Source organism: Flavobacterium mesophilum (genome assembly GCF_039581405.1).
Lineage (GTDB): Bacteria > Bacteroidota > Bacteroidia > Flavobacteriales > Flavobacteriaceae > Flavobacterium.
Window position 1 is genome coordinate 749729 of sequence record NZ_JBCPXZ010000002.1, and the last position, 115343, is coordinate 865071.

The following is a 115343-nucleotide window of genomic DNA, read 5'->3' on the forward strand; positions in this document are numbered from 1 at the left end:
ATCTTGCTCTGCCCAATCTGGATGAATCGAAAGAATTTCCATTTCGTTTTGAGGCTCATTCAGCACAATGATTTTTTTGCCTGTTTCTGCTTCTACCAAGGCTGCCTTGACAGAAGAACTTCCAATATCATAACCGATATAATACATAACTTATAATGATTCTCTTATTATTAATTTAGTCGGCACATAACACTTCGTTTCTTCGTCATGCGTAATAAATGCCGCTGCTTTGGTTCCTAATTCGTTAAAATCAGTCGAAACAACTGAAATTCCTTTGTATATAAATTTCTTCATTGGCGTTTCGTTGTACGAAAGCAAACCAACATCTTTTCCGGGTTCAAAATCCTTTTCTTTACATTGCTCTAAAAAGTATCCCAAAATCCTGTCGCTTACACTGATATAAGCAATTCCTTTCTCGATATTGAACTTTTTAGGATCTGTAATAATGTCGTATTGAAAACCAAAATCAGCACAGAATTTCTTGAAAAATTCTACCGTTTCCCACGGATGATTCGTGAAATCCGGATATATAAAATCTATTTTTTTATACTTTTTAAATAAGTCAACCGCTTCTGTTAAAGCATCGTAAAATGCTTTTCCGAAATCCTGAAAAACATAATTACTGTTCTTTTTCGCGTGAATATTCCAGTCGATTAAAAGCAACTTATCATTTGAAATCGCAGACAAAGCCGGAGCAATAGCCGCGTGGTCAAAATTCATCACCACATATTTGTAATACTTCCCGATTCCGTTATTAATGATCGTTTTAAAGACATCAATATTATAATGATGAAACTGCACATCAATAATCACATTATCAGGCAAATTATTTACAACCGAATGATACAAAACCTCTTTATAAGCCTTAAACGTATCTAAAACCAAAAGCACTTTTCTCGTTTCGCCCGCCACATAATAGCCTTTGTTCGGCACCGAATCGATTACTTTTTGATCCTTTAAAATCGAATACGCCTTAAAAACGGTGTCTCTCGAAAGCTGATACGTTTTGCAAATTATATTCACAGACGGAAGCAAATCTCCCTTTTGCAAAATATTCTCCGCAATCGCATTTGTAATTCCGTCAACCAACTGTTGGTACTTCGGAATATCACTTTCGTGATTAATTATAAACTCAAATTTTTCTTCTTCTTTTAGCATACCGTTCTGTTCCGTTCTGTTATGCTAAAGTAGACAAAAATATTTTACAAAAAATTATTTTTTAGATTAAAATTGTTATTTTTTTAAACGTCTTAATCTTGATAATTTGGGCGTGTCCCTCCGGGTCGGGCTATCCGTTTCAAGTCCTCGCCTGCTCGTTCCTCGCGTCTGTGGGCTTTCCACTTCTATCCCTCACGCTTAAAGTTTCATAAGAAATGACAGGACATTCTTTTTCAGAAGCTTCAGCAACATGATTTAACCGCAAAGTTCGCAAAGGTTTATGCACCAATTTTACTCCGCCTATTTTGTCATTTCGAGGAACGAGAAATCGCACTAGAAACTCCGCATAAAATGTCTCCACTCTTTGTCGAATCCCGAGTGCGATTTCTCGTTCCTCGAAATGACAAACTGGACGGTAAATTACTATCTCAAAACATTACTTAAAATGCTTACTCGAAGCATACATCCCCAAATAAGTCCCCACAAAACCACCTGCTTCTTTCGTACTCAAAATAGAACCATCAACATCTTTAATCAATAAATTCCATTCTGTTTTTTCAGTAGTTTTGTAGTAAAAACTATATAATCTTCCGTTTCCTTCAATCTTTACCAATAATGGTTTATCAGCATCTGAAAGTTCTTTTTTCGAAATAATTTCATACTTTCCTTCATTAATTTTAGAAGCTGTTCTTTCCACAAAAACTTCTAATTTATTATCTGCATTCAGACGTTTTCCAATCAAGAAATAATGCTTTTCATTTTGAAAAGCCGTTAAACCAGCAACCTCCAAATTATCTTTCGGACTGAATTCCAACTTTACCGAAGCTTCAAATTTTAAATGCTGCTGTCTTCTTCCGATAAAAGAAAAATTGCTTTCGGTATGAATCGATTCTGATCTTGGTTTAATTAGTAATTTACCATTAACCAATTCGTACCATTTCTCTTTCGGCGTTCTGATAAAACTCCATTTAAAATCCAATTCATTCGAATTAAAGTCATCTTTCGAAACAAAATTTCCATTCAATGGTTCTACTTTTTCTTTCGAAAGTGGCAAATTCGGACGTTTATGTATCATCGGAATCGGTTCGTTTCCTCCAACAATTTCTGGCCAATCGTTTTTCCATTCCACCGGCATCATAAACGTTTCTCTTCCTAAATTGTACAAATCTGGTCCGTAAGGTCTGCATCCTAAAAATACCGACCACCAATCGCCATTTGGCAATTCTACAAAATCGGCATGACCGGTTGTAGAAACTTGATTTTTACGATTCGGATCTAAATGTTTCTGCATCAAAATCGGATTCTGAGCATAACTTTCATACGGACCGTAAATATTCTTGCTTCTAAAAACAACCTCTGAATGATTGAATCCTGTTCCGCCTTGAGCGCAGATTAAATAATAAAATCCGTTTCTTTTAACAACATGCGGCCCTTCGATCCAAACGGGTTTTACAGACATATCGGTTCCGCCGTTAATAACCAATTTGGGAGCGGTTGTGGTTTTTTGTTTTTCCAAATCGTATTCCAGCATATAAATCGCGCGATGGCCGTCATGAACTGAAATATTATTTGGCGGAGGGCCGTTATGCGTAATATAAACTTTTCCATCTTCATCAAAAAAGATATCAGGATCAATTCCGTTAACCTCAGGAAGCACAATCGGATTTGACCAAGGTCCAGCAGGATTTTTAGCCGTAACTATAAAATTACCGACACCGCTTACATTGGTACAAATCACATAAAACGTTCCTTTATTATAACGAATCGTCGGTGCGTACATACCACCTGATAAACGCGAATTTCCAAAATCTGCCTGTTCAGAACGATTGATAATATTTCCGATTTGTTTCCAATGCACTAAATCGGTGCTTTCAGAAATGGGCAACCCTGGAAAATAGCAAAAAGAAGAATTGACCAAATAAAACTTATCTCCAACCCTGCAAATTGTCGGATCTGGATAAAAACCAGCCAAAATCGGATTTAAATAATCTGCTTCTGATTTTGATAAATTTTGGTAAGCATCGTCATTTCCTCGGTACTCAAACCAATCAAAAACTGCAGCGTCTGAAAAAGCAACCGGTTGTGGCTTCTGGAAAATTTTTTTACATGCCATTACGCTAACCATAGAAAAGGTCAGTACTGTTAATTTCAAACCTGCTGTTTTTAAATCAATCATTATCCAAAATTCGTTTTGAAAATTATTTATTTTTCTTTCTCGTAAGGATCAATCGTAACAATCGAACCATCTTCGTTGTATTCAATTTTAGTCACTTTTATAGATCGCAAATGCGTTACTCCTTTTGACAAACTCGAGTCGTGATAAAACAAATACCACTCCTTTTCAATTTCGCAAATTGAATGATGCGAAGTCCAACCTACCACAGGATTCAAAATACGTCCTTTATAAACGAAAGGTCCATATGGATTATCGCCTATTGCGTAACATATAAAATGCGTGTCGCCTGTTGAATAAGAAAAGTAATATTTTCCATTGTATTTGTGAATCCACGAAGCTTCAAAAAAACGGCGATCATTGTCTCCTGCCAATAAAGATTTTCCGTTTTCATCCAAAATTTTAATCTCTTTTGGAGCTTCGGCAAATTCTTTCATATCATCAGAAAGCAAAGCTACAATTGGCCCTAAAGCTTCTTCATTAGCCAAAGGTTCTTCATTCGATTTATCGTAAACATTGTTTCGGTATTTTTGAAGTTGACCACCCCAAATGCCCCCAAAATAAATATAATACTTGCCATCATTATCCTCAAAAACGGCCGGATCAATACTATAACTTCCTTTTATTGCGGTTTCTTCAGGGTGAAAAGGTCCAGTTGGCGAATCGCTTGTCGCTACTCCAATCTGAAAAATTCCATCTTCACGTTTGGCTGGAAAATACAAATAATACTTTCCGTTTTTGCAAGCCGCATCTGGTGCCCACATTTGTCTCACTGCCCAAGGCACCTCATCAACATGCAACGCAACTCCGTGATCTACAGCTTCTGCATTAACATTTTCCATTGAAATTACATGATAATCTTCCATTCCAAAATGGTCGCCATTATCATTAAACGGAATTCCCGCATCAACGTCATGAGAAGGATAAATATATATTTTGCCGTTAAAAACGTGTGCCGATGGATCGGCGGTATAAATATGATTTACTAAAGGATTTGAAATTGCGCGTTTATTCAACTCCACAAAGTCTATGTTTTCAATACTATCTTCAGGCATGTTCTCTTTTTTTATAATTTTTAAAATACATTAAACTCTTCTCTTTTTTAAGTCAGATTCAATCTGCACTTCCATTTTCTTATCGATTTTGTAGAAAAATAATAATCCAACGCCAATTAGGAACGGTATTGCAGGAAAAACGCTGACCAATAATTTTATTCCGTTTATAGCAATAGCTGTTTGAACTTCAGCTTTTGGCACATAATTATAATGCGCTAATAATGAAGTTGTCAAAGCGCCACCAATACTCAAACCTGCTTTCAACCCAACCATCATAGCCGAAAAAATAATTGCAGTTGCACGACGGTTATTCAGCCATTCTGAATAATCTGCCACGTCTGCAATCATTGCCCAGAGAATCGGGATTGTGATTCCGTAGAAAAATCCGTGCAAGATTTGAGACATAAAAATCAAACTAACTGATTTTGATGAAAAGAAATAAAAGGCTAAAATGAATAAGGTCGATAGAAATAAAAAGGAACCAAATATGTTTCGTTTCCCATATTTATCGGCTAATTTTTTCGACAACGTGATTCCAACGATCATGAAAATGATACCTCCAGCATTAAACAACCCGAATCCCGCAGCTACAGGATCATTGCCAAATTGGTTCAAACCAATAGCTGACAAAGCATCCAAAATAGGCTGAACCGTAATTGCCAGCTGATCCTTATCTACATAATTTTCAAAATAATAAACATAAGCGCCACCTTTCATTGCCAAAGTAACGAACACTAAAGTGGTCAAGGCTAGCATAATCAACCAAGGTTTATTTTTTATCAAATCAGACAAATCTTCTTTGACACTTGATTTTTGTTCTGGTTTTGGAACAATACGCTCTTTTGTCGTAAAAAAAGTGATCAGCAACATTATAGTTCCGATAATCGCTAAAACAGTCATTACCTTTTCGATACCAACTGCTTTATTACCATTTCCAGCACTTTTAATGATGGCCAACATGAAAACTTGAACAAAAAACTGGGCAAACATTACCGCCACAAATCGATATGATGACAAACTATTGCGTTCGCCCATATCACCTGTAATTACGCCACTTAAAGCAGAATACGGCAAATTATTGCTTGCATAAAAAAGAAGCAATAAAGTATAAGTTGCTACGGCATAAATTACTTTTCCTTGATAAGAGAAATTAGGTGTGGTAAAAGCCAATAATGCGATTACGCCCAATGGAACGGCCGTCCATAAAATCCAAGGCCTGAATTTTCCCCATTTGGTACTGGTACGATCGGCCAATACGCCAATAATTGGGTTAAAAACAAATGCGGCAATCAAACCGACAACCAACATTATGATAGAAGAATGCGCAGGCGACAATCCATAAATATCTGTATAAAAATAGGCCAGATACGTCATCAAAGTCTGAAAAACTAAATTAGCTGCCAAATCGCCTAAGCTGTATCCAATTTTTTCTTTTATGGATAGTTTTTGGGAATTAAAATTCATTATTGGTCGTGGTTATTTTGGTTAGTTTTATAATCAATTCTCTCTTAAAAATTGATTATTTCAGTTAGCTCTTATACTGATTTCAAAAGCTTTTCACTTAAGCAATCGGTTGTGTAAAATTAGCAAAAAAAATATACCATGCAAATTTAGCTTGCTTTATTACATTATTTTCACAAAAACAGTCTGTTGGGATTTCCAATAAATAGAATTCGCAGTGTTTTTATTCTTTTTTCGTTTTAAGTTGCAAAATAGCATCGTACGCTTTTTTGTGCTTTAAATCAGCATCAAATGGTAATGGATAATTTGTCCTTCCCTTTATTGGCCAATCGTTTAACCAAGATTGCCCGTCGTGAACACCCCAAAAAGTTATTCTGCTGATTTTGTCTTTATGCTTCAAAAATAATTTAAAAATAGAAGCATAACGTTCTGCGAGTTTGTTTTGAATAGAATCTGGCAACGCTTTTGGGTACGGATTCATTTTTTCGTTTCCTTCAAATTTTTGATTGACGTCTGCTCCTTTTAAATCCCACGGATTTGGCAAAACCGTAATATCCAATTCGGTAAACGCTACTTTAATTCCTAAAGCAGAATATTCCAAAATGCTTTTTTCGATTTCTTCTAATGATGGACTGTTTAATCTCCAATGTCCCTGAATTCCAACTCCGTCAACTTTTCCACCTGCAGCTTTAATTTTTTTGATTAAAGCGATTGCTCCTGCTCTTTTTGCAGGTTCCTCGATATTATAATCGTTGTAATACAATTGAGCTTTTGGATCTGCTTTTGCCGCTAATTTGAAAGCATCAATTAGATATTTTTCGCCAAGTGTTTTCAAAAAAACCGATTGTCTCAAAGTTCCGTCATCATTTAAGGCTTCGTTTACCACATCCCAAGATCCAATTCTTCCTTTGTATTTTGAAACGATTGTATTGATATGATCTGCCATAAAAGCTTTCATTTCTGTACTATCAGCAATTTTCTCCATCCAAGGCGCTAATTGACTGTGCCAAATCAAAGTATGTCCGTGAACAAACATTTTATTTTTTTGACCGTACGCCACAAATTTATCAGCTAAAGCAAAATCGTATTTGTCTTTTTGTGGATGTATGTACATCGATTTCATGATATTCTCTGCTGTAATCGCATTGAATTCTTTTCGAATCAACGAATCTTCTTTAGCATTTTTAATTTCAATTTGATCAGCGCTTAAAGCGGTTCCGATGTAGAAATCGCCCTTATAAGCATCTTTTAATGAAGTCGGTTTTTTTTGTCCTGTACAACTTACAGCCAACAGCGTCGTGACGGCTAATACATAAGGTTTAATAAAATTCATATTTTGTGGTTTTAATAGTTAATCGTTTTCTCTTGGCGGAGACCTGACAGGTTTTAAAAACCTGTCAGGTCTGAATCCGTAATAGTTATTCCTTCCTAAAACTCTCTGGCGGTCCTAAATATGACTCCAAAACTTTACCTTCTTCTGTTTCGATTACAATTTTCTGGAGCACCAAAGCTGGATCAATCGCATAAATTTTCAAAACATGATTTCCTGGATTTTCGATTTGATGCGTTGACGTAATAATCTTAATATTATTCGCAACTGATTCTGCCCAATTTTTCTCAGACGAATCAGCATTGAGGTTCATGATTTGCGGTTTCTCCGAATCAAAAGCAATTCCGTATTTCAATCCGTTACCCATTTTAAAATTGATTGTCGGTGAAAAATAAGCTTTTACCTTTACTTTTCCTTTACTGAAAAAATGAACATCGTATTCTAATCTTGCTGATTGTTCTGAAATATCAATTGGCTGGATATTCGAAGGTTTTATCGTTATTCCAGAATCTGTTTTACCCAGATTCGGAATTACAGTCCATTTTACAGAACCTGAATTTATGGCTTTCGAATAATTCTTACTTTCTATTGAAATATAACCGTCACTTTCAATAAAACCTCTAACATCATCTGAATATTTATTAATCGATGTTTCAACTTTTGGAGAATCCTTAGTTGGAACTACCGTTTGAGTTTTATTTGAAACTTCAACAGTTTTCGTTTTCGGAATCACATTTTTATCAGGCTGTTGCCAATTGTCGTAACCAATATGCGTTTGCGACATCATATGATTCCATTTACCATTTGCTAATTTCGTATGATAATAATTTGTCAACTCACTGTCTTTTTCAAACAATTCTTTTACTTTTTCGGCATAAGTATTTGCAATGGCATTTCCTTGTTCTGCATAAAACTGATTTTTAGCCGTTGCGACATACAATTCATTTAAATTCGAACTTGCCAAAACAGGAAACAAAACAAGTTGATAAAAAGCATCTTTATATTCCGGTTGTAATTTTTCGTTGATAAAATTGGCTTTTTCAACCAATTTTTGATACTCAGCAACAACTCGATCAGCTTCATTATAATTGGTAATGCTATACGTTTTAGCATCTAACAATTCTGGTTTTCTTCGCGCATTGTATTTCGTGTATAATTTTAAAATTTCGGCAATTTCTTTAGAAAACTGATTTCCGAAATTCTCTTTTGCCCAATTCACATAATAATCCTGGAGATTTCCTGCATTAAACTTTTCAGGATTCCAAGCCATATCCAAGAAAAACTCAATCGGGAATTCCATTGGTTTGATATCGCCCACATTTACAATCCAGATTTTATCGACTCCATATTGATACGCCAAATCCATTTGCTCCCAAGTTCGCTCAATTTGGTTTGTATTGATCCATTTATAATTTCGAGGACCACCAACATAATCGTAATGATAATAAATTCCGTACCCGCCTTTTCTTGGTTTTGCATTTAGTTCAGGCAATTTGCGGATATTTCCCCAATTGTCATCACACAATAAAAGTGTTACATCGTCTGGAACTCGCATTCCTTTGTCGTAATAATCCTGAACTTCCTTATAAAGTGCCCACATTTGTGGCGTTTCTTCAATCGGTTTTTTAGTTACTTCTTGAATTATATTGCGCTGGGTTTTGACAATATTTTCTAATAAATCAATTGCAGTTCCTTCAGTCATCGGTTCGTCGCCATCACCACGCATTCCAATCGTGACAAGGGTTTCTTTATTTCCCATTCTTTTAATTCCGTCTTTCCAGAAATTAATCAAGGCTTCCGAATTGGTTTTGAAATCCCATTTCCCGTTTGATTTTCCCCATTCGGCATGAGCTCTTGTCAACGGTTCGTGATGTGAAGTTCCCATTACAATTCCGTATTCATCAGCCAAAACAGCATTCTGAGAATCATCAACATAAAACATTCTGCCCCACATTGCCGGCCATAAATAATTGCCTTTCATTCTCAGAATCAATTCAAAAACAGTATCGTAGAATTTTGAATTGAATCCGCCATATTTCTCAAAAGCCCAACCTGTCAAAGCTGGAGCTTCGTCATTTATGAAAATACCTCGATATTTTACTTTTGGCTCGCCTTGTGTGTGAACTCCAGGTAAAACATGCAATTCTGATTGCTTTTTCACGGGAACATCTGCCCAGAAATACCAAGGCGAAATCCCGATTTGACTCGATAAATCATAGATTCCGTAAATTGTTCCTCTTTTATCTGAACCTGCAATGACCAAGGCTTTTTTTATTCCTTTAAACGGATTTTCGACAATCTGCGTCGTAAATTTTTCCCATTTTCCTTGAAGCTCATTTTTATCAATTTTTCCTTTTTTGGCTAATTGATCAATAAGTTCGCTTTTTCCTAAAGTTCCGATTATGACAACAAAATCTTCTGCTTCCGAAATCTTTTCAATTCTTTTTGGATGTAAATCTGAAACTTTAAAAATGTCATTTTCTAAATGTCCCACCACTTTTAAAACTCCTGCATAATCTTTATCACTCACCAAAATCGAAGCCGTTTTTCCTTTTGAAACTAAAGGAAAATTTTCGTTTGTAGCTTGATTAACTACATATTTCTCTAGATTTATGGCGTGCAATTTTGTACTTAATCCGAATAGGAAAAGCAGTAAAATGACGTAGGATGTTTTAATTTTTAAACACATAGAATCATAGATTTTCTTTGTCTGTAAAAGGCGTTTCACTTGTTTAAATGCACATAGTTTTTTCCACAAGTTTTGTCATTCCGACGAAGGAGGAATCTCCGCACGTAGCTCCGTAATGAAATTCCAATCTTTGTAGAGTTTCTCGTGGAGATTCCTCCTTCGTCGGAATGACAAATAGAACGTTTTACTTCTCTCATTGTAGACCTGACAGGTTTTAAAAACCTGTAAGATCTAATAGGAAAGAATATTATAAATTCAATTTATACGCAATTCCCATTTCCAAACCTCTCAATTCAGCAAGACCTTTTAATCTTCCTGTCAAAGAATAGCCAGGATACGTTTCTGTTTTTTCATCGACCGCATGTAAATATCCATGGTCGGGACGCATTGGGAGGCTTAATTTAGTTTTATTCATTATCAGCAACAATTTTTCTACAATTGCGCCCATGTTTGCGTTACCGTTTAAATGTTCTGACTCTCTGAAAATGGTTTCGCTTTCGCGGATGGTGTTTCTTAGGTGCAAAAAATGAATTCTGTTTTCGTGATCATCGATTATTTTTTCCAAATTATTTTTTGGATCAGCGCTTAATGAGCCTGTGCAATAACACAATCCGTTTGCAATTGAAGGAACGGAAGTGAAAATCGCTTTCAAATCAGCTTCTGTTGAAACAATTCTTGGAAGGCCCAAAACTGAAAACGGCGGATCATCTGGATGAATCGCTAATTTTTGTCCGTTTTGTTCGGCAATTGGCGCTACTTCTGATAAAAAACAAATCAGATTTTCTCTTAATTTTTCATTATTAATATCCGCATAATTTTCTAAAAGAGCCAAAATCTGTTCTGCCGTAAAATTGATTTTGCTTCCTGGCAATCCCAATAAAACATTTTTAAACAGCAATGCTTTTTCGTCTTCAGACAATTGATTTCCAAACTGCAATGCTTTTTCTTTTTCAGCATCAGAATAATCATTTTCTGAATTTGGTCTTTTCAAAAGAAATACATCAAAATAAGTAAATGCATCTTGATTGTATAGCAAAGCTTTGCTTCCGTCTTCGTTTACAAAATTGTGATTTGTTCTCACCCAATCCAAAATCGGCATAAAATTGTAGGTTATGATTTTGATTCCACAATCTGCCAAATTCTTTAAACTGATTTTATAATTTTCAATGTATTGCAAATAATTTCCAGAAGCGCGTTTGATTTCTTCATGAACAGGAAGACTTTCCACAACTGCCCATTCTAAACCCGCATTTTTTATGATTTGCTGTCTTTCTTTAATCTCGTCGATTGTCCAAATTTCTCCAACGGGAATATGATGCAAAGCCGTTACAATTCCAGTCGCTCCGGCTTGTTTTATATCGATTAATTTTACGTTGTCTTGAGGTCCAAACCAACGCATGGTTTGTTGCATTTTTATCATACTTATTTTTTTTAATCTCGCAAAGACGCAGAGTCATTTCATTTAGACTTAAAATCCGATACTATTTCCTCCATCAACTGGCAAAATGGTTCCGGTTGTATATTTTGATTCGCTTAAAGCGAAATAATAAACAGCATCTGCAATGTCTGAAGGTTCTCCCAAAAAGCCCATTGGCGTTCTTCCTAATACCTTGTTTTTTCTTTCCGGATCGCTGTCCAAAGCTTTTGCCGACATTTTTGTTTTGATAAAACCGGGAGCCACACAATTCACGCGAATTCCGAAGGGCGCTAATTCTACCGCCATTGCACGCGTCATGGATTCAATTGCACCTTTGCTTGCAGAGTACGCAATTACTTTTGGGATTCCGTATTGTGAAGCCATCGAACTGATGTTTACGATACTTCCTGCGCCGTTATCTTTCATGTTTTTCACAACTGCTTTACTCACGGCAAAAACACTCAACAGATTAGTGTGAATTATCGAAAAGAAATCTTCATCAGTTACATCTAAAAATTCTTTTTTAAGATTAATTCCGGCGTTGTTTACCAAAATATCAATCGGATTTTCTTTTGTGATATTTTCTATCATTGCTGGAATTCTCGCCAAATCATTTAAGTCGAAAATTACCGGAATCGCATTTTCTCCGATTTCCTTGCAGGCATCTTCTGTTTTATCTTTTGATCTTCCAATGATGTACGTTTTGATTCCGTTATCACAAAGTTTTTTTGCTGTTGCAAAACCTAATCCCGAATTTCCTCCGGTTACAATTGCCGTTTTATTGCTCATAATTTCTAAAAATATATTTATCCATTTCCTGGTGCAAATGGGAATTTTAATGATTTAAAATAATCTAAAGTTTGCGTTGGTTTTTCAACTCCTGCTGGAAGTTCCTTTCCTGAAAATTCCTGAAAATACAGCAAACACGCATCTCGCCACCATTTTGCTTCTTTGTACTGAATTTCCAATAACATTTCGACTTCGTTAAAACGTTCGCTGTCGACATATTTTTCGGTTTTCTTCCAAACGTTCTGCATTTCTTTGACTTGATTTACGCCTTCTTGATATTTCAATGCCATGCCATTCCAAAGGGTCTGACCGTTTTTCAGTTTATAATCCCATGAAACGTGATGAAACCATAAAAGATCTTTTTCTTGACAAGTTTCTACATTATCAAAAAGTTTCTCCACCTCAGGCGCATATTGTGCCGTGGCATTTGTTCCTGTTTTTGATCGGTCAAAACCAATTCCGTTTTTATCTGCTTTATGATAATATGTAGGATTCCATTCTGGTCGAGATAAATTAGAGACCCAAGGTCCTGGTCCGTAATGATGACCTGTGTCCATAATATGATGCAATCCAAGCGGTGTCATATAATTCACAACTGCTTCTCTAGATTCGATCATCATCTTTTTTACAGGGTTAATGAAATTTTCATCGTTCGAAAAAGTGCTTCTCACCCATTCATCAGCAATTGTTTCCGAATCTAAATACGGGTTCCAAGCCAGTCTTCCGAAACCATACCAATTCGCCTGCGCAAAAGGATGTCCTGTCCAATTCAAATCATTTCCAATGTTGGCAACTCCAGCAATTCCCGTTAGTTTATTTTGATATAAAGTTCCGTCTACAACTTTTGCAACGGTTGAGCCTTTTCCTTTTTGATACGTATCAGATTCTAAAACTTCCTGAAATAATTTTGGTAGAAAAACCAAATGCGTGCTAAAACCTAAATATTCCTGAGTGATTTGAAATTCCATCATTAATGGCGTTTTCGGCATTACGCCAAATAACGGATGAAAAGGTTCTCTCGGCTGAAAATCGATCGCTCCATTTTTGACCTGAACAATTACATTTTCTTTGAATTTTCCGTCGTAAGGCTGAAATTCGGCATAAGCTTGTTTTGCGCGGTCGTTGGCATCATGTTCTGAATATACAAACGCTCTCCACATAATTATACCGCCGAACGGCGCAACAGCATCGGCAAGCATGTTTGCTCCGTCAACATGATCTCTTCCATAATTCTGCGGCCCTGGCTGACCTTCTGAATTGGCTTTTACCAAAAACCCTCCAAAATCCGGAATTCGTTTGTAGATTTCTGCTGCTTTATTTTTCCACCAATTAATAACCTGAGCATCTTTAGGATCAGCAGTTTTTAGGTTTCCGATTTCAATTGGTGCCGAAAATCGTGCGGTTAAATAAACTTTTATTCCGTAAGGCCTGAAAACATTGGCTAAGGCTTCTACTTTTTCTAAATATTGCGGCGTCAGAATGAAAGCATTGGCATTTACATTCGTCAAAACCGTTCCGTTGATTCCGATTGAGGCATTGGCTCTAGCGTAATCAATATAACGTTGATCTATAAAATCAGGAAGTTTCTGCCAATTCCAAAGTGAAAATCCGGCGTAACCTCTTTCCACCGTTCGGTCCAAATTATCCCAATGATTCAGAATTCTGATATTTGTTTTTGGAGAATCAGCAATATTTAAATTTTTAACCGATTTATTCGTTTGTAAAATTCTCAGAAAATTAAAAACTCCATATAAAACAGCAACGTCATTTTTTCCTGAAATAATGATTTGTTTTTTGTTTTTAAAAGAAACCGATTTAATGACAAAACCTTCATTGTTTATTTTATCAAAATCAGATTGTAATTCTTTTTTGATCTCTGAATTTAAATTGGACTGAGAACTAATAATTAAATTATTCTCTCCGTTTATCTCCGATTTGATTTCGGGAACGTTTCCCAACATATCTAAAAAACCAGTTTTAAGTTCTTTTTCGGCAATTTTAATCGTTTCTGAATTTCCTAAAACTACAATTCCTTTAAGATTGTTTTTGTACTCTGAAGCCAATGCCGAATTGCTGACCGCATTATATTGAAGCCACAATTTATAATCCTTTTGTGCTAAAGCCGAAAAGGAAATTGCAAAAAACAAGAAAACAAATCTTAATGAAGTCATTTGGTTTTAATTTATTCTTTTAAAAAACTCAATTTTGAAAGAATCAATGTTTTTCGTTAGTATAAATATATTTGACAAAATTTTAATCTAAAAAATACATTATCCTAAATAAAACAACAATTGCAATCGGTTGCGTAAAAATATAGGATTGTTAGTGAAGAAAAAAATTTTAACTCCACTTTTTTCAAAAAAATAATTTCTTTAACAAATAAAAGCAGTATAATTTGAAAAACTATCCTGCACTTTCTTTGTTCAAAATATTCAGTGATGACGTTTTTAAATCATTGAGATTTTGGCTTTAAAACAAATAATTTTTTAAACAATTTATTAAAGTAGAAAGTCAAAAAATATTAAGATATTTTTTATAAATTTGATTACAAATAGCGATTTCCCCAAATCATTTTTTTTGCAAGACTTACATTTTGTTTCCAGTGTTTATTTAACGGATTGATAACGTAAATTAAAAAAAATGAAAAACTTTACTTTTGTCATAATTCTTTTATTTGGGTACTTCTCTTCCTCATTTGCTTCTTCAAAAAATGAGTTTGATTTTGCAGCAAAAAATCATTTTATTGCTCCTGCTCCAACAATTACAACAGCTTCAATAACCGCTTTTTTTAAAAAATACAGCGACTTAAAAGATTATCAAAACGATGTTGCTACGTTGTACAAAGACAAATCATATAAACCAATTTGGTATGAGAACAACGATATAAACGAATTTGGCTATTTATTGTATCATAAGTTAAATTCGACATACGAAGAAGGTGTTCAAATTAAAATTCCCTATAAAACTAAACTTGATGAAGTTTTTGATGAAGAATCAACATCAAAATCCAAAATTTCAGAGTCTGATACTGAACTTTTATTGAGTTCCATGTACATTTTATATGCTAAACATGTATATCAAGGAATTGATGCTGCTGCACAAAATAAAATCGAATGGTATTTGCCAAAGAAAAAGGTTTCGTATGAAACTTTATTGGATTCAATTGTGAGCAATCCAAATTTATTGGAGCAAAACAATCATTTGCTTTTTAGCCAATATTACAAACTTCAAGAGGTTTTAAAAAAATATCGAGAAATAGAAAAAAAAGGTCAGTGGACGCCAATTTACATGGATAATCCGTATAAAGATTTGCGTCCCGATGCTACCTCGCAAACTATTGCTGATGTAAGACATCGTTTGTTTGTAATTGGCGACTTGGCAACAGATTCTAAAAGCAATTTTTACGATCAAGAGTTGATGGATGGTGTAATGAAATATAAACTCCGCCATGCGTTGACACCAAATTACATCCTTTCAAAAGAACATATTGACCAAATGAACGAACCGATCAGCGATCGTATTAAAACAATCATGCTGAATATGGAACGTTGCAGATGGATTCCGCCTACATTAGAAGACCAGGACGAATATGTGATGGTCAATATTCCTTCATTTATGCTGTATTTTGTGCGAAATAAAAATTTTGATATCGTTTCAAAAGTATTCATTGGTACACCGTTAACCAAAACTGTGATTTTTAGTGGTCAAATTGATCGTATTGTTTTTAGTCCGTATTGGAATGTTCCTTCGAGCATTATTCAAAACGAGTTAAAATTAAAAATGGCCGAAGACAAAAACTATCTAGCCGACCATAATATGGAATGGAATGGCGGGAAAGTTAGACAGAAACCTGGTCCCGACAATGCTTTAGGACTTGTAAAATTTATGTTCCCAAATCCGAATGACATATATATGCATGATTCTCCATCAAAAAGTTTATTTGGGTTTGAAAAACGTATTTTCAGCCATGGTTGCATCAATGTTGAAAAAGCAAAAGATCTGGCAATTTCAATGCTAAAAGATTATCCTGACTGGACACTTGATAAAATAAATACGGCGATGAACGGTCAAAAGGAAACTCCTTTTATGTTGCCAAAAAAAGTTCCGATATACATTGGCTATTTTACAGCTTGGGTAACTCGAGATGGAAATATGAATTTTTATCCCGATGTTTATGATAGAGATACTCATTTAAACGGAATGTTATTCCCAAATGATACGGCTTATAAGTCTGATCAGGAATAAAACAAAATAAGCAAACCTCCCAAAGAAAGGTCTAAATTTTGGGAGGTTTTTTTATTTTTCTACACTAGTTCTATGTGCATACTTTTTTAAAATATAGGATGTCACAGGCTTAAGCGCCTCGTTATTTTCAGGGTGTCTACCGTGACCATTAAAGAAATCAATACCATCGGCCGTTTTTCCGTACCAAATGGTCGCTGTTCCATTCTTATCAAAACATACTGTGTTATCAGAAATGTCGATTTTTTTCAGATTAACCAAACTCTCGTCTAATAACTCTACAGGGTTTGAATTATATCCATTTGTATTCAAGGTACAGGTTACAATTTCGTAGTGATCTCCAGACCATTGCATACATTGTTTGTTAGGAAGTGCCAAATAAATGATCACTCCAATTAAAGAAACAACTGCCGTAATTGCAACATTTCTCAATAAGGCAAATTTTCTCTCAGCTGATTTTTTCTCAACTAACCAGTTAATCGCGCTTTTATAAGTTGGCATTCCGGTCGTTTTAGAAACTTCCAAAATCTGCTCATTTTCGTTTTCAGAAAGATCCTCTTTGCATCCGTAAACTTCAAGGTCTTCATAAACTGCTTTGGCCTTAAATTTTCTGAAAGGCCTTGGCTCGAAATCAATCAAAATTGCCGCCATATCGACAGTATCAATCTTTTGAGGCTCTTTCTCTCCCCTTAAAAAGGCACCTACTTTTTTGTATTTATCCGTATAACATGTCGATGTATCTTCTTCATTTTTATTGAATGGAACTCCTTTGAAGTCCCAATACACTTTTAAGTCATCCGGACTTGGATTTGTACTCAAAATTTTCCAGCATAAGTCTCTCAAATTTGCTTGAGAAGGGATTTCTAGAAAGTTCGAATTCTCCCCCGTTTCTTTTTCATTTTTATATTTTGTTCGTATAGCTTCTTTATAAGCTTTTTCATAATTGTATCGTGTAATGTTCTGCATGACATTCAGGATTTTTAGGATTTTTAGGATTAACACTCGGATTTTTCAGGAAAAACAGGAACATACGGAATTCCCGGATTTCCAGATAAATTCTGATGCAGCTAAGGTTTTACTTTGCTTCAGAATTAGTTCTTGTTCTGACTCGCGATTAGAACATATGTACAAAGCTGGTTCCCAAACAAAGTGCGAAAAACGGTAAGACTCATTTTTTAGGAGGGAAGTCAAAACTTGATCTTACTGTTTCTGCGCGCTTCTTCCCAACAAAATTGTCATTGTTAAAAAACGATTCAGACTATATCTGAACAGCAATGCGCATGCCAAATTTTAAAATCTTAAAAAAAATGAAAAAAATATTTTTATTGGGAGCTTTCCTGCTTTTGAGTGTTACTTTGTTTTCTTGCACTGCAGACGAATATGATGATGTTAAAAAAGAAATAAAACCTGCGAAGTCAAATTATGCAGCAGATGGAGACGATGGTCCTGGCGATCTTCCGCCTGGTACTCCTCCTCCTCCTCCTCCAACTAAAGACTAAAGATTAAACAAAAAATCATTTTAGTCTAATTTTATTACTACTTTCGGGGAAAGTAAATTTTATGCTACGATCCCCGTTTTTCTATTTTGTCTCTTTTCTATTTTTATTTTCATGTAAAGACAAAACAACTTTAAATGTAAATGAAAAAAAAATCGAAATTGAAGCAATCGCCATTAGAGACAAAGGAATTGAGATTTATAAAAAAGGGAAATATGATAGAGCATTTTATTATTACAACAAGTCAATACCTTTGTTTGAAAAAGCCCGAGACAGTGCTAATATAGTATATGTCCTTAGTCAAATTGCTTACATCCAGCAAATAAATGGTGACTATTATGGAAGCAAGGAAACACTTACTGACGCGTTGCCATATGTTACAAAAAGAGATATTTACACCGCCTCAATTAATAACCTATTTGGAATAGCTGAAAAGGAATTATCAAATTATGATGATGCAATCTACTATTACAATCAAGGCGTAGAAGATTGCCCAGATTTCTCATGTAAAGAAAGTACTTTAAACAATATTGCAGTAGTTTATATCAATCAAAAAAAATACGATCAAGCTGTAAAAATTTATGATTCGATTTCAAAAATAAGAAAAACAACAGGTCAATCTAAAAGTTCCGATGCGGTAAATGTAGATAATTGGGGTTACGCTTTGTACAAAAATGGGCAAGCTGAAAAAGGGCTTCAACTTATGAAAAAAAGCCAGGGGTTAAAATCGAATATCCCGCAAGAATATGCAAGAATTGAAAACAATTTGCATCTTGCTGAATTTTATCTTGATAATAAAGAACCTTTAAAATCAAAAGATCACGCCTTACAAGCTTATCAAACTGCAACCAAACTTCGTAGCATTGACGAACGTTTAGAAGCTCTTTCCTTTTTAATGACTAATAATTCGATTGGAAATAGTATTGAATTTGCAAAAAAATTCTCCCTTCTGAATGACAGCATCATCAAAGTCAGAAACAACTTTAAAAACAAGTTTGCCAAAATCAGATACGATTCTCAAAAAGAAAAAGACGAAAACGAAAAACTTCGTTTAGTAAAAGCCGAAAACGAAGTGGCGCTACAACGTGCTAATTATCGTCAATTTATTTTCATTACCATTTTCCTTTTTCTTGCAGTCTTGATTTTTTATCTGAGAAAATACTATAGAGATAAAAATCAGATCGAAAAACTCAAAACAGCCTACGAAACCGAAATCAGAATTTCGAAGGATATTCATGACGAACTCGCAAATGATGTTTTTCATACCATTACTTTTTCACAGACACAACCACTTGAAACGGATAGTTCCAAAGAAACATTAATTGAAAAATTAGACAATATTTACGCTAGAGTCCGTAGCATTTCAAAAGAAAACAATACAATTGATACGGGAATAAATTATGTCCATAACCTAAAAGAGATGCTTTCGACCTATAATAATGACAACAGAAACATTATTATAAACAATATTGAAAAAATAAATTGGGATACAATTGAAGATTTAAAGAAAATCACAATTCAGCGATCACTACAAGAGTTAATGGTCAATATGGCCAAGCATAGCGGGGCTTCACTGGTTGTTGTCAAGTTTGACAGCGACCCAAATAAAATTTTTATTGACTATACGGACAACGGAAAAGGAGCAAAAAAGAATAAAATTATCAAAAATGGACTCCAAAATATGGAAAACCGTATTTTGTCTACAAAAGGAACTATTACTTTTGACACTGAACCTGATAAAGGTTTCAAAGTAAAGATATCCATGCCTAAATAATTTTAATATGTTTAAAAAAGTAATAATAGCCGAAGATCTAGATAGTATCAATTTTGGAATCGAACAAGTCCTAAAAGATTTAGGGATTGAAAATTTCGATTATTCCAAATATTGTGATGATGCCTTTTTAAAAATACGCAAAGCTATTCAGGACAATGATCCTTATGATTTGTTGATTAGCGACCTTTCTTTTAAAACCGATCATCGTGAAGTAAAGCTTGCAAGCGGCGACGAATTGGTACAAAAAACACGAGAAATACAACCCGATATTAAAATATTAACGTATTCTGTCGAAGATAAAAGTTATCGCATCAAATCACTTTTTGAAAATGCGTCAATCAACGCTTTTGTCTTGAAAGGAAGAAACAGTATTGAAGAACTTAAAAAAGCAATCGGTATTATTTCGGCTTCTGATGATAAATTCATTTCGCCAGAAATTGCATCTGTACTTCAGGAAAAAAACAATTTTGAAATTGATGACATCGATATTAAAATTCTGAAATATCTAGCTGAAGGACAATCACAAGATGATATTATCGAAATTTTCAAAAATGCCAATATAAAACCCAACAGCAAAAGCGCCATTGAAAAAAGACTATCTAAACTGAAAGATTTTTTCAAAGCCAACAATGCCGTTCAGCTCGTTTATATTGCAAAAGATATGGGGATTATTTAATACTGTTACCGTAAGTTTCCTATTGGCTTTTAATCGATTTTTCAACGACTTTTATCGTATTTAATTATTTGATAATAATGACTTTACAATTTATTCACATTAGTTTTCTTAATTTGAATAAAACAAAAAGTTATGAAATTCTTTAATCTAAATTTTCTAGTATCATTCAAAGAATGGCTTTTTTTAAGAGCGATGCAATCTTCTTTCCTTCATTAATATATTAAATCAAGGAAGAACATTTGAATGAATAAAACTGACAAATCATTTTTGAACAAAAATCAATTTGGTGAAGATTTCTTGTGGGGTGTTTCAACTGCCGCTTTCCAAATTGAAGGAGCTCATGATACCGACGGAAAAGGTTCTTCTATCTGGGATGTTTTTACCGCTCAGAAAGGAAAAATCAAAAACGGGCATCATGCTATAATAGCTTGTGATTTCTACAATTCGTATCAAACAGACATTAGTCTAATTCGCGAATTAAATATCCCTAATTTTAGATTTTCAATCAGCTGGCCTCGCATTATGCCCACAGGTGTTCACCCTGTAAATCAAGCCGGAATTGATTATTACAATAAAATTATCGATTCGCTTTTGGCGCAAGGAATTGAACCTTGGGTGACGCTTTATCATTGGGATCTACCTCACGCTCTTGAAGAAAAAGGCGGATGGACCAATCGTGAATCCGTTTCTTGGTTTTCAGATTACGTAGATATTTGTGCAAAACATTTTGGCGATCGCGTAAAAAACTGGATGGTGATCAATGAACCTTCCGTATTTACTGGAGCTGGTTATTTTTTGGGCATACACGCACCCGGAAAAAAAGGCATTACAAATTATATCAAAGCCATGCATCATGTAACTTTAGCAACAGTTGCCGGTGCAAAAAAACTACGTGAGCACGTTTCTGATGCAAATATCGGAACCACTTTTTCCTGCACGCACATAGAACCATTTTCAGAAAGCCAAAAAGACATTGAAGCTGCAAAACGTGTTGATACTTTATTAAATCGCACTTTTATCGAACCGCTTTTAGGTCTTGGTTATCCGCAGGAAGATCTGCCAGTTTTGAAAAAATTAAACAATTATATTCTAGAAGACGATCGAAACAATCTTGCGTTCGACTTCGACTTTATCGGACTTCAATGCTATACTAGAGAAGTCGTAAAAGCATCCTTATTGACGCCATATATTGGCGCCGAATTAATAAGCGCCGAAAAACGAAATGTAATTTCCACCGAAATGGGCTGGGAAGTCTATCCGCCTGCACTTTACCATATTTTAAAAAGATTCAACAGTTACGAAGGCATCAGAAAAATTATAATTACTGAAAACGGAGCCGCATTTCCTGACACCGTTACAAACGGAAAAGTGTATGATATAAAACGTACACATTTTATCCAGGATCATTTGGAACAAATTCTTAAAGCCAAAGAAGACGGCCTAAATGTTGACGGTTATTTTGTCTGGAGCCTTACCGATAATTTTGAATGGGCAGAAGGCTACAACGCCAGATTTGGACTTATTCATGTTGACTTTGAAACACAAAAGAGAACAATTAAGCAATCCGGTTTATGGTTTGGAGAATTCTTGTCGTCAACTAAATAAGAAGGCATAAAATCCAGCATTCCGGAATTTTATACATTTAATTATAAATTTTATGGAAAGCAACTGGTTTATTGTCACGGCGCTATCAGCCATTTTTTTATTTGTTTGTTTCCTCATCCGATTAACAAAAAGAGATCGAATAAAAATCGAAAAAGAGTTAAATTATCTTCGAGAAATTGAGGAAGCAGAAACAAAAAAAGACAGCTTATAAGTTTTATCAGGAGCTATTTCCAGCTATCCGCTATATCTTTCCTTGCCTAAAGAAGGCAAGCAAAGGATGCCGCTTCTATCTGGGCTAGGGCTAACATTTTCAAAAGAAATTTTTAGTTATAAAAAACAAAAACCTTCCAGAATAATTACTTCTGGAAGGCCTCTACTAATAACTAATTAAAATGGGTATTCTACTTCCAACCCCCGCCTAAGTCTCTGTAAACATGAACTGCAGCATTGAGTTGTTCTTTTTTAGTATCAATCAATTCTAAATTTGCCTCTAATGCGTCACGTTGCGTCATTAAAACCTCAAAATAATCTACTCTAGCCGATTTAAATAAATCATTCGATACATCAATTGATTTGTTTAATGCATCAACCTGTTGTGATTTCAAATCATAGCTCTTTTGCAGATTATCAATTTTAGAAAGCTGATTAGATACTTCTAAATAAGCGTTTAAAATCGTTTTGTCATAATTATATAATGCCTGAAGTTGTCTAGCATTTGCACTTGCAAACTCGGCTTTGATAGCATTTCTGTTAATCAATGGCGCAGCAAGATCTCCTGCCAATGAATACAAAAGCGATTCAGGAAGCGTAAACAAATACGATGGTTTGAATGCTTGAACTCCAAAAGCAGCCGTAATATCAAGTGAAGGATAAAATTCTGCGCGAGCCACTTTTACATCTAATTTGGCAGCAACCAATTCTAATTCTGCTTGTTTAACATCAGGACGGTTCATCAATAATTGAGACGGAATTCCAGCAGTTACTGAAGCTGGCAAAAGCTTCAAGAAATTGCTGTTTGTTCTTTTAATTTCCTGTGGATAACGCCCCAACAAGAAATTAATTTTGTTTTCAGTCTCTTTGATTTGCTGTAAAATATCAAACTCCATACTTTTTGAAGTCAATACTTCGGCTTCAAACTTCTTCACTCCAAGTTCTGTAGCTCTAGCTGCTTGCTTTTGAATTTTTACAATTTCCAAAGCGTTAGATTGCAAAGTAATCGTCTGCTTCACAATATCCAACTGATTGTCTAGCGCTAATAATTCATAATACGAATCAGCGATTTCGGCAATAAGATTGGTAACCACGAAGTTTTTCCCTTCAACAGTTGCCAAATATCTGTTTAAAGCTGCTTTTTTAGAATTGCGCAGTTTTTTCCAGATATCCACTTCCCAGTTTGCATAAGCTGCAATAGTAAAATCTCCTAGTGGATCTGGTGTTTCTACACCAGGTTTGATTTCTGTAGTGGCATCACCAGCACCTTGGCTGGTATACCTTCCTACTTTTTCTACTCCAGCTCCGGCACGAACACCAACTTGTGGTAATAAAAGTCCTTTACGAACTCTAACATCGTTCTTAGCGATTTCGATTTCCTGCAGCGTCATGTTTAACTCCTGATTGTTTTTCAGGGCCACATCAATCAAATCGACAAGGTTTTGATCCTTAAAGAACTCATTCCATTTTACAGTTGATGTATTTGTTGTGTCCTGAGTGGCAGCAGCACCAAATGATTCTGGAACCGGCGCACTAGCAGTTGCTGTCTCTGGAGTAGGAGCTTTACAACCTACTACAGCCAAACACAACCCTAATGCGACGCTATATTTATATACTTTAAATTTATTATACATGATTGTTGTCAATTTCTTCAGTTAATGGGTTTTCTTCTTCATGTTTTACCAGTTTGTGTTTTTCTGCAATTCTTCCGAAGATATAATATAATCCAGGAATCAAGAATACTCCACAAATAGTTCCTATAAGCATTCCTCCCGCAGCTGCAGTACCAATAGTTCTGTTACCAATTTTACCCGGTCCAGTTGCAAAAGCAAGCGGAAGCAAACCAGCAATAAATGCAAACGAAGTCATCAAGATCGGACGGAACCTCGCTTTTGAACCTTCCATAGCAGCTTCAAGAACCGATTTTCCAGCAGCATGCCTTTGAATCGCAAACTCTACGATCAATACCGCATTTTTACCTAATAAACCGATAAGCATTACCATAGCAACTTGAGCGTAAATATTGTTCTCTAATCCTGTGAATTTCAACAAAAGGAAAGCTCCAAAAATACCTGCTGGTAAAGAAAGAATTACTGATAATGGCAAAATAAAACTCTCGTATTGAGCCGCTAGAACCAAGTAAACAAATCCTAAACAGATCAAGAATACCCAAATTGCTTGATTACCTTGAGCAACCTCATCGGCAGAAATACCTGCCCAGTCAATATCATATCCTCTAGGCAATTTTTCCTCTGCTATTTTCTGAATTACTTTAATCGCCGTACCAGAGCTATACCCTGCCGCTGGAGAACCACTAATTTGCGTTGAAGTATACATGTTATGACGTGTAATCTCAGAAAGTCCGTATACTTTTTCCAATCTCATGAAAGCAGAATATGGCACCATTTCGTCACGATCATTTTTCACATACAATTTCAAGATATCATCTGGCTGTGCACGATATTCTGGCGAAGCTTGAACAATAACTTTATAGTTGATTCCGAATTTGATAAAACTGATTTCATAGTTACTACCTACAAGCGTTGACAATGTATTCATTGCGTTTTCGATAGAAACTCCTTTTTGCTGTGCCAAATCATTATCGACTTTCATCATATATTGAGGGAAACTCGAGCTATAAAAACTGAATACATTCGACAATTCTGGCTGTTTGTTCAACTCGGCAACAAACTCGTTGTTTACCTTCTCCATTCTTTTGTAATCTCCAGAACCTGTTTTGTCTAACAAACGAAGCTCGAATCCTCCCGCAGCACCATATCCTGGTACAGCCGGTGGTTGGAAAAATTCGATATTTGCTCCTGCAATATCTTTGCATTTTTCCTCCATCTCATGCATAATCTCAACAACAGATTCTTTTCTGTCGCTCCAGTCTTTAAGGTTCACCAAACAAGTTCCCGAGTTGGCACCTGTACCTTCAGAAAGAATTTCATAACCCGCTAATGAAGAAACAGATTTTACTCCGTCAATTTCTTCAGCAATCTTTTGAACTCTTTCAGCAATATTATTTGTTCTTTCTAACGAAGAACCTGGAGGAGTCTGAATTACTGCATAAAACATTCCCTGATCCTCATTCGGAATAAATCCAGAAGGAACTGAACTACTGATCACCCAAGTTCCAATACAGAAACCAATTAAAGCAACAAATGTTACTACTCGTCTGTTAACGATTTTTGCTAATACATTTTGGTATCTACCTTGAGCAAGGTTGAACTTTTCGTTAAAAGCATCAATAAATCGATTTGCTGGTGTTTTCTTTTTAGGTTTACCATGGTCATTTTTCAACATCATTGCACAAAGTGCTGGTGTTAATGTCAAAGCCACAATACCAGAAAGAATAATAGCCGTTGCCATAGTTACAGAGAACTGTCTGTAAAATACTCCAACCGGACCAGACATAAATGCTACTGGAATAAATACCGCAGCCATAAGGAAGGTAATCGCTACGATCGCTCCAGCAATTTCATGCATGGCTTGTTTTGTTGCCTTAAATGGCGACAAATGACCTTCTTCCATCTTGGCATGAACGGCTTCAATAACCACAATCGCATCATCGACCACGACCCCAATTGCCAATACTAAAGCAAATAATGTAATCAAGTTCAACGAAATGTCGAAAAATGTCATGAACACGAATGTTCCTACCAATGATACCGGTACCGCAATTGCCGGAATAACCGTTGAACGCCAGTCTCCCAAGAAAAGGAAAACTACCAAACCAACCAAAATAAACGCTTCAACAAGCGTATGGATTACTTTTTCAATAGAAGCATCAAGGAATTTAGAAACGTCATATGAAATCTCATAATTCATTCCTTTTGGAAATCTCTGTTTGATTTTTTCCAATTTCGCTTTTACCTCTTCAATAACCTGATTCGCGTTACTTCCAAAAGATTGTTTTAATACGATCGCCGCAGATGGCTTTCCATTCAAATTAGAATAGATATCATACATCGAGCTACCAAATTCAACTTTTGCAATGTCTTTCAAACGTAAAAGCTCTCCATTTGGATTTGATTTTACAACGATATTCTCGTATTGTTCTTTTGTTGTAAAACGTCCAGAATATTTCAATACATATTCGAATGCTTGAGAACGTTTACCAGAACTTTCTCCTGTTTTACCCGGAGAAGCTTCCAAACTCTGACTTGATAATGCTTCCATTACCTCATCAGCAGAAATTTTATAAGCTAGCATACGATCTGGTTTCAACCAAATACGCATTGCATATTCACGTGTTCCTAAGATATCTCCAGAACCAATACCATTTACCCTTTTCAATTCAGAAAGTACGTTGATATCGGCATAGTTGTATAAGAACTTCATGTCGGTATTTGGGTCTGTACTGTAAAGGTTCACATACATCAACATACTCGGTACTTCACGTGTAATTTTGATACCCTCACGAATTACCAAAGGAGGAAGTTTATTGGTAACCGAAGCCACACGGTTTTGAACGTTAATTGCAGCTTGATTTGGATCTGTACCTAAATTAAATACAACTTTTATAGTAGCCTCACCATCGTTACCTGCATCAGAAGCCATGTATTTCATTCCAGGAACACCATTCAAGGCTCTTTCCAACGGGATAACTACGGCCTTGATCATCAACTCACCATTCGATCCTGGATAATCTGCAGTAACGTTCACCATTGGTGGCGAAATGGTAGGGAACTGTGTAATTGGCAAACTCAATACCGACAACACCCCTAAAAAGACAATAACCAACGATATTACTATCGATAGAACAGGTCTTTGAATAAATTTATTAAACATTTGTATATTTTTTAATGATTATTACCAATAGAACCTATTCCGCTTTTACGCGTAAATGTTTTATTACCTCTTGAGGCGCTTGGAATTCATATTTAATTTTGTCGTTTTCTTTTACTTTCTGAACACCTTCAAGTAAAATTCTGTCATTCTCTGTAATACCACTTTTGATTACGTATAAATCAGGCACTTCGCCAGTAATTGTAATTTCTCTAGAGCTAACTTTGTTGTCTTTCCCAACTACAAAAACATATTTTTTATCCTGAATTTCGTAAGTAGCTTTTTGAGGAATGATGATAGCATTTTTAAGAGGTACAATCATTTGAACTTGTCCTGTCTCTCCATTTCTCAACAATCTTCCAGAGTTTGGGAATCTTGCTCTAAAAGCAATATTTCCAGTTTCATTATTGAATTCACTTTCAATAACTTCCACATTTCCTTTTTCTTTAAAAGTCTCGCCATTGGCTAAAACCAAGCTTACTTTATTGTCAGCACGATCTTTTACATCAGTTTGATATCTTAAATATTCTGGCTCCGAAACGTTGAAATAAGCAAACATTTGGCTATTGTCTGAAAGGCTTGTCAATAATTCTCCTTCATCAATTAGACTTCCTAGTTTTAATGGAATACGGTCAATCGTTCCGTCAAATGGGGCTCTGATTTCAGTGAATGATAAGTGTAATTTTGCCAATGCAACTTCAGCTTTTGCAGATTGCAATTTTGCTTGAGCAACACTTAATTCGTTTTTAGAAACGATATTTTTATCTGCCAACAATTTGGCGTTTTGTAGTTCAATTTCAGTTGATTTTTGCTCAGCTTGTGCTTTAAGTAATTCTGCCTGATACATGTTTGGCATAATTTTAAACAATAACTGACCCGCTTTTACAAACTGTCCTTCATCCACATAGATGTTTTGTAAAAACCCTTTTTCTTGGGCGCGTAGTTCAATATTTCGCACAGATTTAATCTGTGAAACATATTCTTTTGTAAATGAAGTATCAATTCTTATCGGATTTGTTACCGTGAATTTTTCAACTTCTTCTTTCTCTTCTTTTTTAGTTGTACAACTAGTTAGGCACACAAAGGCCATTAAGCCTGTGAACAAAATAATTCTTTTCATGATTTAGTTTGGAAATTAAGCGATTCAATGCTTGGAATACAGTGATTCCTTTGGATGGAAAAATGCATCAGACACCAATAGATATAACCAAACTTTCATACAAGAAGAGGTAGAAAAAAAATATACATCAACAAGATAGCAGGATTACAGCCTAGGTAACCGATGTATATTGGTAAATCAAATTCTTAATACTCTCTGAGTAATATAGATAGGATTTGAATGCGCTAAGAAAGGCGCGTAGATTTTAAATCGATTTGATTCGCTTGTTGCAGATTGATCTGAAAAAGATAAATACCAGCTATCAAGTATACTGTAGTTAACTCCAATAAGTTTTCCAGCAAGTCCATCATTTAGATCGTCATTTCCTGACAAATCTTCACCAAGATCAACATCTGCATCTTCAATAACTGAAGTGCCTCTTTCTTGATTAGTGAATCTTACACGGTGCTTTTTTTCGAAGGTATGATGTTGAGAACCATCAAAAGTATTGGCATTGAGATATTGGCCTCCGCCTGACAGAAGCAAATTCATGAATACTAAAAATACTATTATCTTTCTCATTCGGGTGCGAAAGTAATAAAAGATTGCAACAAAAAAAATAAAATAAGAAAGTCTTAACATGTCCGTAATAAACGAAAACGTTTTCATCTATTACGATTATTCATTTCGCAGCTAAATTGGCAAATTTATATCAAAACCATAATGGATCATCATTTTGGATTGTCGTTACTTTTAAAACAACAATTTTTTACCGTATTGAAAACATCAAAATCGTAAATATTTGATATCAAATATCTTATTCACAAATACCAATGCTTTTTTTAGAGCAAAATTTCCATTATTGTAAATTCTTGACCTTCTTTAGTGAAAATTTTATGTGTATCGCTCATTCCGAATTTCTCATAAAAAGACTTTTTGTTTGTGCGTGCATTACACCAAATTTTCGTTGCGTTTTTCTCCTTAGCAAGACTAAAAATATGTTTCAGTAATTGGGAAGCGATTCCTTTTCCTTGAAATTCTTCCAGCGTTGCCAATTTTCTAAACTGCATTTCATCATCTTTAAAAAAACAAGAGACAATCGAAACCAGTTTTTCATCTAAAAATGCTCCAAAATGAAAACCTAAATTATCTTCTTCTAATTGAACAAATTCAAAAGGCAAATTAGGCCACATTACCTCATGTCGGATTTTCCAAGTTTGAGAAGGTTCAATTGCGGTAATTTTTAGTGAAGTCATCATGTAAATCTTTTTTTCAAATTTAGAGCATTTTATAATCTCATTTCCAGTCTCAACCAAAAACCATACAATGCTCATTTTCAAAAATATAACTTAAAATAAATAAGATAAATCATTCGAAATTGATTTTTAATAATTAATTTTATAGAGTCAAAAACAAAAAATCCACTTATGAAAAAACTCATTCTCGCAGTATTATTATGTATTAGTGCAAATGGTTTTGCGCAGTTAATACAAATCGGGCCTCAATTTTCTACTAATATAACTTCCGCAGTTACTGATGATTTTAGTTCTAAAAGCTCAGGAACTGATTACGGATTTGCAGCATTTGTACGCGTAAATCTGGCTCTTTTTTATGCTCAGGGTGAATTTGGATATGCGCAATCAAAATTTAGCGTTTCGCAAACGGGAATTGGAGAAACAGAATATGAACTGGGCGGAACTGATGCGACCTTGCTTGCAGGCTTAAAAGTGTTGCCATTAGGGAAATTAGGCAACGTCAGAATTTTTCTTGGATACAACTGGAAGAATTATTCAGATATTAATGCCAGCAATAATCTGAATTATATTGCTTTTGAAAAAAACAACAGCAGTTTCTTAGGGGGCGTTGGAGTTGATTTATGGCGATTTACAGTTGATTACAGATATCTTGCCGGTGTAACCGATCTTGATCCTTCGGGAAGAAGTTTGAAAACAGGAATTTCGAATTTTTCGGTTGGATTTAAATTTTTATAAAACATTATTTTTCAAAACATAAAAAAAGGGAATCAGATGATTCCCTTTTTTATTATTTCACTTTAATAAAATACGCTTCTTCGTTATTCTCAGTTATTTTCTCAATGCCTGTTTCATTTTTTCTGGCAACATTAATAACATGCAAGACATTCGTTTCTTCATTTAAAAGACAACTCCAAATAGTGCCGTCAGAAAGAATAATATCTGAAAATATCCCATCAGATGCATCTTTATTATAATATTTCAAATCTTCAGTTTTGATGAGTTTTTTTGTTTGAGTCTTTTTATCCGTCTCATAAAACAAAATCTTGTCTAGGCTTATTTCAATTGTTTCTTCAATTTCATTCTGGTTTACATCATTTGTCTGAGCCCAAACTGGTTTATCTCCAGTCATTTTCCAAGTTCCCACAAGATGTCCCAAAACATCATTTCTCAGAATCGTTTTCAATGCATCCACTTTTTTAGCAGATTCTTTTCCTAATTCATTTTCAGGTTTAAGTCTTGAAGCAATTGAAAATAAGTCTAATGCTTTTCTAAAATCAGCTTTTTGGTAGTAGGAAACCGCCAATTCGTATCGGCTTTTCTGAAATGCGATTTTAGGATCATTTTGAGCAAAACATTTAAAAGAAAGCAATAAAACTAAAAGAACAGGGTATTTTTTCATTAATAATGCAGTTATTTATTTTCTGCAAACGTAACTTTTTAAACTGATACCTTAGTACGGTTTTCCACATTTGGATTATTTTGTGTAAAAAACAAAAAAAGCCGTCATTTTCATTTGAAAAGACGACTTTTTGTTTCACTTTTAGTACCAATTATTTAGCTGACCAAGTATTATTCTTAGGCGTCGCATCCATAAAAATACCACCATCTAGTGTTATTTGCTTAATTTCCTTCTTATTTTTTAAAGTAATTGTTGCTAATTTTTGGTTTGCTTCCCAAATTGCAGGTGTTTGATGAACTATTTCATTTGAATTATCTGCATAAACAACTTTTACATCAAAAGGAACTGCAAATCCTCCTGTATTTTCAACTGAAATTTTATTCTTTTCTACATTCTTAATCGTAAGATCAATGTAATTATTAGTGAAAAACCAATTATTAAAAAACCAATTCAAATTCTTTCCTGTTGCGGTATTAAATGAATTGAAATAATCCCACGGAATTGGGTGTTTTCCATTCCAATTTTCCATATAAGCATGCAAAGCTTTTTTGAATAATTCGTCGCCTAACATATCTTTTAAAGCCAAATACGAAAGTGATGGTTTTCCGTAAGAGTTATTTCCATAACCCGGTCCTGAAAGCTGAGATGACATCGAGATAATAGGCTGATCCTCTTCAGTAGATAAATCAGTTATGTATTGCTGCACTCTAAAGCTTTTATAAAATTTATCTGCTGCTTCTTTGCCGTGTTCTGCAATTCCAATCAAATATTCAAAAGTCGTTGCCCAACCTTCGTCCATAAAAGCATAACGCGTTTCATTGATTCCCATATAAAAAGGGAAATACGTATGTGCCACTTCATGATCTTGAACCAACTGTGCAAAAACAGGATCTCCCATTTGCGAATCGTTGCACATCATTGGGTATTCCATGTCGGCAAATCCTTGAAAAGCTGTCATTTTTGAAAACGGATATGGAACTCCAGGCCAACTATTAGAAAAGAAATCTAACGCATATTGATTGTTTTTAATCGAATTCACGAAATCGGTGCCTTTTACATCGTACGCCGCTTGAACACTTGCGCGTCTATTTGTCTTTTTGTCTACAACAACACTGCTTGCATCCCACAAATAATGGTCACTTAATCCAAAACAAACATCTGAAATGTGTTTTGCTTCAAACTTCCAAACGTTCCAATCGTTTTGTTTAGTTACCAAACCGTTTTTCATTTCTTGCTCATTTGCAATATGCATCACCTCATCTGTTACGTAAGATTTTTTTAAACGTGCCGAAAATTCAGGTTGTAAAACCTCATCTGGATTCAGTAAATCTCCAGTTGCATAAACCACGTAATTTTTAGGCGCTTTTACAGAAAATGCATAATCATTAAAATCATTATAAAATTCCTGACGATCGGTATGAGGAAGCATATCCCATTTGTTGTAATCATCAAAAACAGAAACTCTTGGATAACTGTATGCTACAAAAAAAGTAGTTTCGTCAATTTGGCCTTCTCTCCCGCTTTCTTTAGATAATGGATAATTCCAATCAATATTAATGGTAATTTTAGAATGTGGCGGAAGTGCTTTTTTCATTTTAACATTCCCAACAGTTCCCCAACTTCTTGCATCTTCTTTATACGCTTCTCCTTCAATTTTTAGAGACGTAATCGTAAGTCCGTTACTCAAAAAATCATCACTTACGCTCCCTCCTCGTGGAGAATTAGGTTTATGAAGATTATTTACAAATCTAATTTTAAGATTTCTAAGCGTATCACTACTGTTATTTTCATAAATAATAGTTTCTGTACCGCTTACTATTTTCGTTTTGGCATCAACAGCAATTTCCATGTTGTAGTTTCCATGATTCTGCCAATAATTTTTTCCAGGTTTTCCGTCCATTGAGCGGGTTCCTTTTGCGTAAGCTTCTTTTATGTTTCGAGGCATATAAAGTTCTTGCGCAAAGCTATTTTGTGCAAAAAATGCCAAAGCAATTAACAAAAACTGCATTGATTTTGTTCTCATAAATGTTTTAAGATTTTGATGATTTTATTTCGTTATAATATTAGTGGATTTTTTTAACTTATTGTTACAATAGAGTTAGAAAAATTTAAGTTCCAAAAAAAATAAAATTCCATGTTTCATGTTTCATATTGTCAGGCTGAGCGGAGTCGAAGCCCAGCTTTGTGCCCTTCGACTTCGCTCAGGGTGACATGCGTTCTGAACGAATGTGAAGAACCAAAACCTCAGAACCTTTGTCCCTTTGTCCCTTAAAAAGAAAAAACCGTCTCCTTCAAAAAGAAAAAGACGGTGACCTACAATTAATATATAACCTTGATGACTACAAAATATAATCGGTATTAATGAAATTCGATTCTTTGCTGTTTAGCAATTCCTGCAAAATTTCATTGTTGTAATCGATATCTTTTGAAGCTACAAACGTACGTATTGAAAAAGAACGCAAAGCATCTGGAATACTTAATGTTCCAACCGCAGAGTCTTTTCTTCCTGTAAAAGGGAACGCATCCGGTCCTCTTTGACATGAACTATTTAAATTAACTCTGCAAACTAAATTTACTAAAGCATCAATAAGCGGTGCCAAAGTTTTGATGTTTTTTCCAAACAAACTCACTTGTTGGCCATAATTTGATTCGGCCATATCTTCAAGTGGTTCGTTGATATCTTTGAAAGAAATAATTGGAACTACTGGACCAAATTGTTCTTCGTGATACACTCTCATTTCTTTATTTACCGGATATAAAACAGCTGGAAAAATAAAGTTTTCAGTATGTTTTCCTCCTTTTTCATTAATAATGCTTGCACCTTTGCTTTTCGCATCATCAATTAATCCCTGAATGTAAGCTGGTTTGTCAGTTTCTGGAAGTGGTGTTAAAGAAGCTCCTTTTTCCCACGGATTTCCAAATCCTAAAGCATCTACTTTTTCAGCGAAACGTTTGTTGAATTCTTCTCTAATTGATTCGTGAACATATAATACTTTTAGAGCCGTACAACGCTGACCGTTGAAAGACAACGATCCGGTAATACATTCTTGAATAGCCAAATCTAAATCGGCATCCGGAAGAATAATCGCTGGATTTTTTGCTTCTAAACCTAAAATCAAACGAAGTCTGTTTTTGTTTGGATGCTGATCCTGCAAAGCAATCGCCGATTTGCTGTTTCCAATTAATGCCAAAACATCAATTTTTCCAGATTTCATAATTGGCGAAGCCACTTCTCTTCCGCGTCCGTACACGATATTGATAACACCTTTTGGGAAACTGCTTCTAAAAGCTTCCAAAAGTGGTGAAATACATAAAACACCATGTTTTGCAGGTTTGAAGATTACAGCGTTACCCATAATCAAAGCCGGAATCAACAAAGAGAAAGTTTCGTTTAACGGATAGTTATATGGCCCAAGACATAAAACAACGCCTAGAGGTCCACGACGAATCATAGCGTTTACACCTTGTACTTTTTCAAAATGTGCGCTGCGTCCGTTTAATTCTTTATAACTAGCAATTGTATCGTAAATATATTCAACGGTTCTATCGAACTCTTTTTGAGAATCGCCAAGGTTCTTTCCAATTTCCCACATTAAAAGTTTGACCACTTCCTCACGAGTTTCTTTCATTTGTTTAACGAAATTCTCCATGCATTTAATACGGTCAGCCACTTTCATTGTTGGCCATAATCCTTGTCCTTTATCATAAGCCGCATTTGCAGCTTCAACAACTTCGGCAGCTTCTTTTTCTGCCATAAACGGAATTGATCCTAATAATGTTGGCGTATATTTTTCTGTAGAAGAAATAGTTGAAAAGACAGGCGTAGTTTGTCCGGTCCATTGTTTCAGTTCTCCATTTACAAGATAAGTATCTTGGTTTATCAGCTCTTTGATCTGATATTCTTCGGGTATTAAACTCATAATCTGGTAATTTATAGTTTGGTTATTAATAGCATTTTAAACGAAAAAAGAGGCTTTTTGCGCCTCTTCTTCTATTTTATGGTTGTACGGTATCTCCTTCCCAGTCCAGTATACCACCAAGTAGATTGTAGGCATTTTCAATTCCTAATTCGTTCATTATCTGACATGCTTTGGCGCTTCTAGCACCAGAACGGCAGTACACATAATAATTTTTGTTTTTATCTAATTCTTCAATTTCATAAATAAAAGCCTGACCTTTATTGATATCAATGTTTAAAGCATTTTCAATATAGCCATCATTAAATTCGTCTTCAGTTCTTACATCAAGTATAACTGCATTTTCGTCAGCGTTTAACTGAGCAACCCAATCTTCTTGTGATAAATTCATAGTAATATGTGTTTTTGTAAAATTACGACGTTTCTATTTATAAAAAACGTACCAAATGCGATTTCGATTATTATTCTCAGAAAACGTTTTAGAGAAAGGATTATAATCAGTGATTTACAAATTTAGTTACTATTTTTAAAAATTCACTCTACAAAATCGATAGAAAATTAGGATTTATTCATTTGCATAAAATACAACTCAAATACTAATTCCTGACAATTTATACCGCATGAATCTATTATCTTTGTAAAAAATTATAATTTTTAATTCGATTTTGATAAAATTATTCGCCACGAATTACACTAATTCCCACGAATTAAATTTTAAAAACAAGCTTGCTAAAAGCAAATTTTAAAACATTTGGAAACACAAATTATTTTTTAGAATATCGAAAAAACATTCTTTATAAATGTAAAAATAGAAGCCAAATCAATTTGTGTAAATTAGTGCAATTTGTGGCAAAAAAATAAACTCATACATGCAAACTTCATTAAAAACCATCTTTCCAAATTTCTCCAACGAACTTATTGCTACGATCGAAGAAAACGGGAGCCAGCAAAATTTTGAGGCCGGAACTATTTTAATGCGTACTGGGCAATACATTAAAAATACGGTTTTGATTCTAAACGGTAAAATCAAAATTTACCGCGAAGGCGAAGATGGAGGCGAATTTTTAATGTATTATTTACAACCCGGACAAGCCTGCGCCATTTCGATGATTTGCACCGCCAAAAGCGAAAAAAGCCAAATCATGGCCAAAGTTGTTGAAGATGTTACCGTTATGATGATTCCACTACAATTAATGGACAAATGGATGATGGAACACAGATCGTGGTATGAATTTGTAATTGAAACCTATAGAAGCCGTTTTGAAGAAGTTTTAGAAGTCGTTGATAATATCGCTTTTAGATCAATGGACGAACGTTTGGAGTTTTATTTAAAAAGGCATTCTGATGCTTGTGGTTGTTCTGAAGTCAAACTTTCACATCAAGAAATCGCAAGTGAACTCAATACTTCACGAGAAGTTGTTTCCCGATTATTAAAAAAAATGGAACAACGCGGTTTAGTAAAACTCAACCGAAACCAGATTGAACTTTTGAAATAAAGTTTTTCCGCCACGAATTCACGAATTTCAATGTTATTTTTGTTGTCGCTAATTTCACAAATTTTTATTCGCAAAGATTTTAAAAAAAATTCGTGAATTCGTGGCGGAAAAAAAACAAAAAATCCCTTCTGTGATAAATGTTACTGTAGAATTCTAATTTCCGAAGCAACTTTGCATCAAAATAAATACAATGGAATATTTAGGCTATTTTGCTTCAATCATTATCGGGATTTCGCTGGGACTCATTGGTGGTGGCGGTTCTATTTTGACTATTCCTATTTTGGTGTATTTATTTAAGGTAAATCCAGAACAGGCAACTTCTTACTCTTTATTTATTGTTGGATTGACTGCACTTTCTGGAAGTTACAGCCATTATAAAATGGGGAATCTGAAATTAAAATCGGCGTTGTATTTTGCGATTCCTTCTGTTATTTCGATTTTGATTATCCGCGAAGTTATTTTTCCACAAATTGCTTCTACTTTATTCTCCGTAGCTTCTTATTCGGTTTCAAAAGATTTTCTGATTATGATTGTCTTTTCAGTCTTAATGATAACGGCGGCCATTTCAATGATTCGAAAAAACTTAACTGAAGCAATAGATACCGAAACCAATTATCTTCAATTAAGTATCATTGGTTTCATTGTTGGAATAATAACAGGTTTTTTGGGTGCTGGTGGCGGATTTTTGATTATTCCGGCTTTATTGTTTTTTGCCAAATTGCCAATGAAACAAGCCGTTGGAACTTCTTTATTGATTATTACAATCAATTCCTCAATAGGTTTTGCGGGCGATTTATACATTGGAACTCCCATAAATTATCCGTTTTTATTAAGTGTTTCTGGAATGGCACTTCTCGGAATGTTGATTGGAAGCCAACTTTCTAAAAAAATCGATGGAGCAAAACTGAAGCCTCTTTTTGGTTGGTTTGTTCTCGTTATGGGATTTTATATTATTGCAAAAGAAGTCTTATTCTAGAATTTACAGCATCGCACGAACCTGGTAAATTTGTGTAGATTTTTAAATATTTCCAATTTAGTTCACTTGTAAAAGTAATCTTTGTCAAAGTTTTAAACTTTGACAAAGATGAAAACTACTGAAACTTATTCTAAAACATCAAAACCTTTAGTTTTATTGCTGTAAACAAAGAGTTTATCCGAAATTATATGTTGCCATGTTTCACTTTTTACAGTACGCATATAATCATAGAGTTTAAACAAATTAGCCTGATCTTTGCTTCCTGTAACATAGATCTTAGTTGGATGAATAATTGTTATAACAGGATCCCCCGTTACTGGCATATATTCCGTTTCCCACATATTCATTAAAATCAAACTAGCTGTATATTTTGCTTTCGATACTGCATAGAAACCTTCATCTCCAGTAACAGTTACATCCCAATCAGCGCCAAAGTTTTCTATGGCCTTATCCTTTAAATCCTCTACTGAGTAATTTAATTTGATCATATCTTGTTGTCTAATAAAGTATATCGAATTTTCTCTGTCTTCTACATAAAAAATCAGCAATTCTTCATTATACTTCTCATAAATAATTTTCTCAAAATCATGTTCAGTTTCTGAAGCGCTTTTTAAAAATTCCTTATTCCTGATCATTGGAAATATTTTCGAAGGCTCTACAGAAGTTCCTATATGCATATGTGTATCATAAGTCACCCCAAGATACGTATCGATAATCTTGTCTATTAATTGAGGATGTTTTGTATATTCATCATAACATGTAAAATATTTATAAGTAATAGTTTGACCTTTATATTCAGAAACTATTATTAAACTCTCTTTCGAAACAATTTTTATATCCTTGATTCTTTCAATAAGCTTTTTTATAATCAGTTCGGTAAATTCATTTCGTGACAGTAATCCGTCTGCATTACTCCCATTTTCTTCAAAAACTTCAAATCTATCATACTCATTTAGTAAGAATAACTTATCCGAAATAATAGGATGTCCGTCATCCTTTATTTTATTTATAATTTCACGAAGCTTAGAAAGATTTTTTTTATCCTCACTCCCCGTAATAAAAAATGTATCTCTTGCTGGAAGTGCTACAACAATATTTCCTGAAACCGAAAAATTGTTTCTAATCAATAAATCTAAAAGTATAAAACTTGATTCATACAGACCGCCCACAACAATTGAATGAAGTCCCTCATCATTACGAGTTCCAAGATTAGGTAGATTGGCGAGATTGTTAGCCGCTTTTATAGTTAGTTCTTCTATTGAAAGACCTAAATCTACTAAATCACTTTTTTGAAGTGGGTAAAATTTACCTTCACGTTCTTCTACGAAAAAAACAGCTAATTCATAATTAATTTGACGATAAACGACATTTTTCATGACTGGTTTACCTTCAATACGATCTTTTATAAATTGCATATTTTCTATGCGCGGAAGAATTTTTTCAGCATCAACTTTTGTTGATTCCATGAGAGCCTGAACATTCGATTTTATTTTTGCATAAATTTCATCAAGTGAATCAGTATTCTCTATATATTTTTCATATTCCGTGTCGAAGCTAAAAGTTTTTCTATTATTATCATATGTCATAAGTAGTAATCCATTAGTTTGGGGAATTACTTCTAGACCATGAATACTTAAAGGCAATTTTTCCTTAATCATCTCAAGAAATTCTTGCTCTGTCAATACTTTCTTTTTCTTTTTAAAAAACATCTTTTTATACTTTTGATTTTTTACTATTTCTGATTGTCTGAAACTTTTGAGAAGGAATTGGATTTTTTTAATTCTCTTCAGATCCAATCAATTTAAACTCTAATTTACCTGAGTCATTAAATTTATAACTGTAAATGCTTTTTCCCTCAACATGGCCATCTTCATAAAAAGCAATTAAAAATTTACTCCCTAAAAGCTGTACATCACCATAAGACATTTCCCCTCCTAATGTCCCTTTCATCGGAATTAAATCAGTTCTTTTTTTTAATTCACTTATTATGAATTTTTCTGGATCTGCGATTCCTTTCTTTTTAAAATCGGCATTATCAAACTCTTCGTCATACCAAATATTTCGATCCTGTAAAACAACTATAGCTTCTTGTGCAATCTCAAGCTTTCGTTTAAGTGAATCATTCTTTTTCTGTAATGTTTCATTTTCATTATTTGGAAGGCCTTTATCTCGATCCAAATTCTGTTTATTACAACTTAAAACTAAAAAACAGATGGTAATTAGAATTGCTTTTTTCATAGTTCGATGAGTATTTTCCAATTGCCTCCAACTTTAGCTGGAGAAAACCAAATATAGATAAAAAAGGCTTTAGCCAAACTTTACATTTTTGGCTAAAGCCTAATTCACATTCAAACAAAAAACCTCCAGTTGAAACTGGAGGCTATTTATATCATTGTTATAAAAATTTCGATTTGTTTTACTTTTTCCAAGTATCGAGTATTTCTTTGGTATCCAATATAATTTTTTCATTATTTCTGTAGACCCTAAAAAATGTCTCGCCTTCTTTCTTTACAATCGAATCACCAATTTTTATTCGTGACCAAAACTGACCAAAAACGGCAAACTTAGTTTCATTATTTAAATATATCATTGAAGCATTGTGATTATATTTTTCAAAAGCCTTATCGATAACTATACCTTGAAATTTTTCTTCTTTAATGTTTCTTAATGAACTATTATATCTTTCTTCATCTGTATCGAATATAAATGACCTAACAACAAAAAAAATCGCAAATATAATGACCATAATATTTACAATCTTTTTCAATTGTTTATTTGACAACTTAAAACCTTCTTTTTTCATTTGTAATTAAATAAAACCCGCAATCTCAATTTCCAATTGCCTCCAACTTTAGCTGGAGAAAACCAAATATAGATAAAAAAGGCTTTAGCCGAGCTTTACATTTTTGGCTAAAGCCTAATTCACATTCAAACAAAAAACCTCCAGTTGAAACTGGAGGCAATTGATAATTTTATTTTTCTAATAAATTTTCGCTAAGCCATATAGAATCATTCGCTTTTGTTGTGTAATTCCATAATATCTCTCTATCAATTTCATTTGACACAAAAAGTTTCCCATTTTCAATCTTCCATTTTTCGTCATAATATTTTAAAACATGAATAACATTCTTAACATGTTCTTGAGTCAATAATTCTGGTACATCCATAAGATGATCTTGTTGAAATACAATTGGTATATATTCTTTATAGTTATTTTCCAAAATACGTTCTGTCCAAACTTCTTTCTGTTTATTTTTAATTCGTATAGGATCAAAATAATATATATTCAGAAGAAATATTCCCGCAACTAGTAAAAAAAGAATTCCAATAATTTTTTTCATAAATACTATATTTCAATTTGTCTACTTCGCGAAATTAGCAACAAAAATCAATGTTCCCCATACCCAATATCATCCATTTTCCCACTGAAAACGCGATACTGAATAATAAAATAAATAATCACGAGAAACAAAGCCACAAAAAACCAACTCAAACCAGCGTTTAATCCGTATTCGTGAGCTGCCGTGTTATAAATCGTTAATGACGGATTTACTTTATTAGTTGAAGGCAAAACATTCGGGAAAATTGAAACTGCTGTCGAGGCGAATCCTCCGACTAAAAACAAAGTCGAAAACAAAAATCCATGACCATCTTTTTTGAAAGAGCGAACTTTGAATAATCCAGCAATTCCAACAAAAGTCATTAAAGGAAAAAACCACAAAATCGGATTTTCAATAAAATTATGAAACGGTTTTGGCTCGATAAAATGCCAGATTTGCAAGGAAATAAAAACCAAAACAAGCAAAACAATATTCAATGCAAAAACAACATTTTTCAACTTCGGATTCAAAGCCGAATTTGTTTTATAAATAATCCAATTTGCTCCGTGAATCGTTAAAGCGACAACACTCACAATCCCTAAGAAAAGTGTAAACCAATCGATAATTCCCAATTCATTTGCTTGCGGACTAAAAGTTGGATTCCACAATGGCAAAAAGAAAAAATGAGGTTCCTGTGTCGAAACTCCGTTTTGAACCATTCCGAGATTGACACCACGAACAATATTCCCCAAAGCAATTCCGAAGAAAAGAGCCAAAAGCAAACTTGCAATTCCGAACGCTTTATCCCAAATTGCTTCCCACATGTGATTGTGCACCTGTCCGCGCATTTCCAATCCGATGGCGCGAAAAATCAAAAGCCATAAAATCATAATCAAAGGCAGGTAAAAGCCACTGAAAGAAGACGCATATAAAGTCGGGAAAGCAAAAAACAAAACACCTCCTGCCGCAATCAACCAAACTTCATTGGCATCCCAAAAAGGGCCAATCGAATTTGTGATTGCTTTTTTATCTTTTTCTGTATCGGCAAAAAATAAATGAATAATTCCTGCGCCAAAATCATAGCCGTCTAAAACCAAATAAACAGCCAAAATTCCCATTAAAACTATATACCAAAAAAATTCCATACCTATATTTTTTCTGTTGAAAGTTCCACATGATGCGGTCCTTTATTGATAATTTTCCCAACTAAAAGCAAAAACAACATTCCGAGTAAAAGGTATAAACCGATAAATCCAAGTAATGTGAATAATGTATTTCCTGATGAAACTGTTGGTGAAGCTCCAGCTCCAGTTCGCATTAAATTGTAAACTAGCCAAGGTTGCCTTCCTAATTCGGCCGTGTACCAGCCTGTTGTATTTGCGATATATGGAAATGGCATCATAAACATCAACGACCATAAAAGCCATTTGGTTTCGAATAATTTCCCTCTTATTAATTGAAAAAGCGAAAGCACCATTAATCCAATAAAAACAGTTCCGAGACCGACCATTATATGATAAGCATAATACAATCCCGAAATGTTCGTTGGATGCAAATCTTCTTCAAACTGATCTAAACCTTGAATTTCCTGATTCCAATTTCCATAAGTCAGAAAACTCAAAATATTTGGAACAGCGATTTTGTTATCTAGTTTTTTATCTTTTACATCGGGCTGGCCAATTAAAACAATTTCAGAACCTTTTTGCTCGGTATGAAAAATCCCTTCCATTCCGGCAAAAGTTACAGGTTGGTATTTCACTACATTTTTAGCCAATAAATCTCCAGTAGGAACGGCAACAAAAATGCTTGAAATCAATCCGAAGATTACTCCCGTTTTTAAGAATAATTTCCCGAAAGAAACATTCTTTCTGCTTAAAATATAGAAAGCGCCAATTCCAGCTACAACAAAAGAACTTGTTACCAATGAAGCCGCTTGATTGTGCAAATAAGAAGGCCAAAGCCAAGGATTTAAAAATAAAGCTTGAAAATTATTGAGAACAAATTTTCCGTTTTCTAAGATTTCGTAACCAACTGGATTTTGCATCCAAGAATGTGTCGCGATGATCAAAAATCCGCTGGCCCAGGAACCAATCATAATTAATAATCCGGTTACAAAATGCCATTTATGTCCAAGAAGCTTTTCTCCAAATAAAAAGATTCCTAAGAAAGAGGATTCTAAAAAGAAAGAAAACATTCCTTCCATGGCGAGCGTTTGCCCAATAATTCCGCCTGTTAATTCGGAGAACTTTGCCCAGTTGGTTCCAAACTGAAACTCCATTGGGATTCCTGTTACTACGCCCATTGCAAAATTCAGAGCGAAGATTTTCATCCAGAAATGGGTGGCGTGATTGTATTGTTCGTTGTTAGTTTTTAGATATTTCCACTTGAAGTAAACAATGATGAGCGAAAGACCCATGGTAAGTTGTGGAAAAAGATAATGAAAAGTAATCGTGAAAGCGAATTGCATTCGGTCGTAAAAGAGCATTTCTTCCATAAGTGGTATTTGTTTTATGAAGTTCAACAAATTTAACCATTAGAACCCGAATTGCCTCTTAAAACAACAGTTTCTTTTTAAAATTTTAAACCATATAAGTTATATAAGTAAATATAATTTTTGCGTAAAACTAAAATGAACTTATATAACTTATATGGTGAAATTTTATTTCTCCAAAATCCCTTTTTCTACACTATCGTTAATCAAACCTTCAGCGTAATTCCATATTGATTTTGAACCTTCTTTTATGACACTTTTCTTTTCGTACACTTTATCATATTTCACTCCAAATTCTTTCCAAGTTCCACCGTTATTAGAAGTATTCTGTAATAAAGGTTCTAAGCGATCCATTGATTTTGCGAATTTAGCTTCATTGGTTTCTCCTGCTTCAAATTCTTCCCAAATTGCAATGAATTCTTCGGCTTGATTTTCTGGAAGCAATCCAAAGATTCTATTTGCTGCCAAACGTTCTTCATCTGTATTTGAATGATTTTTCACAGTATCATAAATAAAAACATCTCCAGCATCAATTTCTACGATATCGTGTATCAAAACCATTTTTACAACTTTCAAAACATCAATTGGTTCATTTGAATGTTCTGCTAGAACAATAGCCATTAAAGCCAAATGCCAACTGTGTTCTGCGTCATTTTCGCATCGGTCACTGTTGAATAATTTGGTCTTGCGCTGAATGTATTTTACCTTATCAATTTCTTTTATAAAAGCAATTTGATCTAATAAGTGTTGTGTGTTCATGATAGTTATTTTTGGAAAAATGTAAAATTACAAAGATTTTTTTCTACCATATAAGTGATATAAGTAATTATAAGCTAGAGTCTATCATATTGCTCAAATTAAAGTAAATATAAGTAGACCCGAATCTAAAATGAACTTATATCACTTATATGGTTAAACTACCAATTGTTTTTATAAAAAAACCGAATTTCTGTAACATTAGTCACCTATTTTATTAAAAAACAAAGTTACCTTTGTGTTCCATTATTTTTACAATAGAATCATGAAAATAGAGCAAATTTACACCGGATGCCTTGCGCAAGGTGCATATTATATAACATCTGACAGAGAAGCTGTTATCATCGATCCGCTTAGAGAAATTCAGCCTTATCTGGATCGTTTAGAACGTGACGGAGTGAAGCTGAAATACATTTTTGAAACCCATTTCCACGCCGATTTCGTTTCTGGACATGTGGATTTAAGCAAAGAAACTGGCGCACCAATTGTTTACGGACCAAATGCTGCTTGCGAATTTGACTGTATTTCTGCGAAAGACGGACAGGAATTCAAAATCGGGAAAGTAACTATTAAAGTTTTGCATACTCCTGGACATACTATGGAAAGCAGTACTTTTTTGTTAATTGACGAAAACGGAAAAGATCACGCGATTTTCTCTGGAGACACTTTATTCATTGGAGATGTTGGCCGTCCTGATTTAGCTCAAAAAGCAGCTGGAATGACACAAGATCAATTGGCTGGAATTTTATTTCATTCCTTAAGAGATAAAATCATGACTTTGGCTGATGATGTAATCGTTTATCCGGCGCATGGTGCAGGAAGTGCTTGCGGAAAAAACATGAGCAAAGAAACGGTTTCAACAATCGGAAATCAAAAAGCAACAAACTACGCTTTGCGTGCGAATATGACTGAAGAAGAATTCATCAAAGAAGTAACTGACGGATTATTGCCTCCTCCAGCCTATTTCAGTATGAACGTTGCCATGAACAAACAAGGTTATGAAAGCTTTGAAACTGTTTTACACAACGGAATGAAAGCAATAAACGCAAAAGAATTTGAAGCGATTGCAGAAGAAACTGGCGCTTTAATTCTAGACACTAGAAGTGCTGCTGATTTCAGTAAAGGATTTATTCCGCAGTCTATTAATATTGGAATCAATGGTGATTTTGCTCCGTGGGTAGGAACTTTAATTGCTGATGTAAAACAACCAATTATTTTAGTTACGGCAGTTGGTATGGAAGAAGAAACTGTAACACGTTTGAGCCGTGTCGGTTTTGATACTATCGTTGGACATTTGGAAGGCGGTTTTGAAGCTTGGCAAAATGCAGGTTTTGAAATTGATACCGTAAACAGGATTACAGCGGAACAATTTGCCAATGAATTTAAATTTGGCGAAGATAAAGTTGTGGACATTCGTAAAGAAACAGAGTACGAAGCAGAACATATTGATGAAGCTTACAGTAAGCCTTTAGCCTATATTAATGATTGGGTAAAAGATATTAATCCTAACGAACATTTCTTTTTGCATTGTGCTGGAGGTTACAGAAGTATGATTGCAGCTTCTATTCTTCAAGCAAGAGGTTTCAGAAATTTCTCTGAAGTGGAAGGCGGTTTTGGAGCGATTTCAAAAACAAATGTTCCAAAATCAGATTTTGTTTGTCAGAGCAAGGTTTTGAAAGCATAACATTAAACATAAATTTTTTCCACCATATAAGTGATATAAGTTCATTTTAGCTTGAGCGCAATCTAAACCTTATATTTTCCTTAATTAAGTCATATAAGCATGCCCGAACTTATAATTACTTATATCACTTATATGGTTTAAAAAACTAATTAAACAAATATGAATATATTAGAAATCATTAAAGAACCTTGGCCTTGGTACGTTGCAGGTCCGTTAATTGGATTAACTGTTCCAATTTTATTAATTATAGGGAATAAATCTTTCGGGATTAGTTCTTCTCTTCGTCATATTTGTGCGGCTTGTATTCCTGCGAATATTTCGTTTTTTAAATACGACTGGAAAAAAGAAAGCTGGAATTTATTCTTTGTACTTGGAATATTTATAGGTGGATTTCTTGCAGCACATTTTCTGTCCAATCCAAATCCGGTAGAAATTGCTCCTGAATTATCAGATAAATTGGCCACTTATGGAATAACAGATCATAGCGGTTTAGTTCCTGCGCAATTATTTTCTTGGGAAAGTTTATTGACGCTTCGCGGATTCATTATGATTGTTGTTGGCGGATTCTTAGTTGGTTTCGGAACTCGTTACGCAGGCGGATGTACCAGCGGACACGCAATTATGGGATTATCTAACCTTCAATGGCCTTCATTAGTAGCCACAATCTGTTTTATGATTGGCGGTTTTGTAATGGCACTTTTGATTTTACCTTATATTCTTTCACTTTAAAATTTTAAAAATGAGTTTAGAAAATAAAAATATCGACGGCGAAGGAATTAATGCAAGCGAGAAAAAAGAAACTGCAATAGGAAACCTTAAATATTTAATTGTTGGAATCCTTTTCGGAATTGTATTCGTGAAAGCCGAAATCATCAGCTGGTTTCGTATTCAAGAAATGTTCAATCTGCAATCATTTCATATGTACGGCGTAATTGGATGCGCTGTTGTAGTTGGCGTAATATCAGTATTTCTGATCAAAAAGTTCGACATCAAAACGCTTGACGGTGAAAAAATCGAAATCCAACCAAAGACTTTCAACAAGGGACAAATTTATGGCGGATTGCTATTCGGTTTTGGATGGGCAATTACAGGAGCTTGTCCTGGTCCGCTTTTCGCTCAAATTGGTACGGGCGCGACGGTAATTGTTGTGACTTTATTAAGTGCCATTGCTGGAACTTGGTTTTATGGTTTAATTAAAGATAAGCTTCCTCATTAAAATGATTTAACCGCAAAGCACACAAAGATATACGCAAAGTTCGCAAAGTTTTATTTACAAAGCTTTGCGAACTTTGTGCTTTATAAAGGCCTAAATGCAATGAACTTTGCGTGCTTTGCGGTTAAAGATTTTTCTTCATCGATTTTTAATTTCATTTTGTTAAGTTTGCTTTTAACAGCACTTCCGCAAAAAACAAATCGTAAAAGCCAACATGAATCGCTCTGAACAATTATCCAAACTACAAAATACCGAAAAATGGGACGTAATAATTATTGGTGGAGGCGCGAGCGGACTTGGAACAGCTGTTGATGCAGCAAGCCGAGGTTACAAAACAATCTTATTTGAAGCAGTAGATTTTGCAAAAGGAACTTCCAGCAGAAGCACCAAATTGGTTCATGGCGGCGTACGTTATTTAGAACAAGGAAATGTGCATTTGGTAAGAGAAGCATTAAAAGAAAGAGGATTACTGGCTCAAAATGCTGGCCACTTAGTCAAAAACCAATCTTTTGTTATTCCGAATTACCATTGGCTAAGCGGTTATATTTATACTATCGGATTAAAAATTTACGATTTATTATCGGGTTGTCTCAGTTTAGGAAGTTCGCAATATCTTTCCAAAAAGAAGACCATTGAATTGCTCCCTAATGTAGAAGAAAACGGATTGGTAAATGGTGTTATTTATCATGATGGTCAATTTGATGATTCTCGATTAGCTATAAATCTTGCTCAAACTGCTGTCGAAAATGGAGCTTGTGTTTTAAATTATGTAAAAGTTGTCAATTTATTAAAAGACGATAAAAATCAAATTATCGGCGTTCATGCCATCGATCAGGAAACTGGAACTATTTACGACATAAAAGGTTCTGTGGTAATAAACGCAACAGGAGTTTTTACAAATGCGATCATGAAGCTAAACGATAAAGTGTATCAAAAATATATCGTTCCTAGTCAGGGAATTCATTTGGTTTTTGACAAATCTTTTCTTCCAGGAGAAAATGCTTTAATGATTCCGAAAACAAAAGACGGAAGAGTTTTATTTGCCGTTCCGTGGCACAATCGGGTTGTCGTGGGAACAACAGATACACTAATTAAAAAACAAAGTCTGGAGCCTATTGCATTAGAAAGCGAAATTCAATTTGTTTTAGAAACCGCACAACGATTCTTGGCAAAAAAACCAACAAGAGCAGATGTTTTATCGGTTTTTGCAGGATTGCGTCCGTTGGCGGCGCCGAAAGAAGAAGGCAAAAGCACCAAAGAAGTTTCTAGAAGCCATAAAATAATCGTTTCAGAAACGGGTTTAATAACCATCACGGGAGGAAAATGGACAACCTACAGAAAAATTGCTGAAGACATTATAGACAAAGCAATCAAAACAGGAAAATTACCTCATAAAGAATGCGCTACAAAACATCTTTCCATCCATGGAAACCAACCAACGAATGCTGCAGACAGAGAAAATCACCTTTATATATATGGTTCTGATATTTCGAAAATAATTGAACTGCAAGAAAGCGAACCAGAATTAAAAGAAAAACTGCATCCTGATCACGAATTTACAATGGCAGAAGTGGTTTGGGCCATTCGTTATGAAATGGCCAGAACAATTGATGATATTTTAGCGAGACGAGTTCGTTTATTATTCTTAGATGCGAGAGCCGCAATTGAAGTTTCTGAAAAAACAGCCCGAGTAATTGCGAAAGAATTAGGCAATGATGAAAATTGGATTATTAAAGAAATTGCAGAGTTTAAATCAATTTCTAAAGGTTTTTTCCTCTCAGAATTCAGATAAACTTTTGTAATTAACTCAAAAACAGTACAATTTTCAAGCTTCGCTTCTATTTACATTCAGAAACTTGTCTTACAAAAATGATCTTGAAGTGAAAAAGCAAATCAAAATACATTTTGGATTAATTTTAAGTTAAATATCAAAATATCAATCAGTTAAAAATAAAAATTGTTCTAATTTTGATCTCACCAAAAGACATTATTTTACAATGTGTTGCCTGCCTTTTTTCATATTAACAAAAAATTAACACAACATTTGTATATACAACTATTAAAAGCTATACATTTGTATATACAAATTATACACTTACGACTATGACAATTGAAGAGGTTATTAAGAGTACAGTTAAGATGGATAATGCGAAAAAAGTTATTCTGAATATCATGTACACACAAAATGTGATTCAGGATCATTTCAACGAGTTAATTAAACCGTATGATTTATCCGGAGAGCAATATAATGTACTGCGCATATTAAGAGGACAAAAAGGAAATCCAGCTAATATGTGTGTGATACAAGAACGTATGTTGGCCAAAACCAGCAACACAACCCGATTAGTGGACAAATTATTGCTGAAAGAATTCGTAACAAGAAATGTCTGTCCAGACAATCGACGAAAAATTGAGGTTTTGATTACACAAAAAGGATTAGATGTTTTAAAAGAATTAGACCCGAAGGTAGATGAGCACGAGCGCCTATTTGCCCAGAATATAAGCCCAGAAGAATTAGAATTATTAAACAATTTATTAGAAAAATACCGAACCCAACAAAATTAAATATTATGAGTACATTATTAGATAGTCTACAGTGGAGATATGCTACAAAAAAATTTGATGCAACGAAAAAAATCTCAGACGCAGATTTAAACACATTGAAAGAAGCTGTTAGATTAGCTGCTTCATCATACGGATTACAACCTTACAAAGTAATTATTGTAGAAAATCCAGAAATTAGAGAAAAATTAAAAGCAGCTGCTTACGGACAAACTCAAGTTACAGATGCTTCTCACTTATTCATTTTTGCAAATGATTTAAATGCTGGACCAGAATCTGTTGCAGCTTACATCAAAAACATTAGCGAAACAAGAGGTGTTCCTGCTGAAGCATTAGGCGGATTTGCAGATATGATGAACGGAGTAATTTCAAGTTTATCTCAAGATGCTAAAAATACTTGGACTTCAAAACAAACTTACATCGCTTTAGGAACTTTACTTGCTGCTGCAGCCGAATTAAAAATCGATGCTACACCAATGGAAGGTTTCAATCCAGCGCAATTCAATGAAATCCTTGGTTTTGATAAATTAGGCTTAAACGCTGCTGTTATTGCAACTATTGGTTACAGACATGATGAGGACGACGCTCAACATTACAAAAAAGTTAGAAAATCACAAGAAGAATTATTTATCACTCTATAATTATTATTAATCCAAATTCAATTTTAACAACATGAAAAATTTAAAAACAATCGCAATTGCATTATTCGTAGCAGTAGCTGGAATCTCAGTAAACGCTCAAACTAAAAAAATCGACGTAAAAGCATCTTCTATCAAATGGGTAGGTAAAAAAGTAACTGGAGAGCACTCTGGAACTGTAAACTTCAAAGAAGGAGCTGTAGTTTTCAAAGGAAAAAAATTAGTTGGAGGAAGCTTCACAGTTGATATGACTTCATTAACTTCTACAGATTTAACTGGAGAATACCAAGGGAAATTAAACGGTCACTTAAAAGCTGACGATTTCTTTGGAACTGATAAATTCCCAACTTCAAAATTAGTTTTCAAAACTATCGGTGCAAAATCTGCTGACGTTTATACTGTAACTGCTGATTTGACTATCAAAGGAATCACTAAACCTGTAACTTTTGACATCACTGTAAAAGGAAACACTGCTACAACTGCATTTAAAGTTGACAGAACTAAATATGACATTAAATACGGTTCAGGAAGCTTCTTCGAAGGTTTAGGAGACAAAACGATCAACGACGAATTTGAATTAGCTGTAGCTTTAAAATTCTAATTTTTAGACTTACTAATTCATATACATAAAATTAAAAACCTGAATGAAAGTTCAGGTTTTTTTATGTCTTAAAATAAAACTTTTAACCTAATTAACTCTTTTTGAAATACATATATCAAAACAACGAAAAAAAATGTTAAATTTGATAAACGCATCGAGTGAATAATTCAAACTAATCGAAACTAATAAAATATACTCTATGTCAAATTTTGCATTTCTATTCCTAAACGCTATAAAGAAATACAAAACTATTAGTTTCAGACTTTTTTTAATTGTATCGCTCTTCCTATCTCCTATTTCAGGTATTTCTCAAAATACAAAAACAAAATTAGATTCGATAGTTAAAGAATTAGGAATTAAAGACAAAGCTTCTCTCATTTTACTTAAAGACAAAGCCGAAAGCGAAAAAAAATTGCGAGAGGAAGAATACCTGAATTATCAAAAAGTACAAAAACAAAATAAACTGTTCAACCTAATTGAATTTGAAATTCAGAATGCAAAATTTCTTTTAACAAAAGGATTCAATTACAAAGATGTCGCCGGCGAAATACATCAATTAAAAGATTGGGAAGAATTTGCAATTAAAGGAATTGATGGAAAAAAAATTAGAGTTTTGACAGATCAAAATCTTAGTTCGACGTCCATTCTGCTTGACGAATTATTAAAACGTTCCACTGATCGTTTACAAAAAATCAGTCTTGAAAACCACCAACTCAGCCGAACACAAGAAAAAATCGATTCTCTCGTGGCTCAAAAAAACCTCTATTATGTCCCAACGGATTCTGTTTCAAGAGAAATTTACCGTCTTCAATCAGAAAGAACAAGTACAGATGTTACACTGATTTCCGAAAGATTAAAAAATGCTGTTGACAGTATTCAAACATTGGAAATTATGGGGGATCGATTAAAATACAAAATCGAATCGGATATAATTGAAAATGATCGGTTGAGAAAATTAGAACTCGATCAATTATTCACCAAAAAAGTGCCTGTTTTTGAGCGCCTACAGATGGATATAAATCCATTTGCGACTTCTATCAGAACAAATTATTTGGTAATGCATTTTTATTTGATAAATAATAAAAATTCAATCCTTACCATGTTGCTTTTGATCATTGGAACCGCAATTTACTTCCGATTACAAAAAGGAAAATTTTTACACCTAGGATTTAAAAAAGAATTGTTAGTAGACATCAACATCTTAAACAGTCCTATTGCTGCCGCATTTTTGGTCGTATCCAATATCTATCAATTTGTGCTTCCAATGCCACCGCTTATTTTCTCCATAATTCTTTGGACCGCTTCTACTATTTCATTGACCATAATGATACAGCATACGCTTCGAAAATTTGTATGGAATATCACGATTTTTATTTTTGTTCTTAATCTCTTAGCCTTTTTTGATATTATAATCTTAATTCATTTCGTAGGAGAGTCTTTTTTAATTCTAGTAATAAATATTCTTGGTATCGCTATTGGCATTTACTCATTTATAAATAGAGCCCAAGTTCGGCGAAAAGTCTATTTGTGGTACATTGTTGCGGGAGCTATTCTTCAATTTTTTTCATTCTATTATTTGGTCAACGGTCATTATAATTTAGGAAAATTTCTAATGACAAGAGCTGTTTACTCCATAATAGTTATTTTTTCTCTTTACTATGCGTTAGTTATTGTTAAGGAAATCAATTTGGTTGCCAAAATTTTAAAAACAATCGACGAAGATAGCCCGAAAAAGCCTTTAAAGGGGAGTTCGCATAAATTTAGATTTGGTTTTTATGTACTGCTTTTTGTTTCCTGTTTTTTATTAATGGTTAGAAACACTTTTACGTTCCAAAACATTCTTGATCCTTTCAAAAATGCGATTTCAGAGACAAGAACTATTGGAAACATTTCTTTTACATTTGAAAATATTATTCTCTTCATTTTTATTATTTTATTATCTAGTTTCATTTCAAAAGTCGTTTCCTTTTTAGCTGCCGACAATCAGGTTATTAAAAATAAAGACCGAGCTAAAACCATTGGAAGTTGGATGTTTCTGTCCCGAATTACCATTGTCACGCTTGGGGTTTTGGCAGCATTTGCTTCGACTGGAATTCCATTAGACAGAATAACGTTAATTATAAGCGCGCTGGGAGTCGGAATCGGTTTTGGCATGCAAAGCCTCGTTAACAACTTGATAAGCGGATTAATTATTGCTTTTGAAAAACCAGTAAATCTGAATGATATTATTGAAGTAGGTACGCAATCCGGAAAAATGAAATCAATCGGTATTCGAAGCAGTGTTGTTACAACTTATGACGGAGCTGATGTTGTGATTCCGAATGGAGATTTATTAAATCAGAATTTAACCAATTGGACTTTAGGAAGTAATCATCGACGATCACAAATCCGATTTGGAGTCGCTTATGGAACTGACTTAGAATTGACAAAAAAAATACTTTACGAAATCCTGACAAAGAATAAAAATATACTAATGAAACCGAAACCCTCAATCTGGTTTACTCAGTTTGGAGACAATTCGATTGATTTGGTAGTGATGTATTGGATCAAGCATTTCGACTTTGACTATGAAGTTAAAAGCCAATTGATTATGGCTATCGACAAAACATTAAAAGAAAACAAAATTGTCATACCATTTGCACAGCAAGATATCCATATTATAAAAGACATAGAACCTGAAAATTAATTCTTTAAGCTAAATAAAATACAATTTTCTTTCCAAAAACATAACGTTCTTAATACTAAAGTAACGCTTTCATAATAACTATAACCGAATTGATTAACATTCGGACTCTAATTTTGAGCAAATTAAAAATCAAAAACTAGAAATTTAAATTATAGTTATGAAAACAAAACTACAAATTGTTGCTCTTGCCCTTTTGAGCAATTTTTTTCTACAAGCACAACAAGCAACAAAAGGAATAATTGGAACTAGCAATTGGATGAACAATTGGACCAATTTTAAACCTGCTGCCAACGAATATAATGAAGCAACCAATATAATTGCAGGAACAATCGATAAAGACATGAAATTATTAAAACGCAATACCTATCAATTAGTTGGTGTTGTGTATGTTACTAATAATGCAACTTTAACTATTGAACCTGGAACTGTTATTCGTGGCGACGACAAAACTTGTGGAACTCTGGTAATTACAAATGGCGCCAAAATTATGGCGGAAGGCATAGAAACCGATCCAATTGTCTTTACATCAAACAAAGAAAAAACAGAAAGAAAACCAGGAGACTGGGGTGGAATCATCATTTTAGGGAAAGCGCCAATCAACAATTTAGGCGGACTTCACACTTTGCCATTTGATTTAGAACCAATGCTTAACCACTACGGAGGACAAGATGCTGAAGATAATTCTGGAATCCTTAAATACGTTAGAATCGAATATGCAGGAAGAAAGTTAAGCTCTCTAAAAGAATTAAACGGACTTTCTTTAGCTGGTGTTGGAAGAAAAACAGTTTTAAACAATATTCAAATCAGCTTTTCAAATGACGACTCTTTTGAATGTTATGGTGGCGACTTGAATTTGAGCAATTTAATTTCGTACCGAACTACTGATGACGATTTTGATTTTACACAAGGAGCACAAATCAACATCAGCAATAGTATCGCCATTCGTCACCCATTTTCATCAGATATTTCAGGATCAAGATGTTTTGAAGTCGATTCATACGACAAAATCGGAAACACAGATATGTCTAAAAAAATGACAAAAATTAATGCTTCAAACATTACTTTAATCAATTTGGAAGAAAATAATCAAGGATTAGTTCGTGAATCTGTTTATGTTCGCGAAAACACATACTTTAGTTTAACAAATAGCATTGTTTCAGGTTTTACACCATTTGTTTTATTGGAGGGAAATATTGGAAACGGAAATGAAAATCTTTCAAAAATCACTTTCAAAAATATCATTGCAAACAATTGCAACGGAGGTATTACAAGTGAATCTTCAGCAAGCAATTCTGTAATTGAAAGTTTTTATAATGCACAAAATGCGGGTATAGAATATACAAAAATGAAAAATACAGAGTTATTTACAATGCCAAACATTAAAGGAAGTCCAGATTTTAGAGCGAACGTAAACAACACGTTAGCTATTGGAAACTAAGGCTTTATTGCATTTTTAAATTTTAAAATTTAACAAAATTTCAATTTTTGAAAAGTTTTTTTTGAGATTTTATGTCTTTTAATTCAAATTACATTTATATCTTTGCCATATCAAAATAAAGAAATGAAAACATTAATGAACAATACTTGGTGGTGGAAGAATTTACGTCAAACGTCGTGAACGAAGCTTCCTATGGTATTTTCAAAACTATAAATTTAAAGGGCTTGTCATCACGACAAGCCCTTTTTTTTTGATCCAAAATCTAGCTAAAAACATATTAAAAACTAAAAAACAACATACTTTGAAACCGTTTATTCTTAATACACATTACAAGCAAATTCTGGCAGACACGATTACGCCAGTGAGCATTTATTTTAAAATTAGAGACAAATTCCCGAATAGTTTATTATTAGAAAGTAGTGATTATCATGGAAATGACAACAGTTTTTCATACATCTGCTGCAACCCGATTGCAACGATTAAAATTGAAAACGAAGTAATCACAAAGACTTTCCCTGATGGAACTTCGGAGCAAACTAAAATCGATGCGTCAACAAATATTCCAGAAGTAATTCAGGATTTTTCAAATCAGTTTAAATCGGAAAAAAACGATTTTAAATTCATAAACAATGGTTTATTCGGATACATTTCTTACGATGCCGTTCGTTATTTCGAGAAAGTTTCGATTGCAAAAAAAGACGACGCAACTTCAATTCCTGATGTATTTTATGCGGTTTACCAAAACATCATCGCGATCAACCACTTTAAAAACGAAGCCTATATTTTCTGCCACAGCGTAGACGGAAGAAATAACATTTCTGAAATCGAGCAATTATTGCAATCAAGAAATATCGCTTTGTACAAATTCACTAAAGAAGGCGAAGGTTTCTCAAACTTAACTGACGAAGAATTCAAGCATAATGTGGCTTTGGCAAAAAAACATTGTTTTAGAGGAGATGTTTTCCAATTGGTTTTATCTCGTCGTTTTACACAAGGTTTTAAAGGTGATGAATTCAACGTTTATCGCGCTTTAAGAAGCATCAATCCTTCTCCATATTTATTCTTTTTTGATTACGGAGATTTCAAAATATTCGGTTCTTCGCCTGAAGCACAAATTATTGTAAAAAACAGAAAAGCTGAAATTCATCCCATCGCAGGAACTTTCAAAAGAACTGGAAATGATGAACGTGACGCGCTTTTGGCCAAAGAACTTTCGGAAGATAAAAAAGAAAACAGCGAACACGTGATGTTGGTTGACTTGGCAAGAAATGATTTAAGCCGAAATGGTCACGATGTAAATGTGGAAAAATACAGAGAAGTTCAGTTTTTCTCTCACGTAATTCACTTGGTTTCAAAAGTTACGGGACATTTACACGATAAAGCGACAACGATGCAAGTCGTTGCCGATACTTTCCCTGCAGGAACTTTAAGCGGTGCTCCAAAACATAGAGCGATGCAATTGATTGAGGATTACGAAAAAACAAATCGTAATTTCTACGGAGGCGCAATTGGCGTAATGGATTTTGACGGAAACTTTAACCACGCCATTATGATCAGAACTTTCCTTTCGAAAAATCATCAATTGCATTGCCAAGCCGGCGCCGGAATCGTGGCAAGTTCTGATGAAGAAAGCGAAATGCAGGAAGTTTATAATAAATTAAGAGCATTAAACACAGCGCTAGAAATGGCGGAAAATATTTAGTTTTCTTTGTTTCAGGTTTAAAGTTTCAAGTTGTTAGAACGTCAAACCTGAAACTTGAAACCTGAAACTTGAAACCTGAAACTTGAAACCTTAAAAACAATTAACCACAAACCATAAAAAACCCATGAAAAAAGCAGTATCAATTTTAATTTTAATCATTACGATCACATCTTGTAATTCTGAGAAAAAGCACAATCCTATTGAAGGAACCTGGCGCCTAATATCAGCTGAAACGACAGAGAAAGATTCGACTTTTTCGACTTTCAATCCAAAAACAAAAATGATTAAAATTATCAATGAAACGCATTTCGCTTTTTTCAATCATGATTTAACTAACGGAAAAGATTCAACAAATGCAGTATTTTTTGGCGGAGGCGGAAAATACACTTTGAAAGACAGTACATACACTGAAAATCTGGAGTTTTTCAACAACAGACAATGGGAAAATGAAAAATTTGAATTTACTGTTAACGTTAAAAATGACACATTGATTCAAAAAGGAATCGAAAAAGTAGAAAAATTAGGAATCAACCGAATCATTACTGAAAAGTACGTTCGAGAAAAATAATAAAAATTAGTTGCCAGTCGCAGTCGCAGTTTTCAGTTATTGAAAAAACTTAGAACCTCAGACCCTTAGCAACTTAGAACCTTAAGAAAAAAATGAAAAAGATTTTAGTTATAGACAATTACGATAGCTTCACTTATAATTTAGTGCACTATTTAGAAGATTTGAATTGCGAAGTAACCGTTTACAGAAACGACGAATTCGAAATTGATGAAATCGCTTCTTTCGAAAAAATATTGCTTTCGCCAGGCCCTGGAATTCCAGATGAAGCTGGCTTATTAAAAGCAGTAATCGAAAAATACAGTCCGACGAAAAGTATTCTTGGCGTTTGTTTAGGGCAACAAGCAATTGGAGAAGTTTTTGGCGGAACGCTTTCAAACCTTGATAAAGTATATCACGGCGTTGCAACAAATGTAAAAACAGTAGTTTCAGACGAAATTTTGTTTGAAGGTTTAGGAAACGAATTTGAAGTAGGAAGATACCATTCATGGGTTGTCGATGCGAATTTACCAGAAGATTTAGAAGCAACTTCGGTTGACGAAAACGGACAAATCATGTCTTTACGCCACAAAAACTATGATGTAAGAGGCGTTCAATTTCATCCAGAAAGTGTTTTGACTCCAAACGGAAAAAGGATTTTAGAGAATTGGATTAAAAGCTAGTATTCAGTCTCAGTTTACAGTCACAGTAAAAAACTTAGAACCTTAGTATCTCAGCATCTTAGAACCTTAAAAATGGAAATAACAATTTTAGAAACCCGAGAAATCAACATTGACGACATTTTAGTTTTGTATAAAGCAAATGAATGGAGTTCGGCGAGCAAACCAAACGAACTTTACAATGGCCTTTTAAATTCTGAAACCTTAGTAACCGCTTGGGAAGGAAAAAAAACTAGTCGGACTTGGGAATGCAATTTCTGATGGATTCTTGACGGTTTATTATCCGCATTTATTGGTGCTTCCGGAATATCAAGGAAAAGGAATCGGGAAATTGATTTTGGACCGAATGCAGGAAAAATACAAACATTTTCACATGCAAATGCTTACTGCAGACGGAAAATCAGTTGACTTTTATAAAAAAAATGGTTTTGAAAGAGCAGGAAAAACAGAACCTATGTGGATTTATCAAGGGAATGAACATTGAAAAAGTTTCATGTTTCATGTTTCATGTTTCATGTTTCAAGTTTGCGCAATTCAATTAACCTGAAACTTGAAACAAATAAAAAACAAAAACCTTAGCATCTTAGAACCTTAGCAACTTAGAATCTTTAAAAAAATGAAAACAATATTAAACAAATTAATCAACCACGAAGTGCTTTCAAAAGAAGAAGCGAAAAACGTATTGATTAATATTTCAAGCGGTCAATACAACCCAAGCCAGATTTCGGCATTTTTGACTGTTTTTATGATGCGAAGCATTACCATTGATGAACTTTCGGGCTTTCGCGAAGCTTTATTAGACCTTTGCATTCGCGTTGATTTATCAGCTTACAATACCATCGATTTATGTGGAACTGGTGGTGACGGAAAAGATACTTTCAACATTTCGACTTTAGCTTCGTTTGTAGCAGCAGGAGCCGGAATAAAAGTTGCCAAACATGGAAATTACGGCGTTTCATCAATTTCTGGATCGAGTAACGTAATGGAACAAATGGGAATTAAATTCAGCAACGATCCCCATTTCTTGGAAAAATGTATCGATCAAGCAGGAATCTGCATTTTGCATGCTCCCCTATTTCACCCAGCAATGAAACATGTTGGACCAATCAGAAAAGAATTAACGGTAAAAACGTTCTTTAATATGTTGGGGCCAATGGTAAATCCAGCGTTTCCACAAAATCAATTGGTTGGTGTTTTCAACTTAGAATTGGCTAGAATGTATGCTTATTTATACCAAAACACCAATGTAAATTTCACCATCCTTCATTCGCTTGACGGTTATGACGAAATCTCGTTGACTGGACCAACAAAAATCATTACCAGCCGTATGGAAGGCATGATAAAACCAGAAGATTTTGGCGTTCGTCTTTTATCACAAACTGAAATCGAAGGCGGAAAAACTATTGAAGAATCAGCAGAAATGTTTACCAATATTATTTCAGGAAAAGGAAATGAAGCTCAAAACAATGTAGTACTTGCCAATGCTGCAATGGCAATCGCAACGGTAAACAAGTGCTCACCACAAGAAGGTTTTGAACTTGCAAAAGAAAGCTTGTTTTCAGGAAAAGGATTGAAAGCATTAAATAAATTGAAAGAACTATCGGCTTAAAAACTTAGCACCTTAGTATCTTAGAATCTTAGCACCTAAAAAAATGAACATTTTAGATAAAATAATAATAGACAAAAAAAGAGAAGTTATTCTGAAGAAATCAATTATTCCGGTTTCGCAATTGGAAGCTTCAGTATTTTTTGGAAAACAAACTATTTCTCTAACTCAGAAATTAAAAGAAAGCAATTCAGGAATTATCGCCGAACACAAACGCCGTTCTCCTTCAAAATCAATTATCAATAATAATTTTACAGTTGAAGAAGTAGTTAAAGGCTATGAAAATGCAGGTGCTTGTGGGATTTCTGTTTTAACAGATGGAAAATATTTCGGTGGATCTTTAGACGATTTGCTTCTAGCAAGAGCTTCAGTAAATATTCCGCTTTTACGAAAAGAATTTATTGTAGACGAATACCAAATCTTAGAAGCAAAAGCACATGGAGCCGATTTAATTCTACTAATCGCAGCAGTTTTAACTCGTGAAGAAATCAAATCTTTATCTGAATTTGCTAAAAAATTAGGTTTAGAAGTTCTTTTAGAAGTTCACAATCAAGAAGAATTAGAAAAATCAATTATGCCAACTTTAGATATGATTGGCGTAAACAATAGAAACTTAAAAACATTCGAAGTTAGCTTGGATTTCAGTAAAGAATTGGCATCTCAAATTCCGAATGATTTTGTAAAAGTATCAGAAAGCGGCATTTCATCAATAGAAGCAATTCAAGAATTAAAACCTTACGGATACAAAGGATTCTTAATTGGAGAAAACTTCATGAAAACCGATAATGCCGGCGTAGCCGCCACAGAATTTATTAAACAATTATAAAAAAGTAGCCACGAATTTCACGAATTACACTAATTAAATTCGTGGAAATTAGTGCAATTCGTGGCAAAATATCAACACAAAGCTTTGCGGACTTTGCGTTTTTAAGCACAATCAAAAGCAAAAAAACCTTAGCGCACTTTGCGGTAAAACACACAACGAAAATGAAACTCAAAATATGCGGCATGAAATATCCAGAAAATATCCTCGAAGTAGGCGCGCTCCTACCCGATTATATGGGATTTATTTTCTGGGAAAAGTCCGCTAGATATTGCAACGGGAATGTTCCCGAATTGATAAAAACAATCAAAAAAGTGGGCGTTTTTGTCGATCAAAGTCAAGAAGAAATTCTTGAAAAAGTAGAAAAACACAATTTACAAGCCGTTCAGTTACACGGACATGAATCCGTTGAATTTTGTTCCGATTTAAAAGAAAAACTGCCACAGAAAATCGAAATTATTAAAGTATTTTCGGCTGATGAAAATTTTGATTTTGAATCTATTAACCCTTTTGAAAATGTCTGCGATTATTTTCTGTTTGACACAAAAGGAAAACTTCCAGGCGGAAACGGAACAACTTTCGACTGGAGCATCTTAAAAAAATACAATTCGAAAAAGCCTTTCTTTTTAAGCGGAGGCATAGGAATGAACGAATTAAAAGCCATTGAAGAAATTTCAAAAACCAATTTACCTATTTATGCTGTCGATGTAAATAGTAAATTTGAAATCGAACCGGGGCTGAAAAATAAAAATCTATTAAGCAATTTCAAACGCAAATTTGATGTTGCCAACTTTTAAAATTTAAATAAAATGAGTTTTAACGTCAACGAAAAAGGATATTACGGAGAATTTGGAGGAGCTTACATCCCTGAAATGTTGTATCCAAATGTAGAAGAATTACGCCAGAAATATTTAAGTATAATGGATGAACCTGATTTTAAAGCAGAGTTCAACCAATTGCTGAAAGATTACGTTGGACGCCCTAGTCCGTTGTATTTTGCAAAGCGTTTATCAGAGAAGTACAATACCAAAGTCTATCTGAAAAGAGAAGACTTAAACCATACTGGAGCACACAAAGTAAACAACACAATCGGTCAGATTTTGTTGGCAAAACGTCTGGGCAAAAAAAGAATTATTGCCGAGACTGGAGCTGGGCAACACGGTGTGGCAACAGCAACAGTTTGCGCTTTAATGGGAATTGAATGCATTGTTTACATGGGCGAAATTGACATTGCACGTCAAGCACCAAACGTAGCTCGTATGAAAATGTTAGGCGCAGAAGTTCGTCCAGCACTTTCAGGTTCAAGAACTTTAAAAGATGCTACAAATGAAGCCATTCGCGATTGGATCAACAATCCGGTTGACACACATTATATTATTGGATCTGCAATTGGCCCTCATCCTTACCCAGATATGGTGACGCGTTTTCAAAGCATCATTTCTGAGGAAATTAAATGGCAATTAAAAGAAAAAGAAGGACGTGAAAATCCGGATTATGTTGTAGCTTGCATTGGTGGAGGAAGTAATGCGGCTGGAACTTATTATCACTTTTTGCATGAACCAGAAGTGGGAATTATTGCCGTTGAAGCAGCCGGAAAAGGTGTTGACAGCGGACATAGTGCGGCAACAAGTAAATTAGGAAAAGTTGGTGTTATTCACGGTTGTAAAACGCTTTTAATGCAAACTCCTGACGGACAAATTACTGAACCGTATTCTATTTCGGCAGGTTTGGATTATCCTGGAGTTGGACCTTTGCACGCACATTTGGCACAAACAGGAAGAGGAGAATTTTTCTCTGTTACTGACGATGACGCGATGAATGCAGGTTTACAATTGACAAAATTAGAAGGAATTATTCCCGCAATCGAAAGTGCGCACGCTTTTGCGGTTTTGGATCAAAAGAAATTCAAACCAACAGATGTTGTCGTAATCAGCCTTTCAGGACGTGGTGATAAAGATTTAGATAATTATATCGAGTATTTTAAATTGTAATGATTTATGGAAAAGTTATTCTCTTACGGAACATTAAGATCGAAAGAAATCCAAAGACAAGTTTTTAATCGAATTCTAACTGGTACAGCTGATCAGCTTTTAGGTTATAAACTTAAAAGCTTAAAAATAGAAGAAGAATTTGGAATGGCGGATTATGTTGTGGTTGTTCCGAGCGAAAATCCTACTGATATTATTCATGGTGTAGTTTTCGAAGTCTCAATTGCAGATTTGGCTAAAGTAGATTTATTTGAATCGAATGCTTATAAAAGAGTTCAAGTAAAATTACAATCGGGAGAAACAGCCTGGATTTATATGGAAAGTTAAATTTCAGAAGAAAAAATGATTTTAGCAGCTGCACAAACAAAACCAAAACGCGGAGACATATCTTCCAATTTATTGAATCATTATCAGCTTATTGAATTAGCTGTTCAAAACGGTGCCAATTTGATTGCTTTTCCTGAAATGTCCATTACGGGTTACGAAAGAGAAAACGCCGCGCCATTAGCTTTTACTAAAGACGATTACAGAATTGATCATTTAAAAGAATTATCCGTTAGAAATAATATTACCATTATTGCCGGTGCGCCGATTCAAATTGAAAACGAAATGTTTATTGGTGAATTTGTGATTTCTCCCGATAATTCGGTTTCAATTTATACCAAGCAGTTTTTGCATGAAGGCGAGGATGAATTCTTTCAATCTTCTTTTGAACACAATCCGATGGTTACGATTGAGGATCAAAATATTTCATTTGCAATTTGTGCCGATATTGACAATCCGAAGCATCCAGAAAATGCCAAGAAAAAAGAAACAGATATTTATATTGCTAGCATTTTCTTTTCTCCAAACGGCATTCCGAATGCTTACAGAGACTTGCAAAATTATTCGGAGAAACATAAAATGAATGTTTTGATGTCTAATTTCAGCGGAGAATCTTGGGGTTCGCCTTCTGCGGGACAAAGCGCATTTTGGAACAATAAAGGAGAATTAGTTGCCCAAATGAATGATTCTGATTCGGGATTATTACTTGTTGAAAAACAAGGAGATGATTGGAAAAGTAAGATTATAAAATTTTAAAAAATTGTTTCACGCTCCCGATAGCTATCGGGACGGCAGATCTAAACAGATTTAAATTAAAAAATCAGCGTGAAATAAACTTTTAGAAAAAAACATAACATACCTAACAGGTTTTGAAAACCTGTTAGAATAAAAAAATAAAAAAATGAACAGAATAACTCAGAAATTACAAGAAGATAAAAAGATACTTTCTATTTATTTTTCTGCAGGATATCCAAACTTGAACGATACCGTGCAGATGATTCAGGATTTAGAAAAAAACGGAGTGGATTTAATTGAAATCGGACTTCCTTTTAGTGATCCTTTGGCAGATGGACCAACAATTCAGGCGAGTTCAACTCAGGCGCTTCATAACGGAATGACGACTCAAATTCTTTTTGACCAACTGAAAAACATCCGCGAAAGCGTAAAAATTCCGTTGATTATTATGGGATATTTTAATCCGATGTTGCAATACGGCGTTGAGGCTTTTTGCCAGAAATGTGCCGAAATTGGAATTGATGGTTTGATTATTCCTGATTTGCCAGTTGACGTTTACGCAGACGAATACAAAGCTATTTTTGAAAAATACGGTTTAATCAATGTGTTTTTGATTACACCTCAAACTTCAGACGAAAGAATTCGTTTTATCGACAGCGTTTCAAACGGATTTATTTATATGGTAAGTTCTGCGAGCGTTACAGGTTCTCAATCTGGTTTTGGAAATACTCAGGAAACGTATTTTGAAAGAATCGCCGAAATGAATTTGAAAAACCCACAAATTGTTGGATTCGGAATTTCAAACAAAGAAACTTTCAGCCAAGCGACTAAATATGCAAAAGGCGCTATTATTGGAAGTGCTTTTATTAAACATTTAGCAGAAAACGGAAGTGGAAAAATTGCTGAATTTGTTGGAGGGATTCGATAGAAAATTTATATAAAATATTTCCATAAGCGGTATTTAAAAGCAATTTTTAAATACCGCTTTTTAATTTTAAGAATCTGTAAACATAACCTTTTCAAATATTTTATACCTTTGAATAAAATCAATTATTATGGATTTAGAAGCTCGTAAAATATCATTTGTTCAAGAATTTCTTAGGTTGCAAAATGAAGAAATAGTCAATCAGCTCGAAAAATTGTTACATGAGCAAAAAGTACAATTATTAGATTTGGAAATGAAACCTATGAGTTTAGATCAATTTAATAATGAAATTGACCAATCTGTAAATGATGTTGTTCAAGGTCGAATTACCTCTTCCAAAGATTTAAAATCAAGAATTCAAAAATGGGATTAACTGTTTACTGGACTCAATTTGCAGAGGACAAACTAATAGATATTTTTGAATATTATAAATACAAAGCAGGTTTAAAAGTTGCAAAAGCATTGATAGAGGGCCTAGTAGATTCTTCGCTTTCACTTGAATTTAATGCTTATGGTGGTCAAAAAGAAGAACTTTTATCTGAAAGAATTCAGGATTTTAGATATTTAGTTTTTAAAAATTATAAAATCATTTACTGGATTGATGAATATAAAAATGTTGTTTACATTTCTAATGTATTCGATACCAGACAAAATCCTGTCAAAATAAAATTAGAAAAATAAATTTACTTAAAAGCTGAAATATTAAATGTTTCAGCTTTTTTTTATTCTTAAAAACGGCTTTCAAAAGCATAAATTAACATAAAATACCGAAACCGTTTTATGTTAATATTGTGTTAAAATAAAATTAAACAAGCGTTTAAATTAAACAACTGTTTAATTTTGTATCCGATTAGAAACAATACCATGTCAAACATCGAATTAAACGATAAAAAAATTCAGATTCTTGAGGTTGCAGAAAAGTTGTTTTCTGAGAAAGGATTTGAGGGGACATCCATTCGGGACATCTCAAAAGAGGCAAAAATTAACATTGCCATGGTGTCTTATTATTTTGGATCAAAAGAGCGCCTTCTTGAAGCTTTGATTCTTCATAAAACCACCGATTTAAAATTACAACTCGAGAATTTATTGCAGGAAAATATTGAACCGCTTGAAAAAGTCAATAAATTAATCGAAATTTACATTAACAGAATCTGTCTTAACAAAGGCATTTACAGGGTTTTACATTTTGAATTATACAATAAAAAAAGAGAAAAAAGCCTTCAAGCTTTTACGGAACTTAAAAAAGGAAATTTAAAATCTGTAGAAAGCATTATCAAACAAGGACAAGATCAAGGTGTTTTTAGAAAAGATTTAAATATCCCATTGATTACGCCAACGATTATTGGAACCTTTTTTCATTTTCACATGAATCGCTCTTTCTTCGAAGAATTATTGGATTTAAAAACCGAAGAAATGTTCGATAATTACATTAAAAACAATCTTACAAAGCACATTCAACAAACTATAAAAGCGCTACTTGTTTATGAAAATTAGTCAATTAATGCTCTTTGGAGTTTTCTTTATCGGAATATCTTCAATAGAAGCACAAGAAAAAACAAGTTTAACCTTGGACGAAGCCGTTAAAATGGCCTGGGAAAAGAGTAACGAAGTTACGCTTGCCAACACTAAGGTAAACACAAAAAAATACGAGTTAAAAACCGTAAAAAACAATCAATATCCAGACATTAAGGTTTCTGGTCAATATCAGCGTCTTACAAAAGCATCGATTGATATGCCAAATCAAGGCGAAAGTGCTTCGTTAGCGTCTCCAGACAGAGCAATGCTTGGAATGGCAAATTTAAGCCTTCCTATTTTTGCTGGATTCAAAATTCAAAACAGCATCGATGCATACGACAACTTATACGAAGCTGAAAGTGCAAATGCAGCTAAAACAAAAGAAGATGTTGCTTTAAAAGTAATTACTTATTATACAGCATTATACAAAGCTCAAAAAACGTTAGACGTTTTAAACGAGAATCAAAAAAGCGCTAAACAGCGTGTTACTGATTTTATTGAGTTGGAGAAAAACGGAATTATTCCGAGAAATGACTTGTTGAAAGCGCAATTATTGGTTTCAAAAACACAATTGTCAATTGATGAAGCTAATAATAACATCAATAATATCAACTTCTACTTAACGACTTTACTAAAATTAGATCCTTCTGTAAAAATTGAAGTAAACGAGCAGGATTTCTTTAATCTGAAAACAAGCAATTCTATTACATCAGATGCTGTGGCACTTGAAAGCAGAAAAGATTTAGAGGCAATTAGATTGCAAAGCAAAGCTTCAGAAGCTAATGTAAAAATCGCAAAAGCTGGATATTATCCTTCAGTTTCATTATTAGGAGGTTATACAGCATTTGATCTTAAAGACATTATTACTGTAAAATACGCAATGAATTTCGGAATTGGTCTTTCTTATGACTTATCAGGAATTTTGAAAAATAATGTTCATGTAAAAGAAGCTGAAAGCAAAGCTTTGGAAGTAAAAAATACCGAAGCAATCATGACAGACCGAATTAAGGTTGAAGTTCAAAAATCTCTTGAAGATTACGACTTGGCAATCAATCAAAGTGTGGTTTATGAAGAAGCTTTACAGCAAGCGGCAGAAAACTACAGATTAGTAAAAGACAAGTTTGACAACGGACTTTCGGACACTAATGATTTAGTTGAAGCCGATGTAGAACATTTAAATGCCAAAATCCAAACTGCTTTATCTAAAGCAACAATTATTCAAAAATATTACGAATTACTTTCAGTATCAGGACAATTATCACAATCATTCAATCTTTCTAAAATATAATCGATAGCTCTCATGGAAAAGAAAAAGACAAATAAAAAATTCATCATCATACTTGCAGTTCTTATTTTAGGAGGCGGAACTTACGGGATATCTAAATACTTGCACTCTCAAGCTCACGAAGAAACAGATGATGCTCAAATCGAGAAAAAAATGAATCCGATTATTCCTAGAGTATCAGGATATATCAGCAAAGTTTATGTGAAAGATAATGATTTTGTAAAAAAAGGTGATACTTTGTTTACAATCGACAAAAGAGATTATCAATTAAAAATTGATGAAGCAAATGCTGCTTTATTAGGTGCTGAAAGCCAATATGAGGCTGCAAAAGCGGATATTGGAAGCGCTTATGCAAGTATCTCAGTTTCTGATGCTCAAATGAAATCTGCTAGCGGTTCTATCGAAAGTGCAAAAATCAGATTGAGACAGCTTACAAACGATTACAACCGTTACAACAATTTGTATAAAACACATACAATTACAAAACAACAATACGAGCAAGCTTTGACTGCTAAAGAAGAAGCTGAAAATCAAGTACGTGTTTTAGAACAACAACAAAAAGCGAGTTCTTACCAAAAATCAGTAATTCAATCTAAATCTAAAGTTTCAGACAAACAAACTGAAGTTGCCGCGGCTAACATCAAAAAAGCACAAACAATGCTTGATGTAGCAAAATTGAATCTTACTTATACTGTGGTAACTGCTGCTATCGACGGACAAGTTTCTAAAGTTGATATTCAGCCAGGACAATTGGTTCAGCCAGGACAATCTTTATTTTACATCATCAACAACAATGAAGCTTGGGTTGTAGCAAACTTTAAAGAAACACAATTAAACAAAATGGTTGTGGGACAAAAAGTAAGCTTAAAAGTAGACGCATATCCAAACTATGAATTTAAAGGAATTGTAACTTCGTTCTCTCCTGCAACTGGATCTCGTTTTTCTTTACTTCCTCCTGACAATGCAACAGGAAACTTTGTAAAAACAATTCAAAGATTACCAGTAAAAATCAGTTTAGATCCTTCAAACGATCCAGAAAAAGTAAAATTATTACGTCCAGGAATGAATGTTGACGTAGATGTACATTTGAAATAAGATAAATGGCAACAGCAGTACAAGCAGATGACGATTTAGTAGAATACGGCTTCAGACGTGTTATCATTACGATAACAGCGGTACTTTGTGCACTGCTGGAAATTGTAGATACAACGATTGTAAACGTAGCTCTTACAGACATGCGCGGAAGTCTTGGCGCTACCTTGACTGATGTAGCGTGGGTTATTACAGCATACGCAATTGCGAATGTTATTGTAATTCCGATGACGAGCTGGCTTTCCCAGCAATTTGGAAGACGTAATTATTTTGTGGCTTCGATTATATTATTTACGGTTTGTTCCTTTTTATGCGGAAACGCCAGCAATATATGGGAACTCGTAGCTTTTAGATTCTTTCAAGGAATGGGTGGAGGTGCATTACTTGTAACGGCACAAACCATCATTACTGAAAGTTATCCAGTAGCAAAACGTGGTATGGCACAAGCAATTTACGGAATGGGTGTAATTGTAGGTCCAACTTTAGGTCCGCCATTAGGAGGATATTTAGTAGATAATTATTCTTGGCCTTATATATTTTACATCAATATTCCACTAGGTATTATTGCGACAGTTTTGGCGCTAACGTTTGTGAAGAGTCCAAAATATGGTGAAAAATTAAAAGCAAACCAGGTTGACTGGTGGGGAATTATATTATTGAGTGCCTTTATTGGTTCATTACAATTCGTTTTAGAACACGGACAACAAGACGACTGGTTCAACGATTCACTAATTGTGACATTAAGTGTTGTAACTGTTCTTGGATTGGTATTGTTTATTTGGAGAGAGCTTACCTATAAACATCCAATTGTAAATTTAAGTGTTTTAAAAGATGGAAATTTAAGAATTGGAACTGTTTTGTGTTTCATTCTTGGTTTCGGTTTATATGGATCAACATTGATTATCCCAATTTACACACAATCCATTTTAGGATGGACCGCAACTGATGCAGGTTTATTATTGATTCCAGGATCGATTACAACAGCGGTAATGATGCCATTTGTGGGTAATATGATTCAAAAAGGAGTTCCTCAAGCTTATATGGTGGGAGTTGGATTTTTAATTTTCTTCCTTTTCACCTTTATGATGTACACACGAATGACTCCTGACACAGGTGTAGAACATATGTACTGGCCATTAATTTTGAGAGGAATTGGTTTAGGATTACTTTTTGTGCCTATTACAACTCTTTCACTTTCAACATTAAAAGGAAAACAAATTGGTGAAGGTGCGGCTTTTACCGGAATGATGAGACAATTAGGTGGTTCATTTGGTATTGCCATTATCACCACTTTTATTACTCGTTTCACGCAATCACACAGAGTAGATTTAATAAACAATCTAGATCCTGCAAAATTTGACGTTCAGCAACGTATAGCAGGAATGCAGCATGCATTTATGGCAAAAGGCTACAGTGCAGATGTTGCATTAAAAAAGGCTTATCAAGCTTTAGAATATTCAATTTTAAAACAAAGTACTGTAATGTCGTATATGGACATCTTCATGTATTTAGGAATAATGTTTTTATGTTGCATACCGATTATCCTTTTCATCAAGAAAGGGAAGAACAAGATTAGTGCAGCCGACGCAATGCATTAATAATAATAATTTTATAATACGCAGAAACGCCGAATTCAATTTAGAATTCGGCGTTTATTTTTTAGGTTGAAAAGTTTTAGGTTTCAGGTTTCAAGTTTCAGGTTTCCAAACTTTGCGTATTTTTTTGCGTGTGTTTTTTTTGTCTTGAATGACATTCAAATCTCCGGAGCTTGAAAAATATACATCGAGTCTCCGACTCTTTAAAAAGCTCTGCCACTTTGTTACTTTGTCACTTTGTTACTTTATTAAAAAACTTAGAATCTTAGTAACTTAAAAAAATCTACCTTGTAAAAACTAAATGATTTCCTTTAGAAAGATTCGCATCAAACTGATATCCTTCATAATTGAAACCTTTTAAATCATCGATAGTTTCTGCATTTGTATCAATGATATAACGAACCATCATACCTCTCGCCTTTTTCGCAAAGAAACTGATCATTTTAAGTTTTCCGTCTTTATAATCTTTAAAATCTGGAGTAATTACAGGAACTTTCAAAGCTTTTACATCTACTGCAGAGAAATATTCTGTGCTGGCCAAATTCACAAATAATTCGCCTTTTTTCAATTCTTTGTTTAAAGCTTTAGTAACTGTTGGTTTCCAGAAATCGTGAAGATTTTTTGATTCGGCAACAGGCATTTTTGTCCCCATTTCTAAGCGGTAAGCCTGCATCAAATCTAATGGTTTTAGAAGTCCGTAAAGTCCAGATAAGATTCTTAATTTATCTTGAAGAACATCTAATTTTTCTAACGGAATTGAATAAGCATCCAAACCTGTATAAACATCGCCATCAAAAGTATAAACTGCCGGACGTGCATTTTCTGGAGTGAAAGGTGTTTTCCAATCCTGATTTCTTTTCCAGTTTAAATCGGCTAGTTTGTCTGAGATCGACATTAATTCTGATAATTCAGCTGGCTTTTTTTGTTTTACTACTTTATGAACCACTCTTGCTTCTTTTAAGAATGAAGGTTCAGTATATTGAGATGTTGGTAATTCTTTTTCGAAATTCAATGATTTCGCCGGAGATATAACAATTTTCATTTGTACGTTTTTGTATGATTCAAAAATACAAATTGAATTTCTAAAAATAGATTATCGTAATTGATTTGTTCTATGAGCGTATATTTTTTTTTCGCCACGAATTCACGAATTTATTTTTTACAATCTTTGAGTTTAGTTTCGAATGAATTCGTGTAATTCATTGCACGAATTTATTCGAAATGATTAAAATAAATTCGTGGCTCGAGCGACAGCGAACAGGCGAAGCAAATTCATGGCAGAAAAATTTAGATCATGTCAAAAAATTTGTGTACTTAATCTGAAAAATTGTGAATTTATTCAAAAAAGTGGACGATAGATTATAAAAGGCATTTTCTATGTTGTAAATTTGCGTGCATTTTATTTCATCTGAAATTCAAATTGCATTTTTACTCAAAAATTAGTGAATTCGTGGCTGTACAAACAAACTATAAATCTGCTTTACAAAACAAAATCTTCGATATAATTTCGAAAGCTTCTCAGGAATTAAATGTTGACTCATACGTGATCGGCGGATTTGTTCGTGATTTGCTTTTAAACAGAGGTTCTAAAAAAGACATCGACGTTGTAGCAGTTGGAAGCGGCATTGAATTAGCGCTTAAAGTTTCTGATTTACTTCCGAACAAACCAAAAGTTCAGGTTTTTAAAAGTTATGGAACGGCAATGCTTCGTTTTGAAGATACCGATATTGAATTTGTTGGGGCGCGAAAAGAATCTTATAATCGTGACAGCAGAAATCCGATTGTTGAAAATGGAACTTTACAAGATGATCAAAATCGTCGTGATTTTACAATCAATGCTTTCGCTTTATCTTTGAATCAAAATAATTTCGGAGATCTTTTAGATCCTTTTAACGGATTAGCAGATTTAGAAAATAAAACCATCAAAACACCTTTGGATCCTGATATTACATATTCTGATGATCCATTGCGAATGCTTCGCGCGATTCGTTTTGCTACACAGTTGGATTTTGAAATTGAAGAAAATTCATTGAATGCCATCACAAAAAATGCAGAAAGAATCAAAATTATTTCTGGCGAACGAATTGTTGATGAATTAAATAAAATTCTTTCGACAGACAAACCTTCAACAGGATTTTTACTTTTATACAAAACGGGACTTTTAGATCTAATTTTACCTGAATTGACAGCGTTGAATCAGGTAGAAGAAATTGAAGGGCATACACACAAAAACAATTTTTATCACACGCTTGAAGTAGTTGACAACATTTGCCCAAATACAGATGATGTTTGGTTGCGTTGGGCTGCTTTATTGCATGATATTGGGAAAGCGCCAACAAAACGCTTCAACAAAAAACAAGGATGGACTTTTCACGGACATGAATTTCTTGGTGGCAAAATGGCTAAGAAAATCTTCGAGCGTTTACACATGCCTTTAAACCATAAAATGAAGTTTGTTCAAAAAATGGTTATCATGAGTTCGCGTCCGATTGTTTTGGCACAAGATATCGTGACTGATAGTGCCGTTCGACGTTTGGTCTTTGATGCCGGCGAAGATGTAGAGAGTTTAATGACTTTATGTGCTGCTGATATCACAACTAAAAATCCAGCGAAATTCAAGAAATATCATAAAAACTTTGAATTGGTACGCAAGAAAATTGTTGAAGTCGAAGAACGCGATCATGTGCGTAATTTCCAACCACCAATTTCTGGTGAAGAAATTATGGAAATGTTTGATTTGAAACCTTCTCGTGAAATCGGGATTTTGAAAGAAGCAGTGAAAGAAGCTATTTTAGAAGGTGACATTCCGAATGAATATCAGGCTGCATACGCTTTTGTGATTAAGAGAGCTGAGAAATTAAATCTAACGCTTAAAAAGTAATGGAATTTTATAAAATACTTTTTAGAATTTCACTTGTTATAGTTATTATATATCCAAATTTTTATTTTTTCAAACGACTTAAAACCAGCAAAAAAAAGTATTTCAAACATCAATTACTATATTTCTTAATATCTTTTATTGTTCCGTGTGCTGTAATTTTTCTGGTCGTTTTAATCATGACAACTCCTGGTTTACTTCGATTCTTAAGATTAAACTTCGATCTAGACAGTGTCATAACAAGGATTATCATAGGAAGCATAATATTTCCTCCTAGTATTTTAATAAACATATATTTCGCGAAATTCTATTTAAAGAGAATTTCAAAAACAAAAAAAGATAAAGAAATCGAATTAATCGGAAAAGAATGAAAAAAGAGAATAAATCAGTAATCATTTGGTTACTATCAGGTTGTGTTTTATTATTTTTAATGGTTGTTGTGGGCGGTATCACACGTCTAACCAATTCAGGTTTATCCATGACCGACTGGCATTTGGTAACCGACACCTTCCCGCCTTTAACTGAGGCAAAATGGCAAGCCGCTTTTGACGAATACAAGAAATTTCCTGAATATCAAAAAATCAATATTCACAACGATTTTCAATTAGCCGATTATAAATTCATTTATTTCTGGGAATGGTTTCACCGTTTCATCGGACGTATTATAGGGTTGGTTTTCTTTGTTCCTTTCGTTTACTTTTTAGCTAAAAAAAGATTAGATACAGATACAATCAAAAAATGCGTTGTGCTTTTAGGAATGGGAGCTTTTCAAGGTTTTCTTGGATGGTTTATGGTTCGTAGCGGCTTAATCGACAATCCAGATGTAAGCCACTTCAGACTTTCATTACACTTGACTTTTGCGTTTATCACGTTTGCATACACGCTTTGGGTTGCGCTAGATTTGATTTATCCAGAAAGAAATATCAACAAAATTTTGCCGCTTCGAAATATTGCACGTTATGCATTAGTGGCTTTGTTAATCCAAATTATTTATGGCGGATTTGTAGCAGGTTTAAATGCAGGATTAATTCACAATCACTGGCCTTTGATGAGTGATGGCGAATTTATTCACGAATCGGTTTTTATTGAGCAGTCTTCTTTGGTGAAAAACTTAATTGAAGGAAAAAGCGGTGTTCAGTTTGTGCATAGAACTTTTGCTTACGTAGTTGTAGCAATGATTCTTTTTCTTTTCTTCAAAAGCAAAAAATATACGCTTACTAGTACACAATCAAACGGAATTAAAACGCTTGTAACTTTTGTTTTTATTCAGTTTGCACTTGGTGTTTTCACTTTGTTATATAGCGTTCCATTGGCTTTAGGATTGATTCATCAAATTATGGCGTTTTTCCTTTTGAGTGCCATGACCTATACTTTGCACAGATTGAGCAAATAATATCAAAATATATTTAAACAAAAAAAAGAGCCGAAAAATTTCGGCTCTTTTTGTATATGTATTTGATAAAAAAAATACAACTCGTCAACCGGATTGAAATCCGGCCCTACAAAATACCTCGAGCCGATGGCTCTTTATAAAACATTTGATTTTTATAACTGAAAAAGAAATTCCGTAGGAATGAAATATGTGTAGCAACGGATTTTAGTCCGTTGATATGGTAATCCAAATGAAATTAAGTTCCGTAGGAACGACACATTTTGCAATCCTACATTTCACATTTCACAAAAAACTATCCAAGCCAAGATTTAAAATCCTGAACTTTTTCTCGGCTTACAATTACCTCATCTTCTTTGTAAGTCGGTAAAATTACTTTTAACCGTGAATTCGTATAAACCTGAATTTCTTTTATCGCTTGAAGCGGCACAATAAATTTTCTGCTTACGCGAAAGAAATCCTTCATGTCCAGTTCTTGCTCCAGAATCTCGAGAGTTGAATCGATTAAATAATTTCGGTTATCAAAAGTATGAATGTAAGTTCCTTTGTTTTCACTAAAAAAACATTCGATTTCATCTGTCGTAATCACTTTTAAATGCTGTCCAATTTTGACTGTGAATCTTTTCTTGAACGTTTTCTCAAACGGATTTGAAAGCATTTTTCGGATTTGTTCAAAATCAAGTTGCAAATTATTGCTTTCAGCTTCTGTTTTTGGAAGTCGGGTTTTGAATTTCGTTACCGCAACTTCTAGATCATCTTCATCAATTGGTTTCAAAAGATAATCAATGCTATTAAGTTTAAAAGCTTTTAATGCATATTCGTCATAAGCTGTTGTAAAAATAATAGCGCTTTTGATATCTATTTTTTCAAAAATTTCAAACGACAAACCATCAGAAAGCTGGATATCCAAAAATATTAAATCTGGATGCTGATTGTTGCTAAACCAATCCACAGATTCTTCTACAGAATGCAGCATGGTTTCGACAGCAATATCTAATTTTTCTAATTTTCGCTGTAATAATCTTGCAGCGGGCTTTTCGTCTTCTATAATTAATGTGGTCATTTATTAGATTGAAAAAAATTAAAAATTTGGTTTTGGTTATGGTAAAATTACTCCCATTTATTGGTATTCTGAGCTTCTCTATCCATATATTTTTGGATTTTTTTCTGCTCCCAGTCATGTCCAAAAAACACATCTGGTCCAAAAACGGTGAAAGCATGAATCAATAATGCAATTCCCCACCAAAAAGCTGTAGAATACGTATGCCAGTCTGTTAATCCGTTATAAATGATATCTTTCCCGAAGATATCGCGATTCAAATTTGTAATGATAATGATTGCATTTACAATAATGTAAACTCTTAAGTGTGAATAAAAACCTTTGATTCTTTTTACTTTTCTGTATGCCATCATAAAGTTTTCGTCCTTGTTTTCAAACTCTTCTCTATATTCTTCAAACATTCTTCTTCTAAAACGTCCCATTTTATTTCGTTTTTATAAAATTATTGCCACTTGTTTCTGTTTTCTTTTTCTTTATCCATGATCTCTTTGATCTTTTTTTCTTCCCAGCCTTTTCCTAAAACCGGAAATACTTCAAAAACCTTCAATCCATGAAAAACAACTCCAACTCCCCACCACATCAAAGGCCAGTAAAACCATAAATGATTTGGTGATGTGTAAAGATTAATGAAAATCAAAACCGCATTTACAATTAAAAATGATGTCAAATTTCCATAAAACCCTTTGATACTCTCGACTTTCTTTTTGGCCAAGTAATATTTATCTTCTTCATTAAAATTCATTTCCATGATTATATCCATTTTTGTGTTTTTGTCTTTTTCTCTAAAATGCTTTTCGCTTTGCGCTCTTGCCAATTGTCTCCGAAAATTTTATACGAAAGAAATAAATCAATCACTGAATATAAAAAAACGGAAGTCCAAATTACCAACACAACGAAATTTAAATACTTAAAGGGGAAAAAGTTAAATGCTATTCCATAAAACTCTTTTAAAATAAATCCCAAAAGTCCAATTCCGTAAATAAGCGCATGTACACCAACTGATTTGAATTTGAATTCCTTTTTTTCGAAAATGCGCTCAAATTCATAATTCCTTCTATCATTAATGCAATTCATTTCCATGACTATTCCCATTTTTGTGTTTTCGTCTTTTTCTCTAAGATGCTTTTCATTTTGCGCTCCTCCCAATCTTGTCCAAAGATTTTGAAAGAAGCAAACAAATCTACTGCAGAAACTAAAAATGCAGTGGTCCAGACACACATTACAAATCCGTCAAGAAATCCGATTGGCCAAAAATTAAACGGAACACCAAAATATTCTTTCAGTATATAAATAATTACGCCAATGATATAAACGAGCATATGACTGTAAAATCCTTTTAACTTTTTGACCTTTTTTGCTGCCATTTCTTCCAACTCCGCCTCAAACTGATCGGTTTCATTATTAAATTTTGTTTCCATAATTACTCCCAAGTTTGTTTGTTTTTTTCTTTATCTAAAATCTCTTGAATTTTTCGTTGCTCCCATTCTTTATTAAAAAAAGGCATCACTTCAAAAGCTTTTAATCCGTGCATAATTAATCCAAATCCCCAACCCAACACACACCAAATAAACCACAAATATCCTGGAGAAGTCATAAGATTTACTGCAATTACAATCGGGTTTACCAAAATAAATACAGTCAAATGCTGGTAAAATTCTTTAATTTCTCTTACTTTTTTTTGAGCTTCGTAATAACGATCTGCTTCAGCATATTTCTTTTCCATTATTTCCAGGTTTGTTGTTTGTTGTTTTCTTTTTCTAAAATCTCTCTAATTTTGCGTTCTTCCCAATCTGAGCTGTAACCAAAGACTTTAAAAGCATGCATTACGACTCCAAATCCCCAGCCTAAAGCCGAAAACCAAAACCATTGAAATCCAGGAGAATACCTCAAATTTATAAAAATTAAAAACGGAATCACACAACAATACGAAATTACATTTCCGTAAAAACCTTTTAATTCCTCTACTCTTTTTTTAGCTCTGAAATAAGCTCTATTTTCATCGCTATAGTCTGCACTTGTTTCCATAACTGTTATTTGTTTCGTTAAAATTGGAATTTTAACTGTGAATGTCTGTTCATTTTGTTCTATTAAAACTTTTCTGTTGGTTACGATTCCGTATCGACTAACGATGTTTTGTAATCCAACTCCTTGTCTGTCTTGCAAAACTTCTTTCTTTTGAAAATCATTCTGAATTGCAAGATAATCTCCGTCTATAAAAATCCTGATGTGCAAAGGTTTTTGCTCGCTTACGATATTATGTTTTACCGTATTTTCTAATAAAAGTTGCAACGATAACGGAACCACTTTTGCATCTGGATTAATGTTTTCTGATGGCAATTCGTAAAACAAACTGTTTTCGAAACGCATTTTCAGAAGGTTCATATAGGTTTTTGCAAACGATAATTCATCTTCTACAGAAACTAGTTCTTTGTCTTTCTGTTCTAAAACATAGCGATATACTTTAGATAAAGAAGTCGTAAATCGTTGTGCATTATCTGGGTTTTCTTCAATCAAAGAACTTAAAACGTTCAAGCTGTTAAAAAGAAAATGCGGATCAATCTGGTTTTTTAAGCTCTCGAATTTAGCATTTGCTGTTCCGGCAATAATTTTTTGTTGTGTAATTTCAAATTTTGAGGCCTGTTTCCATTTTACCATAAAACTTCTGGCCTGCAAAAAAGTTGAAACTCCCAAAGAAACAACGATATAAAAAAGATGCACCCAAAGCATTCGTGCACTAAAAAACACATCTACAGTCACGTTTTGCAGAATAACAAAAATGAAATAATTTATTCCTAAAACGACAGGAACTGTATACAACACAGTAGTCAGGATTCCGTAATAAACTCTCAAATTTGTTTGTTCAAGCCAATCCCATTTTTTATCTAGATAAACACTGATAAATCCGTTCCCGAAACCGAGTCCGAAAGAATAAAGACAGCTTACAAAAAAAGTTACAAGAACGTTCTTAACACTTAAATCGTCTCCCAAAAATGCTGAAAACAATATTGCAAAGACCATAGAAATCTTAAAACATGTAATCGTTCCATTTCTAACATCTGCAAAGCTACTTCTATAGTCTTTCATTCTAAATCAACTTAAATTAGTTTTTATTTTTTGCAATTTTTTTGTGCTTCCAACGCTCTTTCTAATCCCCATTTTGGAGAAAAAGGCGTTGCAGGTTTAAATGTAGCAAAAAGTTCAATAGCTTTATCAACTTGCGCACAAAGTGGCTTTGTATCAACTCCTGTCCATTTTGCGCCGCCCAATTGGTAATCTGCTTCGCCAAAAACTGCTCTTGGATTATTTGGATCGATCGCTTTTGCTTTTGCGTAAGCTTCCATCACTTTGCCAGAATATTTCATTCCGTTTGTCATTGGGTCAGCTACTACATATCCTGTGTAAATCAAAGCCTGCATCACATACAATTCGGCATTGTTTTGATCTTTAATCATTTCTTGATCAAGAGCATCTTGCGCTTTGGTCAACAACAAATCAATTTTTGTTTTGTCTTTTTCAGTAAAAACTGCAGTCGCATTAATCAAAGCAACATAATAATTTGGAAGATAACTTGTTTTGTCTGCCGCCGCGATTCTTTCAAACATTGCCGAAGCCTCTGCATTTTTTCCTTCTTTCCAAAGTCCGAAAGCTTTTCCCATTCCTTGTTCAAATTGTGTTTGCGCTGAACTTATTGTTACTACAACTAGTGCGATTAAAGTGATGATTTTTTTCATTTTATAAGTTATTTAATGGTTTAGTTATTTGTTTATTAGAATTTAATTTCAATTTTTGAATCTTTACCGACATTAAATTTTGCATCAGCATATGAAGGTGGTCCCATAAATCCTTTTGCATTGTTTGAAGCCGCATATTCTTCTGATGGAATTCCCATTGCATTTCTGTCAAGCTGTCCGTTGATGTTTTCATCATGATATGTCGAAATTGCATATTCGCCAGCAGGAAGATTTTCAAAAGTCACAACTGCTTGATTGTTTTTAATTTCGGAAACAAGACTTTTGTAAGTTGTTTTCAAAAAAGTTCCGTCTGAATTGTATAATCCTACTTTAACAACTCCTGTATCATTTTTCAATCCTGAAACAGCAACAGTTAATTTTACATTTTGAGCAGACATTAAGCTGCAGATAAATAAAATAGTTATTGTAATAATTTTGGTCATGATTTCTTTTTTTTTAAGGTTCTAAGATTCTGAGTTACTAAGGTTCTAAGTTTTTTGTTGATGATTAAAACTCTTTTTTTTAGGTTCAAAGGTCCAGAGCTGCAAAGTGGCAAAGGTTTTTTCTAATTTATAAGATTCAAAACTTTGAACCTTTGTCACTTTGTTTCTTTGTTCCTTTTAATTTACACTTCAAAAGTATGTTGGTTTTAAGTCTTTTAAAATTAAATGGTACTGAGTTGTCGAATTTGGTGACTGAATTGTTTTTTTTAAGGCACTAAGGTTCTTAGGGTCTAAGGTTCTAAGCTTTTTTCCTTAGAACCTCAGTATCTTAGCACCTTAGAACCTTTTTAAAGATTCTTCAACTGATTCTCATTTTTATTCTGGCTGATGGTCCAGAAGAAACCGATGAAGAAAAATCTGTCTGCGGTTGGTATAACTGCTTGTCTTTGATAAACACCGCTTGCATCTGGATTTCTAGCGTAATCGTATCCGAAAATATTTTGAGTTCCTAAAACATTTGAAACAGAGAAATAAAGGATTTTTTGTGTTGTCAATAAATACGCCCAGTTGAAACTCAAACTATTGTATGATTTTGTTTTTCCGTTCATAAATTGTGTTTGGTTTGGATCGTTGTACGGACGTCCTGAACTAAAACTATTTGTAAATCCAACTTGTGATTTCCAATCGGTGATGAAATATTTTGTTACAACCGACAAACTATGGTTAGCAATAAAACTAGGCGTTGCCATCGTTGGAAAGTTTTTATATTGTCTTTCAGAATCGATGTATGAATATGAAATCCAATATTCTAAGTTTTTATACAAATTGCTGTCTCTCCAAAACAAATCGATTCCTTTTGCGTATCCTGAACCGTTATTATTGAAAACCGAATTGTATTGAATATCTCTTGTATCATATTGAACCAAATTACTATAATCTTTAAAATAAGCTTCGGCTCTAAAAGTTTGTCCCGGTTTTGTAAATTGATAATTCAGGATATAATGTCTTGCCTTTTCGCTTTCAAACTGATGGTATTTTGAATATTTGATGTAATCGACAACAGGTGTTTGCGAAAAATCTCCGTAAGCAAAAGAGAATTGACTGCTTTTTGAAACTTTATAAGCCAATGAAGCTCTTGGTGCAATATTGTTTTCGTTTAACAAACTATTATTTGAATATCTTAAACCAACTTTCATTGCCAGTTTTTTCGAGAACAAAATATCTCCTTCGGCGTAAGCAGCAAAAATGTTCGAATCGTAGCCATTATCAACATTAACTGAAATATTATCGTTTACATTTTCATTGAATTTTGTAATGAAATAATCCGTACCAAAAGACAATTTGAAATAGTTTGAAACTTTTTTCTGCAATTTCAATTTCAGTTGTGCTGCATTTTCATTGTTGTCAACATCAGTTATATTATAAGTCACTTTGTTTTTGCTGTAACCGTAGCTAATTCCAGAAGTCAATTGCCAACCTGTTCCAAAAGTTCCTTTGTAAGAAGAATTTAAGTAGAAATTATTGTTGTTCATATCCGTTCTGATCGGATTTTCGAAATTGACATTCTTCTGATTCAAATCAAATTTTTCTGAGTCGAAAGAAGCATATAATTTGAAGATTCCGTTTGTGAAATTGTATCTATAAACCGTTTCTCCACCAAGCGATTGATACGGATTATTCCAATCTACATTTTGAGGAATTACAGCTTGATAAGGCGCTAGATTTACATACATCATGTTTACGCTCAACGAACTTTTATTCCATTTCTGTGTATTTCCTAAACCCAAACCAACAGTCATAAATGAAATATCAGTTTTTTCATGATCTGCTTCATCTTGCGTATTTAAAAGCAAAACACTTGACAAAGCCTCACCATATTCCGCAGAATAACCTCCAGTAGAAAAAGCAATTCCGCTAAACAAGAAAGGAGAAAATCTACTTCTTGTTGGCAAATTATTTGTCGTTGCACCATATGGTTGCGCCACACGAATTCCGTCAACAAAAGTCTGCGTTTCGCTGGCTTCACCTCCACGAACAAACAAACGCCCGTCCTCGCCTACATTCTGTGTTCCTGGCAAAGTTTGCAAAGCGGCAACAATATTTCCTGCTGAACCTGCTGTTGTCACAATATCTAAAGGTTTTAAAACCGAAACTCTTGCTTTATCTCCAGATTCTAATGTTCCAGCTGTAATTACAACCGCATCAAGTGTGTTAACATTTTCTCTTAATTTGATTACTTGATCTTTATAATTTGCAAGATCAATTTCTTGCTTGAAAGTTTCAAAAAGTAAAAAACTAACTACGATAAACTTGTTTCCTGTTTCGCTAGTTTGAAAAGAAAAATCTCCCGTTTCAGAACTTGTTGCTCCATCATAAGTTCCATCAATATAAATATTTGCACCTGCAATTGGTTTTCCTTTTTGATCTACTACTTTTCCTGAAATCGTATTTTGAGCAAAAGTTAAAGCTGTAAAAAGTAAAAAGCTTATTGTAAAAAATAATTTGGTTTTCATGTCATCTTTGGTTTTTGATGAAGCAAATGTATTTTAACAATTAGCGTTAAAAAATATATAATAACCCAATTGTAGAATTTCGAGGATGAGTTGTAAAATACTTATTTGTATCTTAGCTAGGAAAACCAAAAATTACCATTTATGTCAGAAAGTAAACGAATTTCAAATCTATATCAATCCATTTATGATGGAAATCCTTGGCTGGAAGTAACTCTAGCAGGAACTTTAAAAAATGTAACGGCAGCACAAGCTTATAAAAAGATAAATCCGAACTTGAATACGATTTGGGAAATTGTCAATCATCTTATTCAATGGAGACGAAATATTCTAGAAAGAATGAGTGGCGAAGTAATCAAAACTCCAGATCATAATTATTTTGTGCCAGTTTTAGATCCTTCTGAAGCGGCATGGGAACAATCGCTTCAAACGTTGGCAAAATCACAAGAATCTTGGAATGCCTTTTTTGAAAATTTTGACGATGATCATTTGGCAAAAATATATGTCAATAATGGTCATTCGTATTATGAACATCTGCATGGAATTATTCAGCATGATGTTTATCATTTAGGGCAGATTGTTATTTTGAAAAAGCTGCTTTAAAAATTTACAATGATTGATGAAACGCTAGATTATCGCTTCTTAAAAATTAAAAATGGGAAACCTTTTTTTGCCATCGTAAATCTTGAAGTAAGTCCAAATGAAAATGAAAATGAAATTATTGAAGAATATATAGGCGAAGGCTGGATTGGAATGGGGCATTTTGCAAGTATTCCTGCAAAAGACGAAGCTGGTAAAGCACGTTTCTCTGATTGGAGAAAAGCAGTATTAAAAGGTTTAGAATTAATTTTTTCTAAAATCGAAACCAAATGGACTGTTAAAGTAAAAAAAGTCGAAGGGCTTCTTATTACTGACACCAACCCAACTATTGTAGGTTACGCTGCAATTTTAGCTTTTTGCGAGCAAATCAATTTAAAATTGGATACCGAGTTAAAGAAAAAAATTGAGAATTTCGTCTTTAATAGCTGGAAAGATAAAAACTATGAAAAAGTCCCAAATTTTATAACACTGGAATATGACCTTTAATATTTATCTTAAATTTCATCTTATGAAAAAACTATTTTTTGTAATCTGTTTTTTGCTTGTTAGCATAATCGGTTTTTCACAAGAAACCGAAGTAAAATACGATGAAGCATTAGCAAAATCACTTCACGCCGATGAATACGGAATGAAGAAATATGTTTTTTGTCTTCTAAAATCCGGAACCAATACAACCGCTTCTAAAGAAGAAACTCAAAAATTATTTGAAGGTCATATGGCAAATATTGGGAAATTAGCCAAAGAAGGAAAACTCGCTGTTGCCGGACCTTTTATGAAAAATGATCGAAATTATCGTGGCATTTATATTTTTAATGTCGAAACTATAGAAGAAGCCAAAGCGCTTGTTGCCACCGATCCGGCAATAAAAGCCAATTTATTAGAAGCCGAATTAACGCCTTGGTATTGCACAGCAGCTTTGCAGGAAATTCCAAAATTGCATGACAAAATTGCCAAGACGAAAATGTAAATAATGAAAACAGAAAAAGAAAAAATGATCTCTGGCGAATATTATAACGCTTTTGATCCTGAGTTGGTAAAAGGTCGCCGTGCCGCGAAAAACCTTTTACACAGTTTAAATGTAAAAGAATACAGAGTTACCAAAAAAGCAAAAGAGATTTTAAAAGAATTAATTCCGAATGCTGGAGCAGGTTTGTATATCGAACCTCCTTTTCATTGCGATTATGGTTATAACATTTTCTGTGGAGAAAACGTTTATTTCAATGTGAATTGTGTTGTTTTGGACTGTGCGCCTGTAACTATCGGATCGAATGTGTTTATTGCGCCAAATGTTCAAATTTATACCGCTTCTCATCCGCTTGACGCTGAATTGAGAAAAACATTAGAAAATGCTTATCCCGTTACAATTGGAGACGATTGCTGGATTGGAGGAAATTCTGTTATTTGTCCAGGCGTAACAATTGGAAAAGGTTGTGTTATTGGCGCTGGATCTGTCGTGACGAAAGATATTCCAGACAATTCACTTGCTGTTGGAAATCCAGCGAAAGTTATTCGAAAATTAAATCAAGAACCTGAATCAAATAAATAATGCTTACCCTTAATAAAGTCCATCATATTGCCATTTTATGTTCCGATTATGAAAAATCGAAACACTTTTACACTCAAATTTTAGGTTTAACAATTATCCGAGAAATCTATCGTGAAGAACGCCAATCTTATAAATTAGATTTGGCTTTAAATGGCTCGTATGTTGTCGAATTATTCTCCTTTCCAAATCCGCCACAAAGGCCATCCCGACCTGAAGCTGTTGGTTTGCGCCATTTGGCTTTTGAAGTCATCAATTTAGAAGAAACCATTGCTTTTTTAACTTCAAAAAAAATAGAAGCAGAACCAATTAGAATCGACGAAACGACTGAAAAACGTTTTACGTTTATCGCTGATCCTGATTTGCTGCCAATAGAATTCTACGAGAGATAGGTCTTTGAAAGAAGCAAAGTTACAGCGTTACAGAGGAACAAAGGTCATAACAACACTTTTTTGACTTGCGTCCAGCTTTAGCTGGATGAATAAATACAACCTGAGAGAAAGGCTTTAGCCAAATAACGTATTGTTTGGCTAAAGCCCTTCTTTTTATTTACTCTCTACATCCAGCTAAAGCTGGATGCAATTCAAAACTCTGTCGCTTTGTAACGCTGTTACTTTGCTTTTTTTTAAACGAAAGAATTTTCCTGTTTATATCAGTTTTAACACACTAAAATGAATATTTCCTAGAAAAAACCGAATTTGATTCTTAATTTTGTAATCCGCAGAAAAAAATTGCGGAAATCTTCAAATTTATAGTGATGAACAAAACGGCGCAAATCAAAAAAAATCATCAATTAATTAAACTTCGAAAATTAGTTATTGTTTCTCTTTTAATTGGCTTTCTTTCCGCTTTTCTCGGAATATCTTTAAAAAGAATAACAGAATATTACGAACATATTTTCTTCAATGAAGTTTCCATTCACCCAATATTTTACATCATCTTTCCAGCTTTCGGGCTATCTGTAATTTATTTTTTAAGACATTATCTTTTTAAGAAAAAAGAAAACAAAGGAATCAAAGAAGTTTTTGAAAGTACAGCATCTAAATCAAAAAACCTTCCTTCTTATAAAATTCCATCTCACTTCATCAACGGATTATTAACGGTTATTTTTGGAGGTTCCACCGGAATTGAAGTTTCTACAGTTGTTGCTACAGCAACAATTGGATCGGTCGCACACGAAAAAGAAAATGTTTTCCGTCAGTACAAAACCGAATTAATCTGTGCGGGTGTCGCGGCGGGTGTTACGGCACTTTTCAGCAGTCCGATTGCAGGAATTTTATTTGCTTTTGAAGTGATTTCAAGAAAAGTAACGCGAGCTTTTATAATTTCAAATGTCATTGCGGTTTCAATTGCTTTTGGTTTATTAACCATTTTAAAAGAAGAACCATTATTTGCAGTTTCAATTGTAAGCTGGCAATTAAAAGCTATTCCATATTTTATTCTGCTTGGAATTTTGGCTGGAATAAATTCAGTTTACTTGACAAAATGTGTACTTTTCTTCAAATCTCAATTCGGAAAAATTGACACACATTATTATAAAATAATTATTGGTTCAGTTGTTTTAAGTACTTCTTTATTTCTATTCCCTCAACTATATGGCGAAGGTTATCACGCGATAAAAGGAATTTTCGGTAGTGCCAATCAAGCGCAATTAACCATAACTTTGGCATTGACCTTTATCGGAATTTTAATTCTGAAACCAATTGTTACTTCAATAACGCTAGCATCTGGTGGTGATGGAGGTGTTTTTGCACCAAGTTTATTTATTGGAGCTTTTTTAGGATTATTACTAGCATCCATCTTAAATAGCTTTTTCCATGTCAATGTAATTCCGATTAACTTTATGATTATTGGAATGGCAGCGGTTTTAAGTGCCAGTATCCATGCGCCTTTCACAGCAATATTCTTAGTGTGTGGCTTAACAAATGACTACACATTGTTTTTCCCAATTCTTGTAGTTTGCTTAATTTCAAAATACACGGCAAAAACAATTTATCCGTACACGGTGTACAGTTATTCCCCAAGCTTGATCAAATAATTTTAGACTAAAATAATCTTCAGATCAAAAATATCTAGCAAAATATATTTAAAAGCATAACGAGTAATATAATTCCACAAAAATGCCTGTTCAAAAAATAAAAAGAAGCTACCGCAAGACACGTTACATCCTTTACAAAGAAACGTTAATTGATTACAAAGAACACTTTTGGTCCTTTTTAGGCTCTTTCGTCGGAATCGGAATTTTGGCTTATGTACAATCGATACACTTTTCAGGCCCTGATGCGGTTTATTTAATTGGTTCTTTCGGAGCATCAAGTGTTTTGGTATACGGAATTATTCAGAGTCCGTTTTCTCAACCAAGAAATTTAGTTGGCGGGCACGTAATTTGTGCTATTGTTGGTGTTACTGTCAATAAATTGGTTCCAGACATTATGTGGGTTGCGGCGCCTTTAGCGGTTTCAATTGCCATTATTTTAATGCAGATTACCAAAACACTTCATCCGCCAGGAGGAGCGACTGCTTTAATTGCAGTTATTGGGACAGAAAAAGTAAAAGCCTTAGGTTATATGTATGTTCTTTCTCCAGTTTTTACAGGAGTTATGATTTTGCTTTTAACAGCTTTAGTTTTTAATAATATGACTTCAAGCAGAAGTTATCCAAGCCACAGTACTTATCACAAACATTATCATAAAATTCGAAAAAGACTGGCGAGAAAGTAATTGTGTTTTTTCTCCGAATGTCACCCTGAGCGAAGTCGAAGGGCGCTCCAATTGGAAAAAGGGCTTCGACTTCGCTCAGCCTGACAAACTATTGAAAACTAACTTTCTAAAATCTTTTCAACAAATCACGATTCGTGATTCGTATTTCGTTTTTTATATTTTACCTTTGACCTCTCAATAAAAACAAAGATTATGGTTTATAAATTTAGAGTTATTCTAGACGCCGAAGAAGATATTTTCAGAGACATCGCAATTCTTGAAGACGATACTCTTGAAGATTTACACAATGCAATCTTCAACTCTTTTGGCTTTGACGGATCAGAAGTGGCTTCATTTTATACTTGTGATGATACTTGGAATCAAGAAGATGAAATTCCGCTTTTCGATACAGGAGATGTTCCTGGCGAAATAAGAACCATGAACGATTATCCGTTATCTAGTATTTTAGATAAAGAAAATACAAAGATTATCTACGTTTATGACTTCATCAGTATGTGGACTTTCTTAGTTGAATTGGCCGCTGTCGAAGATGAACAGGTTGGAGTTACTTACCCTGAAACTTTATATTCTCACGGTGAAATGCCAGCAGATGCTATCGAAAAAAACTTTGAAGCTGATGACATGCACGACGATATCTACGGAGAATTTGAAGATGACCTAGACGAAGACGATCTTGACATGTTCGAAGGCGATGATAGCTTCGAGGATTATGGGTTTGAGGAGAATTGGAATTAATCTAAGGTACTAAGGTTCTGAGTGGCTAAGGCTCTAAGGCTTTTATTTTGAGAGATTTTTCTTATTTTTAATTTTATTCAAATTAAAAATATCAAAATGAGCAATTTTAGAACTTTATTGGTTTGGCAGAAATCAATGACCTTGATTACCAAAATTTATTCCTTAACAAACAAATTCCCAAAAGAAGAAATCTTCGGATTGACTTCACAAATTAGACGTAGTTCGATTTCTATTCCCAGTAATATTGCAGAAGGATTTGGACGAGAAAGTGATAAAGATCTTTTACGCTTTTTAAGCATTTCCGTAGGATCTTTATTCGAAATGCAGACACAATTAGAAATTGCAAAAAATATATCCTACTTAAAAGAAGAGGATTTTAACAACTTATACGAGGATAGCCGCGAGGTTGAAAGAATGTTAGTTTCTTTTATAAAAAAAGTAAAAGATAGAACTAAACCTTAGTACCTTAGCATCTTAGAACCTCAGCACCTAGAAAAAAATGATCAATTTATTCAACACTCACATCGATACGCTGGCGATACACCGCGTAGGAAACAAAAGCCGTAATGAGGCTATTTTTTTATCAGAGCAGCCATTTAATTTAAATGATGAGATTGTTCCTTTGATTAAAGAATTCTTTTTTAAGCCTTTTAGAGAAAAAGAAGAAAACTACTATCAGTTTGCACACGAAGTGGACTTGGATTACAACGACATGTTTAAATATGCAACTGAGATTTTTGATAATCCGGCGAATGTTCACGAGGTTTCTAAAAAAATCACAAAACATTTATACGAGCAGTCAAATCACCCTCACATTAAAAACGGAGAGGTTTATGTAACGTATTTGACAAACCTAAGTATTGATAACAATGTTGTTGATGCAATTGGAATTTTTAAAAGCGAATTACAGGCCGACTTTTTACAGTTTGAAGAAAACGGAAGTAACCTTGAAATGATTTTACAACAAGGAATCAACTTGAGTAAATTAGATAAGGGATGTTTGATTTTCAACTTTAAAAAAGAAGAAGGATATAAAATCTTAACTGTAGACAGCAATCGTTACGACGCGCGTTACTGGTTAGAGCACTTTTTATCTGTTGATGCTTTTGAAGATGAAAATTTCATTACTAAAAAATATTTGAAATTCTGTCAAAACTTCGCAAAAGACGTTGTTTTGCCAGCAGAAGACAAGAAAGAGGAAGTAATGTTTATGAACCGATCTGTGAATTATTTCGCTAAAAATGATCAGTTTGAAGAGCAGAATTTCTTGAATGAAGTATTAGACAATCCTGATTTGATTCCTGAATTTAAAAACTATAAAGTTGATAAAGGAGAAAAATACAGCATCGAAGATGTTACCTCATTCCCTATTGCCAACGCAGCAGTTTCTGACGCTAGAAAATCGATTAAAAACGTAATTAATTTGGATACTCACATTCAGATTAAAATGGATTTCATTAATCCTGAAAGTGCAGAAAAATTTGTTGAAAAAGGCTGGGATGAAGAAAAACAAATGTATTACTACTTAGTTTACTTCAACAAAGAAGAGAAAAACTAAGGGTTTTCATTTTCTATTACTTACTTACTAAAACAGAAAACGGCAGTTACAAATTGTAACTGCCGTTTTTTATGCCTAAGATATTAGTTTTATATATTAGCATATTAATTTTTAAGGCAGGATTTACTCTAAACCAAATCATCACTATTATGAGCATAATTTTTGGTCACAAACATTTTAAAATCAAAGAAATAAATCCCCAAGAATTAGGGCTACCAGACGATTATGATTACCATATAGAAATTCGTCAAAAATATTTTCACATTTACTGGATTCCTTTTTTTGGATTAGGAAAAATATGGGCAATAAGAAAAGATGGAGAATTATATGAACTTCCCCATGAGTATCATCATCTCATTCAAGAAAGACAATTAAAAGTCAAAAGCCCTTGGTATACTTATACCTTATGTATTTTAATTTTACTGGGGTTTATGATTTATTTTGGGATAGAAAAAGTAGAAGATTATAATCGCACAAATCAAACTGAAAAATATATTAACGAAACTGATTTTGGCTATAAAATTGAAAATGCAACTATAAATCAGATTTATACACTTAAAGATATGAAAGACTATAGTTCAGATGCCGAAATGTATTTAAAAGTTGAGAAAATCTACACTGACAGAATAAGATTTAGTATTATTCCACGTCGGTTTGTCAGCTCTTCTGCATCAGAAATAGAAGACTATTATAATAAGAATAAAATGCAGCTAAAAGTTGTAACTATTTTAAAATCCGACCTTAAAAATTCATATGCAAAAGATTATCAAGCACCAGAAAGTCAAAAATTTAATGGTAAAAACCTTTTAAAAACGGCAAATTTATATCGAATTTCAGCTATCGATGAAAGATTTAGAATAATTATTAACGCTAAATTACTTTCTGTTAATGAAGAAGAAATGCAAATTCAATTAAAAAACACTGGAACTGCGTTAACAATTTTATATATAAAAAACATTCAAAACAATGTTCCATGGGACATCGAACTTCCTTTAAAAATTAATGCAGGAACAGAAACTAACCCTGTAAGTTTTATTCTAAAAAATCAAAAAAAAGAAAATTTTAGTTTTCTAAATAATGATAATTATAGAACCGAAATTAAAGTTTCTAATTCTCTTAATATGAAACAGACTCTCTATCTTACAGGAAATAAAAACTACTCAACCATAGAAAAACAGTTTTAATTATTCATTTTAAAATTTGACAAACAAATAAAACGGCAGCTATAATTGTAACTGCCGTTTTTTTTATTGCATTATATTTTAAATTAATTTGTTGGAGTAACCTATCGCACAGCAAATAACCAAACACAATAAAAACCTTATAATAATGAGTTCTAACCAAGATTCATTTTTGCTTTCTTCTAGTAATCTGTTTGTTTTTTTTACTCGATGTACTGTTCAACTAAAGATTTCTTCAGATCCATATCTTAAAGTATTTCAAAGTTGAATCTTATTGGTTAAATATATTACGAATTTCCGTAAAAGTTTTAAAATAGTTTTGTGTGAATTTTACAGACAAAAAAAACTGACATTTATGTTTTTTAGTCTTTTTGCATTAAAATAAAAATAATATTATTTACCTTAGGTTTTATTAAAATATAAGAATTTTATTAATTAAAAAAAAATGATGAAAAAAAATGATGAAAAAAAATTACAAAACTATCATTTTCATTATTAATCTTGTTTGTCGCCATCTTGTTTGTGAAATGTACCCAAGATGAGCGTGCAGATAATAATGATGTTGCTCAAAGTGCTAACATCGTTGATGCTAAAAAATGGTTTGCAGAGTATGAATCAAACGGGGAGAAACTAAAAATTATGAAAATATATTTATGTCTATTGATGGCCTTTTTGTTTGAAATTAACATACAAGCACAAGAAAAGGAAAAGGATACCCTCTTTTTTAAGTTTGATAGATCTTACATCAAAGAATCTGAATCTGAATCTGATTTAATCTTTTCCTTGAAAGACACAGATAATACAGAAATGTTTTATTTTAAACGAGCTGAAGTTGTAAATAGCTTAAAACCTAAAAGAATTCTTTGTCTCAAGGAAACAATAAGACAGCCTAACTTCTACAATAAATCGAACGTGCCAAAATTAAACAATAATCAACTTTTAAAGTATTTTAGTAGCAAAATTACTTATTTGGTTAAGGAGAAAAATGGCAAAAAAGAGTTTATTAGAATAGAGCCAGTACTTGCTATTGCAGATTAGTCAATAAGCATTATATGTAATACAAATAAAGAGGGCAGCTTTTATGTAGTTGCCCTCTTTTTATTGCAATCGATTTTCTAAAACAAAGCGAAAATCGATTTTAAAATATCATCATAAACTTGTTTGTCTCGCTCTCCCGCTCTTGCTAAAACTCGGATTCCTGAATAATTATTGAAGATAAAACGAGCTAATGATCGCGCTTCTTGCTTATCAGGAATCTGTCCTAAATCCTGTCCTTTTTTTATGGCTTTGCAAAAAATATCTTCGACCGTTTTCTGATTATCGTGAACAATTTTTGCAATTTCAGGATCGTGCATCGCCAATTCAACTGACGAGTTTACCATAAAGCAACCCTTGGTAATTCGGTCCTGAAGACTTTCTACGACAGCTTGCTTAAAAATATCGGTAAAAGCCGTTTTTATGTTTGGAGCATTTTCTAGAAGTTCTATTAAAACATCATGATTTTGCTTCTGATACCTTTTCAATGACTTTACAAAAAGCTTTTGTTTGTCGCCAAAAGTATCGTACAAACTCGAACGGCTTAATCCTAAATGATTCACCAAATCCTGAGCGGATGTTCCGTTGTAACCTTTGTGCCAAAAAATCTCAATTGCTTTATCTAAAGCTTGATCTTCATTAAATTCTTTCGTTCTAGCCATGATATTCAAAATTAAATTTCAACACAAAGATACAAATAAAACGGAACAATCGTTCCTGAATTGGTCAAAAAAATTATACTACTGCATTTACAGTAAGTCCGCCATCAACTACGATTTCAGTTCCAGTAATGAATGAAGCATCATCTGAGGCTAAGAACGAAACTGTTTTTGCAATTTCAGCAGATTGACCAAAACGTTTTAATAAAATCTTTTCACCTAAAACAGTTCCAAAGCCTTCTACTTCTTCTTTTTGCAAACCTAATTTTCCATAAAGTGGAGTTTCAACTGGTCCAGGAGAAACCGCATTTACTCTAATTTTTCTTGGTGCTAATTCGGTTGCAAATACTTTGTTTAATGATAACACTGCTGCTTTACTTGCGGCGTAAACACTTGAATTTGGCATTCCAACATGAGCATTTACAGAAGTATTAAAAATGATAGAACCACCGTCATTTAAAATTGGTAATACTTTTTGCACTGTAAAATAAACACCTTTCACGTTCACATTCATGATACTATCATAATGATCTTCTGAAGCTGCATCAACTGGAGCAAAAGCTGCGATTCCTGCATTCAAGAATAAAATATCAACTTTTCCGAATTTTGCTTTTACCTCAGCAACTAAATTATCAATTGATTTTAAATCTGATTGATCAGCTACGATTCCAGTAACGTTTAATTCTTTTTCTGCATTTGCCAAAGCTTCTTTGTTTCTTCCTGTTACAATTACTTTTGCACCTTTTGCTACTAAATCAGCTGCAGCTGCATATCCAATTCCACTGTTTCCACCTGTTACTATAGCAACTTTGTTTTCTAAATTTTTCATTTTATTTAATTTTTAAGTTATTGATTATTCAATTATTATGGTACAAAGATATAATAACGGAACGATCGTTCCGTTATTATTGTTGTTAATTTTTAGTTAAAATTATTATCCACTTCTGAAAGTCCGCATTTATAAAGGAAATAACTATCCTACCATAAACGAAAGAAATTATAAAATGCCGTCATTTCTTAATATTTGCTTAATTTTGTATTCCTAAAACAATAATAGATGGAACGTCTTTTACCACATGAAAGTCCTTTCGAAACCATAATCTCATTTCATAAACTAATTGAATCTTTTGAAGAAATTGCTTTATCCGATGTCGATTATCGCTCTAACTACGCCAAAGCCATTCTAAAAGAAGTTGAAGCTTTTCCGGAATTCAGAACAGGAATTCGTGACTATAATATTATCAAGAACAATGAAGGTTTAATCAAAAACATAACTGCCGATTTATTTCCGACTGCATTGACGCAAAACGAAATAAAGGCGATCACGATTCCTTTTCAAAATATTTCATTCAATTACACAGAACGTTTTAAAAAAATTCTGCGTAATGCCGGAGATGAATTTTATATGGAAATTCGTGATTTTGATGACCACCAGTTTTATATCAACAACTGCTGTTTGATTTTGAGTTACTATTACAACCAGCAAATTGATTTCAACAGACCTTTTTTCTATGACATCCCAGATGAAAGAGGAATAGAGAAACATTATCGAATTCTCTACAATGCTGATTTTATGGAAATCATGCCAACAGAAAGAGCATTAGAATTGACACAAGACGATATTGACGAACTAATTGACAATTATAATGATATCGAATTGTGGAAATCAAAATTTCCTCCGAGAAGCTGGACTTTAAAAGGTTTCGGAATTGTTTCTTTGTTTGATGCCACAACGGAAAGTGCCATTTCAAACTTAAAAAGCAATTTATTAAAACCGGAATCGACAAGAGTGGCTTCAACAGAAGTCATTGAGAATATTTTTAAATCAATTTTCAAAATTCCGAGTTTAAAAGTAGGCTTTATTATATACAATCCTGAAGAGGAAAAATTCATTCGTCCTGTTAAATTTGACAATCAGTTGCAGAGTTTTCTTTTGAAAACAGATCAGGAAGTAGATTGCAAAAATGCTTTTTTCGGTTGTTCGTTTGAAAATCTTTTAAACAATAAAGAGCCTTTTGTGATTTCGAATGTCGAAAAATTCATTGAAGAATCTCCAAACATTAAACTTGGAGAACATTTGCTGCGACAAGGCATCAAAAGCTGTGTTTTTGCGCCGGTTATTAAAGACGAACAATTATTGGGTGTTGTAGAATTGGTTTCTGAATATCCAAGAGATTTAAACAGCGTTAACGCAACGAAACTAGAATTGATTCTGCCCTATTTAACCGATACAATCGATCGCTACAATACTGATATGCAACATCAAATTGAAGCGATTATTCAGCGTGAATATACTACTATTCACCCCAGCGTTTATTGGAAATTCAGAAAAGAATCACAGAATTATTTCCAAAATATCAATCATACAAAAGATTATATTTTTAAAGAAATTGTTTTTAAAAATGTATATCCACTTTACGGACAAATCGATATCAAGGGTTCATCTGAACATCGAAACGAAACCGTAAAAATTGACTTGAAAAATCAATTGACGGCTTTGTTGGAAATTTTTGACAACCAAAAACCAAATACGAATTTGGTACTTTTGGAACAAAGAAAATTTGAATTGGAATCACTCCGAAACGAATTGGATTTTCCTTTAAAAGCAGATACTGAACAACATATTCAACGTTATATTGAAGAAGAAATTCATCCGATATTAAAAAATACCAAAGGCAATGCTAAAAATGAAGCATTAGAAGCTTTGTATTTTGAAAGCTTGGATGAAAAATCGGGCCTGTTTTATCAGGAAAGAAAGAAATTTGATAATGCGATGTCTATCATCAACAAAAAATTGGCTTCGGTTTTAGACAAAAAGCAATTAGATGCACAACAAATTTATCCGCATTATTACGAGCGTTTTAAAACTGACGGAGTAGAACACAATTTATATATTGGAGCTTCCATTTCGCCAACAAAACCATTCGATATCATGTATTTGCACAATTTAAGATTATGGCAATTACAGACTTTATGCGAAATGGAATTAGAGCATCATCAGCTTAAAGAATCGCTTCCTTATGAATTAGACGTTACGTCTTTAATTTTAGTTTTCAGTGCACCGCTTTCTATCCGTTTCAGAATGGATGAAAAACGTTTTGATGTTGACGGAACTTATAATGCAAGATATGAGGTTGTCAAAAAACGAATTGACAAATCACATATTAAAGGAACAAATGAACGAATTACAGAGAAAGAGAAAATCACAATTGTTTATTCTCAAAATAACGAAGAAACAGAATACTTGAAGTATATCAAGTATTTACAACATAAAAAAGTGCTTGAACCAGCCATTGAGCAATTTGAAGTAGAAGATTTGCAAGGCGTTTCGGGCTTGAGAGCTATTCGTGTGAAAGTGATTAATAACACTACAAGTTCAACAACGAAAAAAATTACATACCAAGATTTATTAGATGAGCTCAACTAAACAGTTGAGCTTTTTTTATGCTTTGCCAAGTCATTCAAACACGCTGACAAACAGTATTTTATCATTAAAAATATTAATAATTTCACAAATAACTGCAAATAAAAACGGTTTCTTTTCAGATTATTTTCCAAATCTGTTATAGTTACAACTATGAGTTACTATTTATATTTATCTAAATTTTCATTTAATATTTTCATTAATTCAGTATAACTTACTTGCATTGAGTTTGCTGACAGATTGAATGGCGAACCATAATAATTAACATTAAATTTCATTAATTTTTTTCGAATTAAATTTTCTTCTTTTTTAATCCAATAGTCTGAATTATTTACATTAATTATTACAATTTTTGTTCTTTGAATTTTAATTTCGGAAAAGCCTTTTATGTTTTTCCATTCTATTCTTTCTGATAATGATTTTTTTGGATTAACATTTATTCCTGTTTTATCAATTATAAGTACCAATTGATTTCTTATTAATTGCCGAATTGAAACATATATTCCTAACCCAAAAAAGAGAACAGACACAATTCCAATGCCTTTTGTAAAAAGCGGACTTCTTGATCTACTTCCTATAAAATTTTCAGCATTCATAAACATATAGAATCCGACAATAACAAAAACTAAGCAAGCTAATAACAGTAAAAATGATTTTTTCTTACTTGTGTAAATTTCAACTTTTTCCATTATTATATTTAAACCTTCATATTCATTTCAGTAATCTCTTTGTTTTGCTTATGTTTTGAAAAATACAAACTCGCAATATCACTTAAATAAAATTAAAAAGCATTTTTTAACTTTCACAACAGTTGTATTTTTTTAAATATTAACTTCTCTAAAAGCAATTACAAACGAAATCACTGTTATAATAATTCCGATCATGAAAAGATTGTAAGCAATTCGAAGTAAATTATATTTTCGTTGCAAAACCAATCCTAAGTAATACAAATCTTTGATCATTGTCGAATACAAATAATCTCTGTCTTTCATCATTTCATTCATTGCCCAATCGTATTCTTCAAAAGGCATTTTGTAGAAATTCCCGAAAAACATCAAATTCACTTTTTTAGCTTCAACATCGTCACGCGTAAAAAAACCTGAAGTCACTTTTGGCCTTGTTGAAAGAATGGCAAAAATGATTGTGACAACACTCGAAATAAGCATTATAAATGTTGGAATAACTAAATGTGCATTTTTCGGACTATCTAATTTTGGAATAATAGATGAAAGTGCGATTGAAATAATAATTGCATTTACTGACAACAAAATATTCGCTTTACTATCAGCGATTCCGCTTAAACGCGTATGATTTCCAAGTGTTACACGAAATAGTGTATCAATACCACGTTCTGGCTTATCTGCTTTTTCGGCTTTTTCTTTCTTTTTATTTTCTTCTTCAATTGCCGAAGCCGCTTTCAATTCTTGCTTATTGATTTTCTTCTGAATCAAAATCAGATTTTTTTCTTTTAAAGGTTGCCATTTTCTTAACGCATAATCGGTATAAAAACGATGTTTGTTCAACAAGAAATTCAAGTTTTCTTTTGTCCATTCTGAATTCGAAAATGTAACAATTCCTGTATTTTTCAGTTCCAAACGAAGCAATTCGCAGGTGGTCACATATTCTGTTCCCATTAAATGCGCGTAATCAGCATCTTTAATGATTTTTTCCAAATGCGTTTGTGGCACATATTCTTTGGTCGTAGCCAAAATCAAACTAGCAACTTTAGCTATAAATTCATCTGATTGTCCTTTTTCCTTCAAAAAAGTTTCAGCAATTTTTACACTTTCCTTTTCATGATTCTCGTAACCTTCAACATATCCGGTATCATGAAACCATGCCGCAACTAAAAGTGCTCTTTTATCATTGTCATCAACATCTTCTTTTTTGCATAACTCTTTTACCGCAGTAACTACAGTCAAAGTATGGTTAAAATTATGGTAAGAATATAAATTAGAAAGTTTATCTTTGAGTAAATTACTGACGAAATCTTCGGATTGTTCTATTAGATTCATAAAGAATATTTTTATACCACTAAATTATGAAATTGTTTTTGGATAATCATTTTATTGCCAAGATTAAAAACTTTTCTTTGGCAATAATCGCCATAGCCCTATTCTATTCGTGTGCAACGCGTAAAGCACAATACGGAAAAAACGTAAGTGCCAATGAAACGGAAAACGCGACCGATACCATAAAAATTGCACATACATTTTATTTGGTTGGAGATGCCGGAAACGCTGATGAAGCGCAAGCCCAGCAAACACTGGAACTTTTGCATCAAAAACTGAAGAAATCAAGCAAAAAATCAACACTTTTATTTCTGGGAGACAATATTTATCCGAAAGGTTTTCCTGCAGATAAAAATGCCGAAGACAAGGCTTTGGCCGAAACAAAACTGACCAATCAATTAAAATTAGCCGAAGGATTTAAAGGAAAAACTATTTTTATTCCAGGAAATCACGATTGGTACAGCGGTATCAAAGGCCTAGAACGTCAAGCTGATTTTGTAACCAAACATCTAAATGACAAAAAAGCATTCTTGCCAAGAAAAGCCTGCCCGATCGAAGATGTGAAAATTGACAGTACTGCAACGTTAGTTACAATTGATAGCGAATGGTTCCTAGAGGACTGGAACAATCATCCTACAATAAATGACAATTGCGAGATCAAAACCAGAGAAGATTTTTTTGACGCTCTGGAAGGCATCTTAAATAAAAATCAGGAAAAAACAGTAATCATTGCAATTCACCATCCTTTATTAAGCAACGGAACGCATGGCGGACAATTTTCGATGGAAAAACAATTATTCCCATTAGAGAACAAAATTCCGCTTCCTGTTATTGGCTCTTTCATTAATTTACTGAGAAAAACATCAGGCGCAAATCCGCAGGACATTCAAAACAAACAATATACGATTTATGCAAAACGAATTAAAACGCTTTTGCAGAAACAAAAAAATGTAATTGTAGTTTCTGGCCATGATCATAATTTGCAATACATCAGCAAAGAAAATATTCAGCAGATTATTAGTGGTGCTGGTTCAAAATCTGAAGCCGCACGAGCAATCAGTGAAAATGATTTTTCATACGGAGGAAATGGTTACGCAACACTGACTTTATATAAAAGTGGTGATGCCAAAGTTTCATATTTTGGAAATGAAAACAATAAAGAAAAACTGCTTTTTGAACGTGAAATAATAAAAGCTAAAGAAATCAACTGGGGTTCTGATATCCCAAATAATTTCCCTTCAAAAATTACAACTTCGATTTACACGAAAGACATGACTGATAAAAGTGCCTTTCATAAATTCTTGTTCGGACAGCATTATAGAAAATATTATAGTATGCCAATTGAAGCAAGAGTTGCAACTGTCGACACCTTGATGGGCGGTTTGAAACCTATTCGCGAAGGCGGTGGCCACCAATCGATTTCATTAAGAATGTCTGATCCAAAAGGTCGTGAATACATTATGCGTGCCATGAAAAAAAGTGCCACAACGTTTTTGCAATCCGTGGCTTTTAAAGATCAATATATTGTAAACGATTTTGATAAAACGTACACCGAAAGCTTTTTATATGATTTTTACACGACCTCTCATCCTTATGCTTCATTTGTAACAGGAAGCATGTCTGACCAAATTGGGCTTGCACACACAAATCCGATTTTATATTACATTCCGAAACAAAATGGATTAAAGGAATTTAATGCTGGTTTTGGAGATCAGCTTTATATGGTTGAAGAACGACCAGCTGATAATCAATTGGACGCTAAGAGTTTTGGACATCCATCAAATATTATCAGTACAGATGACATGATGCTAAATCTTCATAAAGATGAAAAATACTCTGTTGATGAAAAAGAATATATAAAAGCGCGTTTGTTTGACATTTTACTTGGCGACTGGGACAGGCACAGCGACCAATGGCGCTGGGGCGAGTACAAACAAGGCGATAAAATAATTTACAAACCAATTCCGCGCGATCGCGATCAAGCTTTTGTAAAATATGATGGAGCTTTGCTTTCATTGATTATGAACATGCCTCCACTTCGCCATATGCGTACTTATAAAGGCGACAGGATCAATGTGAAATGGCTAGGAAGAGAACCTTATCCTTTAGATTTGGCATTTTTAAGAACAGCCGAAGAGAAAGATTGGATCGATCAAGCGAAATACATTCAAGAGAATTTATCTGATGCAGATATTGATACCGCCTTTAAAAATATGCCAAAAGAAGTGCAGGACGAAACTGTAGATGATATCAAACAAAAATTGAAAAGCAGAAAAAGAGATCTTCAAAAATATGCTGCTGAATATTTTGATGTGCTGAGTCGTACCGTAATGATTGCTGGAACAGATAAAAAAGACAAATTTGTAATCAATCATAACGCAAAAAAAAGCATTGAAATTCAAGTGTATCGCGTTAAAAAAGAAGGTGATGATTTGGTTTACACCAAAACTGTAACCAACGATAAAACCGTTAATTTATGGATTTACGGACTTGATGACAATGATATTTTTGAAGTAAAAGGAAACCATAAATCAAATATTAAAATTCGCTTAATTGGAGGGCAAAACAACGATACTTATAATGTTGAAAACGGGCGAAAAGTGATTGTTTATGATTTTAAATCAAAAGAAAACACCTATAACCTAGATTCTAAAGCCAAAACACAGCTAACGGATGATTATGATGTGAACCTGTACAATTACGAAAAACCAAAATATAATGTAATTGCCGGTTTGCCAAGCATTGGATACAATCCTGATGATGGCGTAAAATTAGGTTTTAACTTGAACTACACTGTAAACAACTTTAAGCAAAATCCGTACACACAAAGACATCTTTTAAGCGGTTTCTATTATTTTGCAACAGGAGGTTTTGAGTTGAATTATGCTGCTCATTTTCCAGGGTTACTAGGGAAATGGGTAATTGATGTGGAATCTCAATTGACAACGCCGAATTTTGCAATGAACTATTTTGGATACGGAAATGAAACAGTAAATAATGACGATGAATTTGGAATGGATTACAACAGAGTCCGTATTCGAAAATTCAATGTTTCGGGCGCTATTCGACATGTTGGACGTTTTGGAAGCGAATTCAGCGTTCAGCCGATACTTCAGAAATTAACAGTTGAAGAAACTGAAAACCGCTTTATTGATATTCCAGGAATTGTAAACCCAAATGTATTTGACAGTCAAACATACGGAGGTTTGAAGGTGAAATATTTATTCAAAAATTCTGATTTTGTTGCTAAACCAACTTTGGGAATTTACTTTATGCTTTCGGGAATGTGGACTACAAACTTGAGCGACACCAAACAGAATTTCCCAACACTGGAAAGTATTTTAGGTTTTACGCATAAAATTGATCACAACGGAAAATTAGTTTTGGCTACATTTTTCAAAGGAAAAGCGATCTTGAACAACAATTTTGATTTTTATCATGGTGCATCTTTAGGTGGCGATACTGATTTGCGTGGTTATAGAAACGAGCGCTTTCTAGGAAATTCGTATTTCTCTCAAAGCAGTGATTTGCGTTTCACGCTTGGAAAAATCCATAAAACTGTTGCTCCTTTGACATACGGAATTCTAGGTGGATTTGACTACGGACGAATTTGGCTTGATGGCGAAAATTCAAGAAAATGGCACCAAGATTACGGTGGAGGATTGTGGCTGAATGCAATTAATCTTGTAACAGCTAGAATATCTTATTTCCAATCTCCTGATGAACCAGGCAGAGTTATTTTTGGAGCGGCATATAGTTTTTAAAAGATGCTAAGGTTCTGAGATGCTAAGATTCTAAGTTTTTTTCTTAGTCATAGCATCTCAGAACCCTCTTTTTTGGCAGAAACCTTAGTCCCTTAGAACCTAAGTATCTTAGTTCCTCAATTTAAATTCGTAAACGTTTCCTCCTATTTTATCTGCTTTTTCGTCGGCGATTAATAGCGTGTTGTTGTCTTTGAAAACTACTGCTTCTTTTTGAGAAAAATGATTTAAAGCTACTTCAATTTGTTTTCCTTTATGGAATAAATCGCCTTTGAAATCTTTGAATAAAAGAATTTTGTCGTGGCTTAACAAGGCTACTTTTTTTCCGTCTGGACTGATAGTGGCACTTGTCAATACACAGTGATTGTAATTGCTACACGTTTTAAATTCTCCTATTTTAACTGCTTTTTGCGTTCCTTTTGCATTTTTGATTTTGTAGATGAAAGCTGTTCCGTCAAAACCTTTGCTTCTATTTTTTGTAAAAAGATAGAAATAACCGTTTTGCTCAAAAAAGCCTTCAACATCATAAAACAGTTCTTTTTTCTTCGGAGGAAATTCGGTTTGTTCTGGATATGAAAACGAGATTTTATATTCGGCGGAAGCCACATCTTTATTCAGCTGATTTTTTGCCACTTTATAAATGCATAAATCTCTACGTGTGTTATCGTTATTTCCGAAATCACCAATATAAATATTCCCTAATATATCTTTGGTAATATCTTCCCAATCTACATTTTTCACATTTGAAATTGTTATCGTTTGGGCTAATTTTCCTTTAGAATCAATCGCATAAATAGCGTTTTTGTTTCCACTATCTTCTAAAGTATAAATCATATTCGTTTCTGGAAAATAAGTGATTCCAGAAACTTCTTTTAATTTCTTCGGAAGCGAATAAAGCGTTTTAAAATCATTGTTTGTCTGTTGCTGACAAGCTAATAAAACAATAGAAACGGCTACTAAAAAAGACTTTTTCATAAAATTATTTTTTGAAACCATATAAGTCATATAAGTTCAATTAAGTATAATTCTTAAATTACTTATATGACTTATATGGTGAATTTTTAAACCAAATTAGTGTTTTTAAAATTACGTGTAATAAACTCAAACGCGGCGTGCATGATATGTCCCATTGATTTGGCATTTTTAAATTTCATATCGTTGGTGTATCGATACAATTCCATTTTGAGCTGATCCAGATGTTCTTGTGTCGAAATGGTATCATGACACATTATATTCAGTAATTTTTTGATTCTGGTTTCGGCAGAATGAATACGTTTTGCCAAAATCGCTCTTTCTTCATCTTTATACTGAATGATGGAACGTTCCTCCAATTTCTCTTTTATAAGCTGAATCATTGGATAATTTTCCTTGAAAAACTGCGGACGATATACTTTGAAATTCCCTTCATAACATTGCTGATCAAAATCAATTGGTCGGATTTTGTAAACCACTTGATCAAAATCGTGAATTGGGACAATTACATAATTGTACGCGCGCATATCGCCCAAAAGCCGGATCATGCAACGTTCATTAAACTTTACAAATTCTTTTGCGATTTGCGCTTTTTCAGTTTCGGTACATTTATCTAATAAAGTATCCATAAAAACATCGCCCGGAATTCCGATAATATGTTCTTCGATCAAAGTATCATTGTACACCAAAAAGTTGATTTTATCTGGCGAAAGAATATCTTCTAATTCCAATCCATAAATTCTCGACGCATCGGCTTTTTTGATGTAAAAATGAACGTAGTTGTCGTTCAGAATATTTCGAACCTTAATTCTGAAAGGTTTTGAATTTCCGAAAGTACAATAATCAATGGCATCAATATTTAGAAACTGAATAATCTCGCTGTTTCCATCAGAGTGCAAAAGCGAATAAATTTTCTTCAGATTCAGGTCAATTTCATTTCTTTCAAATTCGTTATAATACACACGAATCCACAAAGTATCGGTTTCATTTTTATCATAAACATTGATTGAGCCGGTAAATCGCAACAAGTCATCATAAAAAACAGAAACTTTCGAAATACGTTCGAATCTGTCCAAATAACTTAAAAGCGGTTGTGTTAAAGGGTATGAAGGTTTTTTTAAAACCATTAAAGGCTCGCTCATTTTGAATATCTTTAATACAAATTTACATTAAATAAAATTTAGCGTAACAATATTACAGTTGATTCGTCTTACTAAAAACTAAAACCGAAAAACTTGGAAACCATTCTTACCATCGAAAATCTCAGCAAAAGATACGGACGCATTCAAGCGCTAAAAAATGTATCTTTCAGCATTCAAAAAGGACACGTTTATGGCATTCTTGGCCCGAACGGAAGCGGAAAATCAACTACTTTAGGAATTGTTTTGAATGTTGTAAACGAAACTTCAGGCAATTATAAATGGTTTGACGGAAAGATGCAAACGCATGAAGCTTTGAAAAAAGTAGGCGCCATTATCGAGCGTCCAAACTTTTACCCTTATATGACCGCAGAAGAAAACCTAAAATTAGTCTGCAAAATCAAAAGCATCAATTATTCTAAAATTGCTGAAAAGCTAAATCTTGTTGGTTTGACAGAAAGAAAAGATAGCAAATTCAGTACGTTTTCATTAGGAATGAAGCAGCGTTTGGCAATCGCATCGGCACTTTTGAATGATCCTGAAATCCTGATTTTAGATGAGCCGACGAATGGTTTAGATCCGCAGGGAATTCATCAAATTCGTGACATCATCAAAGAAATCGCATCGCAAGGAACTACAATTTTATTGGCTTCACATTTATTGGACGAAGTCGAAAAAGTATGCTCGCATGTTGTGGTATTGAGAAAAGGCGAAATTTTATATTCTGGTTCAGTTGATGAAATGTCTGCTAATGAAGGTTTCTTTGAAATTTCTTCAGATGACAATCTTGCTTTAAAATCTATTTTAAGCGATCATCCGAATGTAGATCATATTAAAGAGGAAGAAGGAAAAATTTTGGTTTACCTAAAATCCGAATTAGCAGCATCCGATTTAAATCAGTTTTTATTCTCGAAAAACATCGTTTTAAATCATTTGGTAAAACGCAGAAACAGTCTAGAAGCTCAATTTTTAGAATTAACCAAAAACGCCACCATTCAAAAAAACTAAACCATGAACCGACTTATATCTATAGAACTTCAAAAAATATGGCTAAACAAATCTAGTCGTATCCTAACCTTAACTTATTTTATTTTACTCTCTTTTATAGCTTTGATTGCTTCAATAAAATTTGATATTGGAAATTTTCATTTACAAGTGGCTGAAATGGGTATTTTTAATTTTCCATTTATCTGGCATTTCAACACTTATGTTGCAGCTATATTAAAACTCTTTCTTGCAATAGTTATTGTATCTATGATGGCGAACGAATATAGTTACGGAACATTAAAACAAAATTTAATTGACGGCTTAAGCAAAAAAGAATTTATCCTATCTAAATTTCTTACCGTCGTTTTATTTGCATTTGCTTCGACCGTTTTTATTTTTGTCATGAGTTTAATATTAGGTTTGATTTTTTCATCCTATACTGAAATCGATATTATTTTTAGCGACCTCGATTTTCTACTTGCTTTTTTTGTAAAACTGACTGGATTTTTCTCTTTCTGCTTATTTCTAGGAATCCTCATAAAGCGATCAGCCTTTGCATTAGGTTTTCTTTTAGTTTGGAATATAATAGAAGGAATATTGCGTGCATTTCTGGCATTTCGAGTTTTTCCAAACAGTACAATCGATGAGAAAATTACACAGTTTTTTCCTTTGGAATCAATGTCTAATTTAATTATTAATCCTGGCCCAAGATTATCTGTTATTAAAAACATTGGCTCACAAATCGGAATTGACACAGATATCGATTACAGTGTGAGTTATTTTGCCATTTTAATTGTTTTAATCTGGACATTTTTATTCATTTACTTCTCGTATAAATTATTAAAAAAGCGAGATTTATAGTATATTTGTGAGGCTATGACTCATCTTAAGGTTTTATTATCGGTTTTTTTCATATGCTGTTTATCGTACAAGATGAACGGTCAATATATAAACATAGATGATCGAAGAACGCCACAACAGCTTATTGAAAATGTTTTAGTAAATAGCTCGTGTGCTTCGGCTTCAAATGCAACAGGAAAAGGAGACACTTTTACAGTAGGGCAACAAAGTTTTGCTTATTTTAATGCAGGATCAAGCGGATTTCCTTTTGCAGAAGGCGTTATTTTGACCACTTCAACAAGCCGAAATGCTGTTGGTCCATATATTAGTAATAATGGTGGTGGAAATGTCAACTGGACCGGTGATTCCGACTTAAACAGCATTCTAGGAATCAACTCCATAAATGCAACGGTTTTAGAGTTCGATTTTGTTCCCCTAACCGATATTTTAAGTTTCAATTATATTTTTGCATCAAATGAATATCAGTCATTTTTCCCTTGCGAATATTCAGATGGATTTGCATTTTTAATCAAAGAAGCTGGAACTGCTGGCCCGTACAAAAATTTAGCTGTATTGCCCAATAGTACAATTCCAGTTTCTTCAACAAATGTGCGACCAAAAATTGAACCTGGATATAAATCAAATGGAGATCCTTATCCAGGTTGTCCTGCAGTTAATCAAAATTATTTCAATGGTTTAAACAACAATACAAGCCCTGTAAATTATGCAGGACAAACCGTTGTAATGAATGCTCGAACTGAAGTAGTTACTGGAAAAACATATCACATCAAACTTGTTATTGCAGATGATAAAAATCAATATTATGATTCTGCAGTTTTTTTACAAGCCGGAAGTTTTTCATCAAAAATAGATTTTGGCGCTGATCAAACAGAATTATCTGGAAATCCTTTGTGTTATGGACAAGAAGCAATACTAGACACTAAATTATCAGCTTCTTATGATTTTAAATGGTACAAAGACAATGTGCTTTTGCCTGGCGAAAAAAATCCTGTTTTACATGCCAAAACATCTGGCGTTTATAGAGCGGATGTTACTTTAACACCTTCTGCCTGTACCCTGACAGGAGAAATTAAAATTGAAGTTGCTCCTGAAATCGCGTCAACAAACACAACATTGCTCCAGTGTGATGACAATAATGATGGCATAAGTATTTTTAATATAAAAAAAGTTGACAATCTGATTAAAAATAATGCATCAGATATTACAAATAGTGGCTATTACGAAACTTTGGCTAATGCGCAATCCAAGACAAATCCGATTGCAAATCCTGAAAAGTACACAAATAAAAGTGCCAATCAAATTATATTTGGAAGGCTCGAAAATAAATTTGGTTGTTTTAAAATTGCAGAAGTAACGCTTCAAATTTCAAATAAAACAATTGCGCCTCAAAATCCTGTAAAAACATGCGATGACGATGACAAACAAGACGGTCTTTATCAATTTGATCTTAATGCACAAGTTACTCCTCAATTAATTGCGGGTCTCCCATCTGGCATGACCGTGCAATATTTTTTAAGCAGTAATGATGCGATAACAGAGGCAAATGTATTGCCAAATATTTTTAAAAATACTGTTGCGTTCACCCAAACTATTTATGCAAAAATTATAAATGGTGCCGATTGTTACAACATTTCGCCAGTTACACTTGTAGTAAACACTTTTGATCCGCCAAATTTTCAAGAGGAATCCAAATACATGTGCAAAGATGATGATGTTATACTTTCAGTAGCGACTGGTTTCAAAAGTTATTTATGGAGCCCTGGAAACAGCACCTCAAATTCAATCACTGTAACTTCTCCTGGAGATTATTCTGTAACTGTAACAGATGCAAATGGATGTCAAAAAACAAAAACCTTCAAAGTCATTTTATCTGAACCAGCGACTATTACAGAAGCTGTCGTAAAAGATTTTTCTGGAGTTGACAATTCAGTTTTAATAAAATATACCGGTTCTGGAAACTACGAATTTTCATTGGACGGAACTGTTTTTCAAGACGACCCACAATTTACTGGAGTTGCTCCCGGCGTATATTCTGCAGTTGCAAGGGATAAAAATGGTTGCGGGCTTTCTAATAGATTTTTATTTTATGTCTTAGATTATCCTAGATTTTTCACTCCAAATGGTGATGGCTATAATGATTTATGGACTATCAAAAACATAAATCAGATGCCCGATTATTCCATCAGTATTTTTGATCGTTATGGAAAATTTTTAAAACAAATGAATCAAAACAGCACCGGTTGGAATGGCATTTTTAATGGCGAACAATTGCCATCAGACGATTATTGGTTTACACTTCTTTTTGTGGATGGAAAAAGTGCTAAAGGTCATTTTAGTTTAAAAAGATAATTTTTATAAATTCCAATTGTCACTCTAAGCGAAGTCGAAGAGCAAAATTTCAAAACAACTTCAACAAATCCTAAATTTCAACTAATTAGAAAGAAAAAATGCTTTATCTTTCAAAGAAACTAAAATAAAAACTTATTTTTGGTTTGGGCGATTCAATTCTATATAGTCGTTAAACGAGCCAATGAAAAAAACATTACACTTCTTATTGTTTCTTTTTTGCACTATAAATTGTTTTGCTCAATTTAGTAAAACACATTATATACCGCCATTGGTTTCTGCTGTAGGATTTGCAAATGATCAATATATTTACATTTCTACACCAAGCATCTCCAACGTCAATTTTAAAATCATTGCCAATGGAGGAAGCATAATTAACGGAACTGTAAACAGCAACAATCCTTATCGCTATTACATTGGAACTGGATTAGACACACAATTGTTCACGCCTTTAACAAGCATTGGTATTGTTTCAAACCGAGGATATATAGTAGAAGCCGAGGACCTTATTTATGTAAGTATAAGAGTCAATGCCGGACTAGCCCAAAACAACTATAATCACGCAGGAGGATTAGTATCCAAAGGAAATAGTGCGCTGGGAAATACTTTTAGATTAGGTGCAATGCTAAATCCGCTTTATGATGAAACATTATTGAACTTTGCATCAATCATGGCTACAGAAAACGGAACTAAAATCACGATTTCAAATATTCAAAACGGAACACAGCTTTTAAATGGCACTACCATTTCTGGACCAATAACAGTGACTTTAAACAAAAATGAAAGCTATGTGCTGGCCTTAAAAAACTATAATGACGGTCAAATTCTGTCTAATAGTTCTAAAATGATTGGAGCACTAGTCACTTCAGACAAACCAGTTGTTGTCAATTCAGGTTCTTTCGGAGGAAGTAATAGTACAGAATTGGGCAGAACCCAAAATGGGAGTCTAGCTCCTTTAGGAAGAGATGTTGGTTTTGACCAAATTGTCTCTTTAGAGAAAACCGGAAAAGAATATGTATTCCTAAAAGGCCTTGGAACTGATGAACTGGAACGTGTTTTATTAATAGCGCATTACGACAATACCGATGTATTCTTGAATGGCTCCACAGTTCCATATAAGACACTCAAAAGTGGTGAATATCTTGCAATTGACGGAAGCCAATTTATAAATGGAAGTTTATATGTAAAAACTTCTGCTAATGTATTTGCCTATCAAAGTATCGGAGGAACAACGCATCCTGCCAATCAAAATCTATTTTTTGTTCCTCCAATAAATTGCGCGACGCCAAATACGGTTGATAATATTCCTCAAATACAATCTATTGGAAACAATACTTTTAACGGATATCTAAATATTGTAACCGAAACCGGAGCAACTGTTTTATTAAACAACAATCCTATTTCTGCTTCTCCTTTTCCAATTCAAGGAACTGCAGATTTTGTGCGTTATACTGTTTCTGACTTATCCGGAAATATAGCTGTAAAATCAACCAAACAGGTTTATGTTTCTTATTTTGGAACCAATGGAGCCGCAACTTACGGAGGTTATTATTCTGGCTTTGACCTAAAACCTGAAATTGTGAGCGGAAAAATCACCTTAACAAATTCCGCCTGTATTCCAAATGTCTCTTTAAAAATCAACACTTTATCTTCTTATGACACTTTTCAATGGTTTAAAGATGATGTTTTAATTCCAGGCGAAAATAAAAATACGTTTACGCCAACCCAACCTGGTTTTTATCAAGTGAGAGGAAGTATTTCGGGCTGTGTCAGCGATGTTTTTTCAGATAAAATTCCAGTGAGCGATTGTCCTATAAATGTTGATAACGATTTGGCAAATGACAATATTGATGTAGATTATGACAATGATGGACTAACAAATTGTACAGAATCATATGGCAATTTGCCAATTAATACCTCAAACCCAAATTCAGGTTTGGTAAAAACAGGAACTTATTCAAATTCGTTTTCAGGCACAATTATAAATAGTAATCCTGCAAGTGCAATTCCTTTTTTAGGAAATAGCGATGGAAGCTTTATTACCGAAGTTCACCAAGGAAAAGGCCTATCTGTTAGCTATAATTTGAGTTTTATAAAACCAATAAATCTAAGTTTGGAATATGTAACAGCTGCAAATACCACTGATTTATTAAACTCTGATTCGCAATATATTATTAATTCAGACACTGACAAAACCGTAACCGTTTTAAATCCGACCAATCAATTATTAATTGATACAAATTATGACGGAATTTACGAAAGCGGCGTTACGCAATTTTCTTCTTTTGAAATCCGTTTTCGCCTAAATGGAAGTGTTCCTCTTCAAGCGGGAACTGGCACATTCAAATTTCAATCTTATCAAACAAAATCTTTTAAGATAACACACAAAAATCTTTTAGATACTGCTGGAAACAAAGCAACATTCCAACTAATTGCTACTTGCGTTCCAAAAGATACTGACGGCGACGGCATTCCTGATCAACTAGACCTGGATTCAGATAATGACGGAATTCCCGATCAAATAGAATCACAAATAAAACCAATTCCGCTTTCAAACACCGACACCAATTTAGATGGTTTAGATGAAATTTTCAATTTTTCGGCATCGCCAATTGACACTGATGCTGATGGAATCCCAAATTATCTGGATTTAGACAGTGATAATGATGGCATCTTCGATCTAGTAGAATCTGGAAGCAATGCAACTGACACAAATCGAGATGGTATTATTGACATTACAACTTTTGGAATTAATGGTTTAGCAGATGCTTTAGAAACCAATCCTGACAATGGCATCTTAAAATATACCGTTTTAGATTCTGATAACGACGGAATAAAAAATTATATGGAAATCGATAGTGACAACGATGGCTGTAATGATGTTATAGAAGCTGGGTTTAGTGACCCTAATTTTGATGGACAATTAGGAAATGTCCCTGTTTTGGTAAACTCTTTTGGGATCGTCACCAGCAAAACTGATGGTTATACCGCTCCAAACGGCAATTACATTATTGCAACTCCAATTATTATTACAAAACAACCAGAAAACCAAACTGTTTGTGAACTAGAAAAAGCTGTTTTTAGTATTGAATCTAATGCAGATACTTTTCAATGGCAATTGTCTACCGATGCTGGAACCACATGGAATGCCTTGACAGAAAACGCTACTTATTCAGGAACCAAAACTACATCTTTAACCATTCAAAAAGCAATTTCTGCAATGAATGGCTATCAATATCGTGTGCTTTTAAACCGCAATAATAATGCATGTGGATTAACTTCTGCAAATTCTGTTAAGCTTATTCTGAATGCTTTGCCTATTTTAAATTCACCTATCACAATCGTTCAATGTGATGACGACACTGATGGTGTTTCAAATTTTAATATTACGGAAAAAAACAATTTTGTTTCGGCTAATTCTTCTAATGAAACCTTTACTTATTACACCACTTTGGCAGGTGCAAACACAAAAGATCAAGCTCTTTTGATTTCAAATCCTCTCGCATTTAAAAGCAACAATAAAAGCATTTGGGCCAGAGTTGAAAACACAAACGGATGTTTCTCTGTAGCAAAATTAAACTTGAAAGTTTCAACAACACAAATTGATCCAAATTTTAAAAGATCTTTTGCTGTTTGTGATGATTTTATTGATGCCACCAATGATGACAAAGACGGAATTGCATCGTTTGATTTCAGTAGTGTCACGCAGGATATCCAAGCAATGCTTCCTTCTGCAAGCGATAATTATTCTATAAACTATTATGCGAATGAAACTGACGCCTTAGCAGAAACCAATACAATTACAAATCCTTCGAATTACAGAAATACGACACCAAATCAACAAAAAATTTGGGTAAGAGTTGACAGTAATCTCGACAATGCTTGTTTTGGTTTAGGAGCCTATATTACGCTTAAAGTTAATGCAAAACCCAATATTGACATCAACAGCAATCAAAGCGCCAATACATTAGTTTGTTCAAATCTGCCAACTTTCTTCGTCAAACTTGATGCTGGACTAATTGGCAATACTCCTGCAAGCACATACAACTATATTTGGTCGAAAGACGGCAGTATAATTCCTGAGGAAAATAGTGAAACTTTAGAAGTCAATGAAGAAGGAAAATATACTGTAGAAGTTTTTACTAAGGAAGAAAATAGTTGCAGTCGAACAAGAACTATTACAGTAACAGCTTCTGATATAGCCCACCTAGACTCTGTTTCTATTTCAGATTTATCCGATTACAATACTGTTGAGGCAAATGTTTCTGGAGCTGGAAACTACGAATACAGCATTGATGATCCTAGCAGTTCATTTCAAGAATCTAACCTTTTTGAAAATGTTCGCCCAGGCATACATGATCTTTACATTAATGATAAAAATGGATGCGGAAAAATTTCGAAAACCATAGCAGTACTAGGAATTCCAAAGTTTTTTACCCCAAATGGTGATGGCTACAATGATTATTGGAACATACAAGGTGCAAATGAGACTTTTAATTCTGGAGCCAAAATTCTTATTTTCGATCGATTCGGCAAATTAATCAAAGAAATTATCGCCTCTGGTAACGGTTGGGATGGGACTTTCACAGGCAATCCAATGCCTGCTGATGATTATTGGTACACTTTAAAATTAGAAGATGGCCGAGAAGCAAAAGGTCATTTCGCTCTAAAAAGGTAACTTCATTAAATCCCAAATTTTAAATTCCAAATTCCAAAAATAAAGCATAAAAAAATCCCAAACTCCATATTGGAATTTGGGATTTTTTATATTGAAAGTTAAAACTAATTAGATTTTATATCTTTTTCTATCAGTTTCACTTAAGTAAATCTTTCTTAAACGAAGAGATTTTGGAGTAACTTCAACATACTCATCTTTTTGGATGTACTCTAAAGCTTCCTCTAATGAGAATTTGATAGCTGGAATAATTCTAGCTTTATCATCAGCTCCAGAAGAACGTACGTTAGAAAGTTTTTTCGTTTTAGTAACGTTAACAGTCATATCGTCGCTACGAGTGTTTTCTCCAATTACCTGACCTTCATAGATATCCTCGTTAGGATCAACGAAGAATTTACCACGATCTTGTAATTTATCGATAGAGTAAGGAATTGCTTTTCCGTTTTCCATAGAGATTAATGAACCGTTGTTACGTCCAGGAATTTCTCCTTTGTATGGTTCGTATCCAATGAAACGGTGTGCCATAATAGCTTCACCAGCAGTAGCAGTAAGCAATTGATTTCTTAAACCGATAATTCCACGAGATGGAATGTTGAATTTAATAATCATACGCTCCCCTTTACCTTCCATAGAAAGCATTTCACCTTTACGGATCGTTACGAATTCAACCGCTCTACCTGAAAGGTTTTCTGGCAAGTCGATCGTTAATTCCTCAATTGGCTCACATTTAACACCATCAACTTCTTTGATGATAACTTGTGGCTGACCAATTTGAAGCTCATACCCTTCTCTTCTCATTGTTTCAATAAGAACTGACAAGTGCAATACACCACGACCAAAAACCATAAATTTATCAGCAGAATCAGTTTCACCAACTTTCATCGCTAAGTTTTTCTCTAACTCTTTTGTCAATCTTTCACGGATGTGTCTAGAAGTAACAAATTTACCTTCTTTACCAAAGAATGGAGAATCGTTAATTGTAAACAACATACTCATTGTTGGCTCGTCGATAGCAATTGTTTGTAAAGCTTCTGGGTTTTCAAAATCAGCGATAGTATCACCAATTTCAAAACCTTCAATACCTACAACAGCACAAATATCACCAGCAACAACCTCTTCTACTTTTCTACGGCCTAAACCTTCGAAAGTATGCAATTCTTTAATTCTTGATTTGATGATTTTTCCATCTCTTTTTACCAAAGAAATTGGAGAACCTTCTTTCAAAGTACCTCTTTCAAGACGACCAATAGCGATACGACCTGTAAAAGAAGAGAAATCTAAAGAAGTGATCAACATTTGTGGAGTTCCTTCTGCAACTTTTGGAGCAGGAACATTTTTGATAACCATATCCAATAATGGCTCAATGTTTTGTGTTTGAACTTTCCAGTCATCAGACATCCAGTTGTTTTTAGCTGAACCGTAAACAGTTGGGAAATCCAATTGTTCTTCAGTAGCACCTAATTCAAACATTAAGTCAAAAACTTTTTCGTGAACTTCTTCAGGAGTACAGTTTTCTTTATCAACTTTGTTGATAACTACACATGGTTTCAAACCTAAATCAATAGCTTTCTGTAACACGAAACGTGTTTGTGGCATTGGCCCTTCAAAAGCATCCACTAACAAACATACACCATCGGCCATGTTCAATACACGTTCAACTTCACCTCCAAAATCCGCGTGGCCTGGAGTGTCAATAATATTGATTTTTGTTCCTTTATATTGAACTGATACGTTTTTAGAAGTAATAGTAATACCTCTCTCACGCTCTAAATCGTTATTATCAAGAATTAAATCACCTGTGTTTTCATTTTCACGAAATAACTGACAGTGATACATAATTTTATCAACCAAAGTTGTTTTACCGTGATCGACGTGGGCAATAATTGCAATGTTTCTAATAGATTCCATCTGTGATTTTTAATGGCTGCAAAGGTACACTTTATTTTCTAAAAAAAAACGTTTCTAACATAGTTTGCGTATATACAATCAATTAGTTAATACAAAACATCAAAACACAGCCCTTAAATTGAACTTTACTTATTGTTTAATTATAGTTAATTTAACTATATTTGAAGTAATGAAAAGTAAAACTCTCCAAATTACTCTAGTTTACATTCTAGTATCATTATTTATGGCGGTACTCTGTCATAAAATACTTACCACTTATTTTTCAGACGTTAAATATTTTTATCTTTTTTTTCTAAAAGACATTTTCTTCATTTTAACTACAGCCTTATTTTTCAAATACATAGTTTCTAAAAACGAAAAACATAATGTTACCGTTTTCAAAAAATTAAAGGAAACAAACGAAGAAATAAAAGAATCCAACGAAAAATATGACATTGTAGCAAAAGCAACAAGCGACACGATTTGGGACTGGAAAATTCAGGAAGACAGCATAAATTGGAACAAAGGAATTGAAGGGATTTTTGGATACAATCCCACCGAAGTTGGCAAGACTTCTAAATGGTGGTTTGATAAAATTCATCCCGAAGACAGCATCAGAATGTCAATAAAATTATATTCTTTCATTGAGCAAAAAACCGAAAAATGGCAAGATCAATATCGCTTTAGATGTGCCGACGGAAGCTACAAATATGTTTTAGACAGAGGTTTTTTATTGAAAGATGAAAATGGAAGAGCCATCAGAATGATCGGAGCCATTCAAGACATCACAAAACAAAAAGAAGAAGAACAACGATTGAAGCTTTTAGAAACTGTAATTACCCAATCAAAAGATTCAATTTTAATTACAGAAGCCAATTCGCAGGCACGAAAAATTCCGAAAATCGTGTACGTAAATCCAGCTTTTTCGCAAATGTCAGGTTATTTATCAAATGAAATTGTTGGCAAATCTCCGAATATTTTCAAAGGCCCAAAATCAGATTCTGAAGAATTAAAAAAACTATTGCGAGCAATCAAAAATGAAGAAGAATGCTTGATTGAAACCATTAGCTACACCAAACAAAAAGAAGAATATTGGGTTCGCTTTTCGATGATTCCAATTTTCAACAATGAGGGATCAATTTCACACTGGATCTCTATACAAAGAGATATCACGGAAGAAAAAAAGCTTGAAACCGAAAAAGAGCATCTTATTCGAGAATTGACCCAAAACAACAAGGATTTAAAGCAATTTTCATACATCACTTCACACAATTTGAGAGCTCCATTATCAAATTTAATTGGGCTTTTAAATCTAATTGAAGATATTCCGATTGAAAATCCAGAGCTTGAAGAAATTTTATCTGGATTTACCAAATCAACTCATTTACTGAACGAGACCATCAATGATCTGGTAAAAGTCATCATCATCAAAGACAATCCTTCGATGCAAAAAGAGGAAGTTTCTTTAAAAGAAGTCTTTGAAAATGTTTTCAGTCAATTATCTTTTCAAATAGAACTGCATAAACCAATTATAAAGCTTAAATTTGACCGTGTTCCATTATTAAACACAAACAAAGCATATATCGAGAGTATTTTGCTTAATTTGCTCACCAATTCTATAAAATACAAATCAGAAAACAGGAAGCTAAAAATATCCATTATTGCTGAACAGATCGACAATAAGGCGATATTGACATTTAAGGACAACGGAATTGGTATTGATTTAGAAAGAAACCGTGACAAAGTTTTTGGCCTATATCAAAGATTTCATAATTATCCAGACAGCAAAGGACTTGGCCTATATCTTGTAAAATCTCAGGTTGAAACCATGGGAGGAACAATCAGCATAGAAAGCGAAGTCAACAAAGGCACCACCTTTATAATAACATTTAAAAATTAAAGATCATGCTCGAGCAGATTTTATGCATTGACGACGACCCAATCACGTTGATGTTATGCAAAAAAGTAATTTCGAAGTCACAAATTTGCCATGAAATTATTACAGCTCAAAATGGCGAAGAAGC

At 33.7% G+C, this 115343-nt stretch carries 102 protein-coding genes (2 of these 102 running past the window's edge); 57 read left to right on the forward strand and 45 right to left on the reverse strand.

Annotation, left to right across the window (positions count from 1 at the left end; genetic code table 11):
• The 10 genes from AAYQ19_RS07650 to AAYQ19_RS07695 form a co-directional block, all read right to left on the reverse strand.
• Positions 1 to 147, reverse strand: partial view of a xylulokinase gene (locus tag AAYQ19_RS07650; protein ID WP_343535605.1) — the 5' end (the start) only. It extends 1335 nt beyond the left edge of the window; 147 of the gene's 1482 nt are visible here — the first part of the coding sequence; it begins with the start codon at positions 145 to 147; its stop codon lies beyond the left edge, outside the window.
• 3 nt (positions 148 to 150) lie between these two features.
• Positions 151 to 1158 carry a GntR family transcriptional regulator gene (locus tag AAYQ19_RS07655; RefSeq protein ID WP_343535607.1) on the reverse strand — a complete coding sequence of 336 codons (1008 nt, stop codon included), beginning with the start codon at positions 1156 to 1158 and terminating at the stop codon, positions 151 to 153.
• A 436-nt stretch (positions 1159 to 1594) separates the two neighbouring features.
• Positions 1595 to 3334: a glycoside hydrolase family 43 protein gene (locus AAYQ19_RS07660; protein ID WP_343535609.1), complete on the reverse strand. Its 1740-nt coding sequence runs from the start codon at positions 3332 to 3334 to the stop codon at positions 1595 to 1597.
• Positions 3335 to 3360: 26 nt separating this feature from the next.
• On the reverse strand, positions 3361 to 4386 hold the full coding sequence (locus tag AAYQ19_RS07665) for a glycoside hydrolase family 43 protein (protein ID WP_343535611.1): 1026 nt from the start codon (positions 4384 to 4386) through the stop codon (positions 3361 to 3363).
• Between the two features lie 30 nt (positions 4387 to 4416).
• Positions 4417 to 5850, reverse strand: a complete 1434-nt coding sequence (locus tag AAYQ19_RS07670) for an MFS transporter (protein WP_343535613.1) — start codon at positions 5848 to 5850, stop codon at positions 4417 to 4419.
• Positions 5851 to 6070: 220 nt separating this feature from the next.
• The gene (locus tag AAYQ19_RS07675) at positions 6071 to 7180 is read right to left on the reverse strand and encodes an endo-1,4-beta-xylanase (RefSeq protein WP_343535615.1); all 1110 of its coding nucleotides are present in this window, start codon (positions 7178 to 7180) and stop codon (positions 6071 to 6073) included.
• An 85-nt stretch (positions 7181 to 7265) separates the two neighbouring features.
• Positions 7266 to 9866, reverse strand: coding sequence for a glycosyl hydrolase 115 family protein (locus tag AAYQ19_RS07680; RefSeq protein ID WP_343535616.1), 2601 nt, complete (start codon positions 9864 to 9866; stop codon positions 7266 to 7268).
• A gap of 247 nt (positions 9867 to 10113) precedes the next feature.
• Entirely contained in the window at positions 10114 to 11277 is a 1164-nt protein-coding gene (gene uxuA / locus AAYQ19_RS07685; RefSeq protein WP_445709688.1) for a mannonate dehydratase, read from the reverse strand.
• Positions 11278 to 11334: 57 nt separating this feature from the next.
• Positions 11335 to 12072, reverse strand: coding sequence for an SDR family NAD(P)-dependent oxidoreductase (locus tag AAYQ19_RS07690; RefSeq protein WP_343535618.1), 738 nt, complete (start codon positions 12070 to 12072; stop codon positions 11335 to 11337).
• Positions 12073 to 12089: 17 nt separating this feature from the next.
• The gene (locus AAYQ19_RS07695; RefSeq protein ID WP_343535620.1) at positions 12090 to 14243 is read right to left on the reverse strand and encodes an alpha-glucuronidase family glycosyl hydrolase; all 2154 of its coding nucleotides are present in this window, start codon (positions 14241 to 14243) and stop codon (positions 12090 to 12092) included.
• 469 nt (positions 14244 to 14712) lie between these two features.
• Here AAYQ19_RS07695 and AAYQ19_RS07700 point away from each other — a divergent pair, with 469 nt between their 5' ends.
• A complete protein-coding gene (locus tag AAYQ19_RS07700; RefSeq protein WP_343535622.1) occupies positions 14713 to 16317 on the forward strand; it encodes a L,D-transpeptidase family protein in 1605 nt (534 codons plus the stop codon).
• Between the two features lie 51 nt (positions 16318 to 16368).
• Here the strand turns inward: AAYQ19_RS07700 and AAYQ19_RS07705 are convergent, their stop codons facing one another.
• Entirely contained in the window at positions 16369 to 17280 is a 912-nt protein-coding gene (locus AAYQ19_RS07705) for a hypothetical protein (RefSeq protein WP_343535624.1), read from the reverse strand.
• A 341-nt stretch (positions 17281 to 17621) separates the two neighbouring features.
• Here AAYQ19_RS07705 and AAYQ19_RS07710 point away from each other — a divergent pair, with 341 nt between their 5' ends.
• The 4 genes from AAYQ19_RS07710 to AAYQ19_RS07725 all read left to right on the forward strand — a co-directional run bounded on the left by AAYQ19_RS07710 (position 17622) and on the right by AAYQ19_RS07725 (position 21865).
• Entirely contained in the window at positions 17622 to 17813 is a 192-nt protein-coding gene (locus AAYQ19_RS07710; RefSeq protein WP_343535626.1) for a hypothetical protein, read from the forward strand.
• 61 nt (positions 17814 to 17874) lie between these two features.
• Positions 17875 to 19584 (forward strand): tetratricopeptide repeat-containing sensor histidine kinase, encoded by a 1710-nt coding sequence (locus tag AAYQ19_RS07715; protein WP_343535628.1) that lies wholly within the window; start codon positions 17875 to 17877, stop codon positions 19582 to 19584.
• Positions 19585 to 19591: 7 nt separating this feature from the next.
• Entirely contained in the window at positions 19592 to 20260 is a 669-nt protein-coding gene (locus AAYQ19_RS07720; protein WP_343535630.1) for a response regulator, read from the forward strand.
• 243 nt (positions 20261 to 20503) lie between these two features.
• A complete protein-coding gene (locus AAYQ19_RS07725) occupies positions 20504 to 21865 on the forward strand; it encodes a GH1 family beta-glucosidase (RefSeq protein WP_343535632.1) in 1362 nt (453 codons plus the stop codon).
• A 401-nt stretch (positions 21866 to 22266) separates the two neighbouring features.
• Here AAYQ19_RS07725 and AAYQ19_RS07730 read toward each other — a convergent pair whose 3' ends face one another.
• From AAYQ19_RS07730 to AAYQ19_RS07750, 5 genes are all read right to left on the reverse strand, one after another.
• Entirely contained in the window at positions 22267 to 23709 is a 1443-nt protein-coding gene (locus AAYQ19_RS07730; RefSeq protein ID WP_343535633.1) for a TolC family protein, read from the reverse strand.
• Positions 23702 to 26869, reverse strand: coding sequence for an efflux RND transporter permease subunit (locus AAYQ19_RS07735; protein ID WP_343535634.1), 3168 nt, complete (start codon positions 26867 to 26869; stop codon positions 23702 to 23704). Before AAYQ19_RS07735 ends, AAYQ19_RS07730 begins: the two co-directional genes overlap by 8 nt.
• 34 nt (positions 26870 to 26903) lie before the next feature.
• Complete coding sequence (locus AAYQ19_RS07740; RefSeq protein WP_343535636.1) at positions 26904 to 27986, reverse strand: efflux RND transporter periplasmic adaptor subunit; 1083 nt, start codon at positions 27984 to 27986, stop codon at positions 26904 to 26906.
• Between the two features lie 177 nt (positions 27987 to 28163).
• The gene (locus AAYQ19_RS07745; RefSeq protein ID WP_343535638.1) at positions 28164 to 28547 is read right to left on the reverse strand and encodes a hypothetical protein; all 384 of its coding nucleotides are present in this window, start codon (positions 28545 to 28547) and stop codon (positions 28164 to 28166) included.
• Between the two features lie 260 nt (positions 28548 to 28807).
• Positions 28808 to 29299: a GNAT family N-acetyltransferase gene (locus tag AAYQ19_RS07750; protein WP_343535640.1), complete on the reverse strand. Its 492-nt coding sequence runs from the start codon at positions 29297 to 29299 to the stop codon at positions 28808 to 28810.
• 93 nt (positions 29300 to 29392) lie between these two features.
• On the opposite strand from AAYQ19_RS07750, the gene AAYQ19_RS07755 reads away from it, so the two are divergent.
• Positions 29393 to 29956: a putative outer membrane beta-barrel protein gene (locus tag AAYQ19_RS07755; RefSeq protein ID WP_343535643.1), complete on the forward strand. Its 564-nt coding sequence runs from the start codon at positions 29393 to 29395 to the stop codon at positions 29954 to 29956.
• 52 nt (positions 29957 to 30008) lie between these two features.
• Here the strand turns inward: AAYQ19_RS07755 and AAYQ19_RS07760 are convergent, their stop codons facing one another.
• The 4 genes from AAYQ19_RS07760 to AAYQ19_RS07775 form a co-directional block, all read right to left on the reverse strand.
• Positions 30009 to 30620, reverse strand: a complete 612-nt coding sequence (locus AAYQ19_RS07760; protein WP_343535645.1) for a hypothetical protein — start codon at positions 30618 to 30620, stop codon at positions 30009 to 30011.
• A gap of 151 nt (positions 30621 to 30771) precedes the next feature.
• On the reverse strand, positions 30772 to 32643 hold the full coding sequence (locus AAYQ19_RS07765; RefSeq protein ID WP_343535647.1) for a M1 family metallopeptidase: 1872 nt from the start codon (positions 32641 to 32643) through the stop codon (positions 30772 to 30774).
• 316 nt (positions 32644 to 32959) lie between these two features.
• Positions 32960 to 34540: an NADP-dependent glyceraldehyde-3-phosphate dehydrogenase gene (locus tag AAYQ19_RS07770; protein WP_343535649.1), complete on the reverse strand. Its 1581-nt coding sequence runs from the start codon at positions 34538 to 34540 to the stop codon at positions 32960 to 32962.
• A 76-nt stretch (positions 34541 to 34616) separates the two neighbouring features.
• Positions 34617 to 34928, reverse strand: coding sequence for a rhodanese-like domain-containing protein (locus AAYQ19_RS07775; RefSeq protein WP_026728137.1), 312 nt, complete (start codon positions 34926 to 34928; stop codon positions 34617 to 34619).
• Positions 34929 to 35406: 478 nt separating this feature from the next.
• Between AAYQ19_RS07775 and AAYQ19_RS07780 the strand changes: the two genes are divergently transcribed.
• Entirely contained in the window at positions 35407 to 36033 is a 627-nt protein-coding gene (locus AAYQ19_RS07780) for a Crp/Fnr family transcriptional regulator (RefSeq protein ID WP_343535655.1), read from the forward strand.
• Positions 36034 to 36223: 190 nt separating this feature from the next.
• Positions 36224 to 37009 (forward strand): sulfite exporter TauE/SafE family protein, encoded by a 786-nt coding sequence (locus AAYQ19_RS07785; RefSeq protein ID WP_343535657.1) that lies wholly within the window; start codon positions 36224 to 36226, stop codon positions 37007 to 37009.
• Positions 37010 to 37134: 125 nt separating this feature from the next.
• Here AAYQ19_RS07785 and AAYQ19_RS07790 read toward each other — a convergent pair whose 3' ends face one another.
• From AAYQ19_RS07790 to AAYQ19_RS07820, 7 genes are all read right to left on the reverse strand, one after another.
• Complete coding sequence (locus AAYQ19_RS07790; RefSeq protein WP_343535659.1) at positions 37135 to 38718, reverse strand: DUF1444 family protein; 1584 nt, start codon at positions 38716 to 38718, stop codon at positions 37135 to 37137.
• A 67-nt stretch (positions 38719 to 38785) separates the two neighbouring features.
• A complete protein-coding gene (locus AAYQ19_RS07795) occupies positions 38786 to 39247 on the reverse strand; it encodes a hypothetical protein (RefSeq protein ID WP_343535660.1) in 462 nt (153 codons plus the stop codon).
• A 178-nt stretch (positions 39248 to 39425) separates the two neighbouring features.
• Complete coding sequence (locus tag AAYQ19_RS07800; RefSeq protein ID WP_343535661.1) at positions 39426 to 39812, reverse strand: hypothetical protein; 387 nt, start codon at positions 39810 to 39812, stop codon at positions 39426 to 39428.
• Between the two features lie 169 nt (positions 39813 to 39981).
• On the reverse strand, positions 39982 to 40350 hold the full coding sequence (locus AAYQ19_RS07805; protein ID WP_343535662.1) for a hypothetical protein: 369 nt from the start codon (positions 40348 to 40350) through the stop codon (positions 39982 to 39984).
• 47 nt (positions 40351 to 40397) lie between these two features.
• The gene (gene cydB, locus AAYQ19_RS07810; protein ID WP_343535664.1) at positions 40398 to 41474 is read right to left on the reverse strand and encodes a cytochrome d ubiquinol oxidase subunit II; all 1077 of its coding nucleotides are present in this window, start codon (positions 41472 to 41474) and stop codon (positions 40398 to 40400) included.
• Between the two features lie 2 nt (positions 41475 to 41476).
• Positions 41477 to 42823: a cytochrome ubiquinol oxidase subunit I gene (locus AAYQ19_RS07815; RefSeq protein WP_343535666.1), complete on the reverse strand. Its 1347-nt coding sequence runs from the start codon at positions 42821 to 42823 to the stop codon at positions 41477 to 41479.
• Positions 42824 to 42988: 165 nt separating this feature from the next.
• Positions 42989 to 43579 (reverse strand): HD domain-containing protein, encoded by a 591-nt coding sequence (locus AAYQ19_RS07820; protein WP_343535668.1) that lies wholly within the window; start codon positions 43577 to 43579, stop codon positions 42989 to 42991.
• A 262-nt stretch (positions 43580 to 43841) separates the two neighbouring features.
• Here AAYQ19_RS07820 and AAYQ19_RS07825 point away from each other — a divergent pair, with 262 nt between their 5' ends.
• From AAYQ19_RS07825 to AAYQ19_RS07955, 27 genes are all read left to right on the forward strand, one after another.
• On the forward strand, positions 43842 to 45260 hold the full coding sequence (locus tag AAYQ19_RS07825) for an MBL fold metallo-hydrolase (RefSeq protein WP_343535670.1): 1419 nt from the start codon (positions 43842 to 43844) through the stop codon (positions 45258 to 45260).
• Between the two features lie 165 nt (positions 45261 to 45425).
• Positions 45426 to 45989 (forward strand): YeeE/YedE family protein, encoded by a 564-nt coding sequence (locus AAYQ19_RS07830; RefSeq protein WP_343535904.1) that lies wholly within the window; start codon positions 45426 to 45428, stop codon positions 45987 to 45989.
• Positions 45990 to 45999: 10 nt separating this feature from the next.
• Positions 46000 to 46476 (forward strand): DUF6691 family protein, encoded by a 477-nt coding sequence (locus tag AAYQ19_RS07835; protein ID WP_343535672.1) that lies wholly within the window; start codon positions 46000 to 46002, stop codon positions 46474 to 46476.
• Between the two features lie 211 nt (positions 46477 to 46687).
• Positions 46688 to 48265, forward strand: coding sequence for a glycerol-3-phosphate dehydrogenase/oxidase (locus tag AAYQ19_RS07840; protein ID WP_343535674.1), 1578 nt, complete (start codon positions 46688 to 46690; stop codon positions 48263 to 48265).
• A 311-nt stretch (positions 48266 to 48576) separates the two neighbouring features.
• The gene (locus AAYQ19_RS07845) at positions 48577 to 49038 is read left to right on the forward strand and encodes a MarR family winged helix-turn-helix transcriptional regulator (RefSeq protein WP_026728126.1); all 462 of its coding nucleotides are present in this window, start codon (positions 48577 to 48579) and stop codon (positions 49036 to 49038) included.
• A 5-nt stretch (positions 49039 to 49043) separates the two neighbouring features.
• Positions 49044 to 49676: an NAD(P)H-dependent oxidoreductase gene (locus AAYQ19_RS07850; protein ID WP_343535676.1), complete on the forward strand. Its 633-nt coding sequence runs from the start codon at positions 49044 to 49046 to the stop codon at positions 49674 to 49676.
• Between the two features lie 31 nt (positions 49677 to 49707).
• Positions 49708 to 50274, forward strand: coding sequence for a YceI family protein (locus tag AAYQ19_RS07855; RefSeq protein ID WP_343535679.1), 567 nt, complete (start codon positions 49708 to 49710; stop codon positions 50272 to 50274).
• A 199-nt stretch (positions 50275 to 50473) separates the two neighbouring features.
• The gene (locus AAYQ19_RS07860) at positions 50474 to 52960 is read left to right on the forward strand and encodes a mechanosensitive ion channel family protein (RefSeq protein WP_343535681.1); all 2487 of its coding nucleotides are present in this window, start codon (positions 50474 to 50476) and stop codon (positions 52958 to 52960) included.
• A 157-nt stretch (positions 52961 to 53117) separates the two neighbouring features.
• A complete protein-coding gene (locus tag AAYQ19_RS07865; protein ID WP_343535683.1) occupies positions 53118 to 54398 on the forward strand; it encodes a beta-helix domain-containing protein in 1281 nt (426 codons plus the stop codon).
• Positions 54399 to 54699: 301 nt separating this feature from the next.
• Entirely contained in the window at positions 54700 to 56100 is a 1401-nt protein-coding gene (locus tag AAYQ19_RS07870) for an anthranilate synthase component I family protein (protein WP_343535685.1), read from the forward strand.
• 124 nt (positions 56101 to 56224) lie between these two features.
• Entirely contained in the window at positions 56225 to 56668 is a 444-nt protein-coding gene (locus tag AAYQ19_RS07875; protein ID WP_343535687.1) for a hypothetical protein, read from the forward strand.
• A gap of 92 nt (positions 56669 to 56760) precedes the next feature.
• Positions 56761 to 57327, forward strand: coding sequence for an anthranilate synthase component II (locus AAYQ19_RS07880; protein WP_026728118.1), 567 nt, complete (start codon positions 56761 to 56763; stop codon positions 57325 to 57327).
• Positions 57328 to 57399: 72 nt separating this feature from the next.
• The gene (locus AAYQ19_RS07885; RefSeq protein ID WP_343535689.1) at positions 57400 to 57585 is read left to right on the forward strand and encodes a hypothetical protein; all 186 of its coding nucleotides are present in this window, start codon (positions 57400 to 57402) and stop codon (positions 57583 to 57585) included.
• Between the two features lie 7 nt (positions 57586 to 57592).
• Positions 57593 to 57808, forward strand: a complete 216-nt coding sequence (locus AAYQ19_RS07890; protein ID WP_343535691.1) for a GNAT family N-acetyltransferase — start codon at positions 57593 to 57595, stop codon at positions 57806 to 57808.
• A 132-nt stretch (positions 57809 to 57940) separates the two neighbouring features.
• Positions 57941 to 58933, forward strand: coding sequence for an anthranilate phosphoribosyltransferase (trpD, locus tag AAYQ19_RS07895; RefSeq protein WP_343535693.1), 993 nt, complete (start codon positions 57941 to 57943; stop codon positions 58931 to 58933).
• A 43-nt stretch (positions 58934 to 58976) separates the two neighbouring features.
• Positions 58977 to 59756 carry an indole-3-glycerol phosphate synthase TrpC gene (trpC, locus tag AAYQ19_RS07900; RefSeq protein ID WP_343535695.1) on the forward strand — a complete coding sequence of 260 codons (780 nt, stop codon included), beginning with the start codon at positions 58977 to 58979 and terminating at the stop codon, positions 59754 to 59756.
• A 161-nt stretch (positions 59757 to 59917) separates the two neighbouring features.
• Positions 59918 to 60550: a phosphoribosylanthranilate isomerase gene (locus AAYQ19_RS07905; protein ID WP_343535697.1), complete on the forward strand. Its 633-nt coding sequence runs from the start codon at positions 59918 to 59920 to the stop codon at positions 60548 to 60550.
• 12 nt (positions 60551 to 60562) lie between these two features.
• Positions 60563 to 61744, forward strand: a complete 1182-nt coding sequence (gene trpB, locus AAYQ19_RS07910; protein ID WP_111288918.1) for a tryptophan synthase subunit beta — start codon at positions 60563 to 60565, stop codon at positions 61742 to 61744.
• A 6-nt stretch (positions 61745 to 61750) separates the two neighbouring features.
• Positions 61751 to 62068 carry a gamma-glutamylcyclotransferase family protein gene (locus AAYQ19_RS07915; protein ID WP_343535702.1) on the forward strand — a complete coding sequence of 106 codons (318 nt, stop codon included), beginning with the start codon at positions 61751 to 61753 and terminating at the stop codon, positions 62066 to 62068.
• A gap of 15 nt (positions 62069 to 62083) precedes the next feature.
• Positions 62084 to 62821 (forward strand): carbon-nitrogen hydrolase family protein, encoded by a 738-nt coding sequence (locus tag AAYQ19_RS07920; RefSeq protein ID WP_343535704.1) that lies wholly within the window; start codon positions 62084 to 62086, stop codon positions 62819 to 62821.
• 145 nt (positions 62822 to 62966) lie between these two features.
• Entirely contained in the window at positions 62967 to 63728 is a 762-nt protein-coding gene (trpA, locus tag AAYQ19_RS07925; RefSeq protein ID WP_343535706.1) for a tryptophan synthase subunit alpha, read from the forward strand.
• A 127-nt stretch (positions 63729 to 63855) separates the two neighbouring features.
• Positions 63856 to 64098 (forward strand): hypothetical protein, encoded by a 243-nt coding sequence (locus AAYQ19_RS07930; RefSeq protein ID WP_343535708.1) that lies wholly within the window; start codon positions 63856 to 63858, stop codon positions 64096 to 64098.
• Positions 64089 to 64406, forward strand: coding sequence for a type II toxin-antitoxin system RelE/ParE family toxin (locus AAYQ19_RS07935; protein ID WP_343535710.1), 318 nt, complete (start codon positions 64089 to 64091; stop codon positions 64404 to 64406). Before AAYQ19_RS07930 ends, AAYQ19_RS07935 begins: the two co-directional genes overlap by 10 nt.
• Before the next feature lie 183 nt (positions 64407 to 64589).
• Entirely contained in the window at positions 64590 to 65219 is a 630-nt protein-coding gene (locus tag AAYQ19_RS07940; protein WP_343535712.1) for a TetR/AcrR family transcriptional regulator, read from the forward strand.
• Positions 65209 to 66528 (forward strand): TolC family protein, encoded by a 1320-nt coding sequence (locus AAYQ19_RS07945; protein ID WP_343535713.1) that lies wholly within the window; start codon positions 65209 to 65211, stop codon positions 66526 to 66528. Before AAYQ19_RS07940 ends, AAYQ19_RS07945 begins: the two co-directional genes overlap by 11 nt.
• A gap of 12 nt (positions 66529 to 66540) precedes the next feature.
• Positions 66541 to 67620, forward strand: coding sequence for an HlyD family secretion protein (locus AAYQ19_RS07950; RefSeq protein WP_343535714.1), 1080 nt, complete (start codon positions 66541 to 66543; stop codon positions 67618 to 67620).
• 5 nt (positions 67621 to 67625) lie between these two features.
• Positions 67626 to 69215: an MDR family MFS transporter gene (locus AAYQ19_RS07955; protein ID WP_343535715.1), complete on the forward strand. Its 1590-nt coding sequence runs from the start codon at positions 67626 to 67628 to the stop codon at positions 69213 to 69215.
• A 280-nt stretch (positions 69216 to 69495) separates the two neighbouring features.
• Here the strand turns inward: AAYQ19_RS07955 and yaaA are convergent, their stop codons facing one another.
• Positions 69496 to 70254, reverse strand: coding sequence for a peroxide stress protein YaaA (gene yaaA / locus AAYQ19_RS07960; protein WP_343535716.1), 759 nt, complete (start codon positions 70252 to 70254; stop codon positions 69496 to 69498).
• A 408-nt stretch (positions 70255 to 70662) separates the two neighbouring features.
• Between yaaA and AAYQ19_RS07965 the strand changes: the two genes are divergently transcribed.
• Together AAYQ19_RS07965 and AAYQ19_RS07970 are read left to right on the forward strand one after the other, a co-directional pair.
• Positions 70663 to 72093: a CCA tRNA nucleotidyltransferase gene (locus tag AAYQ19_RS07965; RefSeq protein WP_343535717.1), complete on the forward strand. Its 1431-nt coding sequence runs from the start codon at positions 70663 to 70665 to the stop codon at positions 72091 to 72093.
• Between the two features lie 364 nt (positions 72094 to 72457).
• A complete protein-coding gene (locus AAYQ19_RS07970; protein ID WP_343535718.1) occupies positions 72458 to 73483 on the forward strand; it encodes a COX15/CtaA family protein in 1026 nt (341 codons plus the stop codon).
• Positions 73484 to 73775: 292 nt separating this feature from the next.
• Here AAYQ19_RS07970 and AAYQ19_RS07975 read toward each other — a convergent pair whose 3' ends face one another.
• The 10 genes from AAYQ19_RS07975 to AAYQ19_RS08020 all read right to left on the reverse strand — a co-directional run bounded on the left by AAYQ19_RS07975 (position 73776) and on the right by AAYQ19_RS08020 (position 81227).
• A complete protein-coding gene (locus AAYQ19_RS07975) occupies positions 73776 to 74543 on the reverse strand; it encodes a LytR/AlgR family response regulator transcription factor (RefSeq protein WP_343535719.1) in 768 nt (255 codons plus the stop codon).
• A gap of 47 nt (positions 74544 to 74590) precedes the next feature.
• Positions 74591 to 74962 (reverse strand): 2TM domain-containing protein, encoded by a 372-nt coding sequence (locus AAYQ19_RS07980; protein ID WP_343535720.1) that lies wholly within the window; start codon positions 74960 to 74962, stop codon positions 74591 to 74593.
• 20 nt (positions 74963 to 74982) lie between these two features.
• Positions 74983 to 75300, reverse strand: a complete 318-nt coding sequence (locus tag AAYQ19_RS07985; protein ID WP_343535721.1) for a 2TM domain-containing protein — start codon at positions 75298 to 75300, stop codon at positions 74983 to 74985.
• Positions 75291 to 75620 carry a hypothetical protein gene (locus tag AAYQ19_RS07990; protein ID WP_343535722.1) on the reverse strand — a complete coding sequence of 110 codons (330 nt, stop codon included), beginning with the start codon at positions 75618 to 75620 and terminating at the stop codon, positions 75291 to 75293. The genes AAYQ19_RS07985 and AAYQ19_RS07990 overlap by 10 nt, the downstream gene beginning before the upstream one ends.
• Before the next feature lie 2 nt (positions 75621 to 75622).
• Entirely contained in the window at positions 75623 to 75958 is a 336-nt protein-coding gene (locus AAYQ19_RS07995; protein ID WP_343535723.1) for a 2TM domain-containing protein, read from the reverse strand.
• A gap of 2 nt (positions 75959 to 75960) precedes the next feature.
• Positions 75961 to 76263: a 2TM domain-containing protein gene (locus tag AAYQ19_RS08000; protein WP_343535724.1), complete on the reverse strand. Its 303-nt coding sequence runs from the start codon at positions 76261 to 76263 to the stop codon at positions 75961 to 75963.
• A complete protein-coding gene (locus AAYQ19_RS08005; RefSeq protein ID WP_343535725.1) occupies positions 76263 to 77624 on the reverse strand; it encodes a 2TM domain-containing protein in 1362 nt (453 codons plus the stop codon). Before AAYQ19_RS08005 ends, AAYQ19_RS08000 begins: the two co-directional genes overlap by 1 nt.
• A gap of 23 nt (positions 77625 to 77647) precedes the next feature.
• Positions 77648 to 78271, reverse strand: a complete 624-nt coding sequence (locus AAYQ19_RS08010; protein ID WP_343535726.1) for a tetratricopeptide repeat protein — start codon at positions 78269 to 78271, stop codon at positions 77648 to 77650.
• Between the two features lie 35 nt (positions 78272 to 78306).
• Positions 78307 to 78714: a DUF2141 domain-containing protein gene (locus tag AAYQ19_RS08015; RefSeq protein WP_343535727.1), complete on the reverse strand. Its 408-nt coding sequence runs from the start codon at positions 78712 to 78714 to the stop codon at positions 78307 to 78309.
• Between the two features lie 347 nt (positions 78715 to 79061).
• Positions 79062 to 81227 (reverse strand): TonB-dependent receptor, encoded by a 2166-nt coding sequence (locus AAYQ19_RS08020; RefSeq protein WP_343535728.1) that lies wholly within the window; start codon positions 81225 to 81227, stop codon positions 79062 to 79064.
• A 141-nt stretch (positions 81228 to 81368) separates the two neighbouring features.
• Between AAYQ19_RS08020 and AAYQ19_RS08025 the strand changes: the two genes are divergently transcribed.
• The 12 genes from AAYQ19_RS08025 (at position 81369) to AAYQ19_RS08080 (ending at position 90599) form a co-directional block, all read left to right on the forward strand.
• Positions 81369 to 81827, forward strand: a complete 459-nt coding sequence (locus AAYQ19_RS08025) for a DinB family protein (RefSeq protein WP_343535729.1) — start codon at positions 81369 to 81371, stop codon at positions 81825 to 81827.
• 9 nt (positions 81828 to 81836) lie between these two features.
• A complete protein-coding gene (locus tag AAYQ19_RS08030; protein ID WP_343535730.1) occupies positions 81837 to 82310 on the forward strand; it encodes a hypothetical protein in 474 nt (157 codons plus the stop codon).
• A gap of 22 nt (positions 82311 to 82332) precedes the next feature.
• Positions 82333 to 82791, forward strand: coding sequence for a YciI family protein (locus AAYQ19_RS08035; protein ID WP_343535731.1), 459 nt, complete (start codon positions 82333 to 82335; stop codon positions 82789 to 82791).
• 3 nt (positions 82792 to 82794) lie between these two features.
• Positions 82795 to 83370 carry a sugar O-acetyltransferase gene (locus AAYQ19_RS08040; RefSeq protein WP_343535732.1) on the forward strand — a complete coding sequence of 192 codons (576 nt, stop codon included), beginning with the start codon at positions 82795 to 82797 and terminating at the stop codon, positions 83368 to 83370.
• Positions 83370 to 83759: an SMU1112c/YaeR family gloxylase I-like metalloprotein gene (gene gloA2 / locus AAYQ19_RS08045; RefSeq protein WP_343535733.1), complete on the forward strand. Its 390-nt coding sequence runs from the start codon at positions 83370 to 83372 to the stop codon at positions 83757 to 83759. Before AAYQ19_RS08040 ends, gloA2 begins: the two co-directional genes overlap by 1 nt.
• Positions 83760 to 84124: 365 nt before the next feature.
• Positions 84125 to 85405: a chloride channel protein gene (locus tag AAYQ19_RS08050; RefSeq protein WP_343535734.1), complete on the forward strand. Its 1281-nt coding sequence runs from the start codon at positions 84125 to 84127 to the stop codon at positions 85403 to 85405.
• Between the two features lie 82 nt (positions 85406 to 85487).
• Complete coding sequence (locus AAYQ19_RS08055) at positions 85488 to 86087, forward strand: HPP family protein (RefSeq protein ID WP_343535735.1); 600 nt, start codon at positions 85488 to 85490, stop codon at positions 86085 to 86087.
• Positions 86088 to 86279: 192 nt separating this feature from the next.
• Positions 86280 to 86822, forward strand: coding sequence for an IS1096 element passenger TnpR family protein (locus tag AAYQ19_RS08060; protein WP_343535736.1), 543 nt, complete (start codon positions 86280 to 86282; stop codon positions 86820 to 86822).
• A 96-nt stretch (positions 86823 to 86918) separates the two neighbouring features.
• A complete protein-coding gene (locus AAYQ19_RS08065) occupies positions 86919 to 87284 on the forward strand; it encodes a four helix bundle protein (protein WP_343535737.1) in 366 nt (121 codons plus the stop codon).
• A 37-nt stretch (positions 87285 to 87321) separates the two neighbouring features.
• A complete protein-coding gene (locus AAYQ19_RS08070; protein ID WP_343535738.1) occupies positions 87322 to 88380 on the forward strand; it encodes a nucleoid-associated protein in 1059 nt (352 codons plus the stop codon).
• Between the two features lie 149 nt (positions 88381 to 88529).
• Positions 88530 to 89564 (forward strand): hypothetical protein, encoded by a 1035-nt coding sequence (locus AAYQ19_RS08075; RefSeq protein ID WP_343535739.1) that lies wholly within the window; start codon positions 88530 to 88532, stop codon positions 89562 to 89564.
• Between the two features lie 498 nt (positions 89565 to 90062).
• A complete protein-coding gene (locus AAYQ19_RS08080) occupies positions 90063 to 90599 on the forward strand; it encodes a hypothetical protein (RefSeq protein ID WP_343535740.1) in 537 nt (178 codons plus the stop codon).
• Positions 90600 to 90676: 77 nt separating this feature from the next.
• Here the strand turns inward: AAYQ19_RS08080 and AAYQ19_RS08085 are convergent, their stop codons facing one another.
• Complete coding sequence (locus tag AAYQ19_RS08085; protein WP_343535741.1) at positions 90677 to 91258, reverse strand: TetR/AcrR family transcriptional regulator; 582 nt, start codon at positions 91256 to 91258, stop codon at positions 90677 to 90679.
• Between the two features lie 73 nt (positions 91259 to 91331).
• Positions 91332 to 92084 carry a glucose 1-dehydrogenase gene (locus AAYQ19_RS08090; RefSeq protein WP_343535742.1) on the reverse strand — a complete coding sequence of 251 codons (753 nt, stop codon included), beginning with the start codon at positions 92082 to 92084 and terminating at the stop codon, positions 91332 to 91334.
• Between the two features lie 228 nt (positions 92085 to 92312).
• Between AAYQ19_RS08090 and AAYQ19_RS08095 the strand changes: the two genes are divergently transcribed.
• The gene (locus tag AAYQ19_RS08095) at positions 92313 to 94682 is read left to right on the forward strand and encodes a GAF domain-containing protein (protein ID WP_343535743.1); all 2370 of its coding nucleotides are present in this window, start codon (positions 92313 to 92315) and stop codon (positions 94680 to 94682) included.
• A gap of 158 nt (positions 94683 to 94840) precedes the next feature.
• On the opposite strand, the gene AAYQ19_RS08100 is transcribed toward AAYQ19_RS08095, so the two are convergent.
• Positions 94841 to 95368: an STM3941 family protein gene (locus tag AAYQ19_RS08100; RefSeq protein ID WP_343535744.1), complete on the reverse strand. Its 528-nt coding sequence runs from the start codon at positions 95366 to 95368 to the stop codon at positions 94841 to 94843.
• A gap of 132 nt (positions 95369 to 95500) precedes the next feature.
• Positions 95501 to 96694, reverse strand: a complete 1194-nt coding sequence (locus AAYQ19_RS08105) for a Pycsar system effector family protein (protein ID WP_343535745.1) — start codon at positions 96692 to 96694, stop codon at positions 95501 to 95503.
• Positions 96695 to 96720: 26 nt separating this feature from the next.
• On the opposite strand from AAYQ19_RS08105, the gene AAYQ19_RS08110 reads away from it, so the two are divergent.
• Entirely contained in the window at positions 96721 to 100455 is a 3735-nt protein-coding gene (locus tag AAYQ19_RS08110) for a metallophosphoesterase (RefSeq protein WP_343535746.1), read from the forward strand.
• Positions 100456 to 100563: 108 nt separating this feature from the next.
• Here the strand turns inward: AAYQ19_RS08110 and AAYQ19_RS08115 are convergent, their stop codons facing one another.
• Positions 100564 to 101427: a YjiK family protein gene (locus AAYQ19_RS08115; RefSeq protein ID WP_343535747.1), complete on the reverse strand. Its 864-nt coding sequence runs from the start codon at positions 101425 to 101427 to the stop codon at positions 100564 to 100566.
• 86 nt (positions 101428 to 101513) lie between these two features.
• Entirely contained in the window at positions 101514 to 102566 is a 1053-nt protein-coding gene (locus tag AAYQ19_RS08120) for a hypothetical protein (protein WP_343535748.1), read from the reverse strand.
• Between the two features lie 93 nt (positions 102567 to 102659).
• On the opposite strand from AAYQ19_RS08120, the gene AAYQ19_RS08125 reads away from it, so the two are divergent.
• The 4 genes from AAYQ19_RS08125 to AAYQ19_RS08140 all read left to right on the forward strand — a co-directional run bounded on the left by AAYQ19_RS08125 (position 102660) and on the right by AAYQ19_RS08140 (position 111435).
• Positions 102660 to 103571, forward strand: a complete 912-nt coding sequence (locus tag AAYQ19_RS08125; protein ID WP_343535749.1) for an ABC transporter ATP-binding protein — start codon at positions 102660 to 102662, stop codon at positions 103569 to 103571.
• Positions 103572 to 103574: 3 nt separating this feature from the next.
• Positions 103575 to 104411, forward strand: a complete 837-nt coding sequence (locus tag AAYQ19_RS08130) for an ABC transporter permease (protein WP_343535750.1) — start codon at positions 103575 to 103577, stop codon at positions 104409 to 104411.
• 72 nt (positions 104412 to 104483) lie between these two features.
• On the forward strand, positions 104484 to 106760 hold the full coding sequence (locus AAYQ19_RS08135) for a choice-of-anchor L domain-containing protein (RefSeq protein ID WP_343535751.1): 2277 nt from the start codon (positions 104484 to 104486) through the stop codon (positions 106758 to 106760).
• 181 nt (positions 106761 to 106941) lie between these two features.
• Positions 106942 to 111435, forward strand: coding sequence for an FIDD domain-containing protein (locus tag AAYQ19_RS08140; protein ID WP_343535752.1), 4494 nt, complete (start codon positions 106942 to 106944; stop codon positions 111433 to 111435).
• A gap of 108 nt (positions 111436 to 111543) precedes the next feature.
• Here AAYQ19_RS08140 and typA read toward each other — a convergent pair whose 3' ends face one another.
• On the reverse strand, positions 111544 to 113340 hold the full coding sequence (gene typA / locus AAYQ19_RS08145; protein ID WP_343535753.1) for a translational GTPase TypA: 1797 nt from the start codon (positions 113338 to 113340) through the stop codon (positions 111544 to 111546).
• Between the two features lie 169 nt (positions 113341 to 113509).
• Here typA and AAYQ19_RS08150 point away from each other — a divergent pair, with 169 nt between their 5' ends.
• Together AAYQ19_RS08150 and AAYQ19_RS08155 are read left to right on the forward strand one after the other, a co-directional pair.
• Positions 113510 to 115219, forward strand: a complete 1710-nt coding sequence (locus AAYQ19_RS08150) for a PAS domain-containing sensor histidine kinase (RefSeq protein WP_343535754.1) — start codon at positions 113510 to 113512, stop codon at positions 115217 to 115219.
• Between the two features lie 5 nt (positions 115220 to 115224).
• A protein-coding gene (locus tag AAYQ19_RS08155) for a response regulator (protein WP_343535755.1) crosses the window boundary here: on the forward strand, positions 115225 to 115343 show its start. 295 nt of this gene lie beyond the right edge of the window; 119 of the gene's 414 nt are visible here — the first part of the coding sequence; it begins with the start codon at positions 115225 to 115227; its stop codon lies off the right edge, out of view.

Excerpts from the sequence above, each read along its gene's own strand:
- AAYQ19_RS07655 (WP_343535607.1), bottom strand. The coding sequence starts at position 1,158 with ATGCTAAAAGAAGAAGAAAAATTTGAGTTTATAATTAATCACGAAAGT.
- AAYQ19_RS07660 (WP_343535609.1), bottom strand. The coding sequence starts at position 3,334 with ATGATTGATTTAAAAACAGCAGGTTTGAAATTAACAGTACTGACCTTT.
- AAYQ19_RS07665 (WP_343535611.1), bottom strand. The coding sequence starts at position 4,386 with ATGCCTGAAGATAGTATTGAAAACATAGACTTTGTGGAGTTGAATAAA.
- AAYQ19_RS07670 (WP_343535613.1), bottom strand. The coding sequence starts at position 5,850 with ATGAATTTTAATTCCCAAAAACTATCCATAAAAGAAAAAATTGGATAC.
- AAYQ19_RS07675 (WP_343535615.1), bottom strand. The coding sequence starts at position 7,180 with ATGAATTTTATTAAACCTTATGTATTAGCCGTCACGACGCTGTTGGCT.
- AAYQ19_RS07680 (WP_343535616.1), bottom strand. The coding sequence starts at position 9,866 with ATGTGTTTAAAAATTAAAACATCCTACGTCATTTTACTGCTTTTCCTA.
- uxuA (WP_445709688.1), bottom strand. The coding sequence starts at position 11,277 with ATGCAACAAACCATGCGTTGGTTTGGACCTCAAGACAACGTAAAATTA.
- AAYQ19_RS07690 (WP_343535618.1), bottom strand. The coding sequence starts at position 12,072 with ATGAGCAATAAAACGGCAATTGTAACCGGAGGAAATTCGGGATTAGGT.
- AAYQ19_RS07695 (WP_343535620.1), bottom strand. The coding sequence starts at position 14,243 with ATGACTTCATTAAGATTTGTTTTCTTGTTTTTTGCAATTTCCTTTTCG.
- AAYQ19_RS07700 (WP_343535622.1), top strand. The coding sequence starts at position 14,713 with ATGAAAAACTTTACTTTTGTCATAATTCTTTTATTTGGGTACTTCTCT.
- AAYQ19_RS07705 (WP_343535624.1), bottom strand. The coding sequence starts at position 17,280 with ATGCAGAACATTACACGATACAATTATGAAAAAGCTTATAAAGAAGCT.
- AAYQ19_RS07710 (WP_343535626.1), top strand. The coding sequence starts at position 17,622 with ATGAAAAAAATATTTTTATTGGGAGCTTTCCTGCTTTTGAGTGTTACT.
- AAYQ19_RS07715 (WP_343535628.1), top strand. The coding sequence starts at position 17,875 with ATGCTACGATCCCCGTTTTTCTATTTTGTCTCTTTTCTATTTTTATTT.
- AAYQ19_RS07720 (WP_343535630.1), top strand. The coding sequence starts at position 19,592 with ATGTTTAAAAAAGTAATAATAGCCGAAGATCTAGATAGTATCAATTTT.
- AAYQ19_RS07725 (WP_343535632.1), top strand. The coding sequence starts at position 20,504 with ATGAATAAAACTGACAAATCATTTTTGAACAAAAATCAATTTGGTGAA.
- AAYQ19_RS07730 (WP_343535633.1), bottom strand. The coding sequence starts at position 23,709 with ATGTATAATAAATTTAAAGTATATAAATATAGCGTCGCATTAGGGTTG.
- AAYQ19_RS07735 (WP_343535634.1), bottom strand. The coding sequence starts at position 26,869 with ATGTTTAATAAATTTATTCAAAGACCTGTTCTATCGATAGTAATATCG.
- AAYQ19_RS07740 (WP_343535636.1), bottom strand. The coding sequence starts at position 27,986 with ATGAAAAGAATTATTTTGTTCACAGGCTTAATGGCCTTTGTGTGCCTA.
- AAYQ19_RS07745 (WP_343535638.1), bottom strand. The coding sequence starts at position 28,547 with ATGAGAAAGATAATAGTATTTTTAGTATTCATGAATTTGCTTCTGTCA.
- AAYQ19_RS07750 (WP_343535640.1), bottom strand. The coding sequence starts at position 29,299 with ATGAGCATTGTATGGTTTTTGGTTGAGACTGGAAATGAGATTATAAAA.
- AAYQ19_RS07755 (WP_343535643.1), top strand. The coding sequence starts at position 29,393 with ATGAAAAAACTCATTCTCGCAGTATTATTATGTATTAGTGCAAATGGT.
- AAYQ19_RS07760 (WP_343535645.1), bottom strand. The coding sequence starts at position 30,620 with ATGAAAAAATACCCTGTTCTTTTAGTTTTATTGCTTTCTTTTAAATGT.
- AAYQ19_RS07765 (WP_343535647.1), bottom strand. The coding sequence starts at position 32,643 with ATGAGAACAAAATCAATGCAGTTTTTGTTAATTGCTTTGGCATTTTTT.
- AAYQ19_RS07770 (WP_343535649.1), bottom strand. The coding sequence starts at position 34,540 with ATGAGTTTAATACCCGAAGAATATCAGATCAAAGAGCTGATAAACCAA.
- AAYQ19_RS07775 (WP_026728137.1), bottom strand. The coding sequence starts at position 34,928 with ATGAATTTATCACAAGAAGATTGGGTTGCTCAGTTAAACGCTGACGAA.
- AAYQ19_RS07780 (WP_343535655.1), top strand. The coding sequence starts at position 35,407 with ATGCAAACTTCATTAAAAACCATCTTTCCAAATTTCTCCAACGAACTT.
- AAYQ19_RS07785 (WP_343535657.1), top strand. The coding sequence starts at position 36,224 with ATGGAATATTTAGGCTATTTTGCTTCAATCATTATCGGGATTTCGCTG.
- AAYQ19_RS07790 (WP_343535659.1), bottom strand. The coding sequence starts at position 38,718 with ATGTTTTTTAAAAAGAAAAAGAAAGTATTGACAGAGCAAGAATTTCTT.
- AAYQ19_RS07795 (WP_343535660.1), bottom strand. The coding sequence starts at position 39,247 with ATGAAAAAAGCAATTCTAATTACCATCTGTTTTTTAGTTTTAAGTTGT.
- AAYQ19_RS07800 (WP_343535661.1), bottom strand. The coding sequence starts at position 39,812 with ATGAAAAAAGAAGGTTTTAAGTTGTCAAATAAACAATTGAAAAAGATT.
- AAYQ19_RS07805 (WP_343535662.1), bottom strand. The coding sequence starts at position 40,350 with ATGAAAAAAATTATTGGAATTCTTTTTTTACTAGTTGCGGGAATATTT.
- cydB (WP_343535664.1), bottom strand. The coding sequence starts at position 41,474 with ATGGAATTTTTTTGGTATATAGTTTTAATGGGAATTTTGGCTGTTTAT.
- AAYQ19_RS07815 (WP_343535666.1), bottom strand. The coding sequence starts at position 42,823 with ATGGAAGAAATGCTCTTTTACGACCGAATGCAATTCGCTTTCACGATT.
- AAYQ19_RS07820 (WP_343535668.1), bottom strand. The coding sequence starts at position 43,579 with ATGAACACACAACACTTATTAGATCAAATTGCTTTTATAAAAGAAATT.
- AAYQ19_RS07825 (WP_343535670.1), top strand. The coding sequence starts at position 43,842 with ATGAAAATAGAGCAAATTTACACCGGATGCCTTGCGCAAGGTGCATAT.
- AAYQ19_RS07835 (WP_343535672.1), top strand. The coding sequence starts at position 46,000 with ATGAGTTTAGAAAATAAAAATATCGACGGCGAAGGAATTAATGCAAGC.
- AAYQ19_RS07840 (WP_343535674.1), top strand. The coding sequence starts at position 46,688 with ATGAATCGCTCTGAACAATTATCCAAACTACAAAATACCGAAAAATGG.
- AAYQ19_RS07845 (WP_026728126.1), top strand. The coding sequence starts at position 48,577 with ATGACAATTGAAGAGGTTATTAAGAGTACAGTTAAGATGGATAATGCG.
- AAYQ19_RS07850 (WP_343535676.1), top strand. The coding sequence starts at position 49,044 with ATGAGTACATTATTAGATAGTCTACAGTGGAGATATGCTACAAAAAAA.
- AAYQ19_RS07855 (WP_343535679.1), top strand. The coding sequence starts at position 49,708 with ATGAAAAATTTAAAAACAATCGCAATTGCATTATTCGTAGCAGTAGCT.
- AAYQ19_RS07860 (WP_343535681.1), top strand. The coding sequence starts at position 50,474 with ATGTCAAATTTTGCATTTCTATTCCTAAACGCTATAAAGAAATACAAA.
- AAYQ19_RS07865 (WP_343535683.1), top strand. The coding sequence starts at position 53,118 with ATGAAAACAAAACTACAAATTGTTGCTCTTGCCCTTTTGAGCAATTTT.
- AAYQ19_RS07875 (WP_343535687.1), top strand. The coding sequence starts at position 56,225 with ATGAAAAAAGCAGTATCAATTTTAATTTTAATCATTACGATCACATCT.
- AAYQ19_RS07880 (WP_026728118.1), top strand. The coding sequence starts at position 56,761 with ATGAAAAAGATTTTAGTTATAGACAATTACGATAGCTTCACTTATAAT.
- AAYQ19_RS07885 (WP_343535689.1), top strand. The coding sequence starts at position 57,400 with ATGGAAATAACAATTTTAGAAACCCGAGAAATCAACATTGACGACATT.
- trpD (WP_343535693.1), top strand. The coding sequence starts at position 57,941 with ATGAAAACAATATTAAACAAATTAATCAACCACGAAGTGCTTTCAAAA.
- trpC (WP_343535695.1), top strand. The coding sequence starts at position 58,977 with ATGAACATTTTAGATAAAATAATAATAGACAAAAAAAGAGAAGTTATT.
- AAYQ19_RS07905 (WP_343535697.1), top strand. The coding sequence starts at position 59,918 with ATGAAACTCAAAATATGCGGCATGAAATATCCAGAAAATATCCTCGAA.
- trpB (WP_111288918.1), top strand. The coding sequence starts at position 60,563 with ATGAGTTTTAACGTCAACGAAAAAGGATATTACGGAGAATTTGGAGGA.
- AAYQ19_RS07915 (WP_343535702.1), top strand. The coding sequence starts at position 61,751 with ATGGAAAAGTTATTCTCTTACGGAACATTAAGATCGAAAGAAATCCAA.
- AAYQ19_RS07920 (WP_343535704.1), top strand. The coding sequence starts at position 62,084 with ATGATTTTAGCAGCTGCACAAACAAAACCAAAACGCGGAGACATATCT.
- trpA (WP_343535706.1), top strand. The coding sequence starts at position 62,967 with ATGAACAGAATAACTCAGAAATTACAAGAAGATAAAAAGATACTTTCT.
- AAYQ19_RS07930 (WP_343535708.1), top strand. The coding sequence starts at position 63,856 with ATGGATTTAGAAGCTCGTAAAATATCATTTGTTCAAGAATTTCTTAGG.
- AAYQ19_RS07935 (WP_343535710.1), top strand. The coding sequence starts at position 64,089 with ATGGGATTAACTGTTTACTGGACTCAATTTGCAGAGGACAAACTAATA.
- AAYQ19_RS07940 (WP_343535712.1), top strand. The coding sequence starts at position 64,590 with ATGTCAAACATCGAATTAAACGATAAAAAAATTCAGATTCTTGAGGTT.
- AAYQ19_RS07945 (WP_343535713.1), top strand. The coding sequence starts at position 65,209 with ATGAAAATTAGTCAATTAATGCTCTTTGGAGTTTTCTTTATCGGAATA.
- AAYQ19_RS07950 (WP_343535714.1), top strand. The coding sequence starts at position 66,541 with ATGGAAAAGAAAAAGACAAATAAAAAATTCATCATCATACTTGCAGTT.
- AAYQ19_RS07955 (WP_343535715.1), top strand. The coding sequence starts at position 67,626 with ATGGCAACAGCAGTACAAGCAGATGACGATTTAGTAGAATACGGCTTC.
- yaaA (WP_343535716.1), bottom strand. The coding sequence starts at position 70,254 with ATGAAAATTGTTATATCTCCGGCGAAATCATTGAATTTCGAAAAAGAA.
- AAYQ19_RS07970 (WP_343535718.1), top strand. The coding sequence starts at position 72,458 with ATGAAAAAAGAGAATAAATCAGTAATCATTTGGTTACTATCAGGTTGT.
- AAYQ19_RS07975 (WP_343535719.1), bottom strand. The coding sequence starts at position 74,543 with ATGACCACATTAATTATAGAAGACGAAAAGCCCGCTGCAAGATTATTA.
- AAYQ19_RS07980 (WP_343535720.1), bottom strand. The coding sequence starts at position 74,962 with ATGGGACGTTTTAGAAGAAGAATGTTTGAAGAATATAGAGAAGAGTTT.
- AAYQ19_RS07985 (WP_343535721.1), bottom strand. The coding sequence starts at position 75,300 with ATGGATATAATCATGGAAATGAATTTTAATGAAGAAGATAAATATTAC.
- AAYQ19_RS07990 (WP_343535722.1), bottom strand. The coding sequence starts at position 75,620 with ATGGAAATGAATTGCATTAATGATAGAAGGAATTATGAATTTGAGCGC.
- AAYQ19_RS07995 (WP_343535723.1), bottom strand. The coding sequence starts at position 75,958 with ATGGAAACAAAATTTAATAATGAAACCGATCAGTTTGAGGCGGAGTTG.
- AAYQ19_RS08000 (WP_343535724.1), bottom strand. The coding sequence starts at position 76,263 with ATGGAAAAGAAATATGCTGAAGCAGATCGTTATTACGAAGCTCAAAAA.
- AAYQ19_RS08005 (WP_343535725.1), bottom strand. The coding sequence starts at position 77,624 with ATGAAAGACTATAGAAGTAGCTTTGCAGATGTTAGAAATGGAACGATT.
- AAYQ19_RS08010 (WP_343535726.1), bottom strand. The coding sequence starts at position 78,271 with ATGAAAAAAATCATCACTTTAATCGCACTAGTTGTAGTAACAATAAGT.
- AAYQ19_RS08015 (WP_343535727.1), bottom strand. The coding sequence starts at position 78,714 with ATGACCAAAATTATTACAATAACTATTTTATTTATCTGCAGCTTAATG.
- AAYQ19_RS08020 (WP_343535728.1), bottom strand. The coding sequence starts at position 81,227 with ATGAAAACCAAATTATTTTTTACAATAAGCTTTTTACTTTTTACAGCT.
- AAYQ19_RS08025 (WP_343535729.1), top strand. The coding sequence starts at position 81,369 with ATGTCAGAAAGTAAACGAATTTCAAATCTATATCAATCCATTTATGAT.
- AAYQ19_RS08030 (WP_343535730.1), top strand. The coding sequence starts at position 81,837 with ATGATTGATGAAACGCTAGATTATCGCTTCTTAAAAATTAAAAATGGG.
- AAYQ19_RS08035 (WP_343535731.1), top strand. The coding sequence starts at position 82,333 with ATGAAAAAACTATTTTTTGTAATCTGTTTTTTGCTTGTTAGCATAATC.
- AAYQ19_RS08040 (WP_343535732.1), top strand. The coding sequence starts at position 82,795 with ATGAAAACAGAAAAAGAAAAAATGATCTCTGGCGAATATTATAACGCT.
- gloA2 (WP_343535733.1), top strand. The coding sequence starts at position 83,370 with ATGCTTACCCTTAATAAAGTCCATCATATTGCCATTTTATGTTCCGAT.
- AAYQ19_RS08050 (WP_343535734.1), top strand. The coding sequence starts at position 84,125 with ATGAACAAAACGGCGCAAATCAAAAAAAATCATCAATTAATTAAACTT.
- AAYQ19_RS08055 (WP_343535735.1), top strand. The coding sequence starts at position 85,488 with ATGCCTGTTCAAAAAATAAAAAGAAGCTACCGCAAGACACGTTACATC.
- AAYQ19_RS08060 (WP_343535736.1), top strand. The coding sequence starts at position 86,280 with ATGGTTTATAAATTTAGAGTTATTCTAGACGCCGAAGAAGATATTTTC.
- AAYQ19_RS08065 (WP_343535737.1), top strand. The coding sequence starts at position 86,919 with ATGAGCAATTTTAGAACTTTATTGGTTTGGCAGAAATCAATGACCTTG.
- AAYQ19_RS08070 (WP_343535738.1), top strand. The coding sequence starts at position 87,322 with ATGATCAATTTATTCAACACTCACATCGATACGCTGGCGATACACCGC.
- AAYQ19_RS08075 (WP_343535739.1), top strand. The coding sequence starts at position 88,530 with ATGAGCATAATTTTTGGTCACAAACATTTTAAAATCAAAGAAATAAAT.
- AAYQ19_RS08085 (WP_343535741.1), bottom strand. The coding sequence starts at position 91,258 with ATGGCTAGAACGAAAGAATTTAATGAAGATCAAGCTTTAGATAAAGCA.
- AAYQ19_RS08090 (WP_343535742.1), bottom strand. The coding sequence starts at position 92,084 with ATGAAAAATTTAGAAAACAAAGTTGCTATAGTAACAGGTGGAAACAGT.
- AAYQ19_RS08095 (WP_343535743.1), top strand. The coding sequence starts at position 92,313 with ATGGAACGTCTTTTACCACATGAAAGTCCTTTCGAAACCATAATCTCA.
- AAYQ19_RS08100 (WP_343535744.1), bottom strand. The coding sequence starts at position 95,368 with ATGGAAAAAGTTGAAATTTACACAAGTAAGAAAAAATCATTTTTACTG.
- AAYQ19_RS08105 (WP_343535745.1), bottom strand. The coding sequence starts at position 96,694 with ATGAATCTAATAGAACAATCCGAAGATTTCGTCAGTAATTTACTCAAA.
- AAYQ19_RS08110 (WP_343535746.1), top strand. The coding sequence starts at position 96,721 with ATGAAATTGTTTTTGGATAATCATTTTATTGCCAAGATTAAAAACTTT.
- AAYQ19_RS08115 (WP_343535747.1), bottom strand. The coding sequence starts at position 101,427 with ATGAAAAAGTCTTTTTTAGTAGCCGTTTCTATTGTTTTATTAGCTTGT.
- AAYQ19_RS08120 (WP_343535748.1), bottom strand. The coding sequence starts at position 102,566 with ATGAGCGAGCCTTTAATGGTTTTAAAAAAACCTTCATACCCTTTAACA.
- AAYQ19_RS08130 (WP_343535750.1), top strand. The coding sequence starts at position 103,575 with ATGAACCGACTTATATCTATAGAACTTCAAAAAATATGGCTAAACAAA.
- AAYQ19_RS08135 (WP_343535751.1), top strand. The coding sequence starts at position 104,484 with ATGAACGGTCAATATATAAACATAGATGATCGAAGAACGCCACAACAG.
- AAYQ19_RS08140 (WP_343535752.1), top strand. The coding sequence starts at position 106,942 with ATGAAAAAAACATTACACTTCTTATTGTTTCTTTTTTGCACTATAAAT.
- typA (WP_343535753.1), bottom strand. The coding sequence starts at position 113,340 with ATGGAATCTATTAGAAACATTGCAATTATTGCCCACGTCGATCACGGT.
- AAYQ19_RS08150 (WP_343535754.1), top strand. The coding sequence starts at position 113,510 with ATGAAAAGTAAAACTCTCCAAATTACTCTAGTTTACATTCTAGTATCA.